At 63.4% G+C, this 99,179-nt stretch carries 81 protein-coding genes (1 of these 81 cut by a window edge); 42 read left to right on the top strand and 39 right to left on the bottom strand.

From position 1 onward, the window contains the following. From AQZ49_RS22545 to AQZ49_RS09805, 8 genes are all read right to left on the bottom strand, one after another. Positions 1 to 481, bottom strand: a 481-nt coding sequence (locus AQZ49_RS22545) for a hypothetical protein (RefSeq protein ID WP_197410994.1), incomplete at its 3' end; no start/stop codon positions are given. A 217-nt stretch (positions 482 to 698) separates the two neighbouring features. Further along, the gene (locus AQZ49_RS09835; protein WP_067615114.1) at positions 699 to 2,363 is read right to left on the bottom strand and encodes a hypothetical protein; all 1,665 of its coding nucleotides are present in this window, start codon (positions 2,361 to 2,363) and stop codon (positions 699 to 701) included. Positions 2,364 to 2,575: 212 nt separating this feature from the next. Continuing rightward, entirely contained in the window at positions 2,576 to 3,016 is a 441-nt protein-coding gene (locus AQZ49_RS09830; protein WP_067615113.1) for a hypothetical protein, read from the bottom strand. A 59-nt stretch (positions 3,017 to 3,075) separates the two neighbouring features. Next, positions 3,076 to 4,533, bottom strand: coding sequence for an efflux transporter outer membrane subunit (locus AQZ49_RS09825; protein ID WP_067615112.1), 1,458 nt, complete (start codon positions 4,531 to 4,533; stop codon positions 3,076 to 3,078). After that, entirely contained in the window at positions 4,530 to 5,708 is a 1,179-nt protein-coding gene (locus AQZ49_RS09820; protein WP_067615111.1) for an efflux RND transporter periplasmic adaptor subunit, read from the bottom strand. Before AQZ49_RS09820 ends, AQZ49_RS09825 begins: the two co-directional genes overlap by 4 nt. Further along, entirely contained in the window at positions 5,701 to 8,925 is a 3,225-nt protein-coding gene (locus tag AQZ49_RS09815; protein WP_067615110.1) for an efflux RND transporter permease subunit, read from the bottom strand. The genes AQZ49_RS09820 and AQZ49_RS09815 overlap by 8 nt, the downstream gene beginning before the upstream one ends. A 49-nt stretch (positions 8,926 to 8,974) precedes the next feature. Then, a complete protein-coding gene (locus AQZ49_RS09810) occupies positions 8,975 to 10,405 on the bottom strand; it encodes a sensor histidine kinase (protein ID WP_067615109.1) in 1,431 nt (476 codons plus the stop codon). Further along, positions 10,402 to 11,079, bottom strand: coding sequence for a response regulator transcription factor (locus AQZ49_RS09805; protein WP_067615108.1), 678 nt, complete (start codon positions 11,077 to 11,079; stop codon positions 10,402 to 10,404). The genes AQZ49_RS09810 and AQZ49_RS09805 overlap by 4 nt, the downstream gene beginning before the upstream one ends. 307 nt (positions 11,080 to 11,386) lie before the next feature. Between AQZ49_RS09805 and AQZ49_RS09800 the strand changes: the two genes are divergently transcribed. Then, the gene (locus AQZ49_RS09800; RefSeq protein ID WP_231739164.1) at positions 11,387 to 12,151 is read left to right on the top strand and encodes a sulfite exporter TauE/SafE family protein; all 765 of its coding nucleotides are present in this window, start codon (positions 11,387 to 11,389) and stop codon (positions 12,149 to 12,151) included. Position 12,152: 1 nt separating this feature from the next. On the opposite strand, the gene AQZ49_RS09795 is transcribed toward AQZ49_RS09800, so the two are convergent. Further along, positions 12,153 to 12,605 carry a DsrE family protein gene (locus AQZ49_RS09795; protein ID WP_067615412.1) on the bottom strand — a complete coding sequence of 151 codons (453 nt, stop codon included), beginning with the start codon at positions 12,603 to 12,605 and terminating at the stop codon, positions 12,153 to 12,155. Between AQZ49_RS09795 and AQZ49_RS22280 the strand changes: the two genes are divergently transcribed. Beyond that, a complete protein-coding gene (locus tag AQZ49_RS22280) occupies positions 12,604 to 12,927 on the top strand; it encodes a hypothetical protein (RefSeq protein WP_156428233.1) in 324 nt (107 codons plus the stop codon). The two genes, AQZ49_RS09795 and AQZ49_RS22280, sit on opposite strands and share 2 nt — an antisense overlap. On the opposite strand, the gene AQZ49_RS09790 is transcribed toward AQZ49_RS22280, so the two are convergent. After that, on the bottom strand, positions 12,912 to 14,516 hold the full coding sequence (locus AQZ49_RS09790; RefSeq protein ID WP_231739163.1) for an OprO/OprP family phosphate-selective porin: 1,605 nt from the start codon (positions 14,514 to 14,516) through the stop codon (positions 12,912 to 12,914). The two genes, AQZ49_RS22280 and AQZ49_RS09790, sit on opposite strands and share 16 nt — an antisense overlap. Positions 14,517 to 14,969: 453 nt before the next feature. Here AQZ49_RS09790 and AQZ49_RS09785 point away from each other — a divergent pair, with 453 nt between their 5' ends. The 10 genes from AQZ49_RS09785 (at position 14,970) to AQZ49_RS09740 (ending at position 26,942) form a co-directional block, all read left to right on the top strand. Continuing rightward, the gene (locus AQZ49_RS09785) at positions 14,970 to 16,958 is read left to right on the top strand and encodes a DUF2075 domain-containing protein (protein WP_067615105.1); all 1,989 of its coding nucleotides are present in this window, start codon (positions 14,970 to 14,972) and stop codon (positions 16,956 to 16,958) included. A 116-nt stretch (positions 16,959 to 17,074) separates the two neighbouring features. Continuing rightward, complete coding sequence (locus tag AQZ49_RS09780) at positions 17,075 to 18,055, top strand: sterol desaturase family protein (RefSeq protein ID WP_067615104.1); 981 nt, start codon at positions 17,075 to 17,077, stop codon at positions 18,053 to 18,055. Then, positions 18,052 to 18,648 (top strand): hypothetical protein, encoded by a 597-nt coding sequence (locus tag AQZ49_RS09775; RefSeq protein WP_067615103.1) that lies wholly within the window; start codon positions 18,052 to 18,054, stop codon positions 18,646 to 18,648. The genes AQZ49_RS09780 and AQZ49_RS09775 overlap by 4 nt, the downstream gene beginning before the upstream one ends. Positions 18,649 to 19,080: 432 nt before the next feature. Next, entirely contained in the window at positions 19,081 to 20,715 is a 1,635-nt protein-coding gene (gene peaA, locus AQZ49_RS09770) for a quinohemoprotein amine dehydrogenase subunit alpha (protein WP_231739162.1), read from the top strand. Further along, positions 20,712 to 22,169, top strand: coding sequence for a quinohemoprotein amine dehydrogenase maturation protein (peaB, locus tag AQZ49_RS09765; protein ID WP_067615101.1), 1,458 nt, complete (start codon positions 20,712 to 20,714; stop codon positions 22,167 to 22,169). Before peaA ends, peaB begins: the two co-directional genes overlap by 4 nt. Next, entirely contained in the window at positions 22,166 to 22,495 is a 330-nt protein-coding gene (gene qhpC / locus AQZ49_RS09760; protein WP_067615100.1) for a quinohemoprotein amine dehydrogenase subunit gamma, read from the top strand. Before peaB ends, qhpC begins: the two co-directional genes overlap by 4 nt. Before the next feature lie 38 nt (positions 22,496 to 22,533). After that, a complete protein-coding gene (locus AQZ49_RS09755; protein ID WP_231739161.1) occupies positions 22,534 to 23,628 on the top strand; it encodes a YncE family protein in 1,095 nt (364 codons plus the stop codon). A gap of 2 nt (positions 23,629 to 23,630) precedes the next feature. Further along, on the top strand, positions 23,631 to 24,641 hold the full coding sequence (locus AQZ49_RS09750) for a hypothetical protein (RefSeq protein ID WP_231739190.1): 1,011 nt from the start codon (positions 23,631 to 23,633) through the stop codon (positions 24,639 to 24,641). Positions 24,642 to 24,703: 62 nt separating this feature from the next. Further along, positions 24,704 to 26,329: an ABC transporter ATP-binding protein gene (locus AQZ49_RS09745; RefSeq protein ID WP_197410993.1), complete on the top strand. Its 1,626-nt coding sequence runs from the start codon at positions 24,704 to 24,706 to the stop codon at positions 26,327 to 26,329. Then, positions 26,322 to 26,942 carry a S8 family serine peptidase gene (locus AQZ49_RS09740; protein ID WP_067615098.1) on the top strand — a complete coding sequence of 207 codons (621 nt, stop codon included), beginning with the start codon at positions 26,322 to 26,324 and terminating at the stop codon, positions 26,940 to 26,942. The genes AQZ49_RS09745 and AQZ49_RS09740 overlap by 8 nt, the downstream gene beginning before the upstream one ends. Positions 26,943 to 27,004: 62 nt before the next feature. Here the strand turns inward: AQZ49_RS09740 and AQZ49_RS09735 are convergent, their stop codons facing one another. Together AQZ49_RS09735 and AQZ49_RS09730 are read right to left on the bottom strand one after the other, a co-directional pair. Then, positions 27,005 to 29,683 (bottom strand): TonB-dependent receptor, encoded by a 2,679-nt coding sequence (locus tag AQZ49_RS09735; RefSeq protein WP_067615097.1) that lies wholly within the window; start codon positions 29,681 to 29,683, stop codon positions 27,005 to 27,007. Positions 29,684 to 30,085: 402 nt separating this feature from the next. Further along, complete coding sequence (locus tag AQZ49_RS09730; protein WP_067615096.1) at positions 30,086 to 32,116, bottom strand: tetratricopeptide repeat-containing sulfotransferase family protein; 2,031 nt, start codon at positions 32,114 to 32,116, stop codon at positions 30,086 to 30,088. 312 nt (positions 32,117 to 32,428) lie between these two features. On the opposite strand from AQZ49_RS09730, the gene AQZ49_RS09725 reads away from it, so the two are divergent. The 4 genes from AQZ49_RS09725 (at position 32,429) to AQZ49_RS22790 (ending at position 37,192) form a co-directional block, all read left to right on the top strand. Beyond that, on the top strand, positions 32,429 to 33,373 hold the full coding sequence (locus AQZ49_RS09725) for an SMP-30/gluconolactonase/LRE family protein (RefSeq protein ID WP_156428232.1): 945 nt from the start codon (positions 32,429 to 32,431) through the stop codon (positions 33,371 to 33,373). A 17-nt stretch (positions 33,374 to 33,390) separates the two neighbouring features. Continuing rightward, a complete protein-coding gene (locus AQZ49_RS09720) occupies positions 33,391 to 35,103 on the top strand; it encodes a PQQ-dependent sugar dehydrogenase (RefSeq protein ID WP_231739160.1) in 1,713 nt (570 codons plus the stop codon). After that, positions 35,100 to 36,011, top strand: a complete 912-nt coding sequence (locus tag AQZ49_RS09715; protein ID WP_067615094.1) for a Vgb family protein — start codon at positions 35,100 to 35,102, stop codon at positions 36,009 to 36,011. The genes AQZ49_RS09720 and AQZ49_RS09715 overlap by 4 nt, the downstream gene beginning before the upstream one ends. Positions 36,012 to 36,085: 74 nt before the next feature. Continuing rightward, positions 36,086 to 37,192: a hypothetical protein gene (locus AQZ49_RS22790; RefSeq protein WP_231739159.1), complete on the top strand. Its 1,107-nt coding sequence runs from the start codon at positions 36,086 to 36,088 to the stop codon at positions 37,190 to 37,192. A 44-nt stretch (positions 37,193 to 37,236) separates the two neighbouring features. On the opposite strand, the gene AQZ49_RS09705 is transcribed toward AQZ49_RS22790, so the two are convergent. From AQZ49_RS09705 to AQZ49_RS09680, 6 genes are all read right to left on the bottom strand, one after another. Continuing rightward, positions 37,237 to 38,721: an efflux transporter outer membrane subunit gene (locus AQZ49_RS09705; RefSeq protein WP_067615093.1), complete on the bottom strand. Its 1,485-nt coding sequence runs from the start codon at positions 38,719 to 38,721 to the stop codon at positions 37,237 to 37,239. Next, positions 38,718 to 41,912 (bottom strand): efflux RND transporter permease subunit, encoded by a 3,195-nt coding sequence (locus tag AQZ49_RS09700; RefSeq protein WP_067615092.1) that lies wholly within the window; start codon positions 41,910 to 41,912, stop codon positions 38,718 to 38,720. Before AQZ49_RS09700 ends, AQZ49_RS09705 begins: the two co-directional genes overlap by 4 nt. Positions 41,913 to 41,923: 11 nt before the next feature. Then, positions 41,924 to 43,027, bottom strand: coding sequence for an efflux RND transporter periplasmic adaptor subunit (locus AQZ49_RS09695; RefSeq protein WP_231739158.1), 1,104 nt, complete (start codon positions 43,025 to 43,027; stop codon positions 41,924 to 41,926). Between the two features lie 448 nt (positions 43,028 to 43,475). Then, positions 43,476 to 44,810: an RraA family protein gene (locus AQZ49_RS09690; RefSeq protein ID WP_067615091.1), complete on the bottom strand. Its 1,335-nt coding sequence runs from the start codon at positions 44,808 to 44,810 to the stop codon at positions 43,476 to 43,478. Next, positions 44,807 to 45,808 (bottom strand): KpsF/GutQ family sugar-phosphate isomerase, encoded by a 1,002-nt coding sequence (locus AQZ49_RS09685; protein ID WP_067615090.1) that lies wholly within the window; start codon positions 45,806 to 45,808, stop codon positions 44,807 to 44,809. Before AQZ49_RS09685 ends, AQZ49_RS09690 begins: the two co-directional genes overlap by 4 nt. After that, positions 45,805 to 46,953: a hypothetical protein gene (locus AQZ49_RS09680; RefSeq protein ID WP_067615089.1), complete on the bottom strand. Its 1,149-nt coding sequence runs from the start codon at positions 46,951 to 46,953 to the stop codon at positions 45,805 to 45,807. The genes AQZ49_RS09685 and AQZ49_RS09680 overlap by 4 nt, the downstream gene beginning before the upstream one ends. A gap of 287 nt (positions 46,954 to 47,240) precedes the next feature. On the opposite strand from AQZ49_RS09680, the gene AQZ49_RS09675 reads away from it, so the two are divergent. Then, positions 47,241 to 48,191 carry a hypothetical protein gene (locus AQZ49_RS09675; RefSeq protein ID WP_156428230.1) on the top strand — a complete coding sequence of 317 codons (951 nt, stop codon included), beginning with the start codon at positions 47,241 to 47,243 and terminating at the stop codon, positions 48,189 to 48,191. Between the two features lie 40 nt (positions 48,192 to 48,231). After that, the gene (locus tag AQZ49_RS22785; protein WP_231739157.1) at positions 48,232 to 49,653 is read left to right on the top strand and encodes a fatty acid desaturase family protein; all 1,422 of its coding nucleotides are present in this window, start codon (positions 48,232 to 48,234) and stop codon (positions 49,651 to 49,653) included. A 170-nt stretch (positions 49,654 to 49,823) separates the two neighbouring features. On the opposite strand, the gene AQZ49_RS09665 is transcribed toward AQZ49_RS22785, so the two are convergent. The 3 genes from AQZ49_RS09665 to AQZ49_RS09655 form a co-directional block, all read right to left on the bottom strand. Then, positions 49,824 to 50,312 (bottom strand): YqhG/Tai3 family protein, encoded by a 489-nt coding sequence (locus tag AQZ49_RS09665; protein WP_067615087.1) that lies wholly within the window; start codon positions 50,310 to 50,312, stop codon positions 49,824 to 49,826. A gap of 85 nt (positions 50,313 to 50,397) precedes the next feature. Beyond that, on the bottom strand, positions 50,398 to 50,841 hold the full coding sequence (locus AQZ49_RS22275) for a hypothetical protein (protein ID WP_156428229.1): 444 nt from the start codon (positions 50,839 to 50,841) through the stop codon (positions 50,398 to 50,400). Between the two features lie 249 nt (positions 50,842 to 51,090). Further along, the gene (locus AQZ49_RS09655) at positions 51,091 to 54,039 is read right to left on the bottom strand and encodes a TonB-dependent receptor (protein ID WP_156428228.1); all 2,949 of its coding nucleotides are present in this window, start codon (positions 54,037 to 54,039) and stop codon (positions 51,091 to 51,093) included. A gap of 251 nt (positions 54,040 to 54,290) precedes the next feature. Between AQZ49_RS09655 and ribB the strand changes: the two genes are divergently transcribed. The 3 genes from ribB to AQZ49_RS09640 are packed head-to-tail and all read left to right on the top strand — an operon-like array spanning position 54,291 to position 56,847. Beyond that, entirely contained in the window at positions 54,291 to 55,562 is a 1,272-nt protein-coding gene (ribB, locus tag AQZ49_RS09650) for a 3,4-dihydroxy-2-butanone-4-phosphate synthase (protein WP_067615084.1), read from the top strand. Positions 55,563 to 55,567: 5 nt separating this feature from the next. After that, a complete protein-coding gene (gene ribH, locus AQZ49_RS09645; RefSeq protein WP_067615083.1) occupies positions 55,568 to 55,987 on the top strand; it encodes a 6,7-dimethyl-8-ribityllumazine synthase in 420 nt (139 codons plus the stop codon). Positions 55,988 to 56,034: 47 nt separating this feature from the next. Then, entirely contained in the window at positions 56,035 to 56,847 is an 813-nt protein-coding gene (locus tag AQZ49_RS09640) for a DMT family transporter (RefSeq protein WP_067615082.1), read from the top strand. A 94-nt stretch (positions 56,848 to 56,941) separates the two neighbouring features. On the opposite strand, the gene AQZ49_RS09635 is transcribed toward AQZ49_RS09640, so the two are convergent. The 4 genes from AQZ49_RS09635 to AQZ49_RS09620 all read right to left on the bottom strand — a co-directional run bounded on the left by AQZ49_RS09635 (position 56,942) and on the right by AQZ49_RS09620 (position 60,347). Continuing rightward, the gene (locus AQZ49_RS09635; protein ID WP_067615081.1) at positions 56,942 to 57,463 is read right to left on the bottom strand and encodes a DUF1254 domain-containing protein; all 522 of its coding nucleotides are present in this window, start codon (positions 57,461 to 57,463) and stop codon (positions 56,942 to 56,944) included. After that, a complete protein-coding gene (locus AQZ49_RS09630) occupies positions 57,460 to 58,041 on the bottom strand; it encodes a DUF1214 domain-containing protein (RefSeq protein WP_067615080.1) in 582 nt (193 codons plus the stop codon). Before AQZ49_RS09630 ends, AQZ49_RS09635 begins: the two co-directional genes overlap by 4 nt. Further along, positions 58,034 to 59,125, bottom strand: coding sequence for an Rv3169 family protein (locus AQZ49_RS09625; RefSeq protein ID WP_067615079.1), 1,092 nt, complete (start codon positions 59,123 to 59,125; stop codon positions 58,034 to 58,036). The genes AQZ49_RS09630 and AQZ49_RS09625 overlap by 8 nt, the downstream gene beginning before the upstream one ends. 121 nt (positions 59,126 to 59,246) lie before the next feature. Beyond that, positions 59,247 to 60,347, bottom strand: a complete 1,101-nt coding sequence (locus AQZ49_RS09620; RefSeq protein ID WP_067615078.1) for a phosphotransferase — start codon at positions 60,345 to 60,347, stop codon at positions 59,247 to 59,249. Between the two features lie 192 nt (positions 60,348 to 60,539). Here AQZ49_RS09620 and AQZ49_RS09615 point away from each other — a divergent pair, with 192 nt between their 5' ends. The 3 genes from AQZ49_RS09615 (at position 60,540) to AQZ49_RS09605 (ending at position 67,088) form a co-directional block, all read left to right on the top strand. Continuing rightward, on the top strand, positions 60,540 to 61,793 hold the full coding sequence (locus AQZ49_RS09615) for a cation:proton antiporter (RefSeq protein ID WP_067615077.1): 1,254 nt from the start codon (positions 60,540 to 60,542) through the stop codon (positions 61,791 to 61,793). Positions 61,794 to 62,074: 281 nt separating this feature from the next. Continuing rightward, positions 62,075 to 64,537, top strand: coding sequence for a toll/interleukin-1 receptor domain-containing protein (locus AQZ49_RS09610; RefSeq protein WP_067615076.1), 2,463 nt, complete (start codon positions 62,075 to 62,077; stop codon positions 64,535 to 64,537). 502 nt (positions 64,538 to 65,039) lie between these two features. Then, complete coding sequence (locus AQZ49_RS09605; RefSeq protein ID WP_197410992.1) at positions 65,040 to 67,088, top strand: discoidin domain-containing protein; 2,049 nt, start codon at positions 65,040 to 65,042, stop codon at positions 67,086 to 67,088. An 83-nt stretch (positions 67,089 to 67,171) separates the two neighbouring features. Here the strand turns inward: AQZ49_RS09605 and eno are convergent, their stop codons facing one another. After that, positions 67,172 to 68,458 (bottom strand): phosphopyruvate hydratase, encoded by a 1,287-nt coding sequence (gene eno / locus AQZ49_RS09600; RefSeq protein ID WP_067615074.1) that lies wholly within the window; start codon positions 68,456 to 68,458, stop codon positions 67,172 to 67,174. Between the two features lie 240 nt (positions 68,459 to 68,698). Between eno and AQZ49_RS09595 the strand changes: the two genes are divergently transcribed. From AQZ49_RS09595 to AQZ49_RS09575, 5 genes are all read left to right on the top strand, one after another. Next, positions 68,699 to 69,256, top strand: coding sequence for a hypothetical protein (locus AQZ49_RS09595; protein WP_067615073.1), 558 nt, complete (start codon positions 68,699 to 68,701; stop codon positions 69,254 to 69,256). A gap of 22 nt (positions 69,257 to 69,278) precedes the next feature. Further along, positions 69,279 to 69,647, top strand: a complete 369-nt coding sequence (locus AQZ49_RS09590) for a phage holin family protein (protein ID WP_067615072.1) — start codon at positions 69,279 to 69,281, stop codon at positions 69,645 to 69,647. Next, a complete protein-coding gene (locus tag AQZ49_RS09585; RefSeq protein ID WP_067615071.1) occupies positions 69,644 to 69,964 on the top strand; it encodes a hypothetical protein in 321 nt (106 codons plus the stop codon). The genes AQZ49_RS09590 and AQZ49_RS09585 overlap by 4 nt, the downstream gene beginning before the upstream one ends. A 28-nt stretch (positions 69,965 to 69,992) precedes the next feature. Then, positions 69,993 to 70,469, top strand: a complete 477-nt coding sequence (locus AQZ49_RS09580) for a hypothetical protein (protein ID WP_067615070.1) — start codon at positions 69,993 to 69,995, stop codon at positions 70,467 to 70,469. A 106-nt stretch (positions 70,470 to 70,575) separates the two neighbouring features. Then, positions 70,576 to 70,797, top strand: a complete 222-nt coding sequence (locus AQZ49_RS09575) for a DUF4170 domain-containing protein (RefSeq protein WP_082701683.1) — start codon at positions 70,576 to 70,578, stop codon at positions 70,795 to 70,797. 64 nt (positions 70,798 to 70,861) lie between these two features. Here the strand turns inward: AQZ49_RS09575 and greA are convergent, their stop codons facing one another. After that, on the bottom strand, positions 70,862 to 71,335 hold the full coding sequence (greA, locus tag AQZ49_RS09570) for a transcription elongation factor GreA (protein ID WP_067615068.1): 474 nt from the start codon (positions 71,333 to 71,335) through the stop codon (positions 70,862 to 70,864). A 131-nt stretch (positions 71,336 to 71,466) separates the two neighbouring features. Beyond that, on the bottom strand, positions 71,467 to 74,781 hold the full coding sequence (carB, locus tag AQZ49_RS09565) for a carbamoyl-phosphate synthase large subunit (protein ID WP_067615067.1): 3,315 nt from the start codon (positions 74,779 to 74,781) through the stop codon (positions 71,467 to 71,469). A gap of 171 nt (positions 74,782 to 74,952) precedes the next feature. On the opposite strand from carB, the gene AQZ49_RS09560 reads away from it, so the two are divergent. Then, positions 74,953 to 75,303 (top strand): endonuclease domain-containing protein, encoded by a 351-nt coding sequence (locus AQZ49_RS09560; protein ID WP_067615066.1) that lies wholly within the window; start codon positions 74,953 to 74,955, stop codon positions 75,301 to 75,303. Between the two features lie 137 nt (positions 75,304 to 75,440). Here the strand turns inward: AQZ49_RS09560 and carA are convergent, their stop codons facing one another. After that, positions 75,441 to 76,607, bottom strand: a complete 1,167-nt coding sequence (gene carA, locus AQZ49_RS09555) for a glutamine-hydrolyzing carbamoyl-phosphate synthase small subunit (RefSeq protein WP_067615065.1) — start codon at positions 76,605 to 76,607, stop codon at positions 75,441 to 75,443. A gap of 157 nt (positions 76,608 to 76,764) precedes the next feature. Between carA and AQZ49_RS09550 the strand changes: the two genes are divergently transcribed. The 3 genes from AQZ49_RS09550 (at position 76,765) to rpoD (ending at position 81,184) form a co-directional block, all read left to right on the top strand. Continuing rightward, entirely contained in the window at positions 76,765 to 77,220 is a 456-nt protein-coding gene (locus AQZ49_RS09550) for a GatB/YqeY domain-containing protein (protein WP_067615064.1), read from the top strand. After that, on the top strand, positions 77,220 to 79,106 hold the full coding sequence (dnaG, locus tag AQZ49_RS09545) for a DNA primase (RefSeq protein ID WP_067615063.1): 1,887 nt from the start codon (positions 77,220 to 77,222) through the stop codon (positions 79,104 to 79,106). Before AQZ49_RS09550 ends, dnaG begins: the two co-directional genes overlap by 1 nt. Positions 79,107 to 79,177: 71 nt before the next feature. Next, complete coding sequence (rpoD, locus tag AQZ49_RS09540) at positions 79,178 to 81,184, top strand: RNA polymerase sigma factor RpoD (protein ID WP_067615062.1); 2,007 nt, start codon at positions 79,178 to 79,180, stop codon at positions 81,182 to 81,184. Between the two features lie 244 nt (positions 81,185 to 81,428). Here rpoD and AQZ49_RS09535 read toward each other — a convergent pair whose 3' ends face one another. Next, entirely contained in the window at positions 81,429 to 83,168 is a 1,740-nt protein-coding gene (locus AQZ49_RS09535; protein ID WP_231739156.1) for a M20/M25/M40 family metallo-hydrolase, read from the bottom strand. A gap of 153 nt (positions 83,169 to 83,321) precedes the next feature. On the opposite strand from AQZ49_RS09535, the gene rpiB reads away from it, so the two are divergent. The 5 genes from rpiB (at position 83,322) to rpsD (ending at position 87,149) form a co-directional block, all read left to right on the top strand. After that, positions 83,322 to 83,759: a ribose 5-phosphate isomerase B gene (gene rpiB, locus AQZ49_RS09530; protein ID WP_067615061.1), complete on the top strand. Its 438-nt coding sequence runs from the start codon at positions 83,322 to 83,324 to the stop codon at positions 83,757 to 83,759. 24 nt (positions 83,760 to 83,783) lie between these two features. After that, positions 83,784 to 85,097 carry a serine hydroxymethyltransferase gene (gene glyA / locus AQZ49_RS09525; RefSeq protein ID WP_067615060.1) on the top strand — a complete coding sequence of 438 codons (1,314 nt, stop codon included), beginning with the start codon at positions 83,784 to 83,786 and terminating at the stop codon, positions 85,095 to 85,097. Further along, complete coding sequence (gene nrdR, locus AQZ49_RS09520; protein WP_067615059.1) at positions 85,097 to 85,558, top strand: transcriptional regulator NrdR; 462 nt, start codon at positions 85,097 to 85,099, stop codon at positions 85,556 to 85,558. The genes glyA and nrdR overlap by 1 nt, the downstream gene beginning before the upstream one ends. Further along, positions 85,555 to 86,295: an RNA methyltransferase gene (locus AQZ49_RS09515; RefSeq protein ID WP_067615058.1), complete on the top strand. Its 741-nt coding sequence runs from the start codon at positions 85,555 to 85,557 to the stop codon at positions 86,293 to 86,295. Before nrdR ends, AQZ49_RS09515 begins: the two co-directional genes overlap by 4 nt. Before the next feature lie 242 nt (positions 86,296 to 86,537). Next, on the top strand, positions 86,538 to 87,149 hold the full coding sequence (rpsD, locus tag AQZ49_RS09510; RefSeq protein WP_067615057.1) for a 30S ribosomal protein S4: 612 nt from the start codon (positions 86,538 to 86,540) through the stop codon (positions 87,147 to 87,149). A gap of 64 nt (positions 87,150 to 87,213) precedes the next feature. Here the strand turns inward: rpsD and tgt are convergent, their stop codons facing one another. After that, entirely contained in the window at positions 87,214 to 88,350 is a 1,137-nt protein-coding gene (gene tgt, locus AQZ49_RS09505) for a tRNA guanosine(34) transglycosylase Tgt (RefSeq protein WP_067615056.1), read from the bottom strand. A 59-nt stretch (positions 88,351 to 88,409) separates the two neighbouring features. On the opposite strand from tgt, the gene AQZ49_RS09500 reads away from it, so the two are divergent. Then, positions 88,410 to 89,192 carry a TSUP family transporter gene (locus tag AQZ49_RS09500; RefSeq protein ID WP_067615055.1) on the top strand — a complete coding sequence of 261 codons (783 nt, stop codon included), beginning with the start codon at positions 88,410 to 88,412 and terminating at the stop codon, positions 89,190 to 89,192. Here the strand turns inward: AQZ49_RS09500 and AQZ49_RS09495 are convergent. Continuing rightward, positions 89,189 to 90,373: a polyhydroxyalkanoate depolymerase gene (locus tag AQZ49_RS09495; protein WP_067615395.1), complete on the bottom strand. Its 1,185-nt coding sequence runs from the start codon at positions 90,371 to 90,373 to the stop codon at positions 89,189 to 89,191. The two genes, AQZ49_RS09500 and AQZ49_RS09495, sit on opposite strands and share 4 nt — an antisense overlap. 177 nt (positions 90,374 to 90,550) lie before the next feature. Between AQZ49_RS09495 and AQZ49_RS09490 the strand changes: the two genes are divergently transcribed. After that, positions 90,551 to 91,234, top strand: coding sequence for a glutathione S-transferase (locus tag AQZ49_RS09490; protein WP_067615054.1), 684 nt, complete (start codon positions 90,551 to 90,553; stop codon positions 91,232 to 91,234). A gap of 202 nt (positions 91,235 to 91,436) precedes the next feature. On the opposite strand, the gene queA is transcribed toward AQZ49_RS09490, so the two are convergent. From queA to AQZ49_RS09465, 5 genes are all read right to left on the bottom strand, one after another. Continuing rightward, positions 91,437 to 92,465 carry a tRNA preQ1(34) S-adenosylmethionine ribosyltransferase-isomerase QueA gene (gene queA, locus AQZ49_RS09485; RefSeq protein WP_067615053.1) on the bottom strand — a complete coding sequence of 343 codons (1,029 nt, stop codon included), beginning with the start codon at positions 92,463 to 92,465 and terminating at the stop codon, positions 91,437 to 91,439. Between the two features lie 43 nt (positions 92,466 to 92,508). Then, entirely contained in the window at positions 92,509 to 93,213 is a 705-nt protein-coding gene (locus AQZ49_RS09480) for a peptidylprolyl isomerase (RefSeq protein WP_067615052.1), read from the bottom strand. An 82-nt stretch (positions 93,214 to 93,295) separates the two neighbouring features. Then, positions 93,296 to 93,817, bottom strand: a complete 522-nt coding sequence (gene coaD / locus AQZ49_RS09475) for a pantetheine-phosphate adenylyltransferase (protein ID WP_231739155.1) — start codon at positions 93,815 to 93,817, stop codon at positions 93,296 to 93,298. Positions 93,818 to 93,856: 39 nt separating this feature from the next. Continuing rightward, positions 93,857 to 94,777: a polyprenyl synthetase family protein gene (locus AQZ49_RS09470; RefSeq protein ID WP_067615050.1), complete on the bottom strand. Its 921-nt coding sequence runs from the start codon at positions 94,775 to 94,777 to the stop codon at positions 93,857 to 93,859. 5 nt (positions 94,778 to 94,782) lie between these two features. Next, positions 94,783 to 95,028 (bottom strand): exodeoxyribonuclease VII small subunit, encoded by a 246-nt coding sequence (locus AQZ49_RS09465; RefSeq protein WP_067615049.1) that lies wholly within the window; start codon positions 95,026 to 95,028, stop codon positions 94,783 to 94,785. Positions 95,029 to 95,106: 78 nt separating this feature from the next. On the opposite strand from AQZ49_RS09465, the gene AQZ49_RS09460 reads away from it, so the two are divergent. Next, on the top strand, positions 95,107 to 95,511 hold the full coding sequence (locus AQZ49_RS09460) for a DUF2177 family protein (RefSeq protein WP_067615048.1): 405 nt from the start codon (positions 95,107 to 95,109) through the stop codon (positions 95,509 to 95,511). Between the two features lie 61 nt (positions 95,512 to 95,572). Continuing rightward, positions 95,573 to 97,765 (top strand): phosphoribosylformylglycinamidine synthase subunit PurL, encoded by a 2,193-nt coding sequence (gene purL / locus AQZ49_RS09455; protein ID WP_067615047.1) that lies wholly within the window; start codon positions 95,573 to 95,575, stop codon positions 97,763 to 97,765. 121 nt (positions 97,766 to 97,886) lie between these two features. Here the strand turns inward: purL and AQZ49_RS09450 are convergent, their stop codons facing one another. Together AQZ49_RS09450 and serB are read right to left on the bottom strand one after the other, a co-directional pair. Beyond that, on the bottom strand, positions 97,887 to 98,717 hold the full coding sequence (locus AQZ49_RS09450; protein WP_067615046.1) for a Coq4 family protein: 831 nt from the start codon (positions 98,715 to 98,717) through the stop codon (positions 97,887 to 97,889). A gap of 56 nt (positions 98,718 to 98,773) precedes the next feature. Beyond that, positions 98,774 to 99,179, bottom strand: partial view of a phosphoserine phosphatase SerB gene (gene serB / locus AQZ49_RS09445; RefSeq protein ID WP_067615045.1) — the final stretch only. It continues 479 nt past the right edge of the window; the window shows 406 of its 885 coding nt (coding positions 480-885); the start codon falls outside the window, past its right edge; it ends in the stop codon at positions 98,774 to 98,776.

Below are 99,179 nucleotides of genomic sequence, written 5' to 3'. Positions count from 1 at the left end.
ACCCCGCGCGCGCGCCGTCGCCGACAAACGAATAGGCGGCGCGGGGCAGCCCGTTGTTGAGGACGTTGGTGCCGACCTGGTTGGCCAGATCGCCCGATTGCGGATTGATCCCGGTCGAGGCGTTGAACACCACCGACCAGCCCGGCGTGAATTCCTCTTTGCCCCGGATGCCAACCCCGGTCTGCGACAGGTTGTTCTGCGCGAATACGAACCGCGACCCGCCGCCGTTCTTGCTCAGCAGCGATTCGCCTTCATAGTTGTCGGCGTTTTCTGGCAGGCCGTGGCTGACCCAGCCCACGCCGATGTCGAGTGTGCCGTAGATGGTGATGCCGTGCCAGGTCAGCGGGTGTTCGTCGTCGGCCTTTGGTCCACCACTCGGTGCGGGCGCGGTTTGGGCCACGGCGGCAGCACACGTGACCAGAGCGGCCACGGCAACCGATGCAGCCAGAATTTTCCCTTTGAAACAGATCGCTGAAATCATTTTCGCCCCCCTTTGCCATGCCACACCCGGACACGGCTCGATTTTCTGTATTCTTTCGAATATAGCTTGAGGCACGAACGGGCAACGGTCTGGCGGGGCGCCATGGCGCAAAACGACGTGCGGGCCAGAATTCCGGTGCTGCCGGAATTCTGGCCCGCACGTTTGGGGCGCAGGGAACCTGCCCGGCGCAATCAACCGATCGCGCCGGGCCGTTCGATCAGAACGGGTAGTAGCGGAAGCTGATCAGACCCATGTTCTGGTTGACGCGGGGAACGCCGTTCGAGTTGTTGCTGACGAACAGTTCGCGCTGGGTGTAATCGTACTGCAGACCCACCTGGGCGCGACCGAACGAACCGCTGTAGATTTTCTGCCACAGGCCGGCGGTGATCTGACGGATCGCGCGGGTATTGCCACCGCAGGTACCGCCTTCGGTGAAGCAACCGCTGTCGTTCGCCGCAAGGTTGCCGATGCCATAGCTGCCCGAAAGCGGCAGGGCGGATTCGAATTCCTCACCCGCATAGCCATAGACATCCAGCATGCTGGTGGGATGCAGAACCGCACCGCCAAGCATGATGGTTTCCTTGATCGCGTGGATCGACCCGTCAGCATCGAACGTCACGTCGGGCAACTGGGTCGAACCATAGCGACCGATACCCTTGCCACCCAGATAGCTGAACTGCAGGTCGAACACCTTGGGCACGGCCTGCAGGGTCACGCCGCCGCCAAAGCCGGCCGAACCCTTGTTCACGTTGTACTGACCGTTGACGCGCGCGGTGGCGGTACGTTCGATCGCCATGCCCTCGATATGCAGCGCATGCCCGGCGATATCGCCCTGATAGGCGACCTTTTCGATAAAGTCGGGAACGCTGTTGAGCGTCAGCGAGTTGGCGCTGTTGTAGCCCGAACCGCCGGTGATCGAACTGGTCACCGTGCTAGGCACAGTGCCGCCGAACAGGGTCGCCGGGCTTTCAACCGAAGCGCCGATCCACAGGTGATGGTCGGCAAAGTCGGCCGTCAGACGCACACCCGGGTTGCGGGTCCAGGCAAAGCCGGGAACGTATTGCGCGTCGATCACCAACGGAATGACTTCCGAACGCGGCGTCAGGCCCTTGCCCTGAAGCGTGGCGAGCGACCAGCTCTGACCGGCCAGGAAATGGATGCCGCTGTCGCCGCGATCCCAGTCGACCTGGCCATAGAGCACGCGGATACGCGGGTTGTAGCTGTTGCTTTCGTTCGAGTTGGCCGTCTGCGCCGCACCCTGAAAGTCGAATTCGCCATACATCGACAGCGTGGTGTGCTCGCTCGGCTTGCCCTGGGCAAGGAACGACAGGCGGCTCTGCCGCGCGGTGAAGCGGCCTTCGCCCACATAATAGTTGTGCGCGTTGGGGAACGGCACCGAAAAGCTCGATGCGATGTCGTTGCCCTGATAATGCTGACGATAGACACCGGCCAGTTCAAGGAAGCCACCGGGCGTGATCCGGATACCCTTGAAGTCGATATAGCCCTTGGCGTGTTCCTTTTCGATCGCGCTCGCGACTTCGGTGTCGGCAGCAGCTTTGGCCAGCTTCGGCGTTTCAGCCACGCTCTGGCTGAGCGAACCGACCTGCTGCTGGGTCTGGGTCACCTGCACCTGGGTCTGGGCAACCGCGGTCTGGGTGGTGGCAACGGTTTCACGCTGCGCCTTGATTTCTTCGCGCAGCGCAGTGACCTGAGCCTTCAGCTCTTCGACTTCGCTCTTGAGCACAACCGATTCGGAGCTCTTGGCAGCCGGGGCGGTGTGGTGATGATGCGGCTTGGCATGCTTTTTCTCAGCGGCTTGTGCGTTCGGCGCGAGAACCGCGCCGATGGATACCGCTGCCAGCAGCGCATGTTGCAATTTCATGATGGGAACCCTCTGCGATCATGGTTGATGCTGGGCCCCGGTATGGGGAGGATGTTGCGGTATTGTGACAGAGCCCGTAGACGCGGGGTTCAGTCCGACGGAGCGTCGCAACGCGGCCCGGGTGGGTCTTTCATGCAACACATGCCAACCTGGTTATTCGCGCGCCAAGACGCCCCGGCGCGTCCGACGGCGACCGCGTTCACCCAAACCGATCACTCGCGATACCAGTCGCGCGCAACCTTGATATCTGCGACATGCCCGTCGGCGACCGGCGCCGTGACGCGCCAGTTCACATGGTCGATGAAATCGTTGGTATGTTCGACATCGCCGTAAGTGCACATGAGGGTCCCTTGCGAAGCGACAGTGCAACGGCCGCCTGCCGCGCGGAGCCGGTCTTGCGCTTCGGCAGCGGCCAGGCCAACCGGTATCGCCGTCCGCAAGGCGCCATAGGCCTGCTGCAATTCGCCAACTGGCGTCGGAATGTCCTGCCAGTTCGGCAAGGCAGACGCAAACTGGCGATAGGGCTGCATCCCGGCTTCAAGATCGGCAAAGCGCAACGCCGCAGCCGGCTCCGCCATCACGGCATGGGGCGCCACCAGGGCGAGCGCGAGAACGCCCCCACAAGCGATCGAAGTGATTTTTGCCATCAGCATCTGGGTTGTCCTTGGTTAACGAAGGAAGGGCAAGGTTGGCTTGTCCGAACTCTGTTGGGTTAGCGCGCCGTGCGCGGCGATTTGCCCGGCGCCCAGCCACCACCCAGCGCGCGGGCCAGCGACACCGCCGAATTCAGGCGCAAAGTGTGCACTTCGATCGCGCGGCGTTGTTCGAACAGCGCAGTGGTCTGCGCAGTGACCACATCGAGGTAATTCGACACGCCCTTTTCATAGCGCAGCATCGACAAGTCGGCGGCCTGCTGGGCCTGGGTGGCGGCGCGGATTTGGGCGCTGTCTTCGTCGCCGAAATGGTGGAGCGCGGACAGGCTGTCCTCAACCTCCTGAAACGCGGTCAGGGCGGTGGCACGGTATGCCGCGCCGGCTTCATCCCAGCGCGCGCGCGCAGCACGCACTTGCGCGGTGCGGCGCCCGCCGTCGAACAGCGTCAGCGCCAGCGTCGGGCCAACCGCCCAGAACGCGTTGCCCGCCATGGCAAGGCCCGCCAGACTGGTGGCGTTGGTTCCGCCCTGTGCCGTCAGATCGATGGTCGGGAAGAACGCGGCGCGCGCCACCCCGATGGCCCGGTTGGCACCATACATCCGCCGTTCCGCCGCCGCGACATCAGGCCGCCGCTGCAACAGGGTCGAGGGCAGACCGGCCGGCATCACTGCAATTTGCAGCGTGGCATTGGCAACAGGCAGCGCGAACGCAGAAGCCGGCGTGCCGATCAGGCTGGCAATGGCATGTTCCAGCGCGGCGCGCGCGGCGCGGACATCGGCCAGTTGCGCCTCTGCATCGGCAAGCTGTGCACCCGAGCGACCGGTATCGATCTCGGTCGCCACCCCGCCAACGTAACGGCTGCGAACAACATTGTCCGCCTCGGTATAGACGGCGATGTTGCGCTTGAGCAGGTCGGTCTCCGCATCGAGCCCGCGCAGCACGATATAGGTCGTTGCCAGTTGCGCCTGCAGGCTGAGGCGTATGGCGGCGGCATCATCGGCGCTGGCTACGGCGTTGGCGCGCCCGGCCGCGATCGAATCCCGGACCCTGCCCCACACATCGACTTCGTAGCTCGCGCCCAGTCCCGCAATATTGTTGCCGTAATAGACCGGCTGGCTGGCGCTGCGCAGCGGGCGGTCATCGGATTGCCGATCGGTCCCCAGCGATGCCGCCGACCCGATGGTGGGCAAGGCATCGGCCTGTGCCACGCGCAAGGCCTGTTGCGCCTCCTGGCTGCGCGCCAGGGCAGCGGCCAGCGTCGGGCTGTTATCGGACAGGCGCTGTTCGAGCGTGTCGAGCTGCGGATCGCCAAGCGCGCGCCACCAGTCGGCGGTTGCCGCATCAGGCGTGGTCGCCTGCGCCCAGATGCCGTCCTCGCGGAAGCTGTCGGCCGATGCCACATTGGCCGGGTAGACCGCGGCCGGGTGATAAGGCGGCGCGCCTGCACATCCGGCCAGCAGCAACAGCGCACCGGCCAGCAGCGCCTGTCGATGCAGGCGCCGACCCCTGCGGATCATGGGCGTGCTCCCGCCGAAGCGTCGGTCACCGCCACCGCTTCGCCTTCGCTGATCGAATCCGGCGGATTGGCGATGATCCGCGTGCCGGGGACAAGACCCGAATTGATCTCGACTCGCCCGCCCAGATCGCGCCCGATCACCACCGGGACAAGATGGACTTTGCCGTCAGCGGTGACCGTGGCGACCTGGCTGCCATGATCGCGCAGCACCAGCGCGCCCGAGGGCACGATCAGGCGTTGTCCGCCACCAGGCAGCGCAAAGTGCACTTCGGCATACCCGCCCGGTTTCAGCTTGAACCCCGGATTGTCGGTCTTCAACTGCACTTGCAGCGATCCGCTGCGCTGGTCGATGGCAAACGACTGGTCGGTCAGCACCGCCGGAAACGTTTCGCCCGGATAATCGGGCAATTTCAGCGTGGCGGTCAGACCCGCGTGCATCGCCGCCGAATATTGCTGCGGCACGTTGACATAGATGCGGATGCGCCGTTCGTCGGCCATGGCAAACATCGGCGTCTGGTTGGTGGCGCCCGGGCCGACCAGATCGCCGATATCGGCGTTGCGCTGCGTAACCAGCCCGGCAAACGGCGCCCGGATCGTGGCATAGCGCTTCATCGCCAGCAACCGGCCAAGTGCGGCAGAGGCCTCTTCGACGGCGGCGGCGTGGGTCTTGGCGTCGGCGTTCTTCTCGTCGGTTTCCTGCACCGACACGGCCTTGCTCTTCAACAGGTCGTTCCACCGCGCCGCGGTCGAACGCGCCAGCGCGGCTTCGGCACGCACGCGGTCAAGCGTGGCGCGCGCCTGGATGATCTGCTGATCGAGTTCAGGCGTGTCGATTACCGCCAGTGCGGCATTCTCGCCCACGTCGGCGCCGATATCCTTATTCCAGGTATGCACATAGCCGGCGACGCGGGCATAGATATGCGCGGTGAACCAGGCCTGCATCGTGCCGGGCAGCACCAATTCGTTAGCCGCGCCCGAGGGGATCGGGGTGATCAGCCGGACATTGGGCCGGGCCTGGATATTGGAAGTGGCCTGCGCCTCGTGATCGTCACGCACGCGGACATAGATGCCCCCCGCCAGCACCAGGACCAGCAACCCGGCCGCGATCGCGCCAAACCGGGCAAGACCCCGAGGCGGAGTCCCGTCACCGGCGGGCAGGCCGTGGAGATCAGACATGCTGCATTTCCTTCTGATGATCTTTCGCCGCATCGCCCGCGTCGCCGGTGTGGCGACGGTGGGCCAGGCTGAACACCACGGGCACGAAGACCAGCGTGGCGATGGTTGCAAAAAACAGTCCGCCGATCACCGCGCGGCCCAGCGGCGCGTTCTGTTCGCCCCCTTCGCCAAGGCCCAGCGCCATCGGCGCCATGCCGATGATCATGGCCAGCGCCGTCATCAGCACCGGGCGGAACCGCGTGGCCCCGGCTTCGAGTGCGGCGCGCAGCGCGTCGCCGGTGGCAGTCAGCCGTTCGCGCGCAAACGTGATCACCAGCACTGAATTGGCGGTGGCCACCCCCATGCACATGATGGCCCCGGTTAGCGCTGGCACAGACAGCGTGGTGTGCGTGCCGAACAGCATCCAGACAATCCCTGCCAGCGCGGCGGGCAGCGCGGAGATGATCACGAACGGGTCGATCCAGCTCTGGAAATTGACCACGATCAGCAGGTAGATCAGCACGATCGCCCCGCACAGACCCAGGATCAGTCCGGAAAAGGCCGAATTCATCGTCTGCACCTGCCCGCGCAGTGTGACCGTCGCTCCCTTGGGCAACTGGGCCCGCGTGTCATCCAGCACGCGCTGGATGTCGCTCGCCACCGCGCCCAGATCGCGGCCCTGCGGCGTCGCATAGATGTCGATCGCGGGTGCGATGGCATAGTGGCTGATCACCGCGGCGGTGCGGCTTTCGTGAATATCGCTGAGCCCGCCCAGCGTCTGGAATGATCCAGGGGCAGTGCCGGTAACGGGCACGTTGACCAGCGCGTTCAAGGTATCGGCGCGGTATTCGGGCGCCTGCACCACGATGGGATAGGACACGCCGTTTTTCGGATTGAGCCAGAACGTCGGGGCCACCTGAAAACTGCCAGCCAGGTTCACCGACAGGGCGCGCGTCACGTCGTTTTCGGTGATCCCCACGCGGTCGGCCAGCGACCGGTCGACATCGACCTTCAGCTCGGGATAGTTGCTCGGCTGCTGCACGCGCACGTCAGCGATCCCCGCGACATGGTTCAGCCGGTCGACGATACGGTTGGCATAGGCCTCGTTGGCGACATTGTCGGGGCCGGCCACGATCACGTCGATCGGGGCGGGCGCGCCGAAATTGAGGATCTGGCTGACGATATCGGCAGGCAGAAAGGCGAACGTCGTGCCCGGAAAGGCCTGCGGCAGATCGCGGCGCAATTTGCGCACATAGCCGCCGGTGGGATGATGCCCCTCGTTCAGCGTGATCAGGATGTCGCCATCCTGCGGACCGATGCCGCCGCTGTTGGAATAGGCCATGTTGATCCCCGACACGGTCATGCCGATGTTGTCGATGATCGTGCCGGTTTCCGATTTGGGCAGGTCCTGGCGGATGCGGGCCTCGATATGATCGAACAGCGCGGCGGTCTCTTCCAGCTTGGTGCCGGTGGGTGCCCGCACGTGGATGCTGATCTGGCCAGAATCGACGGTGGGAAAGAAATCGCGGCCCAGGAACGGCACCAGCGCGAAACTGGCCAGCACCAGGACCATGAACCCGGTCACAAACGCCCGGCGGTGCGCCAGCGCGAGGGCGAGCACGCCAACATACCACGTGCGGATGACCTCGAACCCGCGTTCAAAACCGTGCTGGAACCGGCGCAGCACATTGTGCGATCCGGTATGGTCGGTCATCGCATCGTGGCTGATCATGATGTCGGCGGTGTCGGGCGCGGCATGCTGTTGCAGCAGCCAGTTGGCCATTGTCGGCACCAGCGTGCGCGACAGCGTGAACGAGGCGATCATCGCGAAGACCACCGATTTGGCCATCGGCGTGAACAGGAAACCCGGTACCCCGCCCAGGAAAAACATCGGCACGAACGCGATGCAGATGCACAGCAGCGACACGAACGCGGGCTGCACGATCTGGCGCGCGCCATCCATGATCGCAGTTTCGACGGGCTTGCCCTGTTCGAGATGCCAGTTGATGTTTTCGATAGTCACGGTGGCATCGTCGACCAGAATGCCTACCGCCAGAGCCAGCCCGCCCAGCGTCATGATGTTGAGCGTCTCACCCGCAATCGACAGGCCCATCACCGCCGCCAGAATGGCCAGCGGGATCGAGGTGGCGATGATCACGGTCGATCGCCACGATCCCAGGAACAGCAGGATCATCAGGCTGGTCAGCGCGGCGGCAATCACCCCTTCGCGCACCACGCCGCCGATCGCTGCCTTCACGAACAACGACTGGTCGGACAACAGGTCGATCTTCAGGCCGTCGGGCAATGTCGGACGCAGCCGCGCGATCAATGCGCGCGCATCGGCGACAATCGCGATGGTCGAGGCATTGCCCGATTTGAGCAGTGTCATCAGTACCGAACGCTGCCCGTCGACGCGCACTTCGTTCTGCTGCGGCGGCGATCCATCGTGGACATAGGCGACATCGCGCATGAACACGGTGGCTCCATCAACGGTCTTGATCGGCAGGTTGTTCAACGCGTCGATCGCTTCGGGTGCGTTGTTCAGCGAGATGGTGTATTCGAACGGGCCGATGCGTGCGGTGCCTGCGGGCACGATCTGGTTTTGCGCGGCCAGCGCGGTGCCGATATCGGTGGTCGACAGGTGCCGGGCCTGCAGCGCCTGGGGATCGATATCGATCTGGATCTGGCGCACCCGGCCGCCATAGGGCGAAGGCATCGCCGCGCCCTGCACCGTCGCCAGCGACGAACGGATGGTGTTCTGCGCGATGTCGAACAGTTGCTGTTCCGACTGCACCTTTGACGACAGCGCCAGCTGCAGGATCGGGACGGTCGAGGCGCTGTAGTTAAGCACCAGCGGCGGGGTGATCCCGGCAGGCATCTGCTTGAGCACGGTCTGCGATACCGAGGCGACTTGCGCGGTGGCGGTGCGGATATCGACGCCGGGGCGGAAAAAGATCTTCACCACGCCGATGCCGGTGTAGGACTGGCTTTCGATATGGTCGATGTCGTTGACGGTCGAGGTCAACTGCCGCTCGTAGTAATAGATCACCCGGCCCGACATGTCGCGCGGCGACAGGCCGTTGTATTGCCACACCGCCGCGATCACCGGCACGCGAATATCGGGAAAGATATCGGTAGGCGTGGTGATCCACGAGATGACCCCTCCCAGCACGATCAATATCGCCATGACCACGAACGTGATCGGCTTCGACAAGGCAAGTTGGACCAGTTTGAGCATGGAAATCGCCTTGCCTTAACCGGGAGCCCGGCCGCAAATTAAGAAAAATTCACCGACCGCCAGATCGTGCAGTCGACGCACACGGCGCGACTATCCGCGCAAGCAGGCCGGGGCGCGGCCAGCCACCTGCCGGATCAAGGTGCAAGACATAGCCGTGTAGCGCGACGATAACTGCTACCAGGCTCAGCCCCAATCCAGAACCGGGTCCACCTGAATCCACCGCAGCGCTGCCACGCTGGAATCTCCCGAGCACCTGTGCCCGTTCGGCATGCGAAATGCCCGGCCCTTGATCGGCCACAGCAATTGTGATGTCGCCGTCGGCCTGAGTCACGTCGAGCGCGATGCGTCCGCCCGGCGGACTGAACTTGATAGCGTTTTCAACCAGATTGCTGACCGCTTCGAACAGCAGCCGCTCATCGCCCAGAATGCCCAGTGCAGCCGGCCCCGAACAATCCAGCGTGATGCCGCGCTCCTCGGCCAGCGGCTCGTACAGTTCGGAAACCTCGCGCACCATGTTGACCGGATCGAACACGGCAAATTGCGATTGCCGGTGCGAGGCCTCGAGTTCGGACATCCGCAACAGCGCGCGAAACCGCGCGAGGACCACGTCAAGTTCGTTGCGCGCGCCGGCCAGCAGGACGGCGGCATTTCCGTCGCGATCGCGCGCAATCGCCGGCAACAGGGCAATGCGCTCGAGCCGGGTGCGAACATGCGACAATGGCGTACGCAGATCGTGTGCGATCGCATCGGTTGCGCCCTTCACCTGGCGCAACAGGCGCTCGATTTCGTCAACCATGGTGTTGATGATCGAGGCTATCATGTCGAATTCATCGCCGCGTCGGCCGATCGCGACGCGCAAGTCCAGTTCTCCCATCGCAATGCGCACCGCCGTTGCCTCCAGCCGGCGGATACGTCGCATCGGCCACAAGCTGAGGAGGATCCCTGCGCCCAGCGCGACAGCGACGGCGCCTGCACCGCTGACCAGCATGATTGCCAGGATACGTGCGCGCAAATCGAGGATCGGCCTGATATCGCGCGACACAACCACAGTCAGACGTTCGGCTGCGGGCAGTGCCAGCGCCCGCACCGGTGCCCCACGCGGGCCGTTCAGTCGTTCGAACATCCGCCCCAGCGGAAATGGCGGCGCCAATCCGGGATCGCCCAGCAGGCGCTTCCCACCGGCATCGAAAACGGCGATGCCTTCAAGGTTGCTGGTCGGATCGTGCAGGGCGCGCACCGCCTGGGTCAGCGCCACAGTCGACGTCGAGGCGGCCAGAATCCGCGCCTTCGACGCGATTGTCTCGTCGGTGCGCGACATCATCTCGGCCGTGGTCTGACTATAGATCAGCCACAGCACAGCAAAAATCGCCAGCGCGAAGACACCGGTCAAGCCGACGCTGAGCCGAAATGCCGTCGTGTGCCGCAGATCGGTGAGGCGCGGCACACGAGCCGGGGCGGCGGCATGCGCCGGCTCGCTCATGCCACCGCCAGGCGATAGCCTTCGCCCTTGATCGTCTCAATCATGGCGGGCCAGCCTGGCCGCTCCAGCTTGCGCCGCAGCCGGGCGACATGGACATTGATCAGATTGTCGCTCGCTTCGAAATACAGGCCCCAGACTTGTTCGAAGATAACCTGCCTCGGGACGACATGGCCAGCGTGCCGAACCAGAAATTCGAGCAGCCGAAACTCCTTGTTGACAAGATCAAGCGTTTCACCGTCGACCCAGGCCTTGCGCTTGACCAGATCGAGCGCGATCGGCCCGGCGCGCAGAAAGCCGTCTTCGGGATAATCGCGACTCCGCCGCAGCAGAACCTCGATCCGGGTGACCATCTCGGCCGGCGAAAACGGTTTGCCCAGATAATCGTCACCGCCGGCGCGCAAGCCTGCAATGCGTTCGTCGACATCGCCAAGGGCAGAGATCACCAGCACCGGAGTGGTAATTTGGCGCGCGCGCATGCGCGCCACCAGCGTCAGTCCATCCATGCCTGGCAACATGCGATCGACCGTCGCCGCATCGAAGCGTTCCTCGCTCAACCGGTCAAGCGCCTTGCGCCCATCGCTTAGATGCACGACGCGATGCAACTCAGCCTCCAGCGCTGCGCAGATCAGCGCGGCGGTTTCAGCATCGTCCTCGACTACCAGGATTTGCGCCATGCGACCCTGCTTTGCCCTGCTTCGTGTTGCGTCTAACTGGCATTGGCCGGACGAGCCGCGCAATCAACTTAAATCGGCTTCACCTCGAACCGCGACCCGGTGCAACTTACCGCTGCAACGCGGGCGCTCCTGTGCCATGACTGCGCGAGGCGCGCCAACCAAGCGCGAATAGCAGGCGCACAAAACCCACGCCAGGAGAGGAATCGATGACGTTCAATCGATCAAGGTTTGGCACGGCCACGACGCAGGCTGTGCCGCGCGTGATGCAAGCGGTCCGCTCGTTCCGCTTGTGAGCCTTGCACATGCTTTGCTGTCCCTGCTGAGCGGAGGGTTGGTCGGCTTTACGCTGGGCCTTTTGGGCGGTGGTGGCTCGGTTCTGGCGGTTCCGTTGATGGTCTATGTTGTCGGCGTAAAGAATCCGCATGTGGCCATTGGAACGAGCGCCCTCGCGGTGGCGAGCAACGCCCTGGCCGGACTTGCCGGGCACGCACGATGCCGGAATGTCAACTGGACCATCGGCGCAGTCTTCGCGCTGACCGGAGTGATCGGCGCAGTGGCCGGATCGAGCCTGGGCAAGATGGTTGACGGCCAACGGCTGCTGTTCCTGTTCGCTCTCTTGATGGTGGCGGTCGCGGCGGCGATGTTCCAATCGCGCCAGCATCGCGGAATCGACGGTGTGACGTGCCATCGCGGCAACCTGCCGCGCGTGCTTGGCCTTGGCCTTGCGACCGGCTGCCTGTCCGGATTTTTCGGCATTGGTGGAGGATTCCTGATCGTGCCAGCACTGATCGCGGCGACGTCGATGCCTATTTATCAGGCTATCGGCACGTCGCTGGTTGCGGTCAGCGCCTTTGGCCTGACCACCGCCGCCAACTACGCGGTGGCGGGTCTGGTCGACTGGTCCCTGGCGGGCACATTCATTCTGGGCGGAGTTGGCGGCACAGTGCTGGGCAGTGCCGCCTCGCGTGGCCTTTCAGGGCACAAGGGACGGCTTGGCACGTTGTTCGCAGCCGGCATCCTGCTTGTGGCAATTTATATGCTTTACCGCAGTTGGGTAGCGCAATCACCCTGAGTCAAGGGTGGACGTAGACAAAGCCGAGCCCCTGCAGACGCGCGATTTCGGCGACGCCGCTCGGCACCACATCCTCGGCCTTGACCCCGTAGAGATCCTCGACCTTGAGACCCATGCCATTGAGCGTATTGCGACAGACCAGGAATTTGACCCCCTTGGCGCGCAATGCATCGATCTGGGTGCGAAGATCTTCGTCAGTCCTGGCCATCTGAAACATGGTCACACCAGCGGCAAAGTTGACCACGCGTATTTCCACTTTTCCGTCAGTCGCCGCGATGTGCGCGGCGATGTGATGCAGAATGCGCCCGAAATAAGCGCGGTTGTCCGGCATCCCGCCATCGTTTTGATAAACCACGTGTTGAAACACATAGTACGGCGCAGGTGTCGCAGTGCCGGACGGAATGTCGGCAAAACAAGGTCCGGCCAGCGCCAACAGCACAGCCGCAAACCACATGCCGATCGTGGTGCGCGATCTGCGCCAGGAATTCAACATCATGGATCTGAACCTTTCGACAAAGACGCATGCTCATAACAGAACACCTTCAAATCCCAAATGCGATCGCAAGGGCGTCATCGATCTTGGCAGCAATGTTCCCTGCTCGATTTCGGAAAAATTCGCAGGGCAAAATGGCCTGTTTGACGACAGGCCAACCTCTATTTCAATGAGTGCTGGGGCCAAGATTTCAGTGAGCGATCTTCGATTTGGGTCTTTTGCGCTGAAACACGCTCCAATGCGCGCAGTCACCACCTGGAAATTCGGTCAGAAAGCGAGCTGAAAGCGCAGCGATCCGGCAGAATAGCTTTGTCCGATCTGAGCGCCCACCGGCGTCTGGTAAGTGATCGCAGAGGGGGACAACCTGTCGATCGTAACGAGTTGATAGTCAAACATGACGCGCGAGATCGAGTTCAAATACCAATTGATTCCGGCGGTCGCGATTTTCTGATTGCCGCCGCGCACGCCTCCCACAGGCAACGCGGCACCGGCGACACCCTGATCAAAATTAAGATCGATATCCGAATAGCGCAACGCCAGCTCCCACACGCCGTAACTGCCTGATTTCGGATTGAACGAACCGATAACTTCCGGGCCGTCAAACGCATAGTTCCCGTCATTGTAACGCCGCTGCTGTCCAGTGATGATCCAGCTTCCTTCAACATAAAAGCCATCAAATCGCGGATTGGCGATGCCGACCGCACGGCGCTCGATCCCGAACCGTTCATATTCGCCTTGAACCTGAAAATTGCGGTGCTGCGCCGCAAATTCGACACCGGCCGTATAGGCATGCAGCGCATCGATCGACCCGGTATCGATCAGGCGGGTGCTGTCGACGGTCAATTCGGGGGTAACGCTCAAATCGAGGGGGCTGATCGCCGTGCCAGGTGCCGCATTGGGTCCGGCAGTATTTGCAGGATGCGCAACATAGCTGCCATGAACTCCGACATGAACCAGATCAGCGTTGCTCTTGATCGGCAAGAGCCCTGCCCGCGCAATAAAGCCCAGCGGATCTTGATAAGGTTGGGCCGTCGTGCTGCCGGCGGTATTCACCTGCCTGCCAGTGATCGCACCCGAGGCAAACCAGCGCTCGCCGGTAAAGGCGATCTGCCCGCCTTCCCGATAATCGGCCCCGGCCAGCCCGCGTGCAACATCAGAGACCGACGGTCGTTCAAGGAACATCATTCCATTGGTCGAGCCGGCATCCTCGAGGCCGATGAAGGGCGCAAAGGCGCCGACCCGGATGTGCGTGTACTTGATACCCGAATATTGCAGCCAAAGCTCCTGAACGTGGCCCGCAGCCTCTTCACCCGCGCCCCCAAAATCGAACAGAACAGAATATTCGAAATCGCCAAAGGCATGACCGCCGATGCCGATACGCGCACGGCGGAACGTCGTGCCATCAGCAAGATCGAGCGCGTGCGCGGTGTTGCTCGCGGCGCCGGCACGCCGAAAATCGGTCGCAAGCGTTCCGGCAGCATGCTGGAAATAGTCGGCGACATCGAACTGCATTACGCCGAGCAGACTGGCGGTAAATCGGCCGTCGCCGGTCGAGATGATCGGATGGCCGGAATCAATCCGCGAGACGGCGCCCGTGGTCGGGATGCCGGCACCGAAGATACGCGGATGGTCTGCAGCGAGCGTCGCATTGCTCGTGCCCGTTTCACCCGGCGCCAGCGGTTGGCCAAGCCCCGCGGTCGCGGCGGACCCCGGCGTTGGCGGGGTTGGCACCTGCGGAGCAGCCTGGCCAGGCGCAGAAGCAACCGGCGTCCGCCCCTCCTGCCGCAACGCGGCCAGTTCTGCCTGCAATGTGTTCAATTCGGCCTGGATAGCTTCAATCCGCGCGTCGCGGCTGGCGGCGGGATCGGTCACTGTCTGCGCGTGCGGTGATGTTGCCCAAGCCAGTGCCACCAGTGATGCGCACCCAGTCATACTCAGCCGGGCAATGTGGCGTTGCTTCATCCCATAAAATCGCATGTTGGCTCCCCCCTTTTGCGGAGCGCCTTTTTTCCCCAAACCTCGCGATCAGAAACGGCATAAAAACTTCCAAACCAGATAGTCTATCTTTATAGTAGAGATTCCTCTGGCAATATTTCCCTGAGTACGGTACCCGAGGGCCTTCCAAGACAGCAATGAATCGCCAAACGGACACTTTTCACTGCCTCTGGCACGGCGATGACTCGCGCAAACCGCAGAAAGTCCACAAGGCCCTGCACCTGCGTGCGCGCGCCCTCCACGTACATTCGCCCGCAGATTGACAGTCAGCCTGCACAATATCGTCGCGCGGATAAAAACCTGGTATGCGCCGGGACCACGGGGGGTTGAATGCGCGCCTATTACTCAGCAGACCGCGAGCGGTTTTATGCAGATACGCCCTCACATATTCTGGGTGAATTGACCCGCCGGCACCATTTTGATGTTGAGGCCGGGCAGAAGCAGGCCTGGCTGAGACAGATCGAGGTGATGCGTACGGCTCTGGCCGAAACAACCGCCTTTGCGCTGTACTTTGAGTTCGCGATTCCGCGCATGGGAAAGCGCGCCGATGCGGTCGTAATTGTCGGCCAGGCCATCTTTGTAATTGAATTCAAGGATGGCCAGTCCCGATTTGAAGCTGCGGCCATGGAACAGGTAGAGGATTATGCGCTCGATCTGAAAAACTTCCATGAAGCCAGCCATGCCTTGGCGATCTTTCCGATCCTGGTGCCGACCGAGGCACGCGAATCGCGCGACATTCAGTTCGAATTGGCCTTCGACCATGTCGCCCGGCCTGTGCTTGTGTGCCCGCAGGACTTGGGCCCCGCCATCCGGATGATTGGCGCAGCCCATGGCGCGTCCGGCTTCGAAGTGGCGGCCTGGGAGGCGAGCGGCTATCGGCCGACGCCTACGATTATCCAGGCGGCGACTGCGCTCTATGCGCGGCACAATGTCGAAGACATTACCCGCAACGACGCCGGCGCCATCAACCTGACACGCACCGAAGCCGCCGTCAGCCAGGCGATCGAAGCCAGTCGCAGCGGCGGTGAAAAGGCGATCTGCTTCATCACGGGCGTGCCCGGTGCCGGCAAGACCCTGGCCGGGCTGAATATCGCCACACGGCGCAGCGCAGGCGAAAACGACGAGCACGCCACCTTCCTTTCGGGCAATGGTCCACTGGTCGACGTGCTTCGCGAAGCGCTGGTTCGTGATCACCGCGCGCGCACCGGCGGGCAACGGTCGGCAGCCGAACGCCATGTCCGGGCTTTCATTCAAAACATCCATCATTTCCGCGATGAATATGTCCATTCCGACGCGGCACCTTCCGACCATGTCGTTATCTTTGACGAAGCCCAGCGTGCCTGGAATCAGCGCAAAGCCGCCGCCTTCATGCGCCAAAAGCGCGGCCTTGCGGATTTCGACCTGTCCGAACCGGAATTCCTTTTGGGGGTCATGGACCGGCACACCGAATGGTGCACGATCATCTGCCTGATCGGCGGCGGCCAGGAAATCAATGACGGCGAAGCCGGCCTTAGCGAGTGGATGGCGGCACTGAAAAGCCGCTTCTCGCATTGGCGAGTCTACACCTCCGATCGCATCGACCATCCGGATTATGACCTCAATCAGGAGGCCCAAAGCTTTCTGGCCGGGCCACGCGTTGCGCTCAGTCCAGACTTGCACCTGGGTGTGTCGATGCGCTCGTTTCGCGCCGAGACGCTGTCGAGCTTGATTTCGCATGTTGTCGATGGTGACGCCGATGCCGCGCGGGCGGCATTTGTCGGACTTGGACACTATCCCATCGTGCTGAGCCGCGATCTGGATGAAGCGCGGGCTTGGCTAAGGACCAAGGCGCGCGGGTCGGAACGCTATGGTCTTGTTGCTTCGTCAGGTGCCTCGCGGCTGAAAGCGGAGGGGCTGAACGTCAAGGCTGCGATCGAACCGCCCAACTGGTTCCTGAACGGCCGCGACGATGTGCGTTCGTCTTTTTATCTGGAAGACGTTGCCAGCGAGTTCGATGTGCAAGGCCTGGAACTGGACTGGACCTGTGTCTGCTGGGATGCCGATTTGCGCCATGATGGCGCCGGCTGGCGACCGTACAAGTTCAAGGGCACACGGTGGCAGTCGATCAACGACCGGTTCATGCGGCTCTACCTGAAGAACACCTACCGCGTGGTATTGACCCGTGCGCGTCAGGGCATGGTCATCTTTGTACCGAAAGGCGATGACCGCGACCCGACCCGATCGCCAGGCTTTTACGACGGAATTTTCGACTTTCTCCAGCGCTGCGGATTGCGCGATGCCGCAACACAACCTGATCCCGATCATCCCCGATTGTCGTGAAGCACGCATGGCGGCGGAAATGGGCGGCTGATTGGCCGGGGCATACGCGCAATGGCGTATGACGCCCTTGCCATGGTATGGATAGTTTGACGCACACACCACGTGGGCGGGGCATGATGGACGGAATTCGCGTTGGCAACAGGCTGATCGGAACGCAGGCACCGGTAACCGTGGGATGGGAAAACATTCCCCGGGTGGAAGGCGGTCCGTTCAAACAGTTCGTCTTTACATGGTTCCAGCCGGTGGCGTTGTTCGCGCTGCTCGCCTTCTGGTATTATGCGCCCAATTCCATCGCCAAGGCATCAACAGCGATTGGCATCGGCATCGGCTTCAAGGTGCTGCTGCTCGGTCTGGAATGGGTAAATCCGCGCCACGAAAGCTGGCGGTTGACCTGGAAGGAACTGGCGACCGACCTGTTCTATGTCGGGCTGACTTATACGTTGATCCGCCTGGCCGAAAACTACATTGGCAGCGGCGTCATGGCCAAGGCCCTGCAGCACCATTTCCATTGGGAAAAGCTTGCGTGGTTCATCGGCCTGCCCATTCTGGTGCAGGCCTTCCTGATCTCGTTCATTTTCGATTTCGGGCAATATTGGATGCATCGTGGCATGCACAACTGGTATCCATTGTGGCTGCCCCATTCGGTGCACCACTACATCACCCAGTTGAATGTGAACAAAGGCGCGGTGGGCAATCCGGTCGAACTGTTTCTGATCGGCCTCGGCATTGGCGGGTTTTTCGATTTCATACCGCGCGCCGCGCTGATCGCCGGAACCTTCGGCCTGGCGATCGGCACCTATCAGCACATCAATGTGCGCTTCAATTCGCCGAGATGGTGGCGGTTTCTGTTCAATACGACCGAGCATCACAGCCTGCACCATTCGCAAGACTATGAAGCGACGCGGAGCAATTACGCCGGTTCCTACATTTTCATCGACCGTATGTTCGGAACCTGCATCGATGGAGAGGCCGAATTGCTGGGCATGGAAGGTGGTCGACGCATGTCGATCCGCGAACAGATGACGTATCCGTTCACCGAGGGCTGGAAAACGATCAGACAACGGATGGGCAGACCGATCGCCGTGCCGGCCGAATGATCGGCCGGCGTGCCATCGACTGGATCTGGCATGTCAGGGGCAGCCTGGACATCGGTCCCACCCAATCTGCAGAGGATGCCTTCAATCGGCTGTCCCCGCTGTTCCGGCAGGCTGGAACCAGTCACGAGTGCAGCAACAATACGTTGATTTTCAGGAAGAAAAATCAGGCGGCGCAAGACAGGATGGCTGTTTTCGACGGTGGCATCCTGCAGATCGACACCAGCATGTCCGGGCCGGTGCTGCATTATGATCTGAACAGTCGGGCACTGCTGTTCTGCTTCCTGGCACCGCTGCTGTTTCTGGCAATCGCCCAGTTGACCATACTCACCGGCAAATTCGACACGACACCGGCGGCCCAGGCGATCAAGCAACCCGCGCCGAAAAAGCCCGGCATACCGATGAACGCGATCGACAAGGCACTGGGCGCACCCGCGCCCGACACGTCCGGCAAAGACGCAGCACAGGACAAGAAGCCTTCGCCCACACCGGGCTATGTCTTTGCGGGGATCTTCGCCGCGCTTTATGTCATCGGGCGATGGCTGGAAGCACGCCTGGTCAGGGCTTTGTTCAGGGCGCATTTGCTGGTCTCGTAAGCGCCGGTCGGCAATCCTGACCCGAAAAACCCCTTTTAAGCGGATCGGCCGACGTGCCGCACAAAGCGTTTGACCAACTCTGGACATCTGTTCAGATTTCGAGGGCCCGCACAGCCGAATCGGTTTGTACGGCGGGACCGGGTTCAACCTGTCCGGCACAAATTTTTGTCGCAATTACTGTTGAAATCGCAGGTGATTTCGCACCGACGGGGTTGGTGCGAGCAACTTCAGCAAGGGGACTACCGACGCATGGCGTGCCCTGTTCCGGAACACGAAATTGAGCCCAATCTCCGCCGTGCCAAAGTTGCACGGTATGGCGTCAGGTCGCTGCTGCTTGCTGCAACACTTGCGACTGCCAGCGCCGTTGTCGGTCAAGTCAGCTCGGCACCGGGAGGCGCGCAGACAGACAGCGAGACCGAGCCCGGCATCCCGGTGACCGACGCGCTGACCCGCGAAAAGTGCGGCGCGTGCCACACCGCCGATGCCAAAGGCAATCTGTCGCGCATTTCATGGGTGCGCACCACGCCCGAAGGCTGGGACCAGGCGATCAAGCGCATGGTGCGGCTGAACGGTGCGGCACTGACCCCCGATGAAGCGCGCCATATTGTCCATTATCTGGCCGACAGCCATGGCCTGGCCCCCGACGAGGCGCGGCCGGTGTCCTATCTGGTCGAACACCGGGTGATCGACGAAACGAATATTCCCAGCGAATCCGTGCGGACGTCGTGCGCCGCGTGCCATGCCTTTGCCCAGCCGCTGTCGTGGCGACGGTCGTCGCACGAATGGAAATTGCTGCAGGATTTCCACATTGCGCTCTATTCGCAGGCGGATTCGCAATATCGCCGCCCGGCGGTGGATGAACCGGGCGAGGTGTTTGGCCAGACCACACCGGTGGTGCACAAACCCGGCGCCATTCCGTTGACGTCGGGACAAGTCGCATTGGCCTACCTGCGCAAGGTGGCGCCGCTGCATTCGCCCGAATGGGACGCCTGGAGCCAGCGCGAACAGAGCCCGCATCTGGCCGGCAAGTGGCTGGTGAGCGCGCATTTGCCTGGCAAGGGGGTCTATTTCGGCACGCTCGAAGTCACCCCCGGCGCGTCTGGCGAAGCATTTGTCACCCACACCACGCTGCAATCGCTGAACGGCGGGCCCTCGCTTTCCACCAGCGGCGGCGGGGTCGTTTATGGCGGGTATACCTGGCGCGGCCGCGCGCAGACGGGCGCCACCGGCAAGCTCGCGCCGGATTCACTCGATCAGCCGGTGCGCGAAGTGATGCAGTTTTCATCCGACCGCAAAAGTGCCGTGGGCCGCTGGTTCTGGGGCGAATATCAGGAATTCGGGTATGACGTGACGCTTGCCCGCGCCGACGGGGCGCCCGTAATCGGGGCGATTTCGCCCGGCGGGATCAGGGCCGGGGCAAAGGGGCAGGCGTTGCGCATTCTGGGCGATGCCTTTCCCGCCGGTCTGACCACCCGGGACATCGATCTGGGCAAGGGCCTGACTGTCACCAGGATCGCCTCGGCGACACCGGGCGAGCTGGTGGTGGATGTCGACGCCGCCGCCGATGTCGCGTCCGGGTTGCACGATGTGACGGTCGGCTCGGCCGTGCTGCCCGCCGCGCTGCCGGTGTGGCACACGCTTTCCTATATCAAGGTCACCCCCGAAACGGCGATTGCCCGGCTGGGCGGAGCGGCACATCCGGCAGGTTATGGCCAGTTCGAAGCCTGGGGCTATGATGCCGGCCCCGATGGCAAACCGCACACCGCCGACGATGTCAAAGTGGGGCTGGTCGATGCCGATTTCAGCATCGAGCCGTTCCGGTCCACCTGGTATGACGACGACATCAAATATGTCGGCGGGATCAGCAAGGCGGGGTTCTTTACGCCCAACCTCGACGGTCCCAATCCGCAACGGTCTGGCGACCGCGACAACCTGGGCACGGTGTGGGTAGTGGCGACGGCCAAAACGGCCAGGGACAGCCACGGCGATCCGTTGAGCGCCAAAGCCTATCTGGTGGTGGCGGTGCCTTCCTTCAAACGCTGGGACCAGCCGGAGGTGACGCAGTGACCACTTTGCTCGAACACCGCTACCGCGCGGGAGAAATGCACCGGTTCCTCGCGGCAGAGGCGGACTTCGTCTATCTGCCGCGCGCCGGGGCAATTTTCGCCCTCGATGCGGCCACTGCCGATGTGCTGGGCCGGTTGCGCGATGCACCGGTGGCCCATGGCGATCTGGCCGCAGCGTTGACCGACGACGGGATGAGCCAGGCCGATGCCGAGGGACTGCTGCGCGAATTGCGCCTGGTCGGCTTGATCGAGGCCGATCATGTCGTGTCGCCGGTCGCGCTGGTCGACAGCCCACCCGCCGATTTTCCGTTGCAGGCGCTGGTGCTCAACGTCACCAACCAGTGCAATCTGGCATGCACATATTGCTATGAATTCGGTGCCGACAAGATTTCGACGCAAACCGGCAAGCCCAAATACATGACGCCCGAAACGGCGCGCGCGGCAGTCGATTTCCTGCTCGACAGCGCCAAAGGCCGCGATGCGGTGCATGTGACGTTCTTTGGCGGCGAAACGCTGATGAATTTCAAATTGCTGCGCGATGTGGTCGCGTATGCCGATGCCAAAGCGGCCGAGAGCGGGCGGCGCGTGACCTACAGCCTGACCACCAATGCAACGCTGCTGACCGATCCGATCATCGATTTTCTGGCCGGCCATGCGGTGGGCGTGACGGTGTCGATCGATGGCCCCGAGGAAATGCAGGATGCCCGCCGTGTCTACAAAAGCGGCAAAGGCAGCTACGCGGTCATTCTGCCCCGGCTGAAGGCCCTGATCGCGCGGCACAAGACGCGCGCGATCACCGCGCGTGTGACATTGAGCGCCGGGGTGACTGATGTGGTGGCGATCTATCACCATCTCAAGCACGACATCGGCTTTCACGAAATCGGTTTTGCGCCGGTTACCACCACCGAAGACGGGCACGATTTCGGGCTGAACGGCGATGGCATGCGCGGCGTGCTGAACGGATTTCATGCGCTGGCCGACGAATGGCTGGACCATGCGTTGCGCGGGCAGATGCACGGGTTTTCGAATGTGTCGGAAACCTTGAGCGAGCTGGTCGTCGGCACCAACAAATCGCATCCGTGCGGCGCGGGGCTCGGCCTGCTCGGGGTCAGCCCATCGGGCGATCTGTCGCCGTGCCACCGCTTTACCGATGCCGACGAGCATGTGCTGGGCCACGTCGGCAGCGGCGTCGATCAGGACAGGCGCGCCGATTTCCTGGCGCGCGGGCACGTCGGGGCAAAGTACGAATGCACGTCGTGCTGGGCGCGGCCGCTGTGCGCCGGGGGCTGCCATCACGAAGCGTTTGTGCGCTATGGCGACACCGGCCACGCCAACTTGCACTATTGCGACTGGATCCGCGAATGGACCGATCGCGTGCTGGCCATTTATGGCACGCTGGCAGTGCGCAACCCGCAGTTCCTCGAACGTTTTGCCGACCGAAAGGGCTTGTCATGAAGCACCTCACCCCATTGAACGCCAAGGCCCGGCGCATTTCGGCCGATCTGGCCGCGCAGGAAGAGGATGTCGTGGCGTTGCAGCAGGCGCCGCGACCACACGTGCCGCTGGGCTGTTCGCTGTCGTTTTCGCCGGGTTGGGAAGTCGATGCCACGGGCGGCACCGCCGGGCTGTGTCAACCGGTCGAGCGCGATCTGTACGATTGCTATGTCACGTGTTTCTGGCCGGTACAGGTGGCAGATCATGTCAACTATTCGCCCGACTGGGCCAGCAATTGCGCCGCCGCGACCAAGGATTGGCGCAATCTGGACATCGTGTTTCCCTGACTTGTTGCCGCCACATCGATTATCGGGGGGATATGCCCATGTTGCCGCGTAAACTGATTTGTACGCTGATCGCACTGGCGGCGGCTGTGCCCGCCCACGCCGGGTCGTTGATGTTGGGCACGTATCCCGACAAACTGTTCACCATCGATGACCAGACCGGTGCGGTAAAGGACAAGATCGCGCTGGAAACCGGATTGCCGGTGTCGTTGCGGCTGAGCGCCGATCGGTCAAAGATCTATGCCACGACCATCACCACCAGCGGGGTGATCGTGCTCGATGCCGCAACCCACAAGATCCTGACGCAATTCGCCCTCAACACGCCGACCGAAAAGTATCGTTTCAATGGCGGTGTGCCCGATCCGACCGGACGCTATTTCTACACCGTGCTGATGCGCATCGACAAACAGGTCGATCGCTATGTGGTGTCGAAACAACAATTTGCGGTGATCGACCTGGTGGCGAAGAAAATCGTGCGGACCGCCGATCTGGAACCGCAGGATGATGCCCTGGCCGGCGGATATCGCGCGCCGATGATGATTTCGCCCGATGGCAAGACGCTCTATCTGTTCAAGAACAAGGTTCTGCTGGTCGACGCCGCCAGCCTGAAAGTGGTCGATCGCATCGATGTCGAAAAGGCCGATGCCACCGGCTATGAAAACGTGGCATTCGGCGGCGGGATCGAAGGGTTGCAATTGACCACGCCCAACCAACTGGTGTCGATGTTTACCGCCGACGATCCTTATGTGCACAACAAGATCTTTGGCATCGGCCGGTTCGACCTGACCGCGCGCAAGTTTGCCTTCACCCCGATCGGGCCGATCACCAACCAGATCTCGGGCCTTGAAGTCACCCCTGACGGCAAGACCGCCTATACCGTCGCGACCACCGGGATGACCGGCAACAAGCGCTGCGAGTTCTGGAAATTCGATCTGACCGACCTGAAACTGACGGACAAACAGGAATTTCATTGCCGATCGCGCTTTACGCTCGGCATGTCGCAGGACGGGGCAAAGCTTTATATCTATGGCGCCAGCTACGACATCGAGGTCTATGATGCGGCCAGCCTGAAATGGGAAAAGACCTGGGATATGGCGGCGGACGCCACCATGGCCGGGATGATCGCGTTGCAGTGACGATGGTGCTGCGTGTGTCTGGCCAGGGGATTGCCGCCGCCAGTGCCGCGCAATGCCTGGCCGCGCGCGGTATTCCGGTGGCGGTCGGGGCCGCACCGGCGGCGCGACAAGCACCGGTGGTGCTGCTGGGAGAGGCGGCGCTGGCCCTGTTGGGCGATGTCTTTACAGGGTTTGCCTTGCCGGACGGCGCACACCCGATCGAACGGCGGGTGGTGTTGTGGGGCACTGACACGCCCCGCGTGTTTGCGCATCGCGGGTGGGTGATCGCCGGGAACCGGCTGGCGCAGGCACTGCCCTGGCCGGATAGCCATGAGGACGCAGACCACACCTCCCCTGCCCTTGCGCTGACCACCACGCCGCCTGCCGATGCCCGCGTGATTCATTTTGGCGCACGCGAGGCCATGGCGCTGCCGGTGGAATTGACGCCCCGGGCCAATCGCGCGGCTGCCCTGGTAGAGGCGCTGGCGCAGGGCTGGCTGTTCCTGATACCGACGGGCGAAACCACCGGCTGGTTGCTGGTGGTTGGCAACGACGCAGAATTGGCCTTGCGCGACAGCCGGTTGGTGGCACCGGCAGTCGCTGCAATCGGCGCGGTCTCGTCCTGCTTCGAGACCGCGCCGAAACTGCTCGACAATCCCGCCGGGCCTGGATCGCTCGTGCTGGGCAGCGCGGCGCTGGCGCTCGATCCGATTTGCGGCGATGGCACCGCGACGGCGGTGCGCGGCGGCATTCTGGCCGCTGCGGCGGCTGCGGCAATTTCGGGGCACGACGCGGGGCTGGACGATGCGGCAGTGCTTGCGCATTATCGCGCCATGATGATCGCCACGATGCGCCGCCACCTGACCGTATCCTGGCCGTTCTATGCGCGCGGGGGCAACAGCGCGTGGTGGCGCGCCGAGGCAGGCGCGCTGGCCGAAGGTCACGCCTGGTGCACCCGGCAATTGGCGCAGGCGGGCGAGGCGCAGTTCGTGCTGATGGGCGACCGCCTGGTCGCGCGCGAGGTTGCTGCCTGAACCCGCCCCTCCAATCGCCTGTCGCAAACTGGGGCACATACCGCCGTCTGATTCCATGGCTGATGCCCTATCGCCTGCGGTTTGTCGGCGTGCTGATGATCAGTTTAACCGCCACCGCCGTCGGGATGGTGCAACCGTGGTTGTCGAAACTGTTGATCGACGGCGCGTTGATGCACCACAATTTCGCGTTGCTGGTACGCATCGCCGGGTTGACCGTGCTGGTGACGGTGGTGGGCGCAGTGCTCAATATCATGGCCTCGTACCGCTATGTGGCGCTGTCGGCGGCGATGCTATTCGATATCCGCGTGGCGCTGCTGGCCCATCTGCAAAAACTGAGCCCGCGCTTTTATGCGCGGTTCCGGCTGGGCGATCTGATGAGCCGGATCAACAGCGATGTCAGCGATGTCCAGCGCGCGGCGGGCGACACTTTGCTGGCGGTGCTGGGCAATGTGCTGTTCCTGATCGGTTCGCTGGCGATGATGGTCTGGCTCGACTGGCGGCTGTTTGTGCTCGGCACGCTGCTGGTGCCGGTCGCGACGGGGTTGTTCGTCCTGCTGCAACGGCGGCTGGTGACGATCACCAGGACGATGCGCGAACGCGGTGCGGATCTTGGCAGTTTTCTGGTCGATACGGTGATGGGCATGCGCGTGGTGACCGCGCTGGGCGGCGAAGCGCACGAAGCGGCGCGGTTTGCCACACGCAACCGGGCCTTCGTTGCGACGATGTTGCAGATGCAGATGGCGTCGTTTCTGGCCGGTGCCGTGCCGGGGGCGGTGCTGGCCTGTTCGAGTGCCGCGGTCACGCTCTATGGCGGGTGGCGCATCCTGTCGGGCACGATGACGATCGGCACGCTGGTGGCGTTCATGGCCTATCAGGGGCGCCTGTTCACGCCGGTGCAATCGCTGCTGGGGCTGTCGTCGGGCCTCGCCTCCACGCGCGTCGCGCTGGGGCGCATCTTCGAACTGTTTGACACGCCACCCGATGTGGCAGAGCCGGACCATCCGCGGCCAGCACCGCAGGGGCCGCTGTCGATCGCCTTTGCAGGCGTGCATTTCCGGCATGACCGGGATGCCGTGCTGACCGGGGTCGATTGCCACATCCCGGCTGGCGCGATGGCGGCGATCCTGGGGGTCAGCGGTGCGGGAAAATCGACCCTGGCCGATCTGATCGTACGGTTTCGCGATCCCGATGCGGGCCAGGTGCTGATCGGCGGGATCGATGCGCGCGATCTGGCGCTGGCCGATCTGCGCCGGGCGGTGGTGCTGATCGATCAGACGCCGTTCCTGTTCAACGCGACGATGGCCGAAAACATCGCCTTTGCCGTGGCCGACGCCGAACGCACCGCCATCGACGCCGCAGCCAGGGCCGCCGGGCTCGGCGACCTGCTGGCGCGCCTGCCCCAAGGGCTCGACACGCCGGTGGGCGAACGCGGCCTGGCGCTGTCGGCGGGCGAGCGACAGCGTATCGCGCTGGCCCGCGCGATGTTGCGGCGCCCGGCGGTGCTGGTGCTCGACGAACCGAGCGCGGCGCTCGATGCCGAAACCGAACGCCACGTCGCGCAGGGGCTGCGCAGCGTTTTGCCCGATGCCACGATCGTGATCATCACGCACAAGCCCGCGCTGGCCGCGCTGGCCGACATGGTGATCACGCTCGACGGCGGGCAGGCCACGGTCGTCACCCGTGGCTGATCGCGTGCGCATTGCGGTGATCGACAGCGGCGTGTTCCCCGGGCATCCGCATGTCGTGACCGCGCGCCTGTTGCCCGGGGTGATGATCGCCGCCGATGGCAGCGTGGTTGCGGGCGATGAGGCAACGCTGGACCGGCTGGGACACGGCACCGCGGTTACCGCCGCAATCCAGGAACTGGCTCCCGACGCCGACATTGTTCCGATCCGCGTGTTTCGCGATGGCCTGCGCGCCAGCGCGCTGGCGCTGACCACCGCCATCGTGTGGGCCGCCCGTTCCGGCGCGCAGGTGATCAATTGCAGCCTCGGCACGACAAATGCCGCCCATGCCGACATGTTCGCGCGCGCGGTCGCCGCCGCCGGGGTGGCACACATCGTTGCGCCGGCCACGGGGCCCGATGGCGCGCCGTGCTGGCCGGGACAATGCCCTGGTGTAGTCGCGGTCGGCCTGGACTGGGACCTGCCGCGCGGCACGGTGCATTTGGCCGATGGCGTGCATTACGCCACCGGCTATCCGCGCCCGATCCCCGGTGTGTCCGCCCGGCGCAATCTGCATGGCGTCAGCTTTGCCACGGCGCAAGTCAGCGGACTGTTCGCCACCGGGCGACTGACCTGAACCCCACAAAAGACCCCCCGTGCGGTGGACACGGGGGGCAGGCAGGGAACTGGAAAAAAGGACTATTTGTAGTTGTAGGCAAATTTGATGCCAAAGAACTGCGGTTTGATCGTGAACGTGCGCGCAGAATTGCTGCATTCCTGGATCGAACAGAACGTGTTCTTGGTAAGCTGCCCCAATTCGTTGAACGCGTTCTGGATGAACAGTTCGACATGATAGGGCCCCTTGTTTGCACCGACAGAGAAGTCGACGCTGGCAAAGCCCGGCGTGTCGCCCAACAGCGAATCGAGATAGGTGTTCAGGTTCTGCGTTGCACCGGTCTGATACAGCATGGCGCCCTGGATGTACGCCTTGTAGTCCCCGACTTCGGTGTCATAGCGTACCGACGTCGTGCCTTTGAACATCGGCTGGCGCGGCAGGCGAGTGCCGCCGGTCGCTGCCACCGTCGGGGTTCCACTGTTATACGTGCCGGCGGAACATGACGACAACTGGCCAATCGAACCGTTGGACTGATTGAAAACGAAATTGCAGAAATCCGACGCCAGCCGTGCGTCGTTGTAGGCGCCGTTGGTCGAAATGGTGAATTTGCCGAGTTTGAGGTTGGCATCATATTCCACCCCCTTGACGTGCGCGGTCCCGGCATTGCCGGTAATGCCGGCACCCTGGGTTCCGGCCACGACTACGCTGTACTGGATATTGTTCCAGGTCTCGTAATAGGCAGAAACGTTAAGTCGGAAGATGTTGTTCCAGGTGGTCTTGATACCCAGTTCAAAGTTGCTCAACTTTTCCGACTTGAACGGCTCGACCGTGGCCAGGCCATAGCCGCGAATGCGCAAGGGACGGTTGAACCCGCCCGGGCGGAATCCGGTCGAATAGTTGAAATAGACCATCTTGTCGGATTCGAACTGCCAGTCGAGCGCGGCCTTGTGTGTTTCGCCGCTTTCCCGGTACCGCCCTACTTCATCGGCTGCGGCGGGATTGCTGTTCAGGCAGGTCAACCGCGTGTTGGTCGGCAACGGTGTCGGGCAGCCATACGTACCGGTCGGCACAAACAGCGATGAAGACGTGCTCTGCGCCGACCCCATCACGCCTGCCAGCCCGAGCGTATCATAGGCGGTCCAGAAATAGCGGAGACCGCCGGTGAACTTCAAATTCGGGGTGATGGCATAGTGCCCTTCGCCGAAGATGGCTTCATCGTGGTAATACTGGTTGTTTTCGACAAGATAGAACGTATCGCCTTTGACCGCAGGCGATCCCAGCACCATCGTGCCGCCGTCCTGTACCGGAATGCCGAATCCCGCCGGGTTCAGGCCGCCACCGGATTCCGTATAGCCTTCGATATTGCCGAGGCCCGAAATGTAATAATTGCTGTTATTTTCGTCGAACTGGTTCTGGTAGAATGCTCCCAGCGTGACATCGAACGGCCAATGCGCCGGGGTCTTGATGCGAACTTCCTGGGTAAACTTTTCCTGGCTGTTGTTGGCGAAATAGGCCTGGGTCGGATTGATCAATTGCGTGCACTTGAGTGTTGCGCCCGAACCCGTGCAGCCGTTCTTGCTGAAAAATTGCAAATAATTTTCATTGTAATTTTCATTGCTGAGGCTGGTCGTGCCTTCCTTGTCATAGGTTACCGAATAATAGGTATAGTCGTTATTCAGATAGATCTGGCGTTTGAAATAGCCGGTCGCCGAAAACACGTCCCAGTCGCCGATATGGCCATGGATCGACAATTCGGCCTGAAACCAGCGATCATCGTTCCGCGTGGGTGAATAGTCATGCACGTCGAGCTGGCCGACATTGGGATCATAACCGAAATAGCCATATGCCGTCTGCCGCTGGGCAGTGATTTCAGGCATGACTTCCCAGCCCGGCCCGGGTTCCCACAACATCTGAAAACGACCGCCATATTCATAGATCGGATTGTAATTGTTCTTGGCGATATTCGAATTGTTCAGGGTGTAACTTGTGGCCGGATTGTTGTCGCCCAGATTCAGGACTGATGGCGAACCGCCGAAATCGGCAAATTGCCCGTTGTTGGGCGTGTTGTTGATGTACCCACCGTCATGGCGATAATAAGCCATCACCCGTATGGCGACATTTTCGCTGACCGGGACATTGATATAGCCTTCGAAATTGCCCCCCGCGCCATGGCCGCCATACTTGTTGGCCTCCACTTCCATACCGTATTCCCATTTGCCAATCTTGGGCTTGTCGGTGATGAAACGGATCGTGCCAGCCAGCGAGCCTGCGCCGTAAAGTGTCCCTTGCGGACCGGACAACGCCTCGATCCGCTCGATATCATACGTGTGGATCTCCGGTACGCCGGTGCCGGTGATCGGAATATCGTCGAGGTAATAGCCGACCGAGGCATAGTTGCCGCCCGCCGGCACGATACCGCGAAAATAGGGCGTGTTGCGACCCGGGCCGATCCCTGCAAACGAAACCGATGGCAACAAGGTGGCAAGGTCCGACAGACCTTGCACTTGCCGATCTTCAAGCGCGGTCGCGGAAAAAGCCTGCATCGAAATCGGCACTTTCTGGACGCTGGTCTTTTCGCGGGTTGCCGTCACCACGATCGTGTCCAGGCCAGTACCGCCATCGCCCGTCGGCGGCGGTGCCGGCGCGGTTGTCGAGACAGCATCCTGCGCCATTGCCAGCATCGGACATGCAATACCGGCCAGGATCGTCGTCGCACTCAACGCAGTCGACAGTTTCAATCTGCGATGCTTTGGTCGTTTCATGTCTCGTGTGCCCCTTGTTCAAATCGATCAGAATGTATCGCGAATACGCGCGCGCCATTGACCCCCATGCTGCAATGCAGCATGAGTGGAGACCGCTATTGGGGGCGCTGGCAAAATCGAGAGCAAATGATGCTTCTCGCCGGAATCACTTCACGTGAACCGCCGTCGAGCGTGCCAGCGCTCAATTAGATTGTTTTAGAATTTCCCCGGACGATCCCCGGCAACGAAGAAACATGACGACCGTCCAAGGTTGATAATGCTGCGACGCGGCAACGAGTCAACACCCTTTTCTTCGCTTTGTTTGACAAAGGCGAAATCAGGGCCTGGCCGCTTTGGAAAATCGCAAGGTGTCTCTTGGTGCGATGTTCCGGCCCATCGCTTGGGCAATGGGGTCCGCGCCGGTCAGGCCAGATCGGCCGGTACGTCGGGATAGGCCGCCTCGACCGGGCCGAGCGCAACACGCAATGGTTCGAGGAATTGTTCGAACTGGCGCCAGTGATCGACCCCATCGGTAAAGATCGGCTGGCGAACTTGTTCGGAACTCGCTGTGCGCACTGCGCGGCGGTTGCGATAAAATGCCAGGCAATCCTCTTCGAACGGCACGCCGACGTGATCGAGCAGACGGCGCACTTCGCCTTCAGTATCGGCCACCATCGCTTCGTAGATCACACGATGCACCGCGCCCGGCATTGCGCGATCGAACGCCGCCATCTGCGCAACATAGGCCCGATAATACCGGCCGATTTCCGCCAGATCATACGTAAACAACTGGCCGCGCGCAAAATACTGCTTCCACCCCGAAAAGCAGCAGCCCATCGGATGGCGGCGCGCATCGATGATCGCGGCATTGGGCAGGATCAGCCGGATCAGACCGGTATACATCCAGTTGTTGGGCATCTTGTCGATAAACCGCGCACGCCCCAGTTTGCGATGGGGGCGCGTTCGATCAAGATATTCCTCGCCCAGCCGGACCAGATCGGACGGCGCCAGACTGCGCACCGCATCCGCAAAGCTGGCAAATTCGCCCTCTGCCACGCGCGCATGCAACCGGTCCCCGATGATCATCAGGTCGGGCAATTCCAGGGTACCCTCGATCTGCGAATGGCTCGACAGGATCTGTTCGACCAGTGTCGATCCGGCACGCGGCAGGCCGACAACAAAGATCGGATCGTTGGCCGCACAGCCCTGCCCGGCGCGACTGGCAAGGAACGGCGCGGTGAACAGTTGCGCATGCTCCTGCGCCCCGCCGATGATCCGCGCTTCGTCGTAATCCAGCCCCTTGCGGCGCAAGGCGTTGCCGTGTGCATAGTGGGCAAAGCCGGTCGCGGGATCGCCGGCATCTTCATAGGCCTTGCCGAGCGCAAAATGCAGTTGGCTGGCCTGTTCGTCGTCCTCTTGGTCGTGCTGCACCCTTTCCATCGCGGCGATATCGGCCGCATCCAGATGCACGGTCTTGAGATTGGCCAGGCTCCACCACGCCTCGCCCAGCGCGGGATCGTCTGCCAGCGCGCTGCGATAGGCCGCGATCGCGTCCGCCTGATTGCCGAGTGTCTTGTCGACATGGCCCAGGTTGAGCCAGATGCGCGGGCTGCCTGCCCCGCGCGCAATCAGATCGCGATAGATCCGGGCCGCGTCCTCCTGTTCGCCCAGCCGCACCAGCAGCGACGCCTTGAGCAGCGCGTGGCCGACATTGTCCGGTTCCTGATCCAGCAGTTCGGTGGCGTGCGCCAGTGCCTCGGTCGCTTCCGGCCCCATCTGCAAAAGCCGCACCAGCAACTCGCGCGCCGCACTGAACCCCGGCGCGATGGCCAGCGTGCGCGCAAGCAAGGCGATCGCCTGGTCCCGATCGCCTTGCCGCCATGCCACTTCACCGCGCAACCGCCACGCCGCCGCATCGCCGGGCAACAGCCGGACCCGTTCTTCGAGCATGGCTTCGGCCTGGGCAAGATCCCCGTCGTGCATCGCCATCGCGGCCTTGACCAGCACGGGATCGCGGCCCGCTGCCGCCACCCCGCTCAAGTCCGCGCGTCGTGCATCCGGTTCACGCCCGGCGGCGCGGAGCGCGGCCGACAGCGCCTGCCATGCCGGCAGGAAATCCGCCTTGAGTGAAACCGCGTGTTCCAGCGCATCCACGGCGAGATCGTGTTCGCCCAGTCCGCCATGGGTCAGCGCCAGTTCGAACGCAACCATTGCCGAACGGGGCTGCTGGCGGGCCAGTTGGGACAGCACGGTGCGCGCAGACGGCAGATCGCCGATCATCTGCAAGGCCTGTCCTTCGATCAGCATCGCCCGGGGATGGCCGGGTGCTGCACGCCGAATGTCGCGCGCTAGCGCCAGCGCGCGACGCGGATCGTGCCGCAGCATCGCAGTGGCGTGCGCCAATCCCGCATCGAGCGAGACTGTAGCATCGCCTGACACGTCGGAACCCGCCATCGCTGACACTCCTCTGGCTTGCGCCGATCGCGGCAGCATGATGCGCGCAATGCACAAAAAACTGCGTCAGATGGCGGGCCTTGTCGAGTGCCACGGCCGATTGCGATCAACCCTTTTTGGCCTCGTCGGCCGGGAACCACCCGCAATCACGGTCCTGACGGGATCGCCGATCGCATGCGCGGAGGGCTTACAAAGGGCTGCGACAACTCTTGACGACTGTCCAGATATCTCGGACAAACTTTGGCGGAACAGGCCCTCACCGGGTCGTCGGCAACTCTGTGCCGACCGTGTTATGGCTGGGGTGCACAGCTGATGAACCGCTTTTGCCTTGCCATGCTCTCGCTGGTCGCACTGTCAGGCGCGGCCCCCGCGCCAGAGGCCATCAGCCTGCCCGGCGATCACCTTCACCCGGAAAGCGTTTCGATCACGCCCGATGGCATGGCCTATGTCGGCTCGATGTTTGGCGGGGTGCTGAAAGTCGATCTACGGACCCGCACCGTCACGCGCTGGATCGCGCCTGGCGCCTATGGCAGCGGCGCCTTGTTTGGCGTGCTGGCCGACTTGCGCCATCATATCGTGTGGACATGTACCAACGACTTTCCGGGCAGCACGTTGAGCGTGGCCGGCGCCGACCCCGGCCATTGGCTCAAGGGTTTTGATCTGGCCACGGGCAATGGTCGCGTCAGTCTGCGGCTGCCGGGCGAAAAGCCGGTGTGCAACGATATGGCGGTGGGTCGTGACGGATCGCTCTATGTCACAGACACCGGCCAGCCGCGCATTTTGCGCTGGCGACCGGGGGCAACCGCGCTGGAGGTCTGGCTGGAAGACACCACGTTCAACCCGCCGGGCAAAGTCGGCGGGCTGGATGGCATCGCGGTGGGGGCCGATGGCGCGCTCTATGTCAACAATGTCCGTTCGGGTGCGCTCTATCGCGTCACGATCGGACCGGATGGCAAGGCGGGCAAAGTCACCCCGCTGGCACTCTCGCGTCCGCTGGCCAGCCCCGATGGCATGCGCCCGCTGGGCGGTGCGGATTTCCTGCTGGCCGAAGGCAAAGGCACGATCTCGCGTTTTACAGTTGTCGGTGATCGGGCCGAAATCACCACATTGGCGACGGGCATCAATCAACCCACCGGCGTCGGGACTGCGCTGGGGTCGGGATGGTATGTGCAAGGGCAACTGTCGGCCATTTTCCGTCCTGCCGATTCCACGGCAGACCTGCCGTTCCGTCTGACGCCGGTCGCGCTCAGACCATGATGATCAAGAGGCTTTGCGTGACAACACCCCTGCGCGCCGCGATTTTTGCGATACCTTTCGTCCTTGCCGTCAGTCTTGTGCTGAAACCGGCCAGTGCCGCGCAAAGTGGCGATGCCTGCCCCGCCGACAATGGCGGCCTGACGCTGCCGCCCGGATTTTGCGCAACCGTGTTTGCCGACAATCTCGGCCATACCCGGCATATGGCGGTCGCGCCCGATGGCACGGTCTATGTCAACACCTGGTCGGGGCGCTATTTCCGCAATGCGCCGCCTGCCCCGGGCGGCGGGTTCATCGTCGCGCTGAAGGATCGCGATGGCGACGGTGTCGCCGACAGCACCGAGCGATTTGGGCCAAGCGAGGCCAAAGGCGGGCATGGCGGCACGGGGATCGCGCTATGGCATGGCGGACTTTACGTCGAAGAGACCGACCGGATCATGCGCTATCCGCTTGCACCGGGCCAGCTTGCCCCGGTGGGAACGCCCACCACCATCCTGTCCGGAATGCCGCTGACGGGCGACCACCCCATGCATCCCTTTGCGATCGAGGCAGACGGCACGCTGCTGCTCAATTCGGGATCGGCCACCAACACCTGCGAAAGCCCCAATCGCAAACCCGGCGCCAAAGGGGCAGTCCCCTGCATCGAAGCGCAGACACGCGGCGGTATCTGGGCCTACCGCGCAGACCGCACGGGCCAGGTCTTTTCGCCCGCCGAGCGCTGGGCCAAGGGCATCCGCAATACAGGTGGCATCAGTTTCGACAACACCGGTCGCGTGTTCGCCGTTCAGCACGGCCGCGACCAGTTGAGCCAGAACTGGCCCGCACTCTATTCGGTCGAGCAGGGAGTCGAACGGCCCGCCGAGATCCTGTTTTCACCCTCGAAGGGCGCCGATTACGGGTGGCCCACGTGCTATTACGATGGCATCCAGGGGCGGCATGTGCTGGCGCCCGAATATGGTGGCGATGGGGGCAAGGCCCAGGGGATCTGCGCCGATGCAACGCCCCCGGTCGCTGCGTTCCCCGCGCATTGGGCACCGAACGATACCACGATCTATACCGGCACAAGCTTCCCGATGGCCTACGCCCAAGGGGCGTTCATCGCCTTCCATGGCTCATGGAACCGGGCGCCGGCGCCGCAGGATGGCTATCTGGTCGCCTTTCAGCCCTTGCGCGATGGCAGGGCAAACGGCCCGTGGATTCGTTTTGCAGACGGGTTTGCCGGGGCATTCAAGGAACCTGGCAGGGCGTTGCATCGTCCCGCCGGTCTTGCGGTCGGCCCCGACGGCGCGCTCTATATTGCCGATGATGTGCGCGGGCGAATTTGGCGGATCACTTATCACGGCCCGGCCACGGCCCCATTGGTCGCCGCCGCCAAGGCAGAGATCGCCCCCGCATCGGCCGATGCCGTGCCGCACGGCGCCCTGCCGCCCGGTGTGACCGCACAACAGGTTGCGTTGGGCCGTGCCATTTACATGGGGGAAGCCAAAGGCGGCACATGCGTGGGCTGCCACGGGTCCGACGGACGCGGCAGCATGGCCGGTGCATCGCTTACCGGCCCGACCTGGCTGTGGAGCGACGGGTCGGTCGACGGCCTGGCGCAGACGATTGTCAACGGAGTCAGCCAGCCCAAAAAGGCCAGCGGCGCGATGCCTGCGATGGGCGGCGTCGCGCTGTCGCCCGACGATGTCAAGGCGCTGGCCGCGTATGTCTGGACGATCGGGCATGCCTCATGATGGCGTTTCGCACCATCGGTGTGGCACTCTGCGCGTGGGCGGCGATGATCCCGGCGGCGACCCACGCCCGGCCTGCGGACGTGATCAACGTGCCCGGTTTTGCCGATTTTCTGGCGGTTGACGGCAAGACCGTATGGGTGACCAACAAGGGCCGTGTCGAGCGCTGGTCGCGGCACGGCAAAATCGCCGCGGTCGCGATGGACAAGCCCTGCGGCGCGATGGCCATCGCCGCCGGCGCATTGTGGGTTGCCGATTGCAGGCAAGGCACGTTGAACCGCATCGATCTGCGCAACCCCAAAGTGGTCGCATCGATCGCAACCGGGATTGCCGATCCCGGGGGCGAATTGAATGTCGTGGCGGGTGCAGGTTCGATCTGGGTGGCCAGTGATGCCAAAGGCCTGATTGCGCGTGTCGATCCCGCCTCCAACCGCGTGATCGCATCGATTACGGTCGATCCTGCAACGTCATATCTGGCCTTCGGGCTGGGTTCGCTGTGGGCCGTCAGCGGGCCGCACCAATCGGTTCAGCGGATCGATCCCGCCACCAACACCGTGACAAAGACCACGCTACTGGGCCGTGCACCCGGTTTTCTGGTGGCGGGCGCAGGGGCTGTGTGGGTTCAGGAACAGGGCGATGGCACCCTCGCCCGGATCGACGCCGACAGCGGTGAAGTGACTGGCCGGGTCAAAGTGGGCGACAGCCTGAAATGGGGTGACATCGACGCAGGCGGCGGCAAAGTCTGGCTGAGAACGACGGACGACCAGGTCTATGTCGCGATCGATCCGGACACCCTGACGATCACCGCGCGCGTCGGACCAAAATCGGGCAGCGGCGCCTTGCGCTATACCCGCCACGGGCTGTGGACCACGGCCCACGACCAGCACACGTTGACATGGTGGCCGCTGTGAACCGGTGGATTGCCACACGATCGCACCGCGCAAGGCTGTGCCGACGTTTACGCCAACATTGAGGGAATGACACGATGCGCTTGCCTCTGCTGATTTCGACCCTGGCCCTGACCGTCGGCCTTGTCTCGCAAAGTCAGGCGGTGCCCAGCCGCGCGCCCGGTTGGGATGCGGCGGCGGCGGCGCACTATCTCGACACCCGCATGGCCTGGTGGCGGCAATGGTCGAAGGACGAACGCGATCATGGCACGCGCTGCGTATCGTGCCACACATCGCTGCCGCATACGCTGGCCATGCCGGCCTTGCGGGGCCAACTTGGCCTGACCCATCAGAGCGTTGATGAAATGGCGATGTTCGATGATGTCGGGAAGCGGGTGTACCTGTGGAGCGAGGTTGAACCGTTTTATCCCGACCAGACCCGCGGCGTGCCCAAATCGGCGGAATCGCGCGGCGTGGAATCGGTGCTCAACGCGCTCATCCTGGCAACGCGCGACAACGAGCGCGGCCATCTGGGGCCCGACACGCGCCAGGCCTTCGCCAATATGTGGGCCCTGCAAATGCAGGCGGGCGACCAGAAGGGCGGCTTTACCTGGCTGGATTTTCACCTTGAACCGTTTGAATCGCCTACCGCGACGTATTGGGGGGCAACCCTGGCGGCGTTGGCCGTGGCGCGCGCACCGGGCGGCTATTCCACCGATCCCGCGGTTGCGCCGCACATCGACGCGCTGCGGAATTACCTGAAAACAGGTTTGACCGGTTCGCTTTACACCCGCACCCTGCTGGTCTGGGCCGACAGCCAGTTGCACGGCGTACTGGACGAGGCACAGCGCCAGAAGATCATTGCAGACCTGGTCGCCTGCCAACAGCCGGATGGCGGATGGACGCTGGCCAGCCTGTCAAACTGGCAACGCGTCGACAAGTCCGCCCTGCCCGCGCAAAGCGACGGCTATGCCACGGCGCTGATCGCGCTGGTGTTGCGTGAGGAGGGCATGGCGGTGACCGCAGCGCCGCTGAAATCCGCGCGCAACTGGATTGTCATGCATCAGGACAAGACGAGCGGAGCGGTTCCGGCCAAATCGATCAACAAGGATCGTCAGCCTGGCACCGATGCCTATCTGTTCATGACCGATCAGGCCACCGGCATGGCCGCGCTGGCGATGAGGCCGAACCCGCCGGCCGGGTAACGGTGTCGATTGGAGGCGTGGAACCGGATCGCAAGATTGCGAGGTCAGGGTGCCGATGGCGGGCCCGCCGCAATCGGCGGCGCGGTTTCCCAGCCGCCGCCCAGCGCCTTGAACAGCGAAATCTGGGCATCGGCGACTTTGGTATCCGATTGCGCCAGCGCCTGTCGCGCGGCGGCACGGTTCTGTTCGGCGACCAGCAGGTTGAGGAAATTGTCCCGCCCCTGATCGAAGCGCAGCCGTGAAAGCCGGGCGGCATCGTCGGCCGCATCGGCCGCGCGTTTGAGCGACAGGTTCTGGCGTTGCGCCGCTGCGGACCGCGCCAGCGCCTGTTCGGTTTCCTTCAGCGCGGTCAGGATCGTGCCCTGGAATGCCGCCAGCGAGGCCTCTGCCTGGCTCTTCGATTGCCGGATGCGCGCGCGCGTCGCCGCAAAGTTGGGAAATGTCCACGAAATCAGCGGCCCGAGCGCATAGTTGAACGCCCCGGGCTTGCCCAGGTTGCTGATCTGCGGCGCGCCAAGGCTGGCCGAACCCGCCAGCGTAACCGATGGGTAGAGCGCCGCGGTCGCGATCCCGATCCGCGCGGTGTCGGCCGCCAGCGTGCGTTCGGCCTGGCGCACATCGGGCCTGCGCGCGAGCAGCGCGGCACCGTCGCCGACCGGGATGGGCGTCATCACGCGCGGCACCGCATGGCATTGCGCCGCGGCCGCATCAACTTGCGCCGGGGGACGCCCGGTCAGCGCCGTCAGCGCATAGAGCTGCGCGCGGCGTTCCGCTTCGAGATCGGGAACCTGGGCATTGGCCTGTTCGACCAGCACTTGCGCCTGATCGACGTCGCGCCGGGTTCCGCGACCGGCGTCGAGCAGCCGTTGTGTCAGGCGCAAGGTGTCGCTTTCCAGGCTGGCGGTTTCGCGTGCCACTTCGGCCTGGGCGGCGTTGCCGCAGGCGTCGGCATAGCTTTGTGTGACCTGGGCGATGATCGAAATCCGCACCGCGTCGAGCGCCGCCTGCGAGGCCTGGGCATCGCCGCGCGCCGCCTCGATCGAGCGCGATACGCGGCCGAACAGATCGACCTCGTAACTCGCGTCAAAACCGGCCTGATAATAGTTGAAATCTTCGTGACTGGGCACGGCCCCGCTGGCGCTTACGCCGCTGCCGACTTCGCCGACGCTGTAGGCGCCGACGCGTTCGCGATCGTATCCGGCCGACAGCGTGGTCGTCGGCAACCGCCCTGCCCGCGCCTCTGACAGCGCGCCGCGCGCCTTGCGCAAGTTGGCGGCGGCCTGCCTGATGTCGGTGTTATAGGCCAGCGCATCGCGCACCAGCGCATTGAGCGCGGCATCGTCGAACATCACCCACCAGTTCGCCGGCAATGGCTGGCCCGACAGCGTGGCAGGGGTCGCCGCCTCGCGAAACGGCGCCTGCGCCTCGGCGACCATGCGCGGCGCGTGATAGTTCGGGCCGGTGACGCATCCCGCCAGGCCGCATGTTGCCAGCAGGGCCGCGCCCATGCCGTTTGCCAGCCGGGTCATCCTGCGGTCTCCTCGCCGGGCGGGTCGGGCTCTGGTTTGTGGCGCAATCCGGCGGCCCATGTGGCCGCCCGTTCGCCAAACATCTTGGAGATGACGTAGAAGCTCGGGGTGAACAGCAACCCGAAGAACGTCACCCCGATCATCCCGAAAAAGACCGCAACCCCCAGCGCCTGCCGCATTTCGTAGCCGGGGCCTTTTGACAGGACGAGCGGCAGCACACCCAGAATGAACGCGATCGAGGTCATCAGGATCGGCCGCAGGCGTTGATGCGCGGCGCGCGCCGCAGCATCGCGATGGCTCAGCCCGTGCTCTTCACCCTGCCGCGCAAATTCGACGATCAGGATGGCATTCTTGGCGGCCAGCCCGACCAGCACGACCAGCCCGATCTGGGTCAGCACGTTGTTGTCCATGCCCATCAGGTTGGTGCCCAGGATCGCCGCCAGCAGACACATCGGCACGATCAGGATCACCGCCAGCGGCAGCACGATCGATTCATACTGCGCGGCCAGCAACAGGAACACAAACAGCACCGCCAACGCGAAAATGTAGATGCCGGTGTTGCCCGCCTGCTGCTGCTGAAAGGCCAGATCGGTCCATTCGTACGTCATGCCCTTGGGCAGGATCTTCTGCGCCAGACCGGCCATCGTGGCCAGCGACTGGCCGGTCGAAAAACCGCGCGCGCTGTCGCCCTGCAACTCAGCCGAGGGATAGAGGTTGTAGCGCACCACGCGGTACGGCCCGGCGTCGTTCCTGACAGTCAGCACCGCGCCCAGCGGCACCATCGCGCCGCTGGCGGACCGGGTGCGCAACCGTTCGATGTCGGCGGTCGATTGGCGGAACCGGGCGTCGGCTTGCGCTGTGACACGCCAGGTACGGCCCAGATAATTGAAGTCGTTGATATAGGCCGACCCCAGATACGTGCCCAGTGTCGAGAACACGTTCGGCACGGCCACGCCGGCCTGTTCGGCCCGTTCACGGTCGATATCCGCCGTCAGACGCGGGGTCTGGTTGCTGAACGTCGTGAATGTCGACTGGATGCCGGGCGACCCGTTCGCGGCGTGGGCCATCGCATTGGCCGCCTTTTCCAGCGCGACAAAGCCCAGACCGCTGCGATCCTCGATCTCCATCTTGAACCCGCCGCCCGTGCCGATCCCCTGCACCGGCGGGGGAGGAATGACCAGGATGCGGCCCTCGGTCAGCGTGCCATAGACTTTGCGCAACTGGTTGGCGAACTCGTCCGCGGTGATGTCGTCGCGATCCTTGCGCGGCTTCATCGCCACGAAAATCACGCCGGTGTTGGGCGCGGTGGTAAACGTGGCGCCATCAAAACCGGCAAAGGCGACGCTGGTATCGGTCCCCTTCAACCCACCGGCCAGCGCAATCGCCTTTTTCATGAAATCCGACGTGCGTTCCAGCGACGTGCCGGGCGGCATCTGCACTGCCGAAATCAGATAGCCCTGATCCTGCGGCGGAATGAACCCGGTCGGCGTTTCCGTGAAGCGCCAGCCCGCAATCAGGATCAGCCCGGCATAGGCGATCGCGATCAGCCCGAGCGCGCGCACCAGCCTGACGGTCAGCTTGCCATAGCGATCGGACAGACGGTCAAAGCCGTTGTTGAACCCGTTGGCAAACCGCCCCGGCCATCCGCGCACGCCCGGTTTCGGCGCCTGGTCACGCTGGCGCGGTTTCAGCAGCAAGGCTGCGAGCGCGGGTGAAAGGGTCAGCGACACAAACGCCGACAGCGCAGTCGCGGCAACGATGGTCAGCGCGAACTGCTTGTAGAACTGCCCCGATATGCCGGGAATGAACGCGGTCGGGATGAACACCCCGCACAGCACGAGCGCGATCGCGATCAGCGCGCCGGACACTTCGTCCATCGATTTATGCGCCGCCTCGCGCGGGGACAGTCCTTCCTCTTCCATCAGCCGTTCGATATTTTCGATCACCACGATCGCATCGTCGACCACCACGCCGATCGCCAGCACCAGCCCGAACAGCGACAGATTGTTCAACGAGAAACCGAAGGCCGCCATGAAGGCGAACGAACCGGTCAACGAGATGGGGATCGCGATGAGCGGGATGATTGCGGCACGCCAGCTTTGCAGAAAGATGAGCACGACCAATGCCACCAGCACCAGCGCCTCGAACAGCGTCTGGCGCACCTCGTGGATCGATTCCGAGATATAGTCGGTCGGGTGATAGGGGATTTCGTAGGCCATTCCCGGCGGAAAGCTCTTCGCCAGCTCGGCCATTTCGCGGTGAATGGCGTCTGCGGTGGCCAGCGCGTTCGAACCCGGCAACTGGTTGACCGCCAGCACGGTCGAATCCTTGCCCGCCACATAGGCATTGGTGGTGTAGTCCTGCCCGCCAAGCTCGATCCGCGCGATGTCGTGCAGGCGCGTCAGCCCCCCGTCATCGCGCCGCTTGAGAATGATGTCGCCAAACTGTTCGGGCGACGTCAGCCGCCCGAGCGTCTGGATGCCAAGCTGAAAGGCATTGGGCTTGGTGCCGAACGGCGGCGATCCGATCGTTCCGGCGGCCACTTGCGCGTTCTGGCCCTGGATCGCCTGGATAACCTCCTGGTCGGTCAAATTGCGCGAGGCGGCCAGATCGGGATCGATCCATATCCGCATCGCATAGTCGCGCCCGCCGATCACCCGCGTATCGCCGACCCCGGCAATACGCTTGATACGGTCGGTCACCTGGAGCGTCACGTAGTTGGAGATATATTGCTGATCCAGCGAGTGATCGGGCGAATAGAATGACAGCGCCATCAGGATGTTGGGTGACGCCTTGCGCACAGTCACACCGATCGCCCTGGTCTGATCGGGCAGGCGCGGCTCCGCCTCGGACACGCGGTTCTGCACCAGAACTTGCGCGGCGTTTATGTCGGTGCCCAGCTTGAACGTGACGGTGATCGTCAGCGTTCCGTCACCAACCGAGGACGAGGACATGTAGAGCATGTTCTCGACGCCGTTGATCTGTTCTTCAAGTGGCGTTGCAACCGTCGCCGCCATCGTTTCGGCGGTGGCTCCGGGATAGCTTGCGCTGACGGTTACGGTGGGTGGTGCGATCTCAGGATACTGCCCCACCGGCAGGCTTGGAAACGAGATCGCCCCGACGATGACGATAAGGATCGAAACGACGGCCGCAAAGATCGGGCGTTCGATGAAGAAATGGGGAAAACGCACCGCGCGGCCCCCTATTTGGCCGAGCCGGCAAGCGTCGCGGCATTCGGCTGCGGCACCGTCAGGCGTTCTGTGCCCGGTTCGGTGTCGGCGGAGCGGGGTTTGATGGCCACTTGCCGGGCGTCGACTTTCGCGCCCGGCTGCAACTGTGCCAACCCGTCCAGCACGACCATGTCGTTTGGCCCGAGCCCATCGCGAACCGCGCGCAAGCCCATGATCTGGGGCCCGGTTTCGATGACCCGTTGCGTCACGGTGCCATCGCGGCCGAGCACAAACACCAGCTTGCGCGACTGGTCGGTAACGATCGCCTCATCGGGAATAAGCAGCGCGTGATACGAGCCCGAACCGAGCAGACGGGCCCGCCCGAACATGCCGGGGGTCAGAAAGTGATCGGGATTGGGCAGCACCGCATGCGCGCGGATGGTGCCTGATCCGGTGTCGATGGCATTGTCGACAAACGCCATCTCTCCGCGATGGGGATAGTTCGTTTCGTCGGATAGCTGGATATCGACCGGATTGGGGGCAACCCGCGAGGATTTGCGCGCGCCGGTCAGCGCCTGGCGCATATATTTGAGGTAGAAGCTTTCCGCACCGTCGAACGTGAACCAGATCGGATCGAGCGACACGACGGTGGTCAACAGCGTGTCACCATTGGTAACCTGATCACCCAGCGACACCCGCCGCGATGAAATCCGTCCGCTGACCGGCGCCCGCACCATCGTGAAGCCCAGGTTCAGCCGGGCATTGTAGGCGGCCGCTTCGGCCGATTGCAGATTGGCCTTTGCCGTGCGGACTTGCGCCTGGTCGTTTTCAAGCTCTTCGCGCGATACCGCTTGCGCCTTGACCAGTTCGGCCGAGCGTTTTTCCACCGATGCCGCGTTGGCCAGCGTGGCATTCGCAGCGGCAATCTGGGCCTCTGCCTGCAACAGGACCGCACGGTACGGGCGCGGATCGATCTCGAACAGCGGCTGCCCCGCCTTGACGTCCTGCCCGTCCTTGACCAGGATCCGGGTGACCACACCGGTTACCCGGGCGCGCAGATCGACCGACTGGGGTGCCTCGAACCGTCCGATATAGGTGTCCCAATCGACCACGTCGCGGCGCAGCGGTTTGCCCACCGAAACATGCGGTACACGCGGCGCCGGTGCCGCTGGTTTTGCGGTGCACCCAACGATCAGCAAACTGCACAAGGCTGACGCGACCAACCGATACGGTTGGGTGGCGGGGCGATCGACAGGAAGTGAATTACGCAGAGTATCACGCCCGATCATGCCTCTGTCACCTTGTAAATCGACAACGGTCGTTCCAACACTAGCACGAGTTTCGTGCGCAAGACAGCAATCTGATCAGCACCTTGAGGCAACGCAGACGCCCGCGCGACAATCCATTGCGCTGTTCTGCAACAAGCAAAGAAACCGAATCAACGGAACGCTTTTCAGATAGTCCGAATCACAACCTAACCTGGATCGCTTCACCGGAATTGTCGCAAACGCGCAAATTTGTCGGCGCCCGCCATCGCGTGTTGACGGTGTGGCCGGGTGCGCCGCAGATTGCTGCCACGCCGCCTCAAAATGCGCCGCATTCGGCCAGGATGGTCTGCACATCCTGGCCGCGCGCGGCCATGATGCGGATGCGCGCCTCATTCGACAGCACGTCCCATGCCGCCTGTTCGACATGCGGCCAGTGCTTTTCGGGGATGACCACCACGCCGTTTTCGTCGCCGAAGATCATGTCGTCATGGCAGATCGGCACGTCGCCGATGCGGATCGGGCGGTTCATCGCACCAACCGTGCCTTCGTACTTGATATCATCGCAATAGCTGCCCCGCGCATAGACCGGCAGGCCAAGCAGCGCGACATCGCGGCTGTCGCGCGTGACCCCGTCGATCACCGCGCCGACCGCACCCGACCGGATCGCCAGCGTGGCGTTAAGATCGCCGAAATAGGCATGAGCGGGCACCTCGTTGGCCACCGCAATCACGCACCCGGGCCGCACAAAGCGATAGCTGTCGAGCGCATCGTAGATCCCGCGCCAGCGCTCGGTCGTGCGCTCCTGCGCCGGAATGGCGACCAGTTGCAGCGTGCGCGCGCGGCCCAGCATCTTGCCGGGGCTGGTGGCGGCGATGGCCCGGGGCAGTACCGCGCCAAGCCCGGTGTCCTTGGCGATATCGGCCAGCACCGGCGATGACAGATAGGGGCACAGCGCGCGCATGCGCGTCACTTGCGCCGCGCGATGGCCCGCGCACAAGGCCTCGGCCATGGCCAGATCGGCCGGGTTGTTGATATCGACCTGTTCGGTGGGATCGAGTTCGAACAGCACCGGCGCCGTGCCGAACCGGCGCGTTGGCGGTGCCTCGCCGGGGCGGCGGCGCACGATGTAGAGGCTCATCGCCTCGATCACGCTGGGGGACAGATCGACACTGTTGGGTATGCGCCCCGCACCATAATCGGGCGCACCGTTCGACCAGCCATACTGCCTGGCCTTCGACACCGCGACCAGGCTGTCGGCGGCGGGGTCCTCGATCAGGCGGCGCACCGCGCGGTCGATCGTGTCGGCATTGACGAACGGCGCGGTGCACAAGGCCTGGACATAGAAATCCGCCGGTCCTGCCGCGTGACATTCCCACGCAAACAGGTCGTGCCCGTCGCAGGCATTGCTGGCCAGCGCCGCCGGACGATGCAAGCGGCGCACCGGCAGATCGGCGGCAAGATCGGCAATCGCGTCGCATTCGGTATCGAGAAAGACCGCATCGATCGTGGCACAACCGAGCAATTGCCGCAGTTTGCGCCGGAACAAGTGGTCGCCATCGAGCACCGCGCAATTTTTGTTGGCGATGCGTTCGCTGGTGCCCTTGGCGGGGGTGATCGCGACAACGCGCGGGGCGGGATTGAAGGGCTTCATCGGCCGGGTACCAGATCGACGCTGTGAAGAATGCCCTGCAACCGGTCGGCGTCATCGACCACGGGCAGGACCAGCAGGCCGCGATCGCGGTGCTGCATAAGATCGAGCGCTTCACCCAGCAGCGCCGTGTCGGCGACCACCACCGGGCTTTCGCGCATCACCGCGGCGGCGGTCACGCGATGAAAATCCTGCTGCGCCTGCACCGCGCGGCGAATGTCGCCATCGACGATCAGCCCCAGCAGCCCGCCCTGCCAATCGACCACGCAAGCCGCCCCGATCAGCCCCGACGACATCACGCTGGCAACTTCGGCCAGGGTCATGTGCGCCAGCACGGTGGGCAGCGCCGCGCCCCGGCGCATTACCGCCGTCACCGGCAGCGCGCGCTGGCCCAGCAGCCCCGCCGGGTGGCTGCGCAGGAAATCCGCGCGCGAAAACCCGCGCAAGCGGCTGGCGGCTACCGCGATGGCATCCCCCACCGCCATCTGCAGCGTCGTGCTGGCGGTGGGAGCAAGCCCGAGATGATCGGCCTCATGCGCCAGGCGCAATTCGACCACGGTATCGGCGGCGCGGCCCAGCGGCGAATCCGCGCGGCCCACCAGCGCGATCAGATGGCAATCGCGTGCGCGCAGGCCGGGAACGATGCGCAGGATTTCGGCGGTGTTGCCGCTGTTGGAAAACAGCAGCAACGTGCTGCCCGGCGTGACCGCGCCCAGATCGCCATGCGCAGCATCGCCCGCAGACAAGGCAAAGGCCGGGATGCCCAGACTGGCCAATGTGGCCGCCGTCTTGGCCGCAACCAGCCCCGATTTGCCCGCCCCGCAGCACAACACCGGGCGATCGGTGGCCGCCACGCGGTGGATCGCCCCGGCCAGGGCAGGCGGCGGATCGGCGATCAACCCGGCCAGCGCCGCCGCCTCCTTGCGCAAGACATCCAGCGCCCACGGCATCGCCGTGTCCACTGGCACCGGACCGGACAAGGCGGGGGCAGGTTTGCTCATGCCGGTTGCGCCGCCCGCAACGCGGCGAGATTGGCCGCAATATCGGCCTCATCGGGGGTGCCGTCGGCCAGACGCAGCAGCATCGCCAGATCGCAGTGGTCGGGCCGCAACAGACGCGTGCCCAGATGCCAGCCGAACCAGCGGCGACATTCGGCAGGGTCGGCGGCGGGCAGATCGGCGCGCCGGGGCAGCGGCGGACAGGCGGACAGCCCCGGCAGGGCATGCACCCAGTCTGCCATCGGCCAGTGCCCCAGATGCATGATCGGCGTGCCGTACCAGGCCGCCAGCGACCAGCATTTGCTCAGATCGCAAACCATCGCATCGGCACAGCGCGCCAGACCCGCGGTGGCATCATCCTGCGTGCAAAGCTGTACGCGATCGCCCAGTGCATCGAGCATGCGATAGAGATCGCCGCGATCGACATGCAGGCGGTTGAGCGGATGATCGGTGATCGCCAGCAGCACCCGCGCGTCGAAATGGTCGAGCAGGCGCGCAATCAGCCCCGGCGCCGGGCCCGACGCGGCGTGGCGCAAGTAAAAATTCTCCTCATGCTCATAGTGCAAGGGCACCGCCAGCACGGGCCGATCCATCGGCAGGCCAAGCCCGGCGCGCGTGGCCGCAATGCCCGGTTGCGGCGCCGGGGGCGCCATTTGCACCACCGCATCGGCACAGCCATCTACCATGGCCAGCGGCCCGTCAGGCCGGTGACCGTGGTGAAACGGTCGGTGTTCGAGCACGATCCAGCGCGGATCGGTGACGAACGGCCCCGCCGCCGCCTCGGTGATGAACCGTGTGCATCCGGCAAAGCGCGCGGGCGTGGCCAGATCGGCGCTGCGCACCAGGGTCAGATCAGGTGCGATGGTATCGATCAGATCGACCAGGCCGGAAATCCGCGCGCCATCTTCGCGAAAATCGGCGCAGGCGGTGACCCCCCAGGCCAGATCGATCAGATGCAGGCGCAGCTTGGTCAGCCCGGCCAGCGGTTGCCAGTGCTGCGACGTGATGCCGGTGCCGCGCCACAGCGGCGCCACGATCACATGGACTTGCGCCACGGCGCCATCGCCGTCGAGCGCGCGCAAGACCGGCGTTATGATATGGACAAACCACCAGGGCGTGATCACCGGAAGATAGAACAGGACTTTCATCGACCCTCGCCTGCGGTGGACGAGACAGGCAGTGGACTGTGCCGCGCGCGCAGGCAGGGCTGGCCGGGATAGACATCTCCACCGCTGTCCCTCGGGTCTGCATTCTGGCGTGGGTTGGTTTATGGCTGCCAAGCGGGCCGCTATGGAAATTTGCGTAGCGCCTGCGTGAATGTCCGCGGGCCGCCATACGTGTTCATCGCGTAGGGCCGTTTGCAATATCTAGCCGGTCTTCATGCTCAATCCACGCAATATTAACCACGTTTGCGATTGGATTGGAACGCATCACCATGGAGCACGGCCCCATTCTCGCAGCCCGGAGCCCGGCCGAAGGCTCGGTCCGTCGCGCCGACACGCTCGCGGCCATTCTGGTGCAGACGCAGGGCGATTGTCCGCGCGATCTGGTCGCCGCGGTCGAGGATGCGATGGCCGCCGGACTGGCCTTCGACCAGACCGAGGGCCAGATTGTCCTGCTCGAAGTGCTGGCACGCGTGCTCGAAATGGCGGACAATCGGCAGGGGCTTGGCGATGCGCTCGATGTGCTGGCCGCCATGCCGGCCGAGGCCGCGCTGGCGGGGTTCAACACGCTGGTCGCCTCGTCCTTTCCCGACGGCAATGTCGATATTGCGCGGCTGGGCGATGCCGCGCTGTTGGTGATGGCCGGATTGCTGGCCAGCGCGGGCCAGATTGACGACGCGCTGGCGGTGCTGGGCACCGGAGCCAAGAGCCGACCGGTGGAATTTCTGGCCAAGGCACACAGCGTGCGCGGCCACATGTTTGGCCGCGATGCCACCACGCGCGCCTTGTGGACTGCGCTGTCAGAGGGTGGCACCAGTCCCCTCGATCCGCGCCTCTATCGCCACCAGGCGCGCCGGTTGGCCGATGCTGGCGATCTGGCGGGGGCGCTCGATGCCTTGCTGACCGGGGCCTGCCTGCCGATCGAGGCCGCCGACAAGGACGGGTTCGGCGATGATTTTGCGGTGATTGCGGCAGTGCTGCACGCGATCGGGCATGACGACTGGCTGGGGCAGACGGCGCGCCTGCGCTTTTGCCTGGCGGCCTGTCCGGCGATTGCCGCAGAGGCCACAGCCGCCTTGGGCAACTGGCCCACCGGTGGCGCGTTCGACCTTTACGGGCCAGGCCTGATTGCCCCGGTGCAACAGTGGTTCGCCGCGATCGCGCTGGCGCCGCCACCGGCCTATCCGCTGCGCCACGGCAAACCGCACGTCGATGTCGTGTAGTGGGAAATCACCAATTTCTGCAATCAGAAATGCGACTCAGATGGTCGACGAAGGCGCACCCAGCCATGCCCGCGCGCTGACCAACGGTTTCGAGGCGATCCGCGCTGCGTTTCTCGATGCCAGCCATGATGTTGGGAACCCGTTGCCGATCATGCGTTGGACCGACACGGCGGGCAACGAGCAAATCGCCTTCATGTCGCCGCGCCCGGTGGGCACATATGCCAATCTGGTGCTCGAATACGATCCGCGCTGGACGGTGACCCGATCGGTGGTCAACCGTTCGCGCTGCGGCTTTACCCAGGCGCCGTCGCTGGCGGTGTTTGCCACCGGCAAGCTGGGCATCTGCTGCCTCGATCTGGACAGCACCGCGACATTTGGCAGCCTGTCCGATTTCGACCACATCGGCCAGGCGCTGCAAAGCGATGCGGCACGGCGCATCTTTGCCGAACTGGCCAATGGCGTGGCCACCAGCAAGGGCTGCCAGATCTGCCTCGCCTCGGGCGAGCAACTGTGCGGGCCGTCCTGGTCGATCGGTTTTGACATCCGGCGCGGTTTGGTGTTCCCTCTGCCGCGACGGGACAGGATGATGAAACTATCCGATTATCTATCGCGCGCCGAACTGGTCAGGCTCAACCGCCGCTCTGATCTCAGGGCATGGTGGGCCTTTGCGGCCAACTGGGGGTTGATCGCGCTGGCCTTTGCACTGGTGATCGTGTGGCCCAATCCGCTGACCCTGGTAGTGGCGGTGCTGGTGCTGGCCGGGCGACAGCTCGGCCTTGGCATTCTGGTGCACGATTGCGCGCACCATGCGCTGTTTCGCAGCACGCGCATGAACGAGACGGTCGGGCAGTGGCTGGCGGGCTGGCCGATGAACATTTCGCTGGCGGACTATCGCACGTATCACCTGTCGCACCATCGCCATGCCGGTACGCCGCGCGATCCCGATCTGGGCTTTGTCGCCGCCTATCCGGTTTCGCGCGCGTCGTTGCGGCGCAAGCTGTGGCGCGATCTGTCGGGGCGCACCGGGCTGCGCGATTTGCGGCTGATGCTCGCGCGGTTCCGGCTGCGCCGGCAATGGCCGTGGGTTGCGTTCCATGTCTTGCTGGCCGGGATGCTTGCCGCGCTTGGCGCAGGGTGGGCCTATGGCCTGTGGTGGGTGGCCTGGCTGTTCGTCTATCCGGTGATCATGCGCCTGCGCCAGATCGGCGAACACGGCGTGGTGGCCGATCGCGGCCAGACCGATCCGCGCCTGAACACCGCGACCACGCTGGTATCCTGGTGGGAACGGCTGCTGATCGCACCCAACCATGTCAATTGGCACCTGGAACATCATGTCGCCGGCGGTGTGCCGCCCTATCGCCTGAAACGCATGCACCAGGTGTTGCGCGAGAGGGGCTTTTACGAAGGCCACGACGCAATATCGCACGGCTATCGCGACGTGATCCGCCGCGCGACGGTGTAGCGCCACCACGGCCTTTGACCAACCGCCGCGCGCATCCTTCGACAGGTCAAGGATGAGCGAATAACGACTGCGTCGACAAACTTAAGGCTCGACCGACCGGCGGAAAGTGGAGGGAAGCGGACTATTAGAATTTGAGCCTTTGCCTAAGCCAGAACCAAAGTGTGGTCAGCCTAGTGACGCTTTCTGAGCGGGGAGTTATGGTGTTCAAAGTTCGAGAGTAGTGAACAGATACCTGCCTCGAGTTCGGAGATATCTGCGATCATCCAGCCATGCTTTCCCCGCTTCAGCCACAAAATTCCATGCGTAATAACCCCGTCGGCACCGGCTACTTGAGTTTGCACTTCAGCAGCATCGCTTCCGCCCTTGATTGAAACGATCGAAATCTTGAGATTGCCGTTATCCTGACACATGCAAATGGGGTCATGGTCCAGATAGGCTTCCAGATAGCCATGGTCATTCAGGTGGTCATCTCGCACAAAGGCTGCACGGAGCCTGGGTGAAAGAAACGCCAAGAATTTGCTGTCTGAAATGTTTGCATCATTTGAAAGATCGTACGCGATGACTTGATTTGCGAATTTCAGCGCACCGTCAGGCGCAACCTCGGAAGGCAATGCCATTGTGGGCGACAACAATAACGTTAAGGTCACTATCCATTTCATTGCGCGACCATGCCTGAATATAAGCATGTCCGCAATTGGAGGATTGCTGACTGTCTGCAATCTCCCATATTGCGCCAAAAGTGGACTACTCTCTCACTGCTTCGAGGATAGCGCGAGGCACACGAATTAATGCCAGAAGCATGTTAACGCCATAAAGCCAGACGAATGCAAAAGCTGCGTACGCCAAACCGGATTGCAACCCTTGGTCTGCCATGCCGAAAAAAAAGGCCAATCCGGCCGCGAACATGCAAAACAACATGCCGTGAAGGCTTCGCAGATCATAGTAGAGCAGTAGCGTGCCTTGCGAATTATCTGTCCAGAAGTGTCCCCGGTCATACATCACCATTGCCAGCCAGTTTGGAACGAACATGCTGCGCCATAGGGGATCATCGAAAGAAATATGATCTGATCCACGTTCGATCACGGTCTTGTATTGGGCACCCAAAAGGCCCTCGATCCCATCCAAAGCTGAATCTTGGTTGCCATTTAGAGTGACTGAGCCTCTCAGATGCCAAAGAATATTCCCCATCGGTCCCAGCTATATCCTATCGGTTACGTCCGCAGTTAATACTTTGTGCCGACATTGGGAACGACCATCTTTGGGCGTTTCCTGCCATTGCGCTCGCGTCATGAAATAGCCTGAATTTTCCCAATCCGCCCATCCGATGGTATCGACTTGAATTTGCTCGACAGGACGAAAAAAACGCCGGGGGCACATGGCCCCCGGCGTCCCTCCTGACCGGCGCCTTATATCTGGCGCCGGTCCCCCAAACCTCGTTCAGAACTTCACCCCGGCGCCGATGCCATAGCGGCGCGGATCGAGCGAGAAGACGTTGGTGAACAGGCCCGACGACTGGTCGGTAACATATTCGCCGGTGATCGCGTTGTTGTTGGTCAGGTTTTCGACAAACGCACGGATGTACCATTTGTGGTCCGGACCATCGAGCTGAAGCTGCGCGTTGATCTGGATATAGGATGGCACCGCGTTGACAGGCCCGTTGAAGATGCTGCCGGTCGATTCCCCGGTGTAGTGCAAGTCCACACGCGGCGTCAGCACCAGGCGATCGAGCGGGATTTCATACTGTGCCCCGATCGAGATCTTGTAGTTGGGCGCACCCGGCAACTGGTTGCCCTTGATGTTGACCGGGATGCCCGAAGTATAGACCGTGATGCCCTTGGGATCAAAGGCCAGCCCATCGGCTGCGGCAACGCCTTGCAGCGCGGCGCAGATCGAATAGGCCCCGGTTGAGGCGATCCCGCCACCGGCCGGGAACGCGGTCGTGCCTTGCAGCCCGGCACCGGCGCCGACACCCGGGATGCCCCCGGCGTTGATGATGTTGTTGACCGTATCGACAAACGCATTGGCCCCGGCCGCATTGCCCGCGGTGTTGGGCGCAACCGCGCAGTTCGACCCGTTGGTCAGATCCTTGATGATCACCGCATCCGACCGGCCACCGCCAAAGTCGCGCGGATCGGCCAGATATTCATCCTGCGACACGGCGGTGTGCAGATAGCTGGCCGAGATGTTGACCGTGAATTGCCGGATCGGGCGCATCACCGCCTCTGCTTCAACCCCATAGACATGCGCGCTGACGTTTTCGTCGACCGAGGTCCGCGCGATGATGCTGGAAAGCTGCAGGTCCTTGTAGTCGTAGAAGAACCCGGTCAGGTTCAACTGCAACTGGCCATTGCCGAACGAGTTTTTCGACCCGATTTCGAACGCATTGACGAATTCCGGCTGGAACGTCGTCGGCACCGTGATGCCTGCATCGGCAGCGGACAGCGGGGGGTTGAAACCGCCCGCCTTGTAACCGCGCGAATAGGACGCATAGAGCAGGTTGTTGGGGGTGATCTCCCAATCGAGCACCGCCCGCCCGGTCAGCGCCCGGAACGTGCCCGACTGCACCGCATTGGGCACCGCCGCGGTCAGCGCGGAAACGTTGTTGGTGCTGGAGAACGCCACCGGCAGGTTGAAGGTGGTGGTATGCGCCGAAACCAGCTTGTCATCGTTGTTGTAGCGCAAACCCAGGGTCAGCTTCACCTTGTCGTTGAACTTGTAATACGCTTCACCGAACAGACCATACGAATTTGTCCGGTAATAGTTGGTGTTGTTGTCGTAGAACGGCGTGGCGAGATAGGCCGGAGCCCCGCCGCCGCCAAGCGACCCCAGCGTACCGGCAACACCGGCGAAATAGTCCAGTTCAAATTCGTTCACAAAGTAGTCGTTATAATTGATCTTGTAGTGCGAATAGATTCCACCCAGCAGGAAATTGAACGGGCCGCTGAATTTGGAGGTGAAAATCGCCTCGCTCGACCAGGTGTTGCTGACTTCGTCGGAACGGTCGAACTGCAAGGGAACGTTCGAACACACGCTGTTGCCGCCATAGACGCCCGTTCCGCTCGCTGTCGGCAACGACGTGCACAGCGGGCCTCCCGGCCCTTGCGGCATCAATGCATTCGCCACCGGCTTCAGATAGGCCGCCAGCGCGGCGCCGGTCGGCGCGGGGATACCGGCAAGATTGTTGGCGATCGCGTAGAGCCCGTTCAGCCCGGACTGGATCACGCTGCGATCCTGAACCTGGTTGTTGTAATCCTGCATCGAATCGACGTTGGTGTATTCATAGTTGCCGTCGAGATGCAGTTCGAACTGGTCCCCGATTTCCTGCTTCAACCGGCCTTGAATGATCGTATCAACCGAGTAATAGCGCGGATCAAATCCGGTATAGACCTGGTGAACGCTGGTCGGATTGACCGCCGTACCATAGGCGTTGGGCCCATAGACGCTGCCCAGCGCCAGTGCCGAAGGCAAGCCCTCGATGGCAAAGAACTGCTTGGAAGTCAGCACCGCGCCGAGCGTCGAATTGGCATTGGTCACACCGGTACCAAGCGACCCGTTGAGACAGCCCAGAATCCCGGTCGGATCGGTCTGGCATTCCTGTTTCTGCACGCGCATGCGCGAATCGTTTTCGCGGAAATACTGCCCGACCAGATCGAACGTGGTGCGTGAACTCGGTTCCCACCGCAGCGATCCGCGCAGACCATATTCGTTGCGCCCGTCGATCTTCGACCCGTCATAGAGGTTGGTGGTATAGCCGTCGCGCCGCAGGTAATAGCCAGAGGCCCGCACGGCCAGATCCTGCCCGATCGGCACGTTGACCATGCCCTTGACGCGCAGGTCGTTGTAATTGCCGTATTCGACATCGGCCGACGCCTCGAACTTGCCCAGCACCGGCGGCGCGGTGTGGATATTGACCACCCCCCCGGTGGCGTTCTTGCCGAACAGCGTGCCTTGCGGGCCGCGCAACACCTCGATCTGCGCCAGATCGTAGAATTCGCCTTCAAACAGGCGGGTCGACGGCGACAAGGGCGCATCGTTGAGGCTGATTGCGGTCGACGGTTCGCACGATTCCCCGACGCACAAACTGCCGATGCCGCGAATGGTAAAGCTGGAGCTGGTAAAGTTGGTCTTGGTGAAAGTGACGTTCGGCAACGACAACTGCAAATCGCTGGTAGTCTTTATCTGTTGTTTTTCCAGCGCATTTGCGTTGAACGCGCTCACCGCGATCGGCACGTCCTGCAGGCGCTGCGCCTGGCGCTGTGCCGTAACGATGATTTCCTGAACACCACTCGTATCCGCCGTTGTGGCGGGTTTGGCGTCTTGTGCAAAAGCGGGTTGTGACAAAGCGACCGCGCACACGCCAGCCAACAGGCAAAGCTTGCCCCTCATAGCTTCAGACCTCTCTCTCCAGCGAACCCCGTCGTTGACATGCGGGTGTTCGAGATGTGCAGGACATAACGGAGCGAGTACTTTGTCAACCGGTTATTTAAACCACGCACTTCAAGGGCGGAATTTGGCGGAAAGTGTTGCAAACAGGTCGTATCGCAGGCCCAGAAGAACCCGAGGTTGCCGTAGGGGAAACACATTTTAATGTGTACCACCCCCTTGCAATACACATTTGGGTGACATAGATCGGCGTCATGTCCACAGACCTCATCGATCGCATCCGCCGACTCGTCACCGATGGTGGCATGTCGCGCGCCAGTCTCGCCCGCGCCGCCGGGCTCCACGCCAACACCTTGCGTGACGTAACGCAGCCGGGCTGGAACCCGACCGCCGACACGTTGGCAAAACTGGAACGCGTGCTGAGCGACAGCGACGACGCCCCCGCGCTTGTCCCGATCGAAGAGATCATCGACGAAGCGCGCAACGGCCGCATGTTCATCCTGGTCGATGACGAAGATCGCGAAAACGAGGGCGATCTGGTCATCCCGGCCCAGATGGCCACCCCCGATGCGATCAATTTCATGGCCACCCACGGTCGCGGCCTGATCTGCCTGACGCTGACGCGCGCCCGCGTCGAACAACTCGGGCTCGAACTGATGAGCCGCAACAATGGTACCCGCCACGAAACCGCGTTCACCACCTCGATCGAGGCACGCGAAGGCGTCACCACCGGCATTTCCGCGGGCGATCGCGCCCGCACCGTGGCGGTGGCGATCGACGCATCGAAGACCCGCGACGATATCGTCACGCCCGGCCATGTCTTTCCGCTGATCGCCCGCGACGGCGGCACACTGGTGCGCGCCGGGCATACCGAGGCGGCGGTCGATATTGCGCGGCTGGCCGGCCTCAACCCCTCGGGGGTGATCTGCGAGATCATGCGCGAAGACGGCACGATGGCGCGGATGGACGATCTGGTGCCGTTTGCGCGCCGCCACGGGCTGAAAATCGGCACGATCCGCGATCTGATCGAATATCGCCGCCGCAACGACAATCTGGTCGAATGCACCTCGGTGGCGCCGTTCCAGTCGGACTATGGCGGCGACTGGACCATCCGCACTTATCGCAACAAGATCGACGGTTCGGTGCATCTGGTGCTGCAAAAGGGCGCCATTACCCCCGATCAGCCGACTCTGGTGCGCGTACACGCGATTTCGGTGCTGTCCGACGTGCTGGGCCAGCCCGGCCCGCGCAAGCGCGTGCTGCAACGCGCGATGGGCGCGATCGGCGATGCCGGTGCGGGGGTGATCGTGCTGCTGATGCCGAGCGACCCAATGCAACTGATCGCCGAAGCCAGCGGCAAGGGCGGCATGGACATGGACTTGCGCAGTTATGGCATCGGCGCGCAGATTCTGGCGGATCTGGGCGTGCATGACATGGTGCTGCTGACCAATTCGCACCGCAATGTCGTGGCGATCGAAGGCTATGGCCTGAACATTGCCGGTGAACAATCGATCAGCGTGGAGTAATCGAAGTGGCCAAGTTCCTGATTGTCGAAGCCCGTTTCTACGACCACCTGAACGACCTGCTGATCAAGGGCGCCAAGGCCGCGATCAAGGCGGCGGGGCACCAGTCCGAAGTGATCACCGTGCCCGGCGCGCTGGAAGTGCCCGCGGCGATCGCACTGGCCGACCAGAGCGGCGATTATGACGGCTATGTCGCGATCGGCGTGGTCATTCGCGGCGAAACCTATCACTTTGAAATCGTCGCGGGCGAAAGCGCGCGTGGGATCATGGCGCTGACGATCGACGGCCTGGCCATCGGCAACGGCATCCTGACCGTCGAAAACGAGGAACAGGCGCTGGTCCGCGCCGATCCCGCGCAAAAGGACAAGGGCGGCGAAGCGGCCAAGGCGGCGCTGACCCTGCTGGCGCTGCGGGAACGTTTCGCCTGAGCGCGATCGGGCCAACGCAATTTGCCGGGGCACAGATTGCGGGTCTGATGATGATCGGATCGGGCATGATCCATGCCACGGTCAACGCGATCTTCAAGGCCGGTGGCAGCGACAAGATGTCGGGGCGCGCGATGATCGATGGATCATCCGCGCTGCTGATGCTGCCGCTGGCGTTCATCGTGCCGCTGCCCCATGGCGCGTGGATCTGGCTGGCCGGGTCGCTGGCCGCACATCTGGTCTATCTGACTTGTCTGGTGCGCGCGTTCTCGCTGGCCGACATGAGCGCGGTCTATCCGGTGATGCGCGGCACCGCGCCGGTGATCGCGGCGGTCGCCTCGGTCATGGTGCTGGGCGATCCGATCACGGCGGCGATCGCGCTGGGCATCGCCTTTGTGTGCCTGGGCACGGTGCTGGTGGCCGCGCGCAATGCCCCGCCCTGGCGCGCGATCGGCTGGGCGCTGGGCACCGGGGCGGCGATTGCGGTCTATACCGTGGTCGATGCGCGCGGCGTGCGCGCCACGCCCGCCGCGATCAGCTATGTGGTGTGGGATTTCATCGTGACCGGGGTTGGCATCGGCGGCTATTTCGCATGGCGCCGCGGCCACGAATTCGTCATCGCCGCGCGCACGCAATGGCGCGTCGGGCTGATCGCCGGGGCCCTGTCGATCGCATCCTACAGCCTGGCGCTGGGCGCCTATCGGCTGGGCAATGTCGCGCGGCTGGCATCCTTGCGCGAAACATCGATCGTGTTCGGCCTGATCATCGCCGCCGTGTTCCTGCACGAACATGTCAACCGCACCCGCGCGCTGGGCGGCGGGCTGATCGCGGTGGGCGCAGCGGTGCTGATCGTGCTCGGCTAAAGCGTCACAACACTGTCAACAGGGCATTGAACCGGACAGGTTTTTTACGAACGCGATCGCGACGATCGGCGGGTTTCTGCGGGTGACGGGGCAATCAGATCGGCGCGCAGCGATCTGCGCTGCGCGCCTGGTCGGCGGCGGCAAAGGTCGCCGCAGTGGGCGCCAGACGGCGGTCGAGGATAATCCCCCGCGCGGTCGTCGCGCGCACCACCGGCACGCCGGTGGGCACGGCCTGCCCGGCCAGCGCCAGCGCAAAGCGCACCCCTTGCGGCTGCGCAAACGTGTCGAACACCGCGATATTGTCGGTGTTGGCGGCAAACACCGAAATCGAGGTATACCCATGATCGGCGCTGGGCGCGGCGCTGACCAGAATGGCCCCGTGCGACAGGTCATAGACGCAACTGGCATAGGCCAGATCGGGCGAAGGCCGCACCACCCAGCGCGCATGGGCATCGACCCGCGGTGAAAAGCTGAATACGTTGATCAATCGGTCATGCTGCGACAGCCGCGCCATCGCCACATGCATGATCACCTGCGGCGCGGCGATCACCGTGCCGACATGGCCCACCGCCGCCGCCGCACAGAAACACACCCCCAGCCAGACCGCGCGGCTCATGCCCCCTGCCCTCCCTCGCAACCGATCCGCGTGACGCTCGGCAACGCGATCGTGGTGAAATCGGCCTGCGCCGCCGGGGTTGGATTGTAGATCCGCAGCGTCAGGTCAAACTGTCCGGCGCGGCGCGTCGATACCCACACCGCGCCTGGCACCGGATGGCTGGCCGCCACCGCCTGCCACTGCCCGGCGGCATCGGGGTGCACCCGCGTGGCATCGAACGACAACGCGCCATCATCGTTGCGCGGCAGAAAATTGTCGGGCGCATAGACCGTGACCGACCACCAGCGCCCCGGCAAAGCCCCGCCCGCCACGCGATAGCGGCAATTTTCGCGCAAGGGCCGCCCCGCCTCGTCGGTCTTGCGCACGAAATAGAGCGCCTGGCCGCGATTGAGCGCCAGCAGGCCCGACACCGCAACCCGCGCGCGGGTCCAGGCATCGGCATCGACCGATCCGGTGACTTTGCTGCCCATCCAGCCGCCGCCGGCGGGCGCCATCCCCTGGCGCATATAGACCACCGCCGATCCCGCTCCGACCGCCAGCCCGGCGGCGATCACCAGCGCGAACTGCCACCTAGCCATGGTCGAAATAGTCCTTCAGCCCCAGCGGATCATAGGCGCCGATGATCAGTTGTTCGAACACCCCGGTGCCCACTTCGCCCGCGCTGGTGGTCACCCGCGACACGATCTGCACGTGCAGGTTTTCCATCGTCGGTGCCATCGCGGGCAAGGCATCGAGCGCCAGATCCTCGCGCTCCACCACCAGCGGCCCGTGATAGAGCCCGTGGTTCCACTTTTGCGTGACATAGCCCAGCCCGCGCATCTGAAACCGCGCCAGCGGCTCGATCTCCAGCGTCAGCGGGCCGTCGTCGGTGCCGATCGTCAAAGTGCCCTGCGCGGGCCAGCGCGTGCCGGGCAGCAAGGGCGCGGTCAGCCGGGCCGAGGGGGTTTCGAAGAAATCGGCATGCCCGCCGCGATCGGGCGCGATCACCGCGCGGGTGTTCCATGGCGATCCGTCGCGATGGGCGTTGAGGTGGAAAAACACGCTGCGCGTTGGCAGGTTGATCGGCGTCCATTGCCAGAAAAACCCCTGCACCACGCCATGCCCGTGCGGTTGCGCATCGGCCGCGCCGACCGGGCGCACGCCCCATGACCGGTCGCGCGTGCCGACGGTGGCGGGATGCAGCACCTCGCGCACGCCATCGACCTCGATCCAGCCCGAATAGAACCCGTTCTGCGTCAACCGCGTGTAATCCATATAGGTGCGCGGGCCGATGCGGTGGGTAAAGCGCGGCTCCTCGATCGGAAAGGCACGGCCGGTAAAGTGCAGTTCCGCCGCGATCCCCTCGCCCGCCACGCGCACGGTCAGCCGTTGCAAGGGCTCGACCACCTCGATCGCAATCGGCCCCACGGTCAGGTCCAGCCGCTCCATGTGCAATTCGCGCGAGGCGTGGAGGCAATATTCCACCCCGTTACGGATCACCGCAAAATGCGCGTCGGCCACGTTGAGATGCGGATAGACCCCGAACGCCACCGCGAAAAACCCGCTGCCGTCGGGGGCATAGCCGTTGAAGAAATAGCGGTCGTAGAAATTGCGGTCGGTGCCGGCATAGGCCACCGGTTCGGGCGTCTGGTGCAGCGGGAAATCATCGCCTTTGGTCAGCATGTTCCGGTCTCCATGAGATTTTGGCATGAAGACGGCCCCAGCCCGCGCCCCACCCGACCACCCTGCGACAGGACCCTGTGGGTGGTCGGGTGGGGGAGCGGGCCGGGGCCATCTTCAAGATTCACCCTTCCGCGAATTTTGCAAAAAGGCGCGTCAGCGCGCCGATACTGTCGTGATCGAGCGCCAGTTCGCAGGCGTTGCGGGCCATCGACAGGAAATTGGCATCGCCACGTTCCGTTCTGACGACAAAGGCGCTGCTGAACACCGCCGTCGAAACGCCGTGCAGCGCGCCCAGGCGATAGCGGTCCCAGATTGCCGCGCGGGTCAGCGGCACGCCGCGCCGGGTCATTTCGGCGCAATAGAGGTCGAGCAGTTCGTCCTCGTGCGCGCGGCGCACCGTGCTGCCGATGCCACAGCCCAGGAAATAGCCAATGTCCTTGATCGGGCAGTCCCACCCGGCGGTCTGCCAGTCGACCACCGCGATCGGATCGGCCCCGTCGCGCGCATCGAACAGCATGTTGTCCAGCCGGAAATCACCATGACACACCGCACGCAAGGCCGGATCGCGCTGGTAATATGTGGCAATGTTGGCGTTGAGCGCATCGCACACCGCCATCAGGTCGCCCGGCAACAGACCGTCATAGCGTTCGCGAAAGATCGCGTGGGCGGTGGGATAGAGCTGTGAAATACGTTCCACCAACCCCGGCACGGGCTGTAACCACGCCGCCGCGCCCCATTGCGTGGCACCCCACGTGGGCGCGTGCAGCGCGGCGGCCTGGATCAGGGCATGGCGCGCCTCGTTCAGCGAGCACCCGGCCAACTGGTTGCCACTGCGCGCGGGGCCCAGATCCTCGAACAACAGCACGAATGTCGCGCCTTCCTCGCCCAGCTCGCTGGCATAGACGCGCGGCGTGCGCACATCGATGTGCGGCGCCAGTTCGCGATAGAAGTGCACTTCGCGGGCATAGAGCCCGAACATCGCAGCGGTCGACCGGCTGGTATCATCGGCAGAGGCGAATTTGCCCGCCACCGTGTCCGGCCCGGCGCCTGTGCGATCATACGTCAGCGTAAAGCGCGCGGTATCGCCCACTTGCCCGGTGCCGATCGACACATGGCTGATCGCCAACACTCGCGCGCCCTGGTCCATCGCGCCCGCCGCCTTCAGCCGCGCATCGATCCAGCCGGGCGTGACTTCGCCCGCCGTGGTGGGGAATGGTGCCATTGTCGTTATCCTCTCGCACGGATCAGGCTGGCACATTGCACCGGGGTTGTGAAGCGGATTTAAGCGATCGCTTAAGACACAGGTTGCACAGTCTGTTGCGCCGGGCAGATCACCGGGACGAGAGACCTGCGCATGCGTTTACGACGCGCTTTGCATTTCCGTCTGCACGCCGGGCGCGTTAGGCTGCGCGCCATGGACCTGTTTCAGATCACCGCAATCTTTCTGGGCGTCATGGCGCTGGTCGGCTGGATCAACGTGCGCACGGTCGGCCTGCCGCAAAGCGTGGCGATGCTGTCGGCCGGGATTGTCGCAGCGGGCGTGCTGTTTGCGGCGCAGCGGATGATCGGCCCGTTCTGGGGCTATGATTCGGTGCGGCACGAGATTGCCCGGCTGAATTTCTCCGAGGCGGTGGTCAGCTATATGCTGGCGTTCCTGCTGTTCAGCAGCGGCATGCAGATCGATCTGGGCGAATTCCGCCGCCGCCGTCTGGCAATCTGGTCGCTGGCGACGCTGGGCGTGCTCGCCTCGACCGCGCTGGTCGGGTTTGGCGTGTGGGCGATCGCACAGCTGGCCGGGCTGAACCTGCCGCTGGCCTGGGCGCTGGTGTTCGGCGCGCTGATCAGTCCAACCGATCCGGTGGCGGTGATGGGGCTGGCCCGGTCGGGCGTGCTGTCGGAACGGCTGGGCGCGGTGTTGCAGGGCGAAGCGCTGTTCAACGACGGGGTCGGGCTGGTCGCGTTCACCGCCGCACTGGCCTTTGCGGCCAGCGGCGTGGCGCCGCACCCGCTGCACATTGCAGGCGCAATCGTGATGGAAATCGGCGGCGGTCTGGCGCTGGGCCTGACCGGTGGCTGGCTGGTGATCATGGTGATCCGCACGATCGACGACTATGTGGTGGAATTGACCGCGTCGCTGGCGCTGGCCACCGGCGCCTATGCCCTGGCACAGGCGTTGCACGTATCCGGCCCGATTGCCGCCGCCGCGGCCGGATTGCTGATCGGATCGATCGGCGTGCAGACCGGCATGACCCCCGCTTCGCGCCGCTATGTCGAGGGATTCTGGCATCTGGCCGATGAATTGCTGAACGGATTGCTGTTTCTGCTGACCGGCCTGCAAATCTTTGTCATCCCGTTCGACGGCAGCGCCGTGCGCATCTGGATCGGCTCGATCGTGCTGGTCGCGCTGGCCCGCCTGCTGGTGGTGATCCCGTGGGGCGCCTATTTCAGCCTGCGCCACAACGACCGCGGCGCCAGCGTGATCCTGACCATGGGCGGCCTGCGCGGCGGCATCAGCCTGGCCATGGCGTTCAGCCTGCCCCCCGGCGGCCCCCACGACCTGATCGTGGCGACAACTTTCGCGGTAGTGATCTTTTCGGTGCTGGTTCAGGGGCTCGGCATGGGGCCGCTGGCACTGTATTTTGCGCGGGACACGGGGCGGGTGGCGTGAAGCAATTGTTAGGGAAGAACCGGAATGGCAGGTTACGACATTGGAATGAGGATAGCTGCCGCTCCAGCGGCGAAGCGCCTGCGGCAGCACCCGACCAAATTACGCCATTCAACTCGGCGATGAAGAGCGTCAGATCTCGACGTAAGCTAACCACATATGTCCCGCGCCCTCCAGCGCCCTGTTCACGTTGCTCAGTCAATCAGCGATAGACTTCTTCCCCTGGATAGCTTTCAAGGTATGGTGTCGTAGATCGCGAATATCTGGAACGGACGAATTTTCAAATGAAGTGCTTTCTTTCACACAGCAGTCGCGACAAGGCGATGTACGCATCGACCGTTGCTAATGCGCTCAAACCGAACGTTGAATATGATGAGGCCACCTTTGAAGAAGGGATGGGTAATCTCGAGGAAATCTTGAATGCCCTAGATCGCTCTTCTGTATTTGTTCTCTTGATTTCAGATTATTCTCTAAACTCCGAATGGGTACGTCGCGAGATCATAGAAGCCGAGCAGAGGTTAAACATAGGTCAACTTAAGCGTTTTTTCCCGATTATTATAGACCGAAACATCGACCACACCGATCCGCGTATCCCATCTTGGGTGCGTGAGTCTTACAATCTGCGCCCGATTACGAGGCCAACAATCGCCGCAAAGCGGATACGTGAGCGCATGAGAGAGGTTTCGTGGCAAACGCACCCAATGCTCAAAGAGCGCGACCAGATATTTGTTGGGAGGAACGTTCAGCTTGGAGATATTGAACAGCGATTTGATGATTTTACCAAGCCACAACCCCGTGTGATTATCGCGTCCGGAATCTCTGAGATCGGACGAAAAACAACGCTCAAGCATGGACTCCGCAAAGCCAACCTCGTGCGGGATACGTATGAACCTATCCCGATCGAACTAGCCCGGGACGATAGCATTGAAGGGCTAATCCTCAAAATCTACGACATCGGTATTACCGAAGACATAGATATCAGTGACCTCTTGAACCGATCGATGGAGTCGAAGATTGAGCTTTGCTCCGCGCTGATCGGCGACGTGATCAAACATCACGAGCTACTCATGATAAGTGATGATTACGGAATTGTACGTTTCGAAGGCGAAATTGCACCATGGTTCCAGGACGCGGTTGCTCTATTGCCCGAAGACAGACTCGCGGTCTGCGTGGCCTCATCAGCCAGACCGAAGAAACATCTCTATATTAAAAATAATGATTACTTCTTTATACATATTCCTGAGCTTGATAATTTAGAGCGGATCGGCTTGTTTAAGAGATATGCCGATTTGATGAAGCTCTCCCTAAGCAGGCAAGATTACGAAAATTTCACTCCCCTTTTGAAGGGTTTCCCAGAGCAGGTAACGTACGCTGCTTCACTGATATCTGATCTTGGTCCCGAAAAGGCGTTTAAGAACTCCCACGATATTGCGAATTTTTCAACCTACCGTGCGAGCATCATAATTAATAAATTTTCAGACAAAGCTGAACTTGTGGATTTCCTACGGTTCATATCATCGTTTGAATTTGTATCTATAGATTTTGTTGCCACCATCGAAACTTTAATCGGTACTGCAATAGTTGGATATATCGATACGTTGGTGGCCTACAATGTCTGTGAGGCTATCGGACCAAGTGGGAACTACTTCAGGGTAAATGAGGTTATCAGAGACGCGATAATTCGTGATCGAACCGATGTGGCCGAGATATATACCGTTGCACTTAATAGATTTGTAAATAATTTTGTAGAGACCTATGATGAAATCACTTTTGATGTCTCTGAATACCAGATCGCAGTCCGCGAAGCGCTTTCATCCGGCGTTCCCGTTCCAGAGAGGATGTTGATACCAGCTCACTTTTTGCAAACAATGCGTCAGCTTTATGATGGCAGAAGTTATCGGGAAGTGATTACGCTTGCTGATCGGGTTCTGCAAAACAAGGAAAACTTTGACAATCATACACAGCAGGATATCAGATATTACCTGTGTCAGTCGCTTGCCCGCTTATCCGACCCGCGGTTTCTTGATGAAGTGCAGCATATCAATGGACCAGAGCATGATTTTCTTCTCGGATTTTATTATCGCCTTCGGAGGAGATTTGGAGAGGCACTGGCTCGATATAAGAAGTCGATGGATCATCGCCGGACAGAACAGCGGGCACGCCGTGAAATCGTGTTCGTGCTCGTTACGGTCGAGGACTTCGAAGGCGCTATATCTCTGGCGCGTGAGAACTTCGAACGATATCCACGCAATCCCTATCTGGCACAAGCTTACTTTTTGTGCCTAATGCATATTCCCGATAGGGATTACGCGAAGTCAGAGGCCGAGACGGTGTTGAGCGCTTTAGAGAAAATGGGTGGAGCCCGAGCTACAGAGATGCTCGATAACCTAAAAGCACGCTTCGAGTTTGAATTTGGAAGACAGGACGAGGCGTTCAGTCAAATTGACGCTGCAATAGCTAGATACCCCGAAATAATTTACCCACTTCTTACTAAGTTGGACATGGCGACTTCGACACAAGATCCTGATCTTCTTCGAAGAACGATTGCAGAATTGAAAGCCAGAAACCCATCGGCTGGGCACAAGATCGCAATATCGAAAGCCGACGCGGTCCTAGCGGCGGTGTCTGGTGATGTGGATCGTTCAATTCGTATGCTTTCTAAGGAGCTATCTGATCTGAGTGAAGATGCAAAAGAGAAGCTGGTCCGAAGGTTTCGGCGAATTGGTGAAGGCGTGACGGGCAATTAAGATTGAATTATGAAATTGCTCGCTCAGCTAGCTTTGATCGTCAGACGCTGGTTTGCATCTAACTTGCTCATTTTTGCCATTATCTAAACCAATCAGTCACGTGATTGATGGCACATACTGACAAGATCTGCCGTCAAGGATATAACTTTGGCACAGCAGTTTTGTCCCAGCCATGGTCTTTCAAGTGCCACGCTACGACGCTGAACGAAGTGCAGGTTCTGACGTCCGAACTCGCACTGTTCAACATCGGGTTGGCGACGATAAGATTCGCCGGGCACGGGAAAAGCAGCACGCTCGCTTAGCGCCGATGAGATCCTCCACGTTGAATCGCGGCGATGCCATCCAATCCGGGTGCCTTGATGCTGGACGCAGGGGGCAAAATCGGCTGGACTGGGGCGCCTTCGACAGATCGGCGTGGGCGGGGGTCTTGACCGAGCGGGGGATTGCATTGCGGGCCAGATTGGGGATTTGCGGGCTTGCCGTGGGGTTGGCGGCCTGTTCGGTGCAATCTTCCGGGGGCAGCACCACGGGCACGGTGCATATCGATCCGCGCGCGGCGCTGGCATCGTTTGTGCCCGATCAGGCGCTGGGCGCGGCGGTCGATGGATTGCCTGCGGGGCAGATCGACGATCTCTATACCCCGCACAATATCGCCGCGATGCGCAGCACCGGGTTGCGGCCGATCAGTTACAGCTTGCGCACCGAACTGGGCATCGATGCCTGGCATTGGGGTGAGGAAGGAACGTGGAGCGATCCGGCACACCACCAGGGCTATTGGACGGGCAGCGACAACCCGGTGCGCCCGGTCCTGCGCGGGTGGGGCTATGCCCTGCCCCGGCGCGGAGATTCGGTCGATCAGGCCGAAGACGACGGCTATTCGCGGATCGATGATGGCGATCGTGCCACGTTCTGGAAATCCAATCCCTGGCTCGATGCGGCGCAGACCCATGCGCCCGAACGCCCGCAATGGGTGGTGGTGCAATTCGACGAGGCACAGACGATCTCGGCGGCGCGCATCGCGTGGGGGGCACCCTATGCGCGGGCCTTTCGCGTGCAATACTGGTCGGGCGATGATCCTTATGACGAATTCCAGCACTGGCGCGATTTTCCCCAGGGGGTGATCGCGCAAGGGCGCGGCGGCGATGGCGTGCTGCGGCTGGCCGATCGGCCGATCCGGACGCGGCTGGTGCGCATCCTGCTGGAGGTATCGTCGCACACCGCGCCCGCCGGTGCGCGCGATCCGCGCGATGCCATGGGCTATGCCATTGCCGAGCTGGGCATTGGCCATATCGACGCCGGCGGGCGCTTTGTCGATGCGATGGTCCATGCCCGCGACGGCAGCGACCAGACGCAGATCACCGTGTCATCCACCGACCCCTGGCACCGCGCGACAGACCGCGATGCCGATGCCGAACAGCCGGGGTTTGACCGGCTGTACCGCAACGGGGTGACCAATGGCCTGCCGATGGTGGTGCCCGCAGGCGTCTTGTACGACACGCCCGACAACGCCGCCGCCGCGTTGCGCTTTCTGCGCCGCCGCCACTATCCGGTGGCAGGGATTGAAATGGGCGAAGAACCCGACGGCCAGAACATCAGCGCCGAAGATTTCGCCACGCTCTATCGCCAGTTTGCCCGCGCGTTGCAGGCAGTCGATCCACACGTGCGCATCGGCGGGCCCAATCTGCAGGACGCGGTGGCCGACAGTTGGGCCGACGACACCCCCGACCATTCGTTCACGCGCCGCTTTCTGCGCGCGATCCGCACGCCGGGCCGCACCGCGCCGCTCGATTTCTTCAGCATGGAACATTACCCTTATGACAGCCTGTGCGGAAAGATCCCCGCGATGCTGCGCGGGGCGACCGACCGGCTGGATCAGGCAATGGCGCGGCTGCGCGCCGATGGCGTGCCCACCGGTATTCCGTGGATCGTCACCGAATATGGCATTTCGGCCTTTTCGGGGCAGGCCGAGGTCGACATGCCTGGCGCGCTGTTCGATGTCGATCTGGTGGCGCATTTCCTCGCGCAGGGCGGGCATGCCGCCTATCTGCTCGGCTATGGCCCCGACCGGCTCTATGAACCCGGTGAGGCCTGCACCGGCTATGGCGAACTGATGCTGTTTGGCGCCGATGCGCGGCATCAGGCGGCCTGGGCCACGCCCGCATTCTGGGGCCTGTCGATGCTGGCGCATGACTGGGTGGTGCCGGGCGGCGGCACGCACCGGATCGTGCGCGGCACGGTCGATCTGCCCGGCGGCAATGCCGATCATGCGGTGGTGGCCTGGCCGGTGCATCGCCCCGATGGCACCTGGGCGGTGCTGCTGGTCAACCGCGACGAGGCGCACGCGCATGCGGTGCGGATCGATCTGGGCGGGCACGCGCCCGGCGGGGCCTGGCACGTGGTGCAATATGGCGCGCGCGATTACCGTTGGCTGGCGGCGGGGGAAAACAGCCATCCCACGCGGGACGATCCGCCGCACCGGTTCGATGTGGCGGGGGGCGTGGTGGATTTGCCTGCTTATTCGATTACGGTGGTGGGGTTTGCGGGGGGATGAGTGTGGGGGGCGGTTGCGCCATTTTTCGTGGCGTGGCACGCCCCCACCCAACCCTCCCCCGTCCGGGGGAGGGCTTTTTTTGGTCAGATCTTGATGCGGCCGAACGCGGCCTTGCCGGCATAGCGGGCCGAGGCGCCCAGTTCTTCCTCGATGCGGATCAACTGGTTGTACTTGGCCAACCGGTCGCTGCGCGCCAGGCTGCCGGTCTTGATCTGGCCGCAGTTGGTGGCCACCGCCAGATCGGCAATCGTCGAATCCTCGGTTTCGCCCGAACGGTGCGACATCACCGCCGTGTACCCGGCGCGCTGCGCGATGCTGACGGCTTCGAGCGTTTCGGTCAGCGTGCCGATCTGGTTGACCTTGACCAGCAGCGAATTGGCCAGGCCTTGTTCGATGCCCATCGTCAGGCGCTTCGGATTGGTCACGAACACATCGTCGCCGACCAGTTGCACGGTGTTGCCCAGCCGCGCGGTCAGCGCCGCCCAGCCGACGAAATCGTCTTCGCTCATACCATCTTCGATCGACACGATCGGATAGGCATCGGCCAGCGCGGCCAGATAGTCGGCAAACGCTTCGGGGCTGAGCGACAGGCCCTCGCCGCTGATTTCATACTTGCCGTCGCGGAAGAATTCGGTGGCAGCGCAATCGAGGCCCAGCGCGATATCGACGCCCGGCTTGAACCCGGCCTTTTCGACCGAGGCGAGGATGAAGTCGAGCGCATCGCGGGTGCTCGACAGATTGGGGGCAAAGCCGCCTTCATCGCCCACCGCCGTGGCCAGGCCCTTTTCGTGCAGGCCCTTTTTCAGCGTGTGGAACACTTCCGACCCCCAGCGCACCGCTTCGGCCAGGCTGGGCGCGCCGACCGGCAGGATCATGAATTCCTGAAAATCGATCGGGTTGTCGGCATGTTCGCCGCCGTTGATGATGTTCATCATCGGCACCGGCAGCAGATGCGCCGAAACCCCCCCGATATAGCTGTAGAGTGGCAGGCCGCGCGCATCGGCCGCCGCCTTGGCCACCGCCAGGCTGGTGCCCAGAATGGCGTTGGCGCCCAGCCGCGCCTTGTTTTCAGTGCCGTCGAGCGCGATCAGCGCCAGATCGATATCGCGCTGGTCTTCGGCATCGATGCCCACCACGGCTTCGGCGATTTCGGTGTTGACGGCGTTGACCGCCTTCAGCACGCCCTTGCCCAGATACCGGCTCTTGTCGCCATCGCGCAGTTCGACGGCTTCGTGCGCGCCGGTCGATGCGCCCGAGGGCACGGCGGCGCGGCCGAACGAGCCGTCTTCGAGCAACACGTCGACTTCGACGGTCGGGTTGCCACGGCTGTCGAGGATTTCGCGCGCGTGAATGTCGATGATCGCGGTCATGGTCTGGCCTTTCAAAAAGCGCCTGCGGCAATCTGCCGGTGCAAGGAAGCGGTGGACAACGCGGTTTGGCCCGGCTCCTATCGGCTGCGCCGGTGTCAGGCAAGCGCCACAGTGCAACTGCGAAGTGTTGTGAAGACGAATTTATGGGCGCATTCGCGGGAACCTTCGGCTAGGATCAAAAGGGCTTGCATTGCAGGCGCGTGCTTCGCTTCGTCATTTGCCCAAAGGAGGCCTTGAGCCATGACCGAAACCACCCCCACCCCGGCACCCGAACCGATCGACGTGCCCGCCAATGACGCCGACAGCGCCGAAGCCGCAGACGCCATCAAGTCACGGTTTTCGCGCGCCATCGAAGATGCCCGCGCCAATGCCGAAAACTTGCGCGCCAATGCTGCCGAAGCAGCCGCCGCGGCGCGCGAAAAGGCCGGTGCCACCGCCAGCGAATGGACCGAACAGGCCACCGTGCTGGCCACTCAGGCCCGTGACAAGAGCCTGGAACTGGCGCGCACCGGCAAGGACAAGACCAGCGAAGCGATCGCCGTGGTGGGCCGCGCGATTGCCGACACCGCGCCGGTGATCGATGAAAAGCTGGGTGTGGGCTATGGCGACTATGCCCGCTCTGCCGCAGGGGCGCTGGAATCTTCGGCCGAAAAGCTGGCGGCCAAGGATTTTGCCGATCTGGGCGAAGACGTGAAGACATTCGTGCGCAAGAGCCCGGCCACCGCGCTGGGGATTGCCGCCGTCACCGGGTTCCTGTTTGCGCGGCTGTTCAGCCGTTCGGGCGATCGCGACGCCTGATCGAACGGAACGGCACCCTTTCGTGACCCCCACCGATGACCCGGAACCGCCGACGTTGGTGGCATTGCTGCGCGCGCTGATCGAGGATGCGCAGACGCTGGTCGAGGCGGAGACCGCCTATTGGCGCACCGCGCTGGGCTTTGCGCTGCGCCGCGCACGCACGCTGGCTCTGCTGGCGGCGCTGGCGCTGGCGCTGGCGTTCTTCATGCTGATGGCGCTGGTGGTCGGGCTGTTGCTGGCGCTGGCGCCGCTGGTTGGCCCGTGGGGCGCGCTGGCGCTGGTAACGGCTGCGCTGGGGCTGGCCGCAGCGGTGTGCGCGTGGCGGGCGGTCGCGCTGGCCCGGCGGACCGTCCGCCTGTTGACACGGCCCGACGACGGGGATGGGCAATGACCTTGCGCGCCGACGAGGTCACCCTGATCGAGGCGCGGCGGCTGCGCGACATGGCGCGCGGCAATGTGCGCACCAATCTGGCCACTTTGCGCCGCGATCTGGCCGAACGCCCGCTGACCGCGCGCCTGCGCGAGGCGGCGATCACCACCGCGGTCGATACGGCGGAAAACGCGATTGACCTGGCGCTGGAAAACCGCGCAGTGCTGGGCGGCACGCTGGCCAGCGTGATCGGCTGGCTGTTCAGGAAACCGCTAGGTCGGCTGGGCCATAGCGGATGGACATGGGTCGCGCACCATTGGTCACAGTGGCGCGATTGACCCCCAAACCCTTTCAGGAGGTTTCACCGTGACCGAACAGGACAGCAAACTCGCCGATCGTATCGAGGCCGCGCGCGAACGCAGCACCGCGCTGGCCGCCAATGCATCGAGCAAGGCGCGCGAATTCGTGCATGACCATCCGGTGGCCAGCGTGGCCGGCGGGATCGTGGTCGGCGCGCTGATCGCGGGCGTGCTGACACGGCGGCGCCAGGCCAAGGCGGCCCCAGCCGCCGATGCCTTGCCCAGCCCGGCGCGGCTGGCCCGTCTGGCCGGTCTGGGCGCCGAACTCGCGCTGGCCTATGCCAGCCGCGCGGCCAGCAGCGGCAAGGACGGTCTGGGCAAGATCGAGGAACGCATTACCGGCCAGCTTGGCCGGATCGGCGAAAACGGCGCCGAAGCCGGGCACAAGCTGTCGGGCCTGGCGGATCTTGCGATCAGCACCCTGCGCGAGGCGGGTGAGGCCGCCGTGCATCGGTGGACCCAGCGCAACCACGACCCCGAATGACCGGGCACACTCCGTAGCGGCCCGAATAAAGACTTTCATCGCACTTGAATTGCGCGGGCGCATTTGTCAGGGGCAAAGTCTCCTCCTCCCCTACGGAAAGTATCCCATGCAGAAGCTCCACCTCGTGATGGGCGGACGGGTCCAGGACCCGCAGGGCCTCGATTTTGTCGATCTGAACGCGATTGACGTGGTCGGCGTGTTTCCCGACTACAAGACCGCCGAAGAAGCCTGGCGCGCCGCCGCGCAGCGCACCGTCGACGATGCCGAAATGCGCTATGTCATCGTCCATCTGCACCGGCTGCTCGAACCCGAACTGCCCACCACCTGATCATCAAAAAAGCCCCGGCAACCATCAGGTTCCGGGGCTTTTTTGCACGGGGGACAGATCGGGTTCAGATGAACTCGATCTTTTCCACCACATAGAACCGGTCGCCCGCAGGCACGGTCACTTCGATCTCGTCTTCGACGCGGCGCCCGATCAGCGCGCGCCCGAGCGGCGAGTTATAGCTGATGCGGCCACGCTTGGCATCGGCCTCGGCCAGCCCGACGATCTGGTACCGCACCGGCTTTTCCGCATCGTCGAGCAACGTGACGGTGGCACCGAACACGATGCGATCGCCCGACAGCGTGGTCGGATCGATGATATTGGCGCGGCTCAATTTGTCTTCAAGATCGGCAATCGACGCTTCGATCTGACCCTGACGCTCTTTTGCGGCATGATATTCGGCATTTTCGGAAAGATCGCCGTGCGCTCGCGCTTCCTCGATCGCATCGACGACCTTTGGGCGTTCCTCGCGCAGCGCTTTCAGCTCGGAAAACAGCTTGTCATAGCCTTCCTGAAGCATCGGCAGCTTGTCAGTCGCCATCCGTATTCCTTTTCAACCGGTCTGCGCCGCGCCCCACCAATCCGGGGCGCGTCGAGGGAAAAATCCACCCTGCCGGGTCCGCGACGAACCCGGGCAAGACGACTGCTTGTGCAGGGGAAACCTGTGGAAGCCTATTTATAATAGTCCTGCAACGATCGGACATCAAGTTCGGCACTGCGCAAAGCTTCGATGCCCTCGGCCGCAGCCAGCGAGGCGGCGGCGGTGGTGTAATAGCACACTTTGCCGACCAGGGCCGAGCGCCGGATCGATTGCGAGTCCTTGTGGCTTTGCCAACCCTCGGTGGTGTTGAAAATAAGCGCTATTTCACCATCGATGATATGGTCGACAATATGCGGGCGGCCTTCGGCGACTTTATTGACGCGATTGACCGCAATGCCCTGCTCGGCAAGAAAGTCCGCCGTGCCGCCGGTTGCCACCACTTTGAACCCCAGCCCGACCAAAGTCTTGACCGCCGGCACGATCACCGGCTTGTCGCTGTCCTTCACCGACACGAACAGCGTTCCGGCGCCGGGCAACCCGGTGCCCGCACCCAATTGCGACTTGGCAAAGGCGACCGGAAAATTGGCGTCGATGCCCATCACTTCGCCGGTCGATTTCATTTCCGGTGACAGCGCGGGATCGACGCCGGGGAAGCGCGCAAACGGGAACACCGCTTCCTTGACCGCCATATAGTCGATGTCGCGCTTGATCGGCGGCAGATCGGCCAGCTTTTCGCCCGCCATGATGCGCGCGGCAAACTTGGCGATCGGCTGGCCTATGGCCTTGGCCACAAACGGCACCGTGCGGCTGGCGCGCGGGTTCACCTCGATCAGATAGACCTGGCCATCCTTGACCGCGAACTGGATGTTCATCAGCCCGCGCACGGTCAGGCCATTGGCCAGCAACACCGTCTGACGTTCCATTTCGGCAATGATTTCAGGCGGCAGGTTATAAGGCGGCAGGGTGCAGGCGCTGTCACCCGAATGGATGCCCGCTTCCTCGATATGTTGCAGCACGCCTGCGATCACCACCTGATCGCCATCGGCCAGCGCATCGACATCGCATTCGATGGCATCACGAAGATACTGGTCGATCAGCACCGGGCTGTCGCCCGACACTTTGACCGCGGTGGCGATATAATCGTCGAGCTGCGCCTGGCTGTCGACGATTTCCATCGCGCGCCCGCCCAGCACATAGCTGGGGCGGATCAGCACCGGATAGCCGATGCGCGCCGCCACCGCGACTGCTTCATCGCGGCTGCGCGCCAGGCCATTGGCGGGCTGCAACAGGCCCAGCCGTTCGACCAGATCGGAAAAGCGTTCGCGATCTTCGGCCAGATCGATCGAGTCGGGCGATGTGCCCAGGATCGGAATTCCCGCATCCTGCAGCGCCTGCGCCAGTTTCAGCGGGGTCTGCCCGCCGAACTGCACGATCACGCCGACCAGCGTGCCGTTCGAGCGCTCGATATCGAGGATTTCGAGCACGTCCTCGGCGGTCAGCGGTTCGAAATAGAGCCGGTCCGACGTGTCATAGTCGGTCGACACGGTTTCGGGGTTGCAGTTGATCATGATCGTTTCGAACCCGGCATCACCCAGCGCGAAACAGGCATGGCAACAGCAGTAATCGAATTCGATGCCCTGCCCGATGCGGTTGGGCCCGCCGCCCAGGATCACGATCTTGCGCGCATCGGTCGGCGCGGATTCGTTTTCGGGCGCTTCGAACAGGCCACCTTCATAGGTTGAATACATATAAGGCGTCACCGCCTCGAACTCGGCAGCGCAACTGTCGATGCGCTTGAACACCGGGCGCACCCCCAGCCGGTGGCGCAGCGCACGCACTTCGGCCTCGCTGGTGGCGCCGGCCATCGCCTCGACCACATCGTGCACCAGACCGGCGCGCGCCATGTTGGGATTGCCCGCCATCTGCACCGAACGCACCGCCAGCTTGGCCAGGCGGCTGTCGGAAAAACCCATCGATTTGAGGTGCCGCAGCCCGGCGGCATCGCGCGGCAGGCCGTTGGCGATGACATCGGCTTCCTGCGCGATGATTTCGGCGATCTGGCGCAGAAACCACGGTTCGTATTTGGTGACGGCGTGGACATCCTCCACGCTGAAGCCTTCGCGGAACGCCTGGCCGATCGCCAGCAGGCGGTCGGGCGTGGCGCGCGACAACGCGGCATTGATCTCGTCGCGGCTGGCGCCTTCCAGTTCCTCGACGCGGTTGAACCCGTCTAGCCCGGTTTCGAGCCCGCGCAGCGCCTTTTGCACCGATTCCTTGAAATTGCGGCCGATCGCCATGACTTCGCCGACCGATTTCATCGCGGTCGACAACAGCGGTTCGGACCCCTTGAACTTTTCGAACGCAAAGCGCGGGATCTTGGTCACCACGTAATCGATCGTCGGTTCGAAACTGGCCGGCGTCGCCCCGGTGATGTCGTTGGTGATTTCATCGAGCGTATAGCCGACCGCCAGTTTGGCCGCGACTTTGGCAATCGGGAACCCGGTGGCCTTTGACGCCAGCGCCGACGATCGCGACACGCGCGGGTTCATCTCGATGACGATCAGGCGGCCATCCTTGGGATTGACCGCAAACTGTACGTTCGATCCGCCGGTTTCCACGCCGATTTCACGCAGCACCGCGATCGAGGCGCTGCGCATGATCTGGTATTCCTTGTCGGTCAGCGTCAGCGCGGGCGCGACGGTGATCGAATCGCCGGTGTGCACGCCCATCGGATCGACATTCTCGATCGAGCAGATGATGATGCAGTTGTCGTTGCGATCACGCACGACTTCCATCTCGTACTCTTTCCACCCGAGCAGCGATTCCTCGATCAGCACTTCGGTGGTGGGCGAGGCTTCCAGCCCGCCGCGCACGATCTGGATGAATTCATCCTTGTTGTAGGCAATCCCGCCGCCCGTCCCGCCCAACGTGAACGAAGGCCGGATGATCGAAGGCAACCCGGTGGTTTCGAGCACCGCCAGCGCTTCCTCGACCGTATGCGCCACGCCCGAACGCGCGGATTCAAGCCCGATCTTGTCCATCGCGTCGCGGAATTTCTGGCGGTCTTCGGCCTTGTCGATCGCTTCGGCATTGGCGCCGATCATCGTCACGCCATACTTTTCCAGCGTGCCGTCGCGGAACAGCGCCAGCGCGGTGTTGAGCGCGGTCTGCCCGCCCATCGTCGGCAACAGCGCGTCGGGGCGTTCCTTGGCAATGATTTTCGCGACGATCTCGGGGGTGATCGGCTCCACATACGTGGCGTCGGCCATTTCAGGATCGGTCATGATCGTCGCCGGGTTCGAATTGACCAGGACGATGCGATAGCCCTCTTCCTTCAGCGCCTTGACCGCCTGCGTCCCCGAATAATCGAATTCGCAGGCCTGGCCGATGACGATCGGCCCGGCGCCGATGATCAGGATCGAGTTGATGTCAGTGCGTTTGGGCATGGTGGGTTATGCTGCCATGGTAAAGTGAACAGGGCTGGTGAACGCCCTCCCCCTCAGGGGGAGGGTTGGGTGGGGGTGTCCGGCGCCGGATCGAAGCGTGTCCTCGCGGGCGCTGGACACCCCTCCCCAACCCCTCCCCTGAGGGGAGGGGCTAGAATGGAGGTTGAGGGTATGGTCGGAAATCAGCGCACGAACATCGCGCAGCGACTGCGCGCCAATCCGACCGAGGCGGAAAAACGCCTGTGGGCGCGTTTGAAAGGACGCCAGTTGGGCGCTGCGTTTACGCGGCAATGCCCCATCGGCGATTTCGTGATCGATTTCGCCTGCCGCAGCGCGCGACTGGCAATCGAGATCGACGGCGGACAACACGCCGACAGCGCGACCGATCCTGCGCGCGCCCGCCTGATTGAAGCCCACGGCTATCGCGTGATCCGCTTCTGGAACAACGACGTGCTCGAAAACACCGATGGCGTGATCATCACCATCCTGCAAGACCTCGCCATCGCCCGAAACCGCACCTGAAAAGCCCTCCCCCTGCAGGGGGAGGGTTGGGTGGGGGTGTACAACGGTGTCGAGAGCGCACAACGCCAATGCCAGGGGGGGAGCCCCCTCCCCCAACCCCCTCTCCGCCGGGGCGGGGGCTATCGTCATGGGCCCGGTCATAGCGCGCCGACGAACTTTTCGAACAGATAGAAGCTGTCCTGCGGCCCGGGGCTCGCCTCGGGGTGGTATTGCACGCTGAATGCGCGTTTGCCGGTGATCGCGATGCCGCAGTTCGATCCGTCGAACAGCGAGACGTGGGTTTCCACCACACCTTCGGGCAAAGTCGCGGCATCGACCGCAAAGCCGTGGTTCATGCTGGTGATTTCGACCACGCTGTCATCGATGCGCTTGACCGGATGGTTGGCGCCGCGATGGCCCTGGTGCATCTTGATGGTGCGCGCGCCGGTCGCCAGCGCCAGCATCTGGTGGCCAAGGCAAATGCCGAACACCGGCACATCGGCATCGAGCAGCCCCTTGATCACCGGCACCGCATAGACGCCGGTGGCCGCCGGATCGCCCGGCCCGTTCGACAGGAACACGCCCGCCGGTTTGAGCCCCAGCACGGTATCGAGCGGGGTTTCGGCGGGCACCACCGTGACATCGGCCCCGGCGGCGACCAGATTGCGGAAAATGTTGTCTTTCGCGCCGTAATCGATCGCCACGACATGCGGGCGCTGGCTGCCGGTGGGCCGGGTATAGCCCTCGCCCAGCCGCCAGATCGACCCTTCCCATGCCTCATGCGCTTCGCGGCTGACCTTGCGCGCCAGGTCCATGCCTTCGAGGCCGGGCCAGTTGCGCGCGCGTTCGATCAGCGCGGGCAGGTCGAACACCCCGTCGGGCGCATGCGCGATCACCGCGTTGGGCGCGCCCAGGCGGCGGATGCGCCGGGTCAGCGCGCGGGTGTCAATCCCGGCCAGGCCGATCTTGCCCTGCAGTTCCAGCCAGCGCGGGAATGTGCCCTGGCTGCGGAAATTGGCCGGCGCGGTCACGTCTTCGCGCACGATGCAGCCGACCGCGCCTTCGACGCCGTGGCTTTCCATATCTTCGTTGTTGGTGCCGACATTGCCGATGTGCGGGAACGTGAACGTGACGATCTGCCCGGCATAGCTGGGATCGGTCATCACTTCCTGATAGCCGGTCATCGCGGTGTTGAAGCACACTTCACCCACCGCATTGCCAACTGCACCAAACCCGCGCCCCCAGGCGACATGACCATCGGCGAGAACTAAGACTCCCGTCGCGCCGTCTGGTTGAGGCGCGTGCGAAAGTGCGGGGTCGGCCATGGTCTGGGGCGCTCCGTTAGGCAGGGGTTCTGGCGATGTTGCTAAGGTTCGCCCGCTAGGCGCATCGGGCCGCAGCGTCAACCTAGCGGTTCACAGAATCTTCGCTTAAGGGTTGGTGACAGGCGTTTGACGCCCCTTTTTCAGGAAACCGACGATCATGATCCGCGATACCATCAAGGCTGCCCAGATTTCCGCCATGAAAGCCGGCGACAAGGCGCGCCTGGCCGCAGTGCGGCTGATTCTGGCCAAGGTGAAAGACCGCGACATCGAATTGCGCACCGCCGCCAGCCTGCCCGACGACGATGCGCTGGTGGTCGAGGTGCTGCAGAAAATGGTCAAGCAGCGCCGCGAATCGATTACCCTGTATGAACAGGGTGGCCGCGAGGAACTGGCCGCGATCGAGCGCGGCGAACTGGCGGTGATCGAGGAATTCCTGCCCGCGCGGCTGAGCGAAGACCAGGTGAAGGCCGTGATCGCCGCGATCATCGCCGAAACCGGCGCGACCGGGCCCAAGGACATGGGCAAAGTGATCGGCGCGCTGAAGGCCCGCCATGGCACCGAAGTCGACATGAGCGTGGCGAGCGGGCTGGTGAAAGCCGCCCTGGCCAATTAATGAGCCTGACCCCGCAATGGCTGGATGAACTGCGCACCCGCGTCAGCCTGTCTGGGCTGATCGGGCGCAGCGTGCGTGTCCAGAAGGCGGGGCGCGAATTCAAGGCGTGCTGCCCGTTTCACAACGAAAAGACACCCAGTTTCACGATCAACGACGACAAGGGGTTCTATCACTGCTTTGGCTGCGGCGCGCATGGCGATGCGATCCGCTGGATGACCGAGCATCAGGGCCTGCCGTTCATGGACGCGGTGAAGGAACTGGCGCTGCTAGCGGGGATGGACATGCCCGCCCCCGACCCGCGCGCGGCCCAGCGCGCCGAGGCGGCCAAGACGCTGCACGACACAATGGCCGCCGCCCAGGATTTCTTTGCGCGCAACCTGGCCGGTGATGCGGGCGGCGCAGCACGTGCCTATCTGGCAACGCGCGGGTTTCCGGCGCGCATTGTCGAGGCGTTCGGGTTCGGCTTTGCGCCCGATTCGCGCGGCGCGCTCAAATCCGCGCTCGCGCAATTCGGCACGCCGCAACTGGTCGAGGCCGGGCTGTTGATCGCGGTCGACGGGCGCGAGCCCTATGACCGGTTTCGCGGGCGATTGATGCTGCCGATCCATGACACGCGCGGGCGGGTGATCGCGTTTGGCGGGCGCATCCTCACCGCCGAAAAGACCGACGCGCCCAAATACCTCAATTCGCCCGACACCCCGTTGTTCGACAAGGGCCGTACGCTCTACAACCTGCACCGCGCCGCGCCCCCGGCACGCGCCTCGGGGCGGATGGTGGTGGTCGAAGGCTATATGGACGTGGTGGCGCTGGCCGCCGCAGGCATAGCCGAGGCTGTCGCCCCGCTCGGCACCGCACTGACCGAAGACCAGATCGAGCGGCTGTGGCAAGTGGTGCCCTGCCCGGTGCTGTGTTTCGATGGCGATGCGGCGGGGCAGCGGGCGGCGCGCCGGGCGGTCACCCGCGCGCTGCCGCTGCTGAAACCGGGGCACAGCCTGTCGATCGTCACTTTGCCCACCGGGATGGACCCCGACGATGTGGTCAAGGCGCAAGGCCCCGCCGCGATGGAGGCGCTGCTGACGCAAGGCCTGTCGCTGATCGAGGCATTGTGGGTGGCCGAACGCGATGCCGGCCCGCTGACCACGCCCGAAGACAAGGCCGGGTTGAAAGCGCGGCTGATCGAGGCGACCGAGACCATCCAGCATCCCGACATTCGTGCGCTCTACCGCCGCGATCTGCTCGACCGGTTTGGCGCGCTGGCCTTTCCGGCGCGCGACCGGGGCCAGCCGCCCGCACGCACTGCGGCACCCCGGCGCGGGACCAAGGGCCCCAACGGGCGCTGGCTGCCGCCCGAACCGCCGCTGCCGCCTGAAAACCTGACCCAGATGCAAAAAGTCGGGCAAGTCCTGCTGACCTTGCGCCCGCTGCTGGCCGCGGTGCTGATGGGGCTGATTGCCGATCCCCGGTTGATCGTGCGCCATGGTGAACAGATGGCGCGAATCGGCGCATCGGACCTGACGCAGGGCGGCCTGCTCGATTCGTTGCTCGAATTGGGCGATTCGCATGGTGGCCATGGCGATGCGCCGGGGCTTGAATCCGCCGATCTCGTCACCAGATTGGTCGAGCGTGGGCTGGTTCTGCCGACGATCGATGATCTGGGCGGCATGCCGTACGATTTCATCGCGCGGGGCGACCCTGCCGGAATAGCCGAATCGATCGAGATAATCGTTGAATTACCGTTGGTTGAATTGGCCCTGGCAGACGCGAATGCAAGGACCCAGCACGAGCTGACCGAACAAAGTTTTGCCGAACAGCAACGCCTGGTGCAACGAAAGCTGGCATTGCGGGCACGCTTGGGGCAAATGGGTCGTGCGCGTGCTGCGTTATAATTATAGCGGCGCCAAAAACATGGTGCTGCCCGCAAAAATGGCGCAGCTCGAACAAGTGGTATCGGGGTTCAATGGCATCGAATGACAAGACCGACAGCGGCGATGCTCCGCTGATCGACCTCAACGACGCTTCGGTCAAGAAACTGATCGCGCGCGCCAAGCGGCGCGGGATCATCACGTATGACGAATTGAACGAGGCCCTGCCGCAGGACCAGATGTCTTCCGAACAGATCGAAGACATCATGGCGGCGATTTCGGAAATGGGCGTCAATATCGTCGAAAGCGATGAAGACGCGGTCGATCCCGAAGAGCGCGAGGCCGAAGAGGTCGAAGAGGCCGATGTCGGCATGGACGACCGACCGGTCGTCGAAAAGCGCAAGGAAACCATCGAACGCACCGATGATCCGGTGCGCATGTACTTGCGCGAAATGGGCGCGGTCGAACTGCTGAGCCGCGAAGGCGAAATCGCCATCGCCAAGCGGATCGAAGCCGGGCGCGACACGATGATCCTGGGCCTGTGCGAAAGCCCGATCACCTTCCACGCGATCATCCAGTGGTCCGAAGCGCTCAATGCGGGCGAAATGCAGCTGCGCGAGATCCTCGATCTCGACGCGATGCTGTCGAAGGAACCGCAGCCGGAAAACCTGTCCGAAGACGGCGAGGAAGGCGATGGTGAAATCACCGAAGCCACCGCCGGACCGACGTTCAAGGAAGAAGAGGAAGTCGCCGAGGAACCCGCCGAAGAGGACGAGGACGACGAACTGCGCGAACGTCGCGCGCCCCGTCAGGAAGAAGACGACGAAGAGGACAACACCCTCTCGCTCGCCCAGATGGAAGCGCAACTGAAGCCGGCCGCGCTGGAAAAGTTTGCCGAAATCACCGAGGCGTTCCGCGCATTCGAACAGATGCAGGCAAAGCGGCTCGAATCGCTGGGGCTTGGCATCGGCTTTCCCGCCGACAAGGAAGCCGCCTATCACCGCATGCGCGAAGAGCTGACCGCGCTGGTGGAATCGGTGCAGTTCCACGCCACCAAGATCGAATATCTGGTCGACAACCTTTATGCCTTCAACCGTCGGCTGACCACGCTGGGCGGGCAGATGCTGCGCCTGGCCGAACGCCACAAAGTGCCGCGCAAGGATTTCCTCGACAGCTATGTCGGGCGCGAGCTGGATGAAGCCTGGTTGCCCAGCGTTGCCAACCGCGACAAGAAATGGGCCGCCTTTGCCTCGGTCGAAGGCGTCGGCGTTGAACGCATCCGCAGCGAAATCTCCGACATCGCGGCGGCCACCGGCATGTCGCTGGGCGAGTTCCGGCGCATCGTCAACATGGTGCAAAAGGGTGAACGCGAAGCGCGCATCGCCAAGAAGGAAATGGTCGAGGCCAATTTGCGCCTGGTCATTTCAATCGCCAAGAAATACACCAATCGCGGCTTGCAGTTCCTCGATCTGATTCAGGAAGGCAACATTGGCCTGATGAAGGCGGTCGACAAGTTCGAATACCGCCGTGGCTACAAGTTCTCGACATATGCCACGTGGTGGATCCGGCAGGCGATCACCCGCTCGATCGCCGATCAGGCGCGCACCATCCGTATCCCGGTGCACATGATCGAAACGATCAACAAGCTGGTGCGCACCAGCCGCCAGTTCCTGCACGAGCAGGGCCGCGAGCCCACGCCCGAGGAAATGGCCGAACGCCTGTCGATGCCGCTCGAAAAAGTGCGCAAGGTGATGAAAATCGCCAAGGAGCCGATCAGCCTGGAAACGCCGATCGGCGACGAGGAAGATTCGCACCTGGGCGATTTCATCGAGGACAAGAACGCGATCATCCCGGTCGATGCCGCAATCCAGTCCAACCTCAAGGAAACCGTGACGCGGGTTCTGGCCAGCCTGACCCCGCGCGAGGAACGCGTGCTGCGCATGCGGTTTGGCATCGGCATGAACACCGACCACACGCTGGAAGAAGTCGGCCAGCAATTCTCGGTGACCCGCGAACGTATCCGCCAGATCGAAGCCAAGGCGCTGCGCAAGCTGAAACACCCCAGCCGCAGCCGCAAGATGCGCTCGTTTCTGGATCAGTGAAACAGGCGGCGCCGGAGGCAACTCCGGCGCCGTTTTTTCGATCATCCGGCAAACATCGGCGAATCGCGCCTGAAACGGGATCGACAGCCATTCACCCTGAGCTTGTCGAAGGATGCGCGCGACTTTTGCCCAATGGGCATGGTGTCGGTGCGCGGTGACTGGCCTTGGCGCGCATCCTGCGACAGGCTCAGAATGAACCGGCCTTGAAACATATTATCATTATTTTTCAAAATTTTATGCATACTCACGACACCGGGCGGGTCGTGCGGCTATAGGGCGGGATGGTATCGGCAATCGGCGCCGCGCGGATGCTCAGCGCGATGATCAGCGCGGCAATCCCGCAAGCGACCACCGTCACGCGCCGCGCCCGGCGCGACAGCGGTTGCCACAGCGGCAGGATCGCCAGCGTGGCCAGCACCAACGGCAGCGTTACCACCAGCGGCAGGTCGCTGCCCACCGCCTGCAGCATTTCATGACCCAGCACGAATTGGTATCCCATCACCACGCCCGCGAACAGCACCGCCAGCGGCGTGCCCCAGCGCCCGTCGGGCAGCAGCGCGGTCAACGCGGCGAGCAACACTGGCAGTACCAGCACATAGGCCGCGACCGGCGCCAGTGCCTGCAACAGTGCCGCCAGCAGCCATAGCGGAACAAATGCGCCGGCCAGCGCCGCACGCCCCGGCCGCCAGCGCCCGACGACGATGAAAAACGCGGTCAGCGCGGTGACCGAGGCCATCGCCTCCAGCCATGGCGTCGCCGCCAGCCGGTCGTAATAATTGGGCCCGCCGACATGGAACGACACCAGATTGGCCCCCATCACCAGCAACGCGGTCATGCCCGCCAGCCCCAGCATGCGCCCTGCCCCGCTCAGCGCCGCCGCGCCATGCCCGCGCCCGCGCCCGTGCTGGCGCCAGATCGCGCCGATCGCCAGCGCCGCCACCGTCAACAGTACCCATCCCGCCCACAGCGGCATCGTCACCAGGGCAAAGCCGAACGCATCGAAAAATACCAGATCGGGCGTGGGCCGCGGCAAGGTCGGTGCCGCCAGCAGGCCGCGCGTCAGGTCAAGCAATTGTCCGCCGATATCCTGCAATGATCCCTGATCGAGCCGGTCGGCAGTCGCCCTGGGCGAATGGTACAGCCCCGGTCGCCCGATAAAGGCATAGTTGTAGGCCGGCACCCCGGTCGCGGCCAGCCACGGCAGCGCCTCGGTCACATCGGTGTCGTTGGGCAGCACGCGATAGAGAAACACCGCCAGCGACGAACCTGCAGGATGGCGGATCGCGCGCGCCGCCAGTGCGACGGCGGCGCCATTGCCGGTGCCGGTCTGGAACAGCGTGGCGCGCCCCCCGCCGCCGCGCGCCTCCAGATTGATCAGCGCGCCGATGTGATCGCGCGCGGGATCGGCGGGTGCCGGGCGCCCGGCAAAGAAATGTCGCGCGCCATCCAGGCCAATCTCTTCGCCATCGGTGAAAATCACCATCAGATCGCGTTGCGGCCTGGGCCCGCTGGCCACCGCGCGCACGGTTTCGAGGATCGCCGCCAGCCCCGCGCCATCGTCTGCCGCGCCCGGCGAATAGGCCACGCTGTCATGATGCGCCATCAGCGCCACGGCCGGCGCCGAACGATCGCGCCCGGGCAGCACGGCAACCAGATTGGTCAAAGTACGCGGCATACCTGCGGGGCCGCCCCAGTCGATGTTGCGCGCGATATGCGCCTGATCGGCCACAAACGTGTCGGCGCGCACGGTCATGCCCAGCCCCGTCAGCCGCCTGACCAGCCAGTCGCGCAAGTGCGCGTCGGCGGGCGATCCAGCCGGATGTGGTGCGATCGCGATCACGCGCACATCGGCCATCGCCCGCCCGGCGGAGAATTCGCCCGCCGGGCGATCGGCGGGTGCGGGCCAGGGCGTGGTGGTGGCGATCAGGCACAGCCCGATCGCCAGCAGCAGCGCCGCCAGCATGGGCAGATGGCGCGCCATCATGCGGTTGCAATCCCGATCTCGCTGTCCATCGCGCGCCTTCGCTCCCATCTGTGCAGGCCCCGTCCATAAAGGCAAATTATGTGGCACCCAAGCGCGGATGGTCTTATGGGCGGCCATATCGAATCCCGTCATCCTTCAGTCAGGTCACCCCCAGTGCGTATTGCCATAGCCTCCGACCACGCCGCCTTTGCGCTGAAGGCCGAGCTTGCCGTCGCACTGGCCGAATGGGGCCACGAAGTGGTCGATCTGGGCCCGTTCAACGACGATCGCGTCGATTACCCCGATTTCGGCTATAAACTGGCCAAGGCGGTCGGCACGGGCGAGGTTGAGCGCGGCGTGGCGCTGTGCGGATCGGGCATCGGCATTTCGATCGCGGTAAACCGCGATCCGGCCTGCCGCGCGGCGCTGGTTTCCGATCCCTATTCGGCCACGCTGGCACGCGAACACAACAATGCCAACGTGATTGCAATGGGCGCGCGCCTGATCGGTGTCGATCAGGCCAAGGCCTGTCTGCAGGCGTTTTTGAGCGGAACATTCGCGGGCGGACGCCACGAAGGCCGCGTTGCCAAGCTTTCCCACCCCAACTTCTGACACGATCATAAAGGAGCCCACACGATGACCGCAGCCACGACGAAAGCGCCGGACATCCGCAAAGCGGGTTTCTTCGTCGAGCATCTCGAAAGCGCCGATCCCGACATCTTTTCGGCGATCCGCAAGGAACTGCATCGCCAGCAGACCAAGATCGAGCTGATCGCATCGGAAAACATCACCAGCCTGGCCGTGCTCGAAGCGACCGGGTCGATCTTCACCAACAAATATGCCGAAGGCTATCCGGGCAAGCGCTATTACGGCGGCTGCGAATATGCCGACGTGGTCGAAAACCTGGCGATCGAGCGGGCCAAGGCACTGTTCGGCTGCGAATTTGCCAATGTGCAGCCCAATTCGGGCAGCCAGATGAACCAGGCGGTGTTCCTTGCGCTGTTGCAGCCGGGCGACAGCTTTATGGGGCTCGATCTCAATTCGGGCGGGCACCTGACACACGGTTCGCCCGTGAACATGAGCGGCAAGTGGTTCCACCCCATCCCTTATGGCGTGCGCGCCGATGACCACCGCATCGACATGGACAATGTCGCCGCGCTGGCGCGCGAGCACAAGCCAAAGCTGATCATCGCGGGCGGCACGGCCTATTCGCGCGAATGGGATTGGGCCGCTTTCCGCGCGATTGCCGATGAAGTGGGCGCCTATCTGCTGGTCGACATGTCGCACATTTCGGGGCTGGTTGCGGGCGGCGCGCATTCCTCGCCGGTGCCGCACGCACATGTCGTTACTTCGACCACGCACAAGTCGCTGCGCGGTCCGCGTTCGGGCATCATCCTGACCAACGACGAGGCGCTGGCCAAAAAGTTCAACATGGCGGTGTTCCCCGGCCTGCAGGGCGGGCCGATGGTGCACACCATCGCTGCCAAGGCGGTCGCGTTCGGCGAAGCGCTGCGTCCAGAATTCAAGGCCTATGCCCACCAGGTGGTCGCCAATGCCAAGGCGCTGGCGCAAAGCCTGCAGGATGCCGGCATCGCCATCGTTTCGGGCGGCACCGACAACCACCTGATGCTGGCCGATCTCAGCCCCAAGGATGTTACCGGCAAGGCGGCGGAAAAGGGCCTCGATCGCGCCTGGCTGACCTGCAACAAGAACGGCGTGCCGTTCGACAAGCGTTCGCCGTTCGTCACCTCGGGCATCCGTCTCGGCACGCCTGCGGCCACCACGCGCGGTTTTCGCGAAGAAGAATTCCGCATTGTCGGCCAGTTGATTGCCGAAGTCGTCGAAGGCCTTGCGCGCAACGGCGATGAAGGCGATGGGCAGATCGAACAGCGGGTGCGCGACCGCGTCGCCGAATTGTGCACCGCCTATCCGATCTATCCGGAGATGTAATGCGTTGCCCGTTTTGTGCCCATGACAACAGCCAGGTAAAAGACAGCCGGCCGAGCGAGGACAACACCTCGATCCGCCGGCGTCGGCAATGCGAAGGGTGCGGCGCGCGGTTTACCACGTTTGAACGCGTGCAATTGCGCGACATCATGGTGGTCAAATCGAACGATCGGCGCGAACTGTTCGATCGTGACAAGATCGAACAGTCGGTGCGGCTGGCCTGTCGCAAGCGTCCGATCGATCAGGAACGGCTGGACCAGTTGATCACCGGTATCCAGCGCCAGATCGAGGTGCTCGGCGAAAACGAGGTAACCTCGCGCCAGATCGGCGAAATGGTGATGGACGGGCTGCGTCAGGTCGATTCGGTCGCCTATATCCGCTTTGCCAGCGTCTATCGCGACTTTACCGAAGCGCGCGATTTCGAGGAATTTGCCAGCAGCGTGCGCGAAGTGGCCAAACCATGAGCGAGCGCGACCCGATCCCGCAACCGGTCATCGTGCTGGTGCGACCACAACTGGGCGAAAACATCGGCAAGGCGGCGCGCGCAATACTCAATTTCGGGCTGACCCGGCTGCGCCTGGTCGCCCCGCGCGACGGGTGGCCCAACCCGTCGGCCGGGCCCGCCGCGGCGGGCGCCGATGGCGTGCTGGAACACGCGCAAGTCTTTGACACGCTGGCCGATGCGGTGGCCGATTGCGCGCATGTCTATGCCACCACGGTGCGCAAGCGCGGCGTGTCAAAGCCGGTGATCACCCCCGAGGTGGCCGCCCGCGAAATCGCCACCGCACCTGCACAGAGCGCAATCGTGTTCGGGCCCGAACGGTCGGGGCTCGATACCGATGACGTGGCGCTGGCGCGCACGATCATCACCGTGCCGATCAATCCCCAATTCGCCTCGCTCAACCTGGCTCAGGCGGTGATTTTGTGCGCCTATGAATGGTCAAAGCACGCCGATCTGGTGCAGCCCCCGCTGGAAGACTTGCTGCCCCCCGCCCCGCAGGTCGAATTTGACGGCATGTTCGAGCAGTTGACCGGGATGCTGGAACCGCTGGGCTATTTCGAACCCGAAATCCGCGCCCAGGTCACCCGCCGCACGTTGCGCACGATGTTCACCAAGGCGGCGTGGAACCACCTGGAAGTGCGCACCATGCGCGGCGTGCTGACCACGCTGGCCCACCACCGCCGCATCCGCGACCTCTGATTCCTCCCCGAATCGGGGAGGAATACGGGTTACGCTTGACATCGGCGCGCAACTCTGGTGATGCGCGCCCTTCCACGCGAACCCCGGCGGCCCTGGCCTGCCGGAACACGGTCCGATTGGCCCCGCAAACCCGGTGAAGCGGCGGCCGCATGACACATACAATGGGTGTCATGGTGCGAACCCGGGTCTCAGCAAGGCTGCGGCAATCGTGCCGCCCTTGACGCAAATGAAAGGAACCTCGCGTGTCAAAGCGTAAGGCATCGAAGTACAAGATTGACCGCCGTCTGGGTGAAAACATCTGGGGCCGTCCCAAGTCCTCGGTCAACCGCCGCAGCTATGGCCCTGGTCAGCACGGCCAGCGGCGCAAGAGCAAAGTGTCGGATTTCGGCATTCAGCTCCGCGCCAAGCAGAAGCTCAAGGGCTACTACGGCGACGTGACCGAAAAGCAGTTCAAGGCGACCTATCAGGAAGCCGCGCGGATCAAGGGTGATACCGGCCAGAACCTGGTCGGCCTGCTCGAACAGCGCCTCGACATGGTGGTCTATCGCGCCAAGTTCGCGCCGACCATCTTTGCGGCGCGCCAGATCGTCAGCCATGGCCACATCCGCGTCAACGGCGTGCGCTGCAACATCGCCAGCCGTCGCGTTCGCCCCGGCGACGTGATCAGCCTGGGCAACAAGGCCAAGGAAATGGCGTTGATCGCCGAAGCCCAGGCCCTGCCCGAACGCGACATCCCCGAATATGTTCAGGCCGAAGCCGACAAGGCGACCTTCGTGCGCGTTCCGACGCTCGACGAAGTGCCCTATCCGGTGAAGATGGAACCGAATCTGGTCGTCGAATTCTATTCGCGCTGATCGGTCGGGCTTCATCGCCAGACACACAAAAGGCGGGGGCAACCCCGCCTTTTTTTGTGCCGGTTCAGCGCCCCAGATAGTCCCGCCGGAAGTCGGCGGCGAATGCGGCAAACCGCCCTTCAGCGATCGCCGCGCGCATGCCGGCCATCAATTGCTGATAGAACCAGATGTTGTGTTCGGTCAGCAGCATCGCGCCGAGCATTTCGCCCGCCTTGTGCAGATGGTGAAGATAGGCACGGCTGTACCGGGTGCAGACCGGGCATGGGCAACGCGGATCGAGCGGGTCTGAATCCTCGGCGTGGCGCGCGTTGCGCACGTTGACCGGGCCGGACCAGGTGAACCCCTGCCCGTTGCGGCCCGATCGCGTCGGCAGTACGCAGTCGAACATGTCGACCCCGCGCTCGACCGCGCCGACCAGATCGTCGGGCTTGCCCACCCCCATCAGATAGCGCGGCGCGCTGTCGGGCAACTGGCCCGGCGCGAAATCGAGCGTGGCGAACATCGCCTCCTGCCCCTCGCCCACCGCCAGCCCGCCGATGGCATAGCCATCGAACCCGATCGCGGCGAGCGCGCCCGCGCTTTCGGCGCGCAGGCGTTCGTCAAGCCCGCCCTGCTGAATGCCGAACAGCGCGGCGCCTTGCGCGTGGTCTTCGCCTGCGTCGAAGGCGGCGCGGCTGCGCCGGGCCCAGCGCATCGACATTTCCATCGATCGCGCGATCACGTCGCGCGGCTGGTCGATCTTGGGGCATTCGTCGAACGCCATGACGATGTCCGATCCCAGCAAGCGCTGGATTTCCATCGAGCGTTCGGGGCTTAGCATATGGCGCGACCCGTCGAGATGGCTGGCAAAGGTCACCCCGTCCTCAGTAATCTTGCGCAGACTGGCCAGGCTCATCACCTGATAGCCGCCGCTGTCGGTCAGGATCGGGCGGTTCCACCCGCCGAATTTGTGCAGGCCCCCCAGCCGCGCCATGCGTTCGGCGCCAGGGCGCAGCATCAGGTGATAGGTGTTGCCCAGAATGATGTCGGCCCCGGCGGCGCGCACATCGTCCATCTTCATCGCCTTGACCGTGGCAGCGGTGCCGACCGGCATGAACGCGGGCGTGCGGATATCGCCGCGCCGCATGCGTACGACGCCGGTGCGCGCGCGGCCGTCGGTGGCGTGGATCTGAAAGGCGAAACGGGGCGCAGCAGCGGTCATGGGCAATCTTTGTAAAATCAGCGATTGCGGCCTTTAGGCGCGATTGCCATGGCGTGCAAATGACCTTGATGACCCTGCTCGAACCCGTATCCGTCAGCCCGGTGCTGTTTGTCGTGCTGACCGGGGTGGCGGTCGTCTCCGGCACCGTCGATGCCATTGCCGGGGGTGGCGGGCTAATCATGCTGCCTGCGCTGATTGCCACCGGTCTGCCGCCGCATCTGGTGCTGGGCACCAACAAAGTGCAATCGATCATGGGCACCAGCATGGCCACCTGGCGCTATCGCCGCGCCGGATTGCTGTCGCTGCGGGCCGGATTGCCGCTTGCCGCGCTCAGTCTGCTGGGCGCGGTGACCGGATCGCTGCTGATCCGGCGGATCGATGGCCGCGCGCTGGCGCTGATCGTGCCGCTGCTGCTGGTCGGCGTTGCGGTCTATACGATGCTGTCTCGCCGGATGGAGGATCACGAAGCGCCGCCGCGCATCGGTATCGGCGCCTATCGTCCGGTGGTCACCGGAATCGGCTTTTACGATGGCTTTTTCGGCCCCGGCGCGGGGCAGTTCTATGCCACCAGCCTGGTTTCGCTGCGCGGCATGGGGCTGACCCGCGCGATGGGGCTGACCAAGCTGCTGAACGTCGCAAGCAATCTGGGCAGCGTGATCGTTTTTGCCAGCGGTGGACAAGTGCTGTGGCTGCTGGGCCTGACCGTGGGTCTGGGCGCGATGACCGGCGCAATGATCGGCAGCCGCCTCGCCACGCGCCACGGCGCAGCGGTGATCCGCCCACTGCTGGTCACCGTCAGCCTGTTGCTGACGGCGAAGCTGATCTGGAACTGGTTTGCCTAACTCATCGCCAGCACCAGATTGCGCACCTGAGGATAGATCTGCTTTTCCCATTTCGACCCGGAAAACACCCCATAATGGCCGACGCCCGGTTGCAGATGGTGGCGTTTGAGATGGGGGCGCAGGCTGGTACACAACAGATGCGCGGCAGCGGTCTGCCCCACCCCGCAGATATCGTCGCGTTCGCCTTCAACGGTCAGCAGCGCGGTATGGCGGATCGCCCCGCAATCGACGCGCACCCCGCGATGGTCCAGTTCGCCCTTGGCCAACAGCGCGCGCTGAAACACCCGATCGATGGTTTCCAGATAGAATTCCGCCGTCAGATCAAGCACCGAGAAATATTCGACATAGAAATCGCGGATCTTGTCGGCATCGCTGATCCGCGCATCGGCCAGCGCCTGATAGAACCGGCGGAACTGTTCCAGATGCCGCCCCATGTTCATCGACATGAAGGCATGGAGTTGCAGGAAACCGGGATAGACCCGCCGCCCCGCGCCCGCATAGCGCGCTGGAACCTGTGAAATCAGATTGGCCTCAAACCAGTCGAGCGAATGCTGCCGCGCCAGATCGTTGACCACAGTCGGCGCCTCGCGCACGTCGATCGGTCCGCCCATCAGCGTCATTGTACGCGGCTGGCACGGATCGCGGGTGCCCGCCATCACCGCCACGGCGGCGAGCGCGGGAACGCATGGCTGACACACTGCCAGCAGATGGCTGTTGGGGCCCAGATGGCGCAGGAATGCGATGATATAGTCGATATAATCGTCCAGCCCGAACGCGCCTTCGCCCACCGGCACTTCGCGCGCATGGCGCCAGTCGGTGATATAGACATCATGATCGCGCAGCAGCACCTCTACGGTGTGGTGCAGCAAGGTCGCAAAGTGCCCCGACAGCGGCGCCACCACCAGCATTTTCGGCTGCGGCGTATCGAGGTCGTCCTTGGCGAAATGCACCAGATTGCCGAAGGGCAAAGACTGCACCACCTCTTCGCGCACCGGCACCATCTGGTTGCCCACCGGCACCGCCTTGATCGCAAACGGGGGCCGCGTGCTGATCACGCTGGCCAGTGCATAGCTGTCGCACAAGGCATGAAACCGCCGCACCCAGTCGTTGCGATCGGCATCGGGCCAGATCCGGTCGCGCAAGCCGAGCAGGCCCCGTGCCATGCGGCGCGAGGGTTCCATCACATCGGAAAAGGCCTGAAACGCTGCGTACACACCGGTTTCCTTTGACCGCCACACCGAAGAATCGCACGAAATGGATAATCGCCCGTTTAATGCTGCGCTGCATCAATGCGCTTGGCAAGGGCCGCGCGACATGGTTACCTGCAAAGGGTAGCGACGAGAGGCAGGACGCAGACCATGGCGGGCAGCAAGTCGATCAAGATTGTCAGGCCCGCAGCGGTGCTGACGATATCCAGCAAGACCTATTCGGCGTGGTCGCTGCGCGGCTGGCTGTTGTGCCGCCTGGCCGGGCTCGATGTCGATGAACAGCGGGTCGAACACAGCGCCAGCGACCGGGCCGAACTGCTGTTGCTCAGCCCCTCGGTGCTGGTGCCCCGGTTGACCCACGAGAGCGCCAGCGTGTGGGACACGCTGGCGATTGCCGAATATCTCAACGAACTCTATCCCGCCGCACGGATGTTGCCGACCGACCGGATCGCCCGCGCGCATTGCCGGTCGATTTCGGGCGAGATCCATTCAGGGTTCACCAACTTGCGCTCGGCCCTGCCGATGAATCTGAAAGTGCGCCACACCAGCTTTCCGGTATTTTCGGGCGCGCGGCCTGATATCGAGCGGATCGAGGCGATCTGGCAGGATTGCCTGTCACGTTATGGCGGCCCGTTTCTGTTCGGCGCGGCGCCCACCATCGCCGATGCCATGTATGCCCCCGTCACCACCCGGTTCCGCACTTATGCGGTCAAACTCAGCCCGGCCAGCAGCGCCTATTGCGACACCATCGCCGCGTGGGAGCCGATGCGCGAATGGCAGGCCGGGGCCGAAGCCGAAGCCGACGATTTCGAGGAACTTGAAGTGGAATTCTGAGTGGGCGACCCGACACTGCCGTGTCGGGAAGTCGGCACCGGCCCGCTCCCCCACCCGACCACCCATAGGATACCTATAGTAGGGTGGTCGGCTCCTCAGCGAAAACGTCCCCCGGACGTTTTCGTGCTCTTCGTCGCGGGGAGCGGGCCGGTGCCGACTTCGAAACGCGCTCTTTCGCGCGTTTCGAGTCAGACTCCGGCGATCAGGGGATCAACAGGCTGGCATCGCCATAGCTGTAGAAACGGTACTGTTCGGCAATCGCATGGGCATAGGCGGCCTGCATGCGATCAAGCCCCATCAGCGCCGACACCAGCATGAACAGCGTCGATCTGGGCAAGTGGAAATTGGTCATCAGCCCGTCGATCGCCCGAAAGCGATAGCCCGGCGTGATGAAGATTGCGGTATCCCCGGCAAAGGGCCGGATCACGCAGGCCTCGTCGGCGGCGCTTTCGAGCAGGCGCAGGCTGGTGGTGCCGACCGCGATCACGCGCCCCCCGTTCGCGCGCGCGGCATTCAGCCGGTCGGCGGTGTCGGGCTCGATCCGGCCCCATTCGGCATGCATTGCGTGGTCCTGCGTGTCGTCGGCCTTGACCGGCAGGAATGTGCCCGCGCCGACATGCAGTGTCAGCGTTTCGTGCGCCACCCCGGCGTGCGCCAGCGCGTCGAGCAGGCCGGGGGTGAAATGCAGCGCCGCCGTGGGGGCCGCGACCGCGCCATCGCGCGCGGCAAACATCGTCTGGTAATCGGCGCGGTCGGCCTCATCGGTGGGGCGCTTGCCGGCGATATAGGGCGGCAGGGGCATGCGCCCTGCGCGTTCGAGCAGCACTTCGACAGGATCATCCCCGCCAAACGCCAAAGTCCAGCTACCATCGGGATGGCGCGCTTCGGCACTGGCGGTCACGCCCTGCCCAAAATCGATCGTATCGCCTTCGCGCAACCGCTTGGCATTGCGCACGAACGCCTGCCAGCGCCGCAGATCGAGCCGTTTGTGCAAAGTCGCGCCGATCCGCGCCTCGCCGCGTACGCCTTCGAGTTGCGCGGGGATGACGCGGGTGTCGTTGAACACCAGCACATCGCCCGCGCGCAGTAGGCGCGGCAGATCGCGCACGCCCAGATCCTGGAACGCGCCCGAACCGGGCACATGCAACAGCCGCGCCGCATCGCGCGGTCGCGCCGGGCGCAACGCAATGCGATCGGTCGGCAGATCGAAATCGAACAGGTCAACCCGCATGGGTTCGCCGCAATCTCTTAACGCCGCGCACGGTCAACGTCGATCAATGCGTCGCCGAATGGTTGAGCATGTCGGCGGTGATCGCGCCCGGCGCGGGTGCTTCGGCCCCGGCCACCGGCGCGGGCTTGTGATCGGCCAGGATCGACGCCTGGACGATCTTGGTCGGATGCGCAGGCGGTTCGCCACGCACGACGCGGTCGACCGCGTCCATGCCCGAAATCACCCGCCCGAAATTGGTGTATTTGCGATCGAGCGCAGAACGCGGGTAAAACACGATGAAAAACTGGCTATTGGCCGTGTTGGGTTCATCGGTGCGCGCCATCGACACCGTGCCGCGCCCGTGGGGCACGTCGTTGAATTCAGCATCAAGATCGGGCAGTTTCGACCCGCCCTGCCCGGTCCCAGTCGGATCGCCGGTCTGCGCCATGAACCCATCGATCACCCGGTGAAAGATCAAGCCATCATAAAAGCCTTGTCGCGCCAGAGTCTTGATCCGTTCGACATGGTGCGGCGCCCAGGCCGGCATCAACCGGATGGCGACGCGCCCGCCATTCGACAGATAGAGCACCAGCACGTTTTCGGGATCGTGGCTTTCATCCGCGTCGATCAGATAGGGGATCGTGCTCGAGGAAACCACCCGGTCCACCTTGTAAGGCTTGACCGTTTCCTTCTCTTTCTCCTGGGCGAAAGCCGGGGTGGCAACGAGCGCGGCGCCGAGCGCAAATGAGGCAAGCAGGCGAAAACGCATCAAGGCACATCCTGTCAAAATTCTGCCATCGCCGATAGGCGACCCGCGCTTAGCCTGCAATGAACATTTCCCGGGCGAAATCTCAATAATCGCCCAGCCGCCCCTGCTCTGCCACGCGCGCCACCACTTGTTCGCGCACCGGCGCCGAGACAAAGTGGGTGATGTCGCCACCGAACAGCGCGATTTCCTTGACCAGTTTCGATGCGATCGGCTGCAGGCTGACATCGGCCATCAGGAACACCGTCTCGATGCGGTTGTTGAGCTGCTGGTTCATCCCCGCCATCTGGTATTCGTATTCGAAATCGGCGACGGCACGCAGGCCGCGCACGATCACACTGGCACCCTGGCGTTCGGCAAATTTCATCAACAGCGCGTTGAACCCGGTCACTTCGACGTTGGTCAGGCCCTGATCGGCAATTTCGCGGCGCACCATGGCGATGCGTTCGTCGGGGCTGAACATCGGATTTTTCGACATGTTGGTGGTCACGCCGATGATCAGGCGATCGACCAGCTTTGACCCGCGCCGGATGATATCGAGATGCCCGCGCGTGACGGGATCGAAAGTGCCGGGGTAGACCCCGATGCGCGGTTTATCCAAGCCCACGGGAAATCCTCTCCATGTCTGTGACGGCCAAGCGTGGGGTCAGCGATCGCGATCGACAATGAAGCGCGCCACCGCGCGCAACAGATCGGCCTCTTCGCCATAGGATGCCAGGTAATCGATCGCCTGATCGACCAGATGGCGGGCCTGGGCGCGCGCGCGATCGACCCCGAGCAGCGAGACGAACGTCTGCTTGCCGGCGTCGGCATCCTTGCGCAGCGCCTTGCCGGCCATCTGTTCATCGCCTTCGGCATCGAGCAGATCGTCGACAATCTGGAACGCCAGCCCGATATCGCGGGCATAGCCACGCAGGTGGGTGCGGCCTTCGGGCGGGATCTTGCCCAGGATCGCGCCCATTTCGACCGCGGCACCCAGCAGCGCGCCGGTCTTGAGCTGTTGCAGCCGGGTGACTGTCGACAAGTCGAACGCGGTGGATTCGGCGACCATGTCCATCATCTGCCCACCGGCCATGCCGCCCGCCCCGCTCGCCATCGCCAGCGTGCGCACCAGTTCGATCCGCGTGAACGGGTCACCGATCAGCGCCGGATCGGACAGGATCTCGAACGCCAGCGACAACAGCGAATCGCCCGCCAGCACGGCGGTTGCCTCGTCATAGGCCAGATGCACGGTCGGCTTGCCATGGCGCAGCGAATCGTCGTCCATGCACGGCAGGTCATCATGGATCAGCGAATAGACATGGATCGCCTCGATCGCGCTGCCCACCCGCACCGCGACATTCCGATCGATCGCAAACAGCCCCGAAACCGCCGTGACCAGCAGCGGCCGCAGCCGCTTGCCGCCACCGATCGCGGCATAGCGCATGGCCTCGTACAGCCGGTCGCGCGGGTCGCCCGGCACGGGCAGCACGGTATCGAAACAGGCATCGACTTCCTGCGAAATACGCACCAGCGCATCGGCCAGCAACGAGGCGGGCTTGGTGGTGGCCTGATCAGTGTCGGTCATCGTGTTCAAACCGTTTCGTCAAACGGGCGCGTGGCAAGTGCGCCATCGCGATCGGCGACCACCGCCTCGATACGCGCCTGCGCGGCATCGAGCCGGGCCTGACAATGCGCGCGCAACGCATCGCCGCGCGCATAGAGCACGATCGATTCGTCGAGCGGCGCCTCGCCGCTTTCGAGCCGCCGCACGACATCCTCAAGGGCTTTTAGCGCTTCTTCGAACGAGAGCGCGGTTATTTCGATCTGGCTTGTCATCAAGGGGACAATTGACGCGCCGTTCGGGCACGGTCAAGCCCGACCCGGCATAATTGCACGGCGATCGGAGATGTGACGATGAAATGGCTGATCGGTTACACGGTGGCGGCACTGGCATTCGGGGCGCTCGATGCCTGCTGGCTGACATTTGCGGGATCGCGCATCTATCGCCCGGTGCTGGGCGATCTGCTGGCGGCCGATTTCCGGGGCGGTCCGGCGGTGCTGTTCTATCTGGTCTATCTGGCCGGAATCACGTGGTTTGCGATCCGCCCCGGCCTTGCCGACGGGGTCGGCACGGCGGCGCTCAATGCGGCATTGCTGGGCGGCCTGTGCTATGCGACCTATGACCTGACCAATCAGGCCACACTGGCGCGCTGGCCCGCATGGCTGTCGGCGATCGACATTGCCTGGGGCAGCTTTGCCACGGCGGTTGCGGCGGTGGTGGCAACGGCGGTCACGCGCAAGGTGATCGGGGGCGCGTGATCGGCTGACATCGTGAAAAAACCGGGTGCAACTTTGGCGCCCGATGTTCTAGAGGCCGCGCATGTCTGCACAGATCACCCCCGAAACCGTCGCCGCCCACGGGTTTACCGAAGACGAATATGCCCGCGTGCTCCACGCGCTGGGGCGAGAGCCCAATGTGGTCGAGCTGGGCATCTTTTCGGTGATGTGGTCCGAACATTGTTCGTACAAATCGAGCCGGTTGCATCTGAAGAAATTGCCGACACAGGCCCCCTGGGTGATCTGCGGACCGGGCGAGAATGCCGGGGTGATCGACATCGGCGATGGCCAGGCGGCGATCTTCAAGATGGAGAGCCACAACCACCCCAGCTATATCGAGCCCTATCAGGGCGCGGCAACCGGGGTCGGCGGCATCTTGCGCGATGTGTTCACGATGGGCGCGCGCCCGGTGGCCAATCTCAACGCGCTGCGCTTTGGCCGCCCCGACCATCCCAAGATGAAGCATCTGGTGCAAGGCGTGGTCGCGGGTATCGGCGGCTATGGCAATTGCGTCGGCGTGCCGACGGTGGGCGGCGAAACCAATTTCCACCGCGCCTATGACGGCAACATCCTGGTCAACGCGATGACCGTGGGCGTCGCCGATACCGACAAGATCTTCTATTCGGCGGCGACGGGCCTTGGCAATTCGATCGTCTATGTCGGGTCGAAGACCGGGCGCGACGGTATCCACGGCGCGACAATGGCCAGCGCCGATTTCGACGACAAGAGCGACGAAAAGCGCCCAACCGTGCAAGTGGGCGATCCGTTCACCGAAAAGCTGCTGATCGAGGCCTGTCTGGAACTGATGGCGACCGATGCGATCGTCGCGATCCAGGACATGGGTGCGGCGGGGCTGACCAGCAGCTCGGTCGAAATGGCCAGCAAGGGCGGCGCGGGCATCCGGCTCGACATGAACAAAGTGCCCTGCCGCGAAGAGGGCATGACGCCCTATGAAATGATGCTGTCGGAAAGCCAGGAGCGCATGCTCATGGTGCTGAAGCCGGGCAAGGAGCCAATGGCGGAGGCGATTTTCCGCAAATGGGAACTCGATTTCGCGGTGATCGGCGAAGTGACCGACACCGGCCACATGGTGCTGGAATGGAACGGCGAAGTCGTCTGCGACATTCCGCTCGATCCGCTGGCCGACGAGGCACCGCTCTATGACCGCCAGCACTTGTCGCTGACCGACTACAAGGCCTGGGCGGCGGTGCCCGCGCTGGGCACCCTGCCCGCAAGCACCGATCTGGGCGCAGACCTGCTGACGCTGATCGGCTGCCCCGATCTGGCCAGCCGCGCCTGGATCTGGGAACAGTATGACAGCCAGGTCGGCGCCGACACCTTGCAGAAATCGGGCGGTGATGCCGCCGTGGTGCGCGTGCACGGCAGCGACAAGGCGCTGGCGATGTCGACCGATTGCACCCCGCGCTATTGCTATGCCGATCCCTATGAGGGCGGCAAGCAGGCGGTTGCCGAAACCTGGCGCAACATCTGCGCGGTGGGCGCAACCCCGCTGGCGATTACCAACTGCCTGAACTTTGCCAACCCGCAGCGCCCCGAAATCATGGCGCAGATCGTCGAGGCGCTGAACGGCATGGGCGATGCCTGCCGCGCGCTCGATTATCCGATCGTGTCGGGCAACGTGTCGCTCTACAACGAATCGAAGGCGACCGGCGGCGGCAGCGCGATCCTGCCCACCCCGGCGATCGGCGGGGTCGGGCTGATGCTCGACCATGCGACGATGGCCACCATCCGCTTCAAGGCGCCCGGCGAGGCGATCTGGCTGATCGGCGGACCCGCGCAAGGCGGGCATCTGGGCCAGTCGCTCTATCTGCGCGAAATCCACGGCGCCGAAGCGGGCGCCCCGCCGCCGGTCGATCTGGACGAAGAGCGCCGTAACGGCGAATTGGTGCGCGAACTGATCGCCGATGGCCGGGTCAGCGCAGTGCACGACGTGGCTGACGGCGGCCTGCTGGTCGCGCTGGCGGAAATGGCGATGGCCAGCGGCATCGGCTGCACCGTCGATGGTATCCTCGATGCCGCCACCGCGTTCGGCGAAGACCAGAGCCGCTATGTGGTCACCGCGCCCGCCGATGCCGATCTGTCGGCACCGGGCGTGACCGCGCGGCGGATCGGCACCACGGGCGGCGATGCGATAACGGGCACCGGCTTTGCCGTGACCATCACCGCACTGAGAGCGCGCAACACTGCGTTCTTCCGCGACTGGATGGAAGGCTGATGGTTGATTCGCCCCTCCCCTCAGGGGAGGGGTTGGGGAGGGGTGTCGCAAGGCCCGCGATCCGCGCATCGATCAGGCGGCACACACCCCCACCCAGCCCTCCCCCTTCAGGGGCAAGGGTTTACGCAGCTTGTGGCACGTCCTGCGGGGTGGCGGTGTTCCGGCCCAGCATGTCGTAGGGGTCGACGCCGATCGAGCGCCAGACCTGGTGTGCGCGGTGGTAATGGCGCGCCGGGGTAATGTTCAGGCGGCGGCGCACTTCATCGATCGGCAGCGGCAGCAAGTCGGTGATCGAAGTTTCGATCAGGCGCGGACAGGCCTTGCCCAGTTTCTGTCCTTCGCGAATCGCGTGCAGCACCGGCGCCTCGCTCTTGACGGTCTTTTTCATGTTCAGCCCGGCCATATAGCCGATGAACAGATGCGCCGGGCTTGGCTGCTGGCTGTAAGTAAAGGCCAGCACGCAGGCTTCGCCCAATCCGTCGCGGCCATAGCCGGTCAGTACGTGCAACAGATCATGCACATCGCGGCCCCGGTGCAAATACCACGCGAACTGGTCCTGGAAACGCGGCTTGCCGACCGCGAATTTCTCGAATTCGTCGACCAGTCCTTGCGCGCTCAACCCCTCGCGCTCCATGAAATCGCAATAGGCATGCGCCAGTGAACCCACAGGCGTGCGGCGCAGCGCGGCGTGATCATCGAGGATCGGCGGCAGATAGGGCTCCCGCGCGCGCAAGGCCTGCCCGCGCTCGCTCGACAGGAATTTCACCCCGGCGGCGGGAAACCCGCGCCACGGCAGCGCCTCGAAAATGCGGAACACTTCATCGGTCCGCTCTTTGTCCTTGAGCAGTTCGCGAAAATGGCGCCACGCCTTCAACGGGCGCGTGCGCAGCACCGGGCGCCGCTCGTCATAGATCGGCAGGTCGGCAGTTACCGAAAACGGGATCGCGTTCATTGTCGGTGTTATCCTCTTGTCTGCCAAGACATACTAACACCAGTGTAAATATCTCGTCAATCCATGACCCAGGCTTCGCGCGCGATGCCGTAAAGGTCCAGAATGGCAGTCAAATCCCCGCGATCGATGCGGCCATCGGCGGCTTCGCGCGCCTTTGGCTTGGCGCGAAAGGCAATCCCATGAGTCGCGGCACGAATCATCGCAATGTCGTTGGCGCCATCGCCGGTGGCCAGGCTGACCACGCCCTCACCCAGCCGTGCGGCTTCGTCTTCCAGCACCGCGCGCTTGACCGCGCTGTCGACGATCGGGCCGATCACCGCACCGGTCAGCACGCCACCCTCGACGCCCAGGCGGTTGCCGACCACCCGGTCAAAACCCAGTGCACTGGCCACCGTGTCGGCAAACTGGTGAAACCCGCCGGTCACCAGCACGGTGCGCGTGCCATGCGCCTTGAGCGTGCGC

The sequence above is a fragment of the Novosphingobium sp. FSW06-99 genome (assembly GCF_001519065.1).
Lineage (GTDB): Bacteria > Pseudomonadota > Alphaproteobacteria > Sphingomonadales > Sphingomonadaceae > Novosphingobium.
The sequence above is the reverse complement of the archived record's forward strand: the minus strand, read 5'-3'. Positions and strand labels throughout refer to the sequence as shown.

Excerpts from the sequence above, each read along its gene's own strand:
- AQZ49_RS09655 (WP_156428228.1), bottom strand. The coding sequence starts at position 54,039 with ATGAGGGGCAAGCTTTGCCTGTTGGCTGGCGTGTGCGCGGTCGCTTTG.
- AQZ49_RS09625 (WP_067615079.1), bottom strand. The coding sequence starts at position 59,125 with ATGCTGACCAAAGGCGATGATTTCCCGCTGCACCAGACGCCCGAACCG.
- AQZ49_RS09630 (WP_067615080.1), bottom strand. The coding sequence starts at position 58,041 with ATGGCTAGGTGGCAGTTCGCGCTGGTGATCGCCGCCGGGCTGGCGGTC.
- AQZ49_RS09515 (WP_067615058.1), top strand. The coding sequence starts at position 85,555 with ATGAGCGAGCGCGACCCGATCCCGCAACCGGTCATCGTGCTGGTGCGA.
- AQZ49_RS09715 (WP_067615094.1), top strand. The coding sequence starts at position 35,100 with ATGATGGCGTTTCGCACCATCGGTGTGGCACTCTGCGCGTGGGCGGCG.
- AQZ49_RS09795 (WP_067615412.1), bottom strand. The coding sequence starts at position 12,605 with ATGTGGTTTGCGGCTGTGCTGTTGGCGCTGGCCGGACCTTGTTTTGCC.
- AQZ49_RS09495 (WP_067615395.1), bottom strand. The coding sequence starts at position 90,373 with ATGGAACCCTCGCGCCGCATGGCACGGGGCCTGCTCGGCTTGCGCGAC.
- carB (WP_067615067.1), bottom strand. The coding sequence starts at position 74,781 with ATGCCCAAACGCACTGACATCAACTCGATCCTGATCATCGGCGCCGGG.
- AQZ49_RS09560 (WP_067615066.1), top strand. The coding sequence starts at position 74,953 with ATGGTCGGAAATCAGCGCACGAACATCGCGCAGCGACTGCGCGCCAAT.
- AQZ49_RS22275 (WP_156428229.1), bottom strand. The coding sequence starts at position 50,841 with ATGGGGAATATTCTTTGGCATCTGAGAGGCTCAGTCACTCTAAATGGC.
- glyA (WP_067615060.1), top strand. The coding sequence starts at position 83,784 with ATGACCGCAGCCACGACGAAAGCGCCGGACATCCGCAAAGCGGGTTTC.
- AQZ49_RS09705 (WP_067615093.1), bottom strand. The coding sequence starts at position 38,721 with ATGACCCGGCTGGCAAACGGCATGGGCGCGGCCCTGCTGGCAACATGC.
- dnaG (WP_067615063.1), top strand. The coding sequence starts at position 77,220 with ATGAGCCTGACCCCGCAATGGCTGGATGAACTGCGCACCCGCGTCAGC.
- AQZ49_RS09725 (WP_156428232.1), top strand. The coding sequence starts at position 32,429 with ATGAACCGCTTTTGCCTTGCCATGCTCTCGCTGGTCGCACTGTCAGGC.
- AQZ49_RS09680 (WP_067615089.1), bottom strand. The coding sequence starts at position 46,953 with ATGAAAGTCCTGTTCTATCTTCCGGTGATCACGCCCTGGTGGTTTGTC.
- AQZ49_RS09690 (WP_067615091.1), bottom strand. The coding sequence starts at position 44,810 with ATGAAGCCCTTCAATCCCGCCCCGCGCGTTGTCGCGATCACCCCCGCC.
- AQZ49_RS09610 (WP_067615076.1), top strand. The coding sequence starts at position 62,075 with ATGAAGTGCTTTCTTTCACACAGCAGTCGCGACAAGGCGATGTACGCA.
- AQZ49_RS09775 (WP_067615103.1), top strand. The coding sequence starts at position 18,052 with ATGATCGGCCGGCGTGCCATCGACTGGATCTGGCATGTCAGGGGCAGC.
- AQZ49_RS09450 (WP_067615046.1), bottom strand. The coding sequence starts at position 98,717 with ATGAACGCGATCCCGTTTTCGGTAACTGCCGACCTGCCGATCTATGAC.
- AQZ49_RS22785 (WP_231739157.1), top strand. The coding sequence starts at position 48,232 with ATGGTCGACGAAGGCGCACCCAGCCATGCCCGCGCGCTGACCAACGGT.
- AQZ49_RS22790 (WP_231739159.1), top strand. The coding sequence starts at position 36,086 with ATGCGCTTGCCTCTGCTGATTTCGACCCTGGCCCTGACCGTCGGCCTT.
- AQZ49_RS09685 (WP_067615090.1), bottom strand. The coding sequence starts at position 45,808 with ATGAGCAAACCTGCCCCCGCCTTGTCCGGTCCGGTGCCAGTGGACACG.
- AQZ49_RS09745 (WP_197410993.1), top strand. The coding sequence starts at position 24,704 with ATGCCCTATCGCCTGCGGTTTGTCGGCGTGCTGATGATCAGTTTAACC.
- AQZ49_RS09780 (WP_067615104.1), top strand. The coding sequence starts at position 17,075 with ATGGACGGAATTCGCGTTGGCAACAGGCTGATCGGAACGCAGGCACCG.
- tgt (WP_067615056.1), bottom strand. The coding sequence starts at position 88,350 with ATGACCGCTGCTGCGCCCCGTTTCGCCTTTCAGATCCACGCCACCGAC.
- AQZ49_RS09820 (WP_067615111.1), bottom strand. The coding sequence starts at position 5,708 with ATGTCTGATCTCCACGGCCTGCCCGCCGGTGACGGGACTCCGCCTCGG.
- AQZ49_RS09480 (WP_067615052.1), bottom strand. The coding sequence starts at position 93,213 with ATGCGTTTTCGCCTGCTTGCCTCATTTGCGCTCGGCGCCGCGCTCGTT.
- AQZ49_RS09550 (WP_067615064.1), top strand. The coding sequence starts at position 76,765 with ATGATCCGCGATACCATCAAGGCTGCCCAGATTTCCGCCATGAAAGCC.
- queA (WP_067615053.1), bottom strand. The coding sequence starts at position 92,465 with ATGCGGGTTGACCTGTTCGATTTCGATCTGCCGACCGATCGCATTGCG.
- AQZ49_RS09490 (WP_067615054.1), top strand. The coding sequence starts at position 90,551 with ATGGCGGGCAGCAAGTCGATCAAGATTGTCAGGCCCGCAGCGGTGCTG.
- qhpC (WP_067615100.1), top strand. The coding sequence starts at position 22,166 with ATGAAGCACCTCACCCCATTGAACGCCAAGGCCCGGCGCATTTCGGCC.
- AQZ49_RS09620 (WP_067615078.1), bottom strand. The coding sequence starts at position 60,347 with ATGGCACCATTCCCCACCACGGCGGGCGAAGTCACGCCCGGCTGGATC.
- nrdR (WP_067615059.1), top strand. The coding sequence starts at position 85,097 with ATGCGTTGCCCGTTTTGTGCCCATGACAACAGCCAGGTAAAAGACAGC.
- AQZ49_RS09755 (WP_231739161.1), top strand. The coding sequence starts at position 22,534 with ATGTTGCCGCGTAAACTGATTTGTACGCTGATCGCACTGGCGGCGGCT.
- ribB (WP_067615084.1), top strand. The coding sequence starts at position 54,291 with ATGTCCACAGACCTCATCGATCGCATCCGCCGACTCGTCACCGATGGT.
- AQZ49_RS09635 (WP_067615081.1), bottom strand. The coding sequence starts at position 57,463 with ATGAGCCGCGCGGTCTGGCTGGGGGTGTGTTTCTGTGCGGCGGCGGCG.
- AQZ49_RS09500 (WP_067615055.1), top strand. The coding sequence starts at position 88,410 with ATGACCTTGATGACCCTGCTCGAACCCGTATCCGTCAGCCCGGTGCTG.
- AQZ49_RS09810 (WP_067615109.1), bottom strand. The coding sequence starts at position 10,405 with ATGAGCGAGCCGGCGCATGCCGCCGCCCCGGCTCGTGTGCCGCGCCTC.
- AQZ49_RS09805 (WP_067615108.1), bottom strand. The coding sequence starts at position 11,079 with ATGGCGCAAATCCTGGTAGTCGAGGACGATGCTGAAACCGCCGCGCTG.
- eno (WP_067615074.1), bottom strand. The coding sequence starts at position 68,458 with ATGACCGCGATCATCGACATTCACGCGCGCGAAATCCTCGACAGCCGT.
- AQZ49_RS22280 (WP_156428233.1), top strand. The coding sequence starts at position 12,604 with ATGCCGATCGTGGTGCGCGATCTGCGCCAGGAATTCAACATCATGGAT.
- AQZ49_RS09460 (WP_067615048.1), top strand. The coding sequence starts at position 95,107 with ATGAAATGGCTGATCGGTTACACGGTGGCGGCACTGGCATTCGGGGCG.
- AQZ49_RS09730 (WP_067615096.1), bottom strand. The coding sequence starts at position 32,116 with ATGGCGGGTTCCGACGTGTCAGGCGATGCTACAGTCTCGCTCGATGCG.
- AQZ49_RS09585 (WP_067615071.1), top strand. The coding sequence starts at position 69,644 with ATGACCTTGCGCGCCGACGAGGTCACCCTGATCGAGGCGCGGCGGCTG.
- AQZ49_RS09640 (WP_067615082.1), top strand. The coding sequence starts at position 56,035 with ATGATGATCGGATCGGGCATGATCCATGCCACGGTCAACGCGATCTTC.
- AQZ49_RS09835 (WP_067615114.1), bottom strand. The coding sequence starts at position 2,363 with ATGAAATTGCAACATGCGCTGCTGGCAGCGGTATCCATCGGCGCGGTT.
- carA (WP_067615065.1), bottom strand. The coding sequence starts at position 76,607 with ATGGCCGACCCCGCACTTTCGCACGCGCCTCAACCAGACGGCGCGACG.
- greA (WP_067615068.1), bottom strand. The coding sequence starts at position 71,335 with ATGGCGACTGACAAGCTGCCGATGCTTCAGGAAGGCTATGACAAGCTG.
- AQZ49_RS09470 (WP_067615050.1), bottom strand. The coding sequence starts at position 94,777 with ATGACCGACACTGATCAGGCCACCACCAAGCCCGCCTCGTTGCTGGCC.
- AQZ49_RS09825 (WP_067615112.1), bottom strand. The coding sequence starts at position 4,533 with ATGATCCGCAGGGGTCGGCGCCTGCATCGACAGGCGCTGCTGGCCGGT.
- AQZ49_RS09830 (WP_067615113.1), bottom strand. The coding sequence starts at position 3,016 with ATGCTGATGGCAAAAATCACTTCGATCGCTTGTGGGGGCGTTCTCGCG.
- AQZ49_RS09675 (WP_156428230.1), top strand. The coding sequence starts at position 47,241 with ATGGAGCACGGCCCCATTCTCGCAGCCCGGAGCCCGGCCGAAGGCTCG.
- AQZ49_RS09595 (WP_067615073.1), top strand. The coding sequence starts at position 68,699 with ATGACCGAAACCACCCCCACCCCGGCACCCGAACCGATCGACGTGCCC.
- AQZ49_RS09785 (WP_067615105.1), top strand. The coding sequence starts at position 14,970 with ATGCGCGCCTATTACTCAGCAGACCGCGAGCGGTTTTATGCAGATACG.
- AQZ49_RS09535 (WP_231739156.1), bottom strand. The coding sequence starts at position 83,168 with ATGATGGCGCGCCATCTGCCCATGCTGGCGGCGCTGCTGCTGGCGATC.
- AQZ49_RS09615 (WP_067615077.1), top strand. The coding sequence starts at position 60,540 with ATGGACCTGTTTCAGATCACCGCAATCTTTCTGGGCGTCATGGCGCTG.
- AQZ49_RS09665 (WP_067615087.1), bottom strand. The coding sequence starts at position 50,312 with ATGAAATGGATAGTGACCTTAACGTTATTGTTGTCGCCCACAATGGCA.
- AQZ49_RS09735 (WP_067615097.1), bottom strand. The coding sequence starts at position 29,683 with ATGAAACGACCAAAGCATCGCAGATTGAAACTGTCGACTGCGTTGAGT.
- purL (WP_067615047.1), top strand. The coding sequence starts at position 95,573 with ATGTCTGCACAGATCACCCCCGAAACCGTCGCCGCCCACGGGTTTACC.
- AQZ49_RS09575 (WP_082701683.1), top strand. The coding sequence starts at position 70,576 with ATGCAGAAGCTCCACCTCGTGATGGGCGGACGGGTCCAGGACCCGCAG.
- AQZ49_RS09750 (WP_231739190.1), top strand. The coding sequence starts at position 23,631 with ATGGTGCTGCGTGTGTCTGGCCAGGGGATTGCCGCCGCCAGTGCCGCG.
- AQZ49_RS09465 (WP_067615049.1), bottom strand. The coding sequence starts at position 95,028 with ATGACAAGCCAGATCGAAATAACCGCGCTCTCGTTCGAAGAAGCGCTA.
- AQZ49_RS09815 (WP_067615110.1), bottom strand. The coding sequence starts at position 8,925 with ATGCTCAAACTGGTCCAACTTGCCTTGTCGAAGCCGATCACGTTCGTG.
- rpoD (WP_067615062.1), top strand. The coding sequence starts at position 79,178 with ATGGCATCGAATGACAAGACCGACAGCGGCGATGCTCCGCTGATCGAC.